This window comes from Klebsiella sp. GL120222-02 (genome assembly GCF_003097195.1).
GTDB classification, from domain to species: Bacteria; Pseudomonadota; Gammaproteobacteria; order Enterobacterales; family Enterobacteriaceae; genus Klebsiella; species Klebsiella variicola.
The window spans coordinates 398072-509453 of the sequence record NZ_QEQO01000001.1 but is presented as its reverse complement, the minus strand read 5'-3'; the positions used below and the strand labels follow the sequence as shown (position 1 = coordinate 509453).

Sequence of the window (111382 nt, the reverse complement as noted above, 5' to 3'; positions counted from 1 at the left end):
TAACCCTTCTGCGCTAAAGCCGGCGCCACCTGAGCATAGCTCTGAATATCGTAGGGCCAGCCGTGCAGCAGGATCACCGGCTGGCCGTCGCGCGGGCCGATATCCACGTAGCCTATATTCAGGTCGCCGGCGCGGATCTGGTGGATCTTGTCGAACGCCCCCGCGTCTTCCGCGGCGCAAACGGCAGCGGACCACAGGGTGGATAACCCCAGCGCCGCGGCGCTGGTATAGCGGATCAGGGATAATCTGTTCATCACTTTCTCACCTTTTATCATCATCAAGAGAGTACGTGACCAGTAAAGCGGAAATTTGTATCTGCCATGTGCCCGACCGGGGCCATTTTTATCTCTTAATGTCAGCGCTGCGCCGCGAGATACAGTGTGATACAGAGTCGAGGTTGGCAATTGTTGCGGGCATGTGAATTTATGCTTGCCCCAGGAGATAAATCCGTTACCGTGGCAGGCATTTTTCACCACTTAAGAACGCAGGTACCCGCTATGGCGATTTTTGATGGTCACAATGACCTGCTGCTGAATCTCTGGCTTCACCATCGTGAGGATCCGGTAAGCGCCTTCTTTGCCGGGATAGAAAACGGCCATCTCGACTATCCGCGTATCCGCCAGGGCGGGCTGGCCGGCGGCCTGTTCGCCCTCTTTGTGCCGCCGCAGGAGTATATCGCCCGCGTGGCGCCGCAGTACGCCAGCGAGGCGTGGGATCCGCTGGCGATCCTCTGGCAGCAGTTGGCTATCCTCAAGGCGATTTGCGCCCATGACGCCAGCCGCGCGCGGCTGTGCCTGAGCGCGGCGGATATCGAACGCTGTCGCCAGGATAACGCGCTGGCGATGGTGGCGCACATCGAAGGTGCTGGCGGGTTCGACGCGCAAGGCGAAGATCTGCAGGCCTTTTATCGCGCCGGGGTGCGCAGCATTGGTCCGTTCTGGAACATCGCCAATCGCTTCGGCTGCGGGGTCACCGGCGCCTTTCCCGGCAGCCCGGACAGCGGGCCGGGTCTCACTCGCGAGGGCATTGCGCTCATCGCTCAGGCCAACGCCCTGAAGATGCAGATCGATGTTTCGCACATGAATGAACAGGCCTTTTGGGATACCGCCCACCACTCCACCGCCCCACTGGTGGCCACCCACTCTAATGCCCACGCCCTGTGCCCACAGCCGCGCAATCTGACCGACCGGCAACTGCGGGCGATCCGCGACAGCGGAGGCGTAGTGGGCGTCAATTTCGGCAATGCTTTCCTGCGCGCCGACGGACGGCGCGACAGCGACACGCCCATAACCACCATTGTCCGGCATATCGACTATCTTATTAACATAATGGGTGAGGATCATGTGGCTCTCGGCTCGGATTTTGACGGCATCACCCTGCCCGACGAGCTGGGCGATGTGGCCGGCTTACCGCGGCTTATCAATGCCTTGCGGGACAATGGCTATGATCAATTGGTGCTGGATAAGCTGCTGTGGAACAACTGGCTGCGGGTATTAAAAAAGGTTTGGCAACAATAGGTTATATTGTAAACATAAAGTTAATTCCTTACAGATTCCGGGTTGATCTCTCTCCCGGTGAAGCGCAATATGCGGCGGCCGTCACAGATCCAGCATTATCCGTGAGGCCTGTCGTCATTTTTAAGAGGAACACAACATGTGGAAGAAACCTGCTTTTATCGATTTACGTCTCGGTCTGGAAGTGACGCTGTACATTTCTAACCGTTAATCGCCCCGCCCGCCGTTCGCGCGGGCACCTTCATTCATTACCCGGTCCGTCTTCATGTTCATTAAAGTCCTCGGCTCCGCCGCCGGCGGCGGTTTCCCGCAATGGAACTGCAACTGCGCCAACTGTCAGGGTCTGCGCAACGGCACCATTCAGGCCAGTGCCCGCACCCAGTCGTCGATCATCGTCAGCGATAACGGCAAAGAGTGGGTGCTGTGCAATGCCTCGCCGGATATCAGCCAGCAGATTGCCCATACCCCCGAGTTAAATAAACCCGGCGTACTGCGCGGGACGTCTATCGGCGGCATTATTCTCACCGACAGCCAGATAGACCACACCACCGGGTTGCTGAGCCTGCGCGAAGGCTGCCCGCACCAGGTGTGGTGCACGCCGGAGGTTCATGAGGATCTCTCCACCGGCTTCCCGGTGTTTACCATGCTGCGACACTGGAACGGCGGCCTGGTGCATCATCCCATCGCGCCGCAGCAGCCTTTTACCGTTGACGCCTGCCCTGATTTGCAGTTTACCGCCGTGCCTATCGCCAGCAACGCGCCGCCCTATTCGCCGTATCGCGACCGGCCGCTGCCGGGCCATAACGTGGCGCTGTTTATCGAAAACCACCGCAACGGGCAGACGCTGTTCTATGCCCCGGGGCTGGGTGAGCCGGATGAAGCCCTTCTGCCGTGGCTGCAAAAAGCGGACTGTCTGCTGATCGATGGCACCGTCTGGCAGGATGACGAGCTGCAGGCCGCCGGCGTCGGGCGCAATACCGGTCGCGATATGGGACACCTGGCGCTCAGCGATGAGCACGGGATGATGGCCTTGCTGGCCTCCCTGCCGGCAAAACGCAAAATTCTCATTCATATTAATAACACCAACCCGATCCTTAACGAACAGTCTCCCCAGCGCCAGGCGCTAACGCAACAGGGGATTGAAGTGAGCTGGGACGGGATGGCAATCACCCTTCAGGATACCGCATGCTGATCACCGACACGCTGTCGCCGCAGGCCTTTGAAGAGGCTCTGCGGGCTAAAGGCGCCTTCTACCATATTCACCACCCTTACCACATCGCCATGCATAACGGCGAAGCGACCCGCGAGCAAATTCAGGGTTGGGTGGCGAACCGGTTTTATTACCAGACCACCATTCCGCTGAAAGACGCGGCGATTATGGCTAACTGCCCGGATGCGCAGACCCGGCGCAAATGGGTGCAGCGGATCCTCGACCACGACGGTAGCCACGGCGAAGATGGCGGGATTGAAGCCTGGCTGCGGCTGGGGGAAGCGGTCGGTTTGAGCCGCGACGACCTGCTCAGCGAGCGTCACGTGCTGCCCGGCGTGCGCTTCGCGGTGGATGCCTATCTTAATTTCGCTCGTCGCGCCTGCTGGCAGGAGGCGGCCTGCAGCTCCCTGACCGAGCTGTTCGCCCCACAGATCCATCAGTCGCGCCTCGACAGCTGGCCGCAGCACTATCCGTGGATCAAAGAGGAAGGCTATTTTTACTTCCGCAGTCGTCTGAGCCAGGCTAACCGCGACGTTGAGCATGGTCTGGCGCTGGCGAAGACCTACTGTGACAGCGCTGAAAAACAGAACCGGATGCTGGAGATCCTGCAGTTTAAGCTCGACATCCTGTGGTCGATGCTCGATGCCATGACCATGGCCTACGCTCTGCAGCGCCCGCCCTATCACACGGTCACCGACAAGGCGGCCTGGCACACGACCCGACTGGTGTAATCATGCAAAAAACGTCCATCGTTGCCTTTCGTCGCGGCTACCGACTGCAGTGGGAAGCCGCCCAGGAGAGCCATGTGATCCTCTATCCGGAGGGAATGGCTAAACTCAATGAGACCGCCGCGGCGATCCTCGAGCTGGTCGATGGCCGGCGCGACGTCGCGGCGATTATCGCCATGCTTAACGAACGTTTCCCGGAAGCCGGCGGCGTCGATGACGACGTCGTCGAGTTCCTGCAGATCGCCTGTCAACAGAAGTGGATCACCTGCCGTGAGCCAGAATAAACCCGCCGTCAATCCGCCGCTGTGGCTGCTGGCGGAGCTGACCTACCGCTGCCCGCTGCAGTGTCCCTACTGTTCCAATCCGCTGGACTTCGCCCGGCAGGAAAAGGAGCTGACCACCGAACAATGGATCGAGGTCTTTCGCCAGGCGCGAGCGATGGGCAGCGTACAGCTGGGCTTTTCCGGCGGCGAGCCGCTGACCCGTAAAGATCTGCCGGAGCTGATCCGCGCCGCGCGCGACCTCGGGTTCTATACCAACCTGATCACCTCGGGAATTGGGCTAACCGAGAGCAAACTCGACGCCTTCAGCGAGGCCGGACTGGACCATATCCAGATTAGCTTCCAGGCCAGCGATGAGGTGCTCAACGCCGCTCTTGCCGGCAATAAAAAAGCCTTCCAGCAGAAGCTGGCGATGGCCAGAGCGGTGAAAGCGCGCGACTACCCGATGGTGCTGAACTTCGTCCTCCACCGGCATAACATCGACCAGCTCGATAAAATTATCGAGCTGTGCATTGAGCTGGAAGCCGATGACGTCGAGCTCGCCACCTGCCAGTTTTACGGCTGGGCGTTTCTTAATCGCGAGGGGTTACTGCCGACCCGGGAACAGATCGCCCGCGCCGAGCAGGTGGTCGCCGATTACCGGCAGAAAATGGCCGCCAGCGGTAACCTCACCAACCTGCTATTCGTCACCCCGGACTATTACGAGGAACGCCCGAAAGGCTGTATGGGCGGCTGGGGATCGATTTTCCTCAGCGTCACTCCGGAAGGCACTGCGTTGCCGTGCCACAGCGCGCGCCAGCTGCCGGTGGCGTTCCCGTCGGTGCTGGAGCAGAGTCTGGAATCGATCTGGTATGACTCGTTCGGCTTCAACCGTTATCGCGGGTATGACTGGATGCCGGAGCCGTGCCGCTCCTGTGATGAAAAAGAGAAAGACTTCGGCGGCTGCCGCTGTCAGGCCTTTATGCTGACCGGCAGCGCCGATAACGCCGACCCGGTGTGCAGCAAATCCCCACATCATCACAAAATCCTTGAGGCCCGGCGCGAAGCGGCCTGCAGCGACATCAAAGTCAACCAGCTGCAGTTCCGCAACCGTACCCGCTCGCAGCTGATCTACAAAACCCGGGAACTGTAATGACGCTGGCGACCCGCACCGTCACCCTGCCGGGCGGCCTGCAGGCCACCCTGGTTCATCAGCCGCAGGCCGATCGCGCGGCGGCCCTGGTGCGGGTTGCCGCCGGCAGCCACCACGAACCGTCGCGCTTCCCCGGTCTGGCGCACCTGCTGGAACACCTGCTGTTTTACGGCGGTGAGCGCTACCGCAAAGATGAACGGCTGATGAGCTGGGTGCAGCGCCAGGCAGGGGATGTGAATGCCACCACCCTGGCCCGCCACAGCGCTTTCTTTTTCGAGGTCGCCGCCGAGGGCCTGGCTGACGGCGTCGCGCGCCTGCAGGAGATGCTGCAGGCGCCGCTGCTGCTCAGGGACGATATTCAACGCGAAGTCGCGGTTATCGACGCCGAAAACGGCCTGATCCAACAGCATGAGTTGTCGCGACGGGAAGCCGCCGTGCGTCACGCCGCCATCGCGCCCGCGGCGTTTCGCCGCTTTCAGGTCGGCGACGCCGGGTCGCTGGGGGAGGATTTCCTCGCGCTACAGGCGGCCTTACGTGACTTTCACCGCAGCCACTACGTCGCCCGCCGGATGCAACTCTGGCTGCAGGGGCCGCAGTCGCTGGAGGTGCTCGGCGAACTGGCGACCCGTTTCGCCACCGGGCTTGCCCCGGGCGAGGCACCGCCGCCAGCGCCGCCGCTCACTCTGGGCGAGCCCCCTGAACTGCAGCTGGCCGTCTCCAGCCAGCCCGCGCTGTGGCGCTGCCCGCTGATCGCCTTAAGTGACAATGTCACGTTACTGCGCGAGTTTTTGCTGGATGAAGCCCCCGGTAGCCTGATGGCCGGCCTGCGCCAGCGCGGGATGGCCGAGGACGTGGCGCTGAACTGGCTGTATCAGGATCAGCACTTCGGCTGGCTGGCGCTGATTTTCGCCAGCGACCGGCCGGAACAGGTCGACCGGCAGATAACCCACTGGTTGCAGGCGCTACAGCAGACGACGCCTGAGCAGCAGCAACACTACTATCAGCTGTCCCGGCGCCGTTTTCAGGCGCTGTCGCCCCTCGATCAGCTGCGCCAGCGGGCATTCGGCTTTGCCCCCGGGGCGCCGCCCACCGGGTTCGCCGATTTTTGCGCCGCCCTGCTGGCCGCCCCCACGGTCAGCCTGGCCTGCCAGACGCAGCCCCCCGGAGCAACGGTAGCCACCCAGGGCTTTAGCCTGCCGCTCAGCCGCTGGTCGCCACGTCCGGTCTCTGACCCGGCGCTGGCATTCGCTTTTTATCCGCAGGCCGCTGGCGAGCTCGTGGCCGAAAGCCCGGCGGAAGCCGCGCCACTGCGTCACCTCCCGTCACCGGGAGAGCCGCCGACGCTCCTGCTGCGACCGCCCTTCTACTGCTCGCCCACGCCGGCCGAAGGGCTGGCGCGCGGGGAACAGCTGCGTCCATTTCTTGCCGCCCTGCGCCATGCCGGGGGATACGGCGAGTGGCATCTGTTCGACGGCAGCTGGCAGCTGATCCTGCAGTTGCCTGCGTCCGGCCAACGGCCGGAGGCGATTCTGCAGGCCATCGTGCGGCAGCTCGCGCTCCTGGTCGCCCCGCTGCCCCCACCGCCGGAGAGTATTGCGATCCGTCATCTCATGGCCCAGCTCCCCGAACGGCTGGGTACGTCAGCGCACCAGGAAGGTTGGCTGGCGGCCCTGATTGGCGGCAGCGCGGAAGATGCGCAGTGGGTAGCGCGTCAGCTGAGCCGGCTTACCGTCCCGGTTAATCCGCCGATGCCCGCTCCGGCCCCCTGCCGCGGCGGCGTCGAGCGGCTGGCTTATCCCCGGGGCGACACGGCGCTACTGGTCTTTCTTCCGCTGCCGGAAGGCGCTTCGCTGGCGGCCCTGCGGGTGCTGGCGCAGTTCTGCGAGCCGCCGTTTTTCCAGCGCCTGCGGGTGGAGCAGCAGATAGGCTATGTGGTGAGCTGCCGCTATCAGCGCGTTGCCGATCGCGATGGGCTGCTGATGGCGCTCCAGTCCCCGGAACGCCGTCCCGGAGAACTCCTCCGCTGCTGTAAAACCTTTCTGCGCCAGCTGGACCCCATGGATGAGGCGACCTTCAGGTTGTTACAGCAGCGGCTGGCCGCTCAGGCCCGCTCCCGGGTACCGCCGAAGGTGCGCGCCCTGGACGCGCTGCGCCAGGAGTATAACTTGCCGGGGGTGACGCCGCAGGCAGCTGACGCGCTGCGCGTTGAAGAGGTGGTCGCCCTGTGGCGTGAGATGACCCGCCGGCGTCGTCGCTGGCGAGTGCTGTTCACGACAGGGAGTTAATGGCCGGGGGCATCCGGGGTCAGAAAGTCGCTGACGAAGCGGGTGAGGATCGCCGCGGCCTGCGGGCTCTCCTGGACCTCGTCGTGTAACTGTTGTGGGTCGATGCCTTCCGCCTGCAGCACCGCCTCCCGGTAGCGGATCAGCGAGCGGGCAATCGGCGCGGTGAATTCCGGGTGAAACTGCGTGGAGACCGCCTGCGGCCCGTAGCGCACAATCTGGTGGGGATCGTGGGAGGATGCGGCCAGCACAGTAGCCCCCTCCGGCAAACGGGTCACGGTTTGCAAATGGCTCAAATGCGCGGGGAATGTCGCTGGCAGGCCGCTCAGCAGCGGGTCATCGACACCCCACGGCGAAAGCGCAATCGTTTTGCTGCCGCTTTCCCGCCCGGCAGGATGGTAAGCCACCTCACCGCCCAGCGCATGGGCCATCAGTTGATGACCATAGCAGACGCCGAACAGCGGCATGCCGATAGCCACCGCCTGACGGATCCAGTCGGCGGTCCGTTCGCTCCATGCCAGGCGATCGGACACCATTGCCCACGAACCGGTGAGAACCGCCACGGTCTGGCGATCCGGCGCCGGCAGCGGTTCATCTTCAAAGACCCGCACCGCGGTCAGCTGCGCCTGCCACGGCGCCAGCAGCGTACGGAACCAGTGCGGCAGATCGCCATGCTCCTCGCGGATGGCTGCCGGCGGCGTGCCGGTCTGAACCAGCAATAATCGGTTACGTGTCACCCTTCCTCCTCGCTCCGGGTCATGTTCCTGCCATCACTATGCCGCCCGGAAAGCCGCGGGACAAATAACCAATATCTATGAACGATGCGCGTCCGGAATAAGTCCAGCCGCTTACTGGGCATCGGCGCTGTCACGCTGCGGCACGTCAGCCGCCGCGGATGACGCCTGCTGCGGAACAAAGATGTGGTCCAGAATGGCGCGCGCCGTCGGTCCGGCCACCACCCCATCCCCGCCGCCGTTCTCCAGGATCAGCGCCATCGCCACCTTCGGATGCTGATAAGGGGCAAACAGGGTATAGAAGATATGGTCGCGCAGACGCACCGGGATCATTTTGGCGTTATAGGTCTGGTTTTGCTTCAGGCTGAACACCTGCGAGGTGCCGGACTTCGCCGCGATCTGGTACGGCGCGGTATGGAACAGCTTGTAGCCGGTGCCGTTGGGCAGATTCGCCATCCCATACATACCGTTGCGCACAATGCCCCAGTACGGCGATTTCGGATCGCCCACCTGCGGCAGGTTCGCCGGCTGCTGATAACGTTCCACATGGTTGCCCTGCTTCATCGAATAGAGCAGATGCGGATCCTGCACCTTGCCATTGTTCAGCAGGGTGGTGAGCGCCTTCACCATCTGAATTGGCGTGGCGATCCAATACCCCTGGCCGATGCCGACCGAGATGGTGTCCCCCTGATACCAGGGCTTTTTATGCACCCGCTGTTTCCACTCCCGGCTGGGCAGTACGCCGGCATACTCCTCATTAAGGTCGATGCCGGTGGACTGGCCGTAACCAAACTTGCTCAGCCACTCATGGATCCGGTCAATGCCCATCTCGAAAGCGACCTGATAGAAAAAGGTGTCAGCCGACTCTTCGATGGCTTTGGTCACGTTGAGCATCCCGTGGCCGGTCTTCAGCCAGTCGCGGTAGCGGCGTTGCGTGCCCGGCAGCGTCCACGTCGGCGCGCCGAAGAAGGTGGTGTTCGGGGTGATGACCCCTGCGGAGAGCGCCGACAGCGCCATATAGGGCTTCACCGTCGAGGCCGGGGGATACAGCCCCTGGGTGACGCGGTTGATCAGCGGCCGGTCCGGATTATCGAGCAGCGATTTATAGGCCTGATAGCCAATGCCTTTGACGAACGGATTAGGATCGTAGCTGGGGCTGGAGACCATCGCCAGCACGCCGCCATCCCGGGGATCGACCACCACCACCGCCGCGCGCTGCCCCTTCAGCACCGACTCAATATACTGCTGCAGGTGCAGGTCGAGGGTCAGATAGAGGTTTTTCCCGGCCACCGGCGGTACCTCTTTCAGCAGACGCACCACCCGGCCGTGGTTATCGACCTCCACTTCCTGATAGCCAGTGGTGCCGTGGAGTGCTTTTTCGTAATAGCCCTCGATCCCCTGCTTGCCGATATTGTGGTCGGCAGCATAGTTCTCCTCTTCGCCGTCTTTCGCCAGCCGCTGCAGGTCGTTGTCGTTAATTTTCGACACATAGCCCACCACGTGCGCCAGCTCGGCGCCGTACGGGTATTCGCGCTGCTGATAGCTCTCCACCGTCACGCCGGGGAAACGGAATTCGTTAATCGCGAAGCGCGCCACCTCCACGTCGCTGAGGTCGGACTTCAGCGTCACCGCTTTATAGCGGCTGTTGTGGTGCATATCGTCGCGGAAGCTGGCGATGTCATCCGGCGTCAGGTCGACGATCGGCGTCAGGCTTTGCAGCAGCGCGGCCATATCGGGAATTTTGCTCGGGATCACCTGCAGGCGATACAGGGTAATGTTCTGCACCAGCGGAATGCCATTGCGATCGAATATCAGCCCGCGGCTGGGGGCGATGGGCAGCATCTTAATGTCGTTCTGGTTCGATCGGGTCTGGTAGAAATCATGCTGCTCCACCTGCAGATGGTAGAGGTTAGCGATCAGCACGCCAAAGCAGACCACCACCAGCAGAAAAGCAATTGCGGCCCGGCGGATAAACAGCATCTCTTCCGCGGAGTGGTCGCGAATTTCATCTCTCAAAAGGGGCATTAGCGGTACATCACCTGAATCACAAGAAAAGCCAACAGTGTAACGGCCGGGAAGCATAGCCTTATCGCGGCGCCAGCCCTACTGAAAGGTTGCTAATGATCTGGCAGAAATGTTTCAGCATGTTAGAGCGTGGGAAGCCTTTCTGTGCAGGAGAAAGGCATCAGAGTGCGAGGTTAGCCAGCAACGGGGACGGCTGGCATCTGTTTACACGGTCAACCCGCTTATTTTCTGGCCTCAAAAGCGATCTTTACCGCCATCCCGGCCAGTACCGTCGCCATCAGCCAGCGTTGAAATTGTTGCCAGCCCGGCCGCCGACCAAGAAATAACGCCACCTGCCCGGCCAGCAAGATAATCATGCCGTTCACCGCCACGCTGATGATCACCTGGGTACAGCCTAATATTAACGACTGACTGAGCACGCTGCCGAGTCCGGGGGTGATAAACTGCGGCAGCAGGGACAGATACAGGATGGCAACTTTGGGGTTCGCCAGGCTGGTGAGGAATCCCATTAGAAACAGCTTACGCCCACTGTCCGCGGGTAAGTCGCGCACCGCAAATATCGGCCGCCCTCCCGGTTTGATCGCCTGCCACGCCAGATAGAGCAAATAAGCGACCCCGCATAAACGCAAGGCATCGTAGGCATATGGGACCGCGAAAACCAACGCGGTGATGCCGAAAGCGGCACACAACATGTAGAAGAAAAATCCCACGGCCACGCCGGCAAGGGAGATAAAGCCAGCGCGTTTTCCCTGGCAAATCGAACGCGAAGTGAGATACATCATGTTGGGGCCTGGGGTTAACACCAACCCCAGCGCCACCGCGGCAAAGGCCATTAATGAAGCGAATTCAGGCATAACTTATCTCCAGCTATCGGTAATGCCCAGGCGCGCGGCGACGTCGACCATGCTCCCCGACAGTATTCTGTCTTCAGCGCCAGTCACATGGTGCCTAAGTATTAGCTTATTCTGTGTCCGCCAACAACCCCCGTACCGAACATTCGTTACGCTCGCGCAACGGACAGCCCTCATCCTTTTCTCGCAGGAAAATTGTCATATCTCAAACAATTAGCATTCCGGCTCCCTGATTGACGCAGATCGTTTCCTTTGCCGTCTCGTTACGTCTATGGTTAATGGTGAGGTTTATACTAACCGCCAGGTCTGCCTGGTCATATAAGGGGATGTTTACCCTTCGTTGAACGGAATTAGCTATTAAATCTGTAGACTCATTCAAATATCGCTTATTGGTAGCAGTGTATATCGTAATGGCATTCACAAAAGCAAACGGAGCCTGATATGAGCACGTCTAACGACCCATCCAACAACGCATCCGCCGGAAAGTGCCCTTTCCACGCCGAGACGCCAAAACAGAGCGCCGGCAGCGGCACCGGCAACCGCGACTGGTGGCCTAACCAGCTGCGTGTCGATCTGTTGAACCAGCACTCCAGTCGTTCCAACCCGTTGGGTGAGGATTTTAACTACAGGGAAGAGTTTAAAAAGCTCGACTACTCCGCGCTGAAAGCTGACCTCAGAGCGTTGCTGACCGACTCGCAAGAGTGGTGGCCGGCAGACTGGGGTAGCTATATTGGCTTGTTTATTCGCATGGCCTGGCACGGCGCCGGCACCTACCGCACCGTTGACGGTCGCGGCGGCGCAGGCCGTGGGCAGCAGCGCTTTGCGCCGCTGAACTCCTGGCCAGACAACGTCAGTCTCGATAAAGCCCGTCGTCTGCTGTGGCCGGTAAAACAGAAATATGGCCAGAAAATCTCCTGGGCCGACCTTTACATGCTGGCGGGTAACGTCGCTCTGGAAAACGCCGGCTTCCGCACCTTTGGCTTTGGCGCCGGTCGTGAAGATGTCTGGGAACCGGATCTGGACGTCGACTGGGGCGATGAGAAAGAGTGGCTGGCCCACCGTCACCCGGAAAGCCTGGCCAAACAGGCCATCGGCGCCACCGAAATGGGGCTGATCTACGTCAACCCGGAAGGACCGAACGCCAGCGGTGAGCCGCTGTCCGCCGCGGCAGCCATTCGCGCCACCTTCGGCAATATGGCGATGGACGATGAAGAGATTGTCGCCCTGATCGCCGGCGGCCATACGCTGGGCAAAACCCACGGCGCCGCCGAAACCAGCCACGTCGGCGCCGAGCCGGAAGCCGCCCCACTGGAAGCGCAAGGTCTGGGCTGGCACTCCAGCTACGGCAGCGGCGCAGGTGCGGATGCCATCACCTCCGGTCTGGAAGTGGTCTGGACGCAGACGCCCACCCAGTGGAGCAACTACTTCTTCGAGAACCTGTTTAAATATGAATGGGTGCAGACCCGCAGCCCGGCTGGCGCTATCCAGTTCGAAGCCAAAGATGCGCCGGAAATTATCCCGGATCCGTTTAATCCGGGGAAAAAGCGCAAACCGACCATGCTGGTCACCGACCTGACCCTGCGCTTCGACCCGGAGTTTGAAAAGATCTCCCGCCGCTTCCTCAACGATCCGCAGGCCTTTAACGAGGCGTTTGCCCGGGCGTGGTTCAAGCTGACCCACCGTGATATGGGGCCAAAATCCCGTTACCTCGGTCCGGAAGTGCCGAAAGAAGATCTGATTTGGCAGGATCCGCTGCCGGCAGCGACTCATCAGCCGAGCGCTGAGGATATCGCCAGCCTGAAAACCGCCATCGCCGGCGCCGGCCTGTCGGTCAGTGAGCTGGTCTCGGTCGCCTGGGCTTCCGCCTCCACCTTCCGCGGCGGCGATAAGCGCGGCGGCGCCAACGGCGCACGCCTGGCCCTCGCTCCGCAGAAAGACTGGCCGGTCAATGCTATCGCCAGCCGGGTGCTGCCGACTCTGCAGGCGATCCAGCGCGCCTCCGGCAAAGCGTCGTTAGCCGATATCATCGTGCTGGCTGGCGTGGTCGGCGTTGAGCAGGCGGCCGCTGCCGCCGGCGTCAGCGTTAACGTGCCGTTTACCCCAGGCCGCGTCGACGCCCTGCCTGAGCAGACCGACGTCGAGTCGTTTGACCTGCTGCAGCCGCTGGCGGATGGCTTCCGCAACTATCGCCGTATCGAAGGCGGTGTATCGACGGAAACGCTGCTGATCGATAAAGCCCAGCAGCTCACGCTAACCGCCCCGGAAATGACCGTGCTGGTCGGTGGCTTGCGCGTACTGGGCGCGAACTACGACGGCAGCAAACACGGGGTGTTCACCGACCGCGTCGGCGTGCTCAGCAATGACTTCTTCGTCAACCTGCTGGATATGGCCACCGTCTGGAAAGCGGCCGATGACCACGCGGAGCTGTTTACCGGCAGCGACCGTAAAACCGGCGAGGCGAAGTACAGCGCCACCCGCGTGGATCTGGTGTTTGGCTCCAACTCTGTACTGCGCGCGCTGGCGGAAGTATACGCCTGCGCCGACGGGCAGCAGAAGCTGGTACATGACTTCGTCGCCGCCTGGACCAAGGTGATGAATCTCGACCGCTTCGACCTGTAATCTCCCCGCCCCGGCACCCGCCGGGGCGTTTTGCTTATACCGCCCGCGGCAACTGTTGCAGGCGACTCCGCGTACGCTGAATATCCTCCAGTTCCACCCCGGCCACCAGCGTCTCCAGATCGCAGCAGGTTACCAGCAGCAGGCGGATCTGCTTTTCATACAGCACATCGATCACGTTGATAAAGCGCTGCTGGGCCGCCGGCCCCACCGTAGCCAGCGGCGGCACCTCATCCAGTAACCAGACCGTATAGCTTTCGCTGAGCGTCAGATAGTCCATTACCGCCGTGGCGGCCTGACAGAGTTGAGCAAAGGTGAAGTGGAGCAGAGTGGATGACGCCGTGGCAGCCAGCAGGGTGCGATAACCTACCGTCAGCGAAACCGGTTCGGCAGGTAACGACGGCAGGTCATACAGCTGACGCTGTTGTGTATTCGGATTAACCCACATCCGCCCGCTGCAGAAGGCATTATCGACGCTCAGATGACGCTGGCGATAATCCTCCTCACCGTTCAGCGCGACGACCGCCAGGTGGGCGCGGATCAGCGCGATCGACGGTAAAAAACGATCGTGATACAGCGGATTGGGCAGCAGCATCTCCGGCGGATAGTTTGACGTCGCCAACAGCACAATGCCGCGCTGAAAGAGATGCTCCAGTAAGACCTTGATCAGCATCGCGTCGCCAGGGTCGTGAAGATGAAATTCGTCGAAGCACAGCAGGCGACAGCCGGAAGTCATCTGCCTCATCACCGCCTGCAGGTCGGGCGCGCCGGGGGCATTCAGCCGCTGATGTAGCTCGCGGAAGAAGTGATGAAAATGGACCCGCCGCCGGGCGGCGAGCGGCAGGCTGGCAAAAAAGTGGTCGAGGATAAAACTTTTCCCCCGCCCGGTCCGCCCCCAGACGTACAGCCCCTGCGGCGTACCCGCCGCGGACAACAGCTGCTGGCCCAAAGCATCCAGGCGAGCGATCAGCGACAACTGATCGTCATCGAGCGTCAGACGCGCCCGCGCCGCCTGCTCGGCCATCACACGGGTAAAGCGAAACTCAGTCGCCATCTCTGGCTGATCTGAATACGACGCCATACATCCCTCTTTTAACATTTTTATAACCTCCTGCGAGGAGGCCATTCTAGCCGCTTTCCTGCGGGTTGGCGAATCGCACAACGGGAAATACCGTCCGCGGTGATTTACTTCAATTCTTCGCCTGGCATGCGGTAAAAACCAGCATGAATCTCATTTTTCATGGTGTACCGCGATATCTTGCGCTAAAGATTGCAGCTAACGCGTAGGATTAAAAATTTAAAACTATTAACAATCAATTAACATTAGCAGGCAAACCATTCATCCTGAGGAATACAACACCATGTCTACCACCCAGGTTCTCGGCGGCGCGCCTTATGCCTCGCCAGGACAACCGCACGCCAGCTTAACCGGACGCATTGATGCGCTGCCCGCCTCCTTCGGTTTATGGTCGTTTATCACCCTGCTCTCCCTCGGTGGCTTCTTCGAGCTCTACGACCTGTTCCAGACCGGGTATATCAGCGCAGGGCTGCTGGCCGACGGGATTTTCCACACCGGGCAGGCGGGGATATTCGGGATTGCCGATCAGGCGGCTTTTGCCTCCGCCACCTTTATGGGGCTGTTTATTGGCGCCAGTCTGTTGGCGCCGCTGGCGGACAGGCTGGGGCGCCGTCTGACGTTTATGGTAGCGCTCGCCTGGTACGGCCTCTTTTCGCTGCTGATGGCGACGCAGAGTAGCGCGGAAGGGGTGATCTTTTTCCGCTTTCTGGTGGGGATCGGCCTCGGTATTGAGCTGGTGACTATTGATACCTATCTCAGCGAATGGATGCCAACCCATCTGCGCAATAAAGCTTTTGCCTTTGCTTTCTTCATCCAGTTCCTGTCGGTTCCGGCGGTGGCGCTGATGTCCTGGATGCTGGTGCCAACCACCCTCTTCGGCCTCAGCGGCTGGCGCTGGGTGATCATCTTTGGCGCGCTGTTCTCGCTGGCGATCTGGTTTATCCGCAAAAAGCTGCCGGAGTCAGCGCGCTGGCTGGAAAGCAAAGGGCGGCATGATGACGCGCATGCGGTGATGAGTGAGATGGAAGCCCGCTGTGGCGTGACGCCGTCGCCGAAGCATGCGCATGCGGCACAGAGCGTCGTCAAACGCGGCACCTTCCGCGAAATCTGGGCGCCGCAGTATCGGCAGCGCACCCTGATGCTAATGGTGATGAACTTCTTCCAGGCGATCGGCTTCTTCGGCTTTGGCAACTGGCTGCCGGCGCTGCTCTCCGGTCAGGGGGCCAGCATCACTCACAGTCTGCTGTACGCCTTCTTTATCACCCTCGCCTATCCGCTGGGCTGCCTGTTCTGCACCCGCTTCGTGCATCGCTTTGAGAACAAGTGGCAAATTGTCCTCTCCGCGCTGATGACTGTCATCTTCGGGACCCTGTTCGCCCTGCAAAACAGCCCGATTCTGCTGGTGATCTGCGGGTTTATGATCACCTGGTCCAACGCCTGGCTGACCATCAGCTACCACGCCTACCAGGCCGAGGTCTTCCCGACCCATATTCGCGCCCGCGCCGTCGGCTTCTGCTACTCGTTCAGCCGGCTCTCCACCGCGGTGACCAGCATCCTGATCGGCATTATTCTGCAATACGCCGGCACGCCGGGGGTGATTAGCTTTATCGTCGTCAGTATGCTGATGGTGATGCTGTCGGTAGGGATCTTCGGCCCCAGAACGCGGGGCATTCGACTGGAGAATATCTGAGGTTGTCGCAGGGACTGGCCTCAGCCAAAAATCCCCTGCGCCTCGGCGAAGCATTTTTCCGCCAGGGTTGATACCGGCTCCTGCTGGCGCATAATGAGCGCCAGCTGTGAATCGACCTGGGTTTCGGCGATCGGCAGAATTTCAAGATTATCGCTCAGCGCTTCGAGGCCGTTGTTGAGCGGCATAATCGCGCAGCAGATCCCCGCCTGCACCGCCTGGATAATCTGAAACGTCGAATCGCTTTCAAAAACATACTTCGGCGTTAGCCCTTTTGCCTTAAAGCTGATTTCAATGGATTCCCGGTAGTACATTCCCTTGGTCAGAAAACCGAGGGGCAACGTCGCCAGCGCCTCCCACCCCGGCGTCCCACCGCTGAAGTCGAAATGGCGTTTATCATGCAGGAGCCCCATCCGGGTTTGCGGCAACCGGGCGACCTTAAACAGGCGCTGGTCCAGATGCTGCAGATAGCAAATGCCCAGATCCAACTGGTTACGGCTGACGCCATCGATAATCTGCTCCGAGGTCATCGACAGCAGGCTGAACTGCAGCGCCGGGTATTTCTCCGCCAGCGGTTTAATCAACTGCATCGGGTTGAGGCTCGCCAGCGGCACCATGCCGACCCGCAGCTGACCGACCATCTGCCCGCGACAGATCGCCGCCTCTGCCGCCAGACCGTCATGGGCGGCCAGCACCGCCCGCGCCCAGGCCAGGATCCGCTCACCTTCCGGGGTAAACCCCTCAAAGCGTTGGCCGCGCTGGATCAGCGTCAGGTTCAGCTCCTCTTCCAGGTTACGAATGCGCATGGAGAGGGTCGGCTGAGTAATATGGCAGGCCGCCGCCGCCTGGCCAAAATGGCGCGTCTGATCGAGCGCGATCAAATACTTGAGTTGTTTAATATCCATTCTCTTTCCCGTTTGAACCCCGCCGTTCACCCCCGGGGCCGCGCACAGGTTACCAGAATGTTAGTTTCGCTAGCGATAAATTCAAGCGAGGACATCACGAGGGGCTGCGGGGCGCAGGACGGCGCGATGCCGCCCTGCGCCCTGCTTTTTTAGCGTACGCCGGCCAGCGGACGGATCTCTTTCGAGCGCAGCGTCAGACGAACGGGAACCGACTTATATGAAGGGGTGCCGCTCTCTTCATCCAGATAGTTCAGCGGCACCAGCACGTTGGCTTCCGGATAATAGGCCCCGACGGTACCGGGCGCGATGCCGTAGGCTACCACCGTGATATCTTCCAGCGTCAGCTCGCTGTCTGGCAGCGCGGTATGAATATCTACCCGATCGCCATGTTCCAGCCCCTGGGCAGCCATGTCCTGTTCATTCATAAACAGCACGTCGCGGCGGCCAAAAACGCCGCGGTAGCGGTCATCCATCGCGTAGATGGTGGTGTTGTACTGATCGTGACTGCGCAGCGTCACCAGGCGCATCACGTCCTCGCCCTCCACCACCACGTTCTCATGCACCCCTTTGAAGACCGAGAACATGGCTTTACCGGTGGCCGTTGGCCAGATGCGCTCGGTCGGCGGTAGCGGCATGCGGAAGCCCCCGGGATGACGAATACGCTGGTTATACTCCTCGAACCCCGGAATGGTCTGTTCGATCAGATCGCGAATGCGGTCGTAATCTTCCACCAGATACAGCCAGTCCACTTTGCTGGCCGGCAGAGTGGCCTTCGCCAGACCGGCGACAATCGCCGGCTCCGAGCGCAGCGTCGGCGAGGCGGGCTTAAGCTTGCCTGACGACGCATGCACCATCGACATCGAATCCTCGACAGTGATCGACTGCCGGCCGCTGGCCTGCAGGTCAAGCTCGGTGCGGCCCAGACACGGCAGAATAAAGGTCTCTTTCGCCGTCAGCAGGTGCGAGCGGTTGAGCTTGGTGCCGACGTGAACGCTGAGCTCAAGGCCGCGCATCGCCGGGAAGGCGCGTTCGTGGTCCGGCATCGCCACAGCGAAATTGCCCCCGAGGCAAATCAGGGCTTTGGCGTCGCCGGCGATCATGGCCTCCAGGGCCTTCACCGCATCGTGACCATGATGCCGCGGCGGCGTAATCCCCATCACCCGCTGCAGGCTGTCGAGGAAGGCCTCGGAGGGTTTTTCACTGATCCCGACGGTGCGGTTTCCCTGCACGTTTGAGTGGCCGCGCAGCGGACAGATGCCAGCGCCCGGCTTGCCGATGTTGCCGCGCATCAGCAGCAGGTCGGCAATCAGACGGACGTTGGAAGTGCCTTTATTATGCTGGGTAATACCCATGCCGTAGGTGACGATGGTGGCCCTGGATTTGGCGTAAGCCACGGCGACCTGGGTCAGGGATTCGCGCGTCAGGCCGGACTCCTGTTCGATATCCTGCCAGCGGGTGGCGTGGAGATCCTCGGCGAAGGCGGAGAATCCCTGGGTATGCTGGGTAATAAACGCGTGGTCGAGCACATTGCCCTGCTCCTCCTCCAGCTGCAGCAGCGCTTTGGCGATCCCTTTCAGCGCCGCCGCGTCGCCGCCGGCCCGTACCTGGTAGTAGGTCGAAGCGATCGGCGTCGAGCGCCGGGTCGCCATCTCCATCACGTTCTGCGGGTCGGCAAAACGCTCCAGCGCCCGCTCACGCAGCGGATTGAAAACGATAATCGGCACGCCGCGGCGGGAAAGCTCATGCAGGGTGCCCATCATCCGTGGGTGGTTGGTGCCCGGATTATGGCCGATGGAGATCACCAGCTCGGTCTGGTCAAAATCGTCGAGGGAGACGGTGCCTTTGCCAATCCCGATCGACTGCGGCAGGCCCACGCTGGTGGATTCGTGGCACATGTTGGAGCAGTCGGGGAAGTTGTTGGTGCCATACTCGCGGGCGTACAGCTGGAACAGCCACGCTGCCTCATTGGACGCCCGGCCAGAGGTATAGAACTCGACCTCATCAGGCTGCAGGCCGCGAAGGATCTCGCCGATGCGGGAGAAGGCCTGCTCCCACGCCACCGGACGCAGAGTATCGCTGGCGCGGTCGTAGACTAAAGGATGCGTTAAGCGGCCATAGCCCTCCAGTTCGAAATCGCTCTTCGCCAGCAGGGAGGTCACGGTGTTGGCCGCGAGGAACGCGGGCGTCACCCGTTTGGTGGTCGCTTCCCAGGTCACGGCTTTGGCGCCATTTTCGCAAAACTGAAAAGTGGATTTATGCTCTTTATCCGGCCAGGCGCAGCCCGGGCAGTCAAACCCATCCGGCTGGTTAGTTCGCAGCAGCGTGGCGGGCGCTTCGAAAGCATCCATCTGGGTACGCACAGCGATGGCCGTGGCCTTCAGGGCGCCCCACCCGCCTGCCGGGCCATCATAGGGGTGAACACCGGGCACCGCGCGTCTTTTATTGGTCATCTTTTAACTCCTGCTGCTCTGTTCTGGCCGCCGCAGCCTGAAAAAAGGCGTACGACGGCCCCAGGCGACGTGGCGTGGTTAGCACGGCGTCACCTGATTAGGATGCGGTTTCTCAAGGATAGTACGATGGGAAAGCGTAGGTACTGCGTTTGTTAACTGAATAATAACATACACAACAAATCTGTATAATTGATGTTATCTATCAGGTGTTAAATTTAACTTATTTGCAAATTTTCGCGGTTATCGTCGCTGTGCGCTGACGGATAAAAGACCCACGGGAAAGCGATGACCGGGCAGCGGAAACCGCCCGGTGGGTCTGATTCAGGTCAGATTGAAGTAACGGTCCGGACGCAGCGTCTCCGGCAGCGGATGCTGACCGGTCATGTCGAGCAGATTGCGCTCAATGGTATTGCACATGGCGTTCAGCGGCAGATCATTGGCGGCGGTACCGAAAGGATCTTCCAGCTCTTCCGCCAGCGAATCCCACGACAAAAAGGTGTAGGAGATAAACACCGAGACAAACGGCGTCATGTAGTGCAGATCGCCGACCAGCGCGAACGGCAGCAGCGTGCAGAACAGGTACACGGTGCGCTGCAGGATCAGGGTATAGGCGAATGGCACCGGGGTGGTCGCCAGCCTTTCACAACCGCCCAGCACGTGCGCCAGCTCATCGAGTTTGTTGTCCATCAGCCCGTAGGTGATGTCGCTGAGCTTGCCCGCCTCCCGCAGCTGGCCAATTTCGTTGCCGACCAGCAGCAGGATCCGGTTGGTGGGCATTGAGCTGGCGAGGATCTCCGCCACCTTGTCATCCGGCAGCAGCCGCCGCAGGTCAGCCGTCGGATCGGTTTTGCGCAGCTGGTGCTTCAGGCTCCAGCTAAAGGCCACCAGATAGCTGACGATGCGGCGATGGACATCGTGTTCGGCCGGCAGGATATTGCGCAACTGGCGTACCAGCGTACGTTCGGCGATAAGCACCGTCCCCCACAGATTGCGCGCTTCGACGAACCGGCTGTAGCTGGCGCTGTTGCGAAAGCCGAGAAAAATCGCAATCGCAATCCCCAGCAGGCTGAACGGCGCCACCGTTAAGTGGATCCCCAGCTGCTCGTACCATTGATAGCTGATAATGGCGATGATGGACATCAGCACATTAAGCAGCAGACGAAAGATGATTTTCGACAGCACGGAGCCGTGCCAGTCAAATAAGCGAAGAAACCAGTGTTGTTCTGGCCGAATGATCATTGTCTGACTTCCTGAATTACCGCTCTGGTCATTATCTCTGAATAAAGAATAGAGATTATCTATGAACCGATTGGTTTATTTTATCGTTAACTGCGATGGGCAGATCTTCGCCATTATTTAGCGATGGTAATGGCGTTTTTAGTATGTGCTTTTTTTATATTTCAGGCAATCGATGCGCCAGCAATTAAGGCTCAGGGAAAAAATAGCCGCTGAGCCAATAAAATTGCCGGTTCAGGACACCGGGTGCGCCAGGCCGCTTTTGTCAGCCCCGCCTAGCGCGCTGGCCGCGTCGCTGGGATCAAGATGCACCATTACGTTAAGCACCGGATGCTGCGCCAGGACCCGCTCCCGCGCCTGACGGGCAATCTGATGTCCCTCGGCTACAGACATCTCTCCCGCCACCTCGAGATGGACATCCACCAGCACCAGATCCCCCGCCTTACGGGTTTTCAAATCGTGCAGACCCGCCACGCCCGGCGTGGCCTGCAGCGTGCCGGCGATCGCCCGCTGCGTCTCTTCATCGACCGCGCGGTCCATTAAATCGTGCAGCGCCGTGGCGGCGAAACGATAGCCCATGCGGGTGATTAGCAGTCCCACCGCCAGCGCGGCAAGCGGATCGAACCAGGCGAACCCGGCCAGGTTACCGATAATCCCCAGCGCCACCACCAGAGATGACGCGGCATCGGAGCGGGCATGCCAGGCGTTGGCGATGAGCAGCGATGAATTCAGCCGCGTGGCGACCGCCAGCATATAGCGAAACAGCCCCTCCTTAACGGCCAGCGCCACCAGCGCCATCCACAGCGCCACGCTGTGCACCGCCGGAATCGTCTGCGGCTGCGCCAGGTGACCTGCCGCAGACCACAGCATGCCGACCCCGACCAGCACCAGGATCGCGCCGAGGATCAGCGAGGCGCCATTCTCGTAGCGCCAGTGTCCATAGTGGTGATCGTGGTCTGAGGGTCGACGGCTCTTTTTATTCGCCACCAGCACCACCCCATCGGCGACCAGATCGGAAAAAGAGTGCATCCCATCAGCAATCAACCCCTGGGAGCCAGAGAATATTCCCACCACAACCTGAAACACGGAAAGGAAAATATTGACCACCACGCTAATAAGGGTACTCTTTCGCGCCTGCACCGAACGCTCATGATATTTATTATCATTTTCAAAATTATGTTGTGTCATTATTTCTCTCCCTTTGTGAGCGGGAAGAATAAACTGACAAGCTGAGTTTATGCTTAACAATATAAAAGCCATTGCCTTTCCGTTTAACGATATCGGCGCTGTCGATTATTAATATATTCTGAAAGGGTGGCAGGACAGGTACAACCGCGCGCGGATGGGCTATCTTATGACTGGCCCGGCAGGTCGGGCCACTTTCTCTTCACCACCACAGGAGTCAGCGATGTCAGAGAACACCTCATCCCGGCTGCGTTTTGCCATTAACCTGGGCAACGCGGTCCTGGCCCATCTCGGGGAGACGGGGGAGCCCGCAGGTCTCACCGTCGAGCTTAGCCATCGGCTGGCGACGCGCTGGGGCGTCACCGCCGAGTTCGTCCCCTATCCTGCCGCCGGAAAAGTGGTGGCTGACGCCGGCGGTGATCACTGGGACATTGCGTTTCTGGCCATCGACCCGGCCCGGGAAGCGACCCTGCGTTTTACGCCTCCCTACATCACCATCCAGGGGACCGCGCTGGTGAGAGCCGATTCGGCCTGTCAGCGGGTGGCTGACATGGATCGCCCGGCAACCACCATTAACGTCGGGCAAAACGCCGCTTACGATCTGTGGTTAACCCGTCATCTGCAGCACGCCAGCCTGAATCGCCTTCCCTCCTCGCAGGAGGCCATCGACGCCTTCCTCGCCGGTGAAGGAGATATGGTCGCCGGTATCCGACAGCCGCTGGAGGCGACAGCCCGTCAGCACGCTGGGGTGCGGGTACTGGCGGATAATTTTACTGAGATCCAGCAGGCCATCTGCGTCGCCCGGGCGGATGTCGCTGGCTTCAACGCGGTGAATGACGCGCTCAGCGAGTGGCGGGCGGATGGCAGCCTGGAGGCACTGATTGCCCGACAGCTGGGCAAGGCGAAGTGACCTTCACTCCACTTGCATCCGGCGCATGGCGCAATGCCAGGCGCCGTTGCGTACCGAGGCACGGAGCACGCGGGCCACGCCATGCACCAGCAGGCGCGTCGTGCGCCGCTGCAGCGGCGTGAGCGACAGCCCCAGCATCTCCTGCGCCCATTCCGGCAGCAGATCGATCCCGGCGCGCATCATGACCTGACCCACCGGCTGGCTCAGCCTACCCGGCAGACGAGTAGAGAGCAGCACCTCGGCTACCTCCCGGGTACGTTCGTCACAGCGCAACTGCGGGCGCATCGCCTCGAGATAGTCCGCCACTTCCTGCGGCGTCTGAGGGATGTCCTGGGCCCCCAGCCGACGGGCGATTTCCGCCGACTCGCGGAAATAGTCCTCCTGGCGCCCGGCGCTGACCACTGTCCGCTTGTAGCGCAGGTGGGAGGCCATAAAGCGGCTGCACTCGGCGACGTGCACCCAGGTCAACAGCGCCGGATCGCTGGCCTGATAAGGCGTTCCGTCCTTATCCACCCCGCCGATCCGCTGATGGATCCCCTGCACTTTGGCGATGAGCCGCTCGGCGTCGGGGGTAGTGGCAAAGGTGGTGGCGGAAATAAACTGGCTGGTGCGGCGCAGGCGGCCAAAGATGTCCTCACGGAAACGGGAGTGATCCCAGACGCCGGCCAGCGCCAGGGGATGCAGCATCTGCAGCAGCAGCGCGCTGATGCCGCCGCAGAGCATCGAGGTAAAATCGCCGTGTACCTGCCAGATAGCCGACTGCGGACCAAACAGCCCCGGCTCCCCTTTAGGCTGTTCAAAATCGATCTCTTTTAGCGCCATGCCGGTCAGGCCGAGCACCTGCGCCTCGATCATCCCGCGAATGCCGATCATGATGATGTCCCTTACGTGCAATTAAAGGACAAAAGATACCACTATTGGGCAGCGCAGGGAGAGATATTGGGAAAGGGTGCCCGCTGCGCGCGGGCACGACAGCTTACGGATTCAGCTGGTAGTCGAGAGTGATATTGGCTTTCAGCACCTGCGATACCGGGCAACCGGCCTTCGCTTTCTGAATGATCTCATCGAACGCCGCCGGCGCAACGTCCGGCAGAACAATCTGACTTTGCAGCGCGATGTCGGTTATCGCAAAGCCGCCGTCGGTTTTATTGAGGGTGACCACCGCCGTCGTGTCGATAGACGTTGCGGTATAGCCCTCTTCGCTGAGCATCAGCGACAGGGCCATTGAGAAACAGGCGGCATGCGCGGCGCCAATCAGCTCCTCAGGGTTAGTGCCTTTCACCCCTTCAAAACGGGTGTTAAAGCCGTAGGGCTGCTGGCTCAGCGCCCCGCTCTCTGTCGACACGGTGCCTTTGCCATGTTTCAGATCGCCTTCCCAGTGCGCCAGCCCTTTCTTATGAATCGCCATGTGACTCCTCCTGTGATGATGTCGAACAAAAAGTATAGTGCGTGATGCCGAACCTGCGCCTTTTCTGCGGCCTGGGCATCACTGTGCCCTTAAGGATCTCGTGGTCAGCCTCGCTAACGACCATCGTGTGGCTGATAAGGATCGGTTTTGTCGTCCTTGCTGTCGTCCCGTTTACGCGGCACTTCGCCATGCTCGGCAGGCGCCTCGCGCGCAGGATGCTTTCCGCCCTGCTCACCTTGCGGCTGAGATGTGTTACTCATATCGGCGTTCTCCGCTTACTTAGGCGACTGCTTGAGCAGACGATCGACACGCACCACCGGCGGCGTCATTTTGCGATCGAGGCTACCGTTGATGCTGACCAGATCGTCAGGCTCTACGTGCTGTTCGTTAAACGCGGCGGCCGGAATGATGGCAGTGATGGTGCCGCTTTTATCGCGAAACTGATAACGGTCATTTTCCCCTCGGGTGAGCAAATTACCGCGCAGTGAAATAGTCGCGCCATCGTGCATGGTTTTCGCCTGCTCAACGGTCATGATCCGGCCATCCTCGACGCCGCGATAGCCGTCATCGAGTTTGTGCGGCGGCGGCGGTGCGGCATCCTGACTAAAACCGCCCTTATCGTCCGCCTGTGCAATACCCACGGCGAGTACACAGGCCATAGCGAGCGCTAATTTTTTCATCATCCCTCCGTCATTTTACCGATGATTAGAATAAAGCCTGGCTGAGGCGATTCACTTTTACAAAGTCAATTGTTCTGATATCGACTAATATAAGAATGTCCTTATCGTTACGCTGTTGCCGAAACGAAACGCGGGGAAAATAATAATGATTAAGAATCAACAGGATTGTCCCATCGTTGACGAGAATGAACGAGCACTACGCTTCGAATATCGATTCCGGCGCTATGGGATAATTTTTCTGAGTCTCATCATTCTTACCGCGCTAAGCGGTCTGTGGTCCTCCGGTTATTTCAGTGAAGCGCACCGGGAAAGTGCCGCAGGTGAATTAAGCGTCGATTATCAGCGGTATGCCAGACTGATGAGTGAAACCGAAGTGAATATTCAGATTAAACCCGATGGAGGTAGTGAAAAAATTATCAGCTTCACCGCCCCGTTTTTATCGCGCTACCAGGTCGGTGATATCCGCCCGCAGCCGGATAAAATGTACAGTGCCGAGGGGAAATTATACCTCGTGTATCAGCAAGCGGCCAACCGCTCGCCGATGTCCGTGTGGTTATCCATTACCCCAAAAACAGCCGGCAATATTTCCCTGCAGGCGGCAGTGAACGATCGCGCGCCTGTCACCTGGAACCAGTTTGTCTATCCCTAGGAGTGGCTATGGAAATGGTGCTCAGAGCCGCAGCAATCTATTTTATCCTGTTGATTATTTTTAAGATTGCTGGCAGAAGAACGCTGATGCAGTTAACCAACTTTGATCTAATATTGCTCCTGATAATTAGCGAAGCCACCCAACAGGCGATGCTCAGCACAGACTATTCCGTCACCGGTTCGATGCTCACCATCGTCACTCTGGTGGGTGTTGATATTTTATTCGGCTATATTAAGAAACGCTTCTCGCAGGCGGAAAATTTCATTGATGGCAGCCCGGTTATTGTGGTGGAAAATGGTGCTGTCATCGACGAAAAGATAAAGCTCGTCAATATCTCTGTCGATGATATCCTGCTGGCAGCCAGGCAGCACCATGGGATCTATGAGCTCAAAGCGATCAAATTCGCTATCCTCGAGCGTAACGGCCAGATATCCATTATTCCTGAAAAGGAATAGTCTCAATTTTATTTATCGCGCTCCGGTTGTTTATCACCTGATTCGGGGGCGCGGGTGGCGTCATCCTCTTCTTTTTCAACGCTAAGCATGTTTAATGTCACCATTTTTCCTCCTCGCGGGTTGACAGGGTTCTAACAGATTATAGAACGTCCTCGCCGATGCAGGCACGATCCAGCCAGCATCATCCGGATATGTCGTCTGATTCACACTGCGTATATTCCAGGATATTTCCCACCTCGTCATTGTCATTTGTGAGGAATAATTAACCGATCTGTGCAGTTAATATTGCGCTAGCCAAAAAAATGAGGTCTCTATGTCTGTGATGGTAATTACCGGGGGAACCGCGGGGGCGGGCAAAGCCACCGCGCTGCGTTTCGCTCGCGCAGGATACCACGTGGCGCTGATTGCCCGAGATGAGACGGGTCTGCAGGAAGCCCAGCAGGCCTGCGAACGGTTTGGCATTAAAACGCTGGCCATTAGCGCCGACGTCGCCGATGCCGGGGCGCTGCAGCGCGCCGCCGCCGAGGTGGAAGCCACACTTGGCGCGATAGACGTTTGGATCAACAACGCCATGACCACCGTGCTGGCCCCCTTTCGTCAGATGAGCGAGGAGGAATTTCGCCGGGTGACGGAGGTGACCTATCTCGGCTATGTCAATGGCACCCGCGCGGCGCTGGAGGTGATGGCGCCCCGGGATCGGGGAGTGATTATTCAGGCCGGCTCGGCGCTGGCCTGGCGGTCGATTCCCCTGCAATCGGCCTACTGTGGAGCCAAGGCGGCGATCCGCGGCTTTACCGATGCCGTGCGTACCGAACTGATGCACGAGAAAAGACACATCCAGTTGACCATGGTCCAGCTGCCGGGGATGAACACCGCCCAGTTTGGCTGGGCGCGGAATAAAATGGATCAGGCCATGCAGCCGGTGCCGCCGGTCTATCAGCCAGAAGTCGCCGCCGAGGCTATCTATAGCGTCATCCAGCGTCCGGTCAACGAACTGTGGGTCGGGAAAAGCACCATCCAGTCGATCCTCGGCCAGGTCTTCTTTCCTCGCCTGCTCGATCGTCTGATGGTGAAAAAGGCGTGGGAGGGACAGTTTACCGGCCAGCCGAAGCCGGCAGAGCATCAGGACGACCTGTTCACGCCGGTACGCGGCAATCACCCCGGAAACGGCCCCTTTAACGATGGCGCACGGCGTAAAGCGGTGACCATTAGCGCCGATCTCCCGGGAAAAGTGGCTGCCGGCGTCGGGGTAGCGGTGGCGACGATGGCCCTGCGGGCGTTGTTCCGTCGTTCCGGGAAACGGCGTTAATCCAGGCTCCGGCTGAACCAGCGGTACCCATACCCGGAAAGCGCCAGCCGCGCATCTTTCCCGCCGTGTAGCCCATCCTGATAGAGCTTATCTTCCAGAATTGGGCTCCAGTAGCCCTCGGCCAGTGGCGGGAGCAGGACCTCTACCGCCTGCTGGCTGCAGTTCGCCAGCATCAGCACTTCCCGCGATTCGCTGCGATAGCACAAGCCCAGCACCGCAGCAGGTTTCACCGCGAGGATGGCGAAAGGAATGGAGCCCGGCTCGGTATATTCCGCCCGCGCCAGCACCATATTGCGCACCCGGTTCAGCAGCGATCGGGGGTGGCGCAGCGCTGCTTCGACATTGATCCGCTGGTAACGCCACCGCCCGCTGGCTATCGGTTTTACCGGCAGATCGTCCCGCGCCGCCCGGGAAAAGCCGCCGTTGGGCGCCGCCGACCACTGCATCGGCGTTCTGACCGCGTAGCGCTCCGGTAAGCTCAGATCGTCTCCCATGCCAATCTCGTCGCCATAGCGCATCACCGGCACGCCGGGCAGCGCCAGCAGGATCGCATGGGCCAGCGCCATGCGCCGGGTATCGCCATCCAGCATCGGCGCCAGTCGCCGGCGTACGCCACGCTGGTAAACGGACATGGCTTTATCAGGGGCAAAGGTGCGAATAACCTGGCGTTTATTGCGTTCGCCGATCCCCTCGAGATCCAGTTCATCATGGTTACGCAGCCAGTTGACGAAGCAGCACCCGTCCGGCGGGGTCACCATCGCCTGCAGGGCTTTTACCACCGGGGCGGCGCGCTGCTGCGCCAGACTGAGGTAGAGATATTTGTTAAGCCAGAAATTGAGCACCATCTGCAGCCGATCGCTGTGACCGAAGTAATGGCGGTAATCTTCTACCGCAACGTCCACTTCACCCAGCAGTATCGCCTCGGGATTGAGGCGCTGAACGACCTGCCGGAGATGGTTCAGCAGCGGGTAGCCGCGCGCCTCGTCGCCCTTCCCGGCCTGTTTCACCAGATGTGACGCGGCATCGAGGCGAAAACCTGACACGCCCGCCTGCAGCCAGAAGGTGATGATGTTTTCGATTTCAGCGATCACCGGCGGATGAGCAAGATTCAGATCCGGCTCATGACGATAAAACATGTGGCGATAGTATTGCCCGGCCTGTTCGTCCCAGCGCCAGACGCTCTCCTCGACGCCGGGAAACATGGGGGGATCGTCCTTCTCCGGCGGCCTGTCGGCCCAAAGATAGTATGGCCGCCACGGCGACCGGGGATCGCGTCGCGCCGCCTGAAACCACGGGTGCTGGGCGGAAGTGTGCTGGATAACCAGCTCAACAATCACCCGCAGCCCCAGCTCCCGGGCGCGGGCAATCAGCTCAATCACGTCGGCGATGGTGCCAAAGCGCGGATCGGGCTGCAGATGGTCGCTGATATCATAGCCATCATCCTGCAGAGGGGTGAGATAGAAAGGCGTCAGCCAGAGCACCGTCGCCCCGAGGCTGCGAATGTAATGTAGCTTTTGGCGAATACCGGCGAGATCGCCGTAGCCGTCACCGTTAGCGTCATAAAACAGTGAACTATCAACCTGATAAATGACCGCTCTGTGAAACCACTGTTCCCGTTGCATCACTATCACCTTGCTTATTCACCCTGACGGGTGGCCCGTCACTCGCCAGCAGATTCAGCGCGGTTTACGTCCGCCCCTCGCCGTCGGCCGGGGTTTGGCGACAGGCGATACGGTAGCGTGTTCCGCTGAAGGCGCCCGATTCGCCACCGCGTCCACCAGAGCCTGCTGTCTGGCGGTTAATTTCAGAGGAACCTGTTCCTCGACAGCATGGAGCGCGATCGTGTGGCGTTTAACCATAGTTTTTCTCCGGCGGCTTATTTTCCGGCCTCAACGCCAGGCAGATCGGCACGATGCAGAAATTGCCCGACGATCGTCGGCTGATGATGAAGCAGCCAGTCAGCCATGCCTCGCTCCTCCGCCAGCATCGCCTCCAGGGCGTGAATGGCATGGTGGTCGCCCACCCGTTTCGCCGCCGTCAATAAGGCGGTATAGCAGGCGACCTCGAATTGCGCAAAAACATAGGCCGTGATAATGACCTTAATGACCTCATCGCCGGGCAGCAGCATCCCAATGGACTGGCCCAACGCGGCAACCCGGCTCATCGCATCCTGCAGCGCGGAGCGGGAAATATGATTACGGGCAATGATATCCTGCAGAGACGATAATTGCCGGCGGGTTTCATAGAGATGTTGTTCAAGACGCGTGCGCAGTGGCGGATAGTTTTCACTCCTTCTGGTTGCCGTGATTAATATTACTTCGGCCTGTTTCTCCATCGCATGAGCATCGCGCAGCCAGTTATGATAATTTTCAATATCCGTCATAAATACCTCTGATAACCAATCCTTTATTTGGATGTGGGATCTTCATTCTCTTCCGCCGCCTGATCCGCTCGCGCTGCGCTATATCCGGATAAATGCCCAACGATATTCGCATAGATGCTAATGAGAATGACCCACAGGACGCTGTTTTTCCACCAGATTAACGAGGGTATTGCCAGAATGACCCACATCACGGCGGCCACAAGATGGCAACGTTTAATCAATGCCGGTGTCAGTTTCATTTTTATTACCTGCTATCTTATAAATACTTAACCGTTAACCAGCATGTTGCCGATTCATTTACTCTTCGCGTATTGCCGATAAATAAATACGAGTATTCGACCAGATTTATTATTATCAGCCCATATAAACAGAAACCTGCGGACCGGCAGGCCCACAGGTTTTTTTTTTCGGCGCCCTTTTTAAAGCGCCTCAGGCTTCAGTCATTAACTGTCACCGGCTTTACGACCACCGCCATGACTGTTCTTACCACCCTTTTTACCGGCTTCGGATGCACGCTCAGGATCATTTTTAAAGTTCCCGCCGCTGTGCTGTCCGCCTTTACGCCCGGCTTCGGATGCTTTTTCACGATCTTCTGCAAAGTTACCTGAACCGCCTCTATGCTCTGCCATAATTTCACCTTTTAGGTTTACTCGATCTCGGTTGGTAAATGGAAAATGACCCTGTTACAAATCATCGCCCTCAATATCTAACACTAGAGGAATGCTCGCAGGAGTCAAATTAACGCCAGGCTTTTATCCACGCCAAATGGCAAATAAAAAATAAATAACGAAGCGGCAGTAAAAATAAATACATTGTAACTCACTTATTCGCCTTAGGTTATCACCATTTTCTATCGTGAAACTTTTCCCCTCGACGCTTTTGTAAAAAATGAAAATGATAGATGTTATTTATTTTTTTCTTCAGCCAGACATCACCGTCATAAAAATACTCACAATGAAGTAGTTCATCAACCATCCATAGGTGCAAAAAACTATTTTTTTCACAATGCACCCCCCTTCGTCTTTAAAAAAGCATACCGTCATTCAGCCCGCCCGGTAAAATAGCCCCGCACCGCAAATTAAGGATGGAATAATCCTAATTTAACACCACCAATAATAACGCAGCGACATACAACGAAATTCGCCAAGGATCAGCCGGTTAAAGTCAAATAAAGCCCCTATTTTGCCTGTTAAACAAGATAGATGATCCTCTCGCGCTGCCTGGCCTGGGTGAAGCTGACCTATCCTTAGGTCTGGCCCGTTCTGTCTGAAGGAGATGACTATGCAAGATGAAAAACCGCCAATGAAAAAATTACCCACCTCCATGTTGCCAGAAGAGACGGCTCCCCGTCCGGAGTTCCCGGAGCAAGAACAAACCCCGCCGGGTCTGGATGCGGAGATGGAGCCGTCACCGGACCACGGGGAAACCAGCTACACCGGCACCGGGCGGCTGGCGGGTAAGAAAGCGTTAATTACCGGCGGCGACTCCGGCATTGGCCGCGCGGTGGCGATCGCCTTTGCCCGCGAAGGGGCCGATGTCGCCATAAGCTATCTGCCGGAGGAGCAAGAGGATGCCGATGAAGTCATCGCGCTGATCAAAGCCGAAGGTCGCACCGCGGTGGCCCTGCCGGGGGATATTCGCTCCGAGTCCTTCTGTCAGTCGCTGGTGGCCGACGCGGTGGAACAATTGGGAGGCCTGAGCATCCTGGTCAATAACGCCGGACGTCAGCAATACTGCGAGACGCTCGAGGAGCTCACCACCGAAGACTTTGACGCCACCTTTAAAACCAATGTCTACGCGCCGTTCTGGATCACTCGCGCGGCGCTGCCCCATCTCCAGGCCGGGAGCGCAATCATCAATACCACCTCGGTGCAGGCCTATAAACCCAGCCCAATCCTGCTCGATTATGCCCAGACCAAAGCCTGCCTGGCGATCTTCACCAAATCGCTGGCCAAGCAGGTGGCGAAACGAGGCATTCGCGTCAACGCCGTGGCGCCAGGCCCTTACTGGACGGTGCTGCAATCCAGCGGCGGCCAGCCGGACGAGAAAGTGAAACAGTTCGGCAAAGACACACCGATGGGCCGCCCGGGGCAGCCGGTCGAGATCGCCCCGCTGTACGTCACCCTGGCATCAGACGCCTGCTCCTATACCTCCGGTCAGGTGTGGTGTTCTGACGGCGGGGACGGCGTGGTCTAAATCCGTCGCCTCCGGGCCGATAAGCGGGCCGGCGTTATGCCGGTCCCTCCCCAACACGATCGCCGCGCAGCCCCTGTGTGGCGATTTTTCCTCTCCCGCAGCGTGTTTAGCCGGCTGCATGCTATGATATCCGCCCGCCGCTGTGCGCTGACCCTGAGGACAACTGATGAGTAATGAGATCCCCCTGAAATTTTATGACATCGTGGACGAGTACGAGACCGAAGCGGCCTCCCCGGTTAAAGAGACGGAACGCGATGCGCTGGCGCGCTATTTTCAACTGCTGATTGAGCGGCTGATGAATAACGAAGAGATCGATGAAGAGGCGCAGCAGGAGATGGCCCGCGAAGCGGCCATTGATGAACGCCGAATTGACGATATCGCCAACTTCCTTAATCAATGGGGCAACGAGTAAGTCTCATCGTCAGCTCACCGGCAGGGCCACCGCCCGCCGGTGTTGCCGCTGAATGCAACGCCATGTTCATGCCCTGGCGGCAATCTCCCCCAGACGTCGCTGCAGCGCATCCAGAAACAGCGGTAGCCCATCGGGCTGATAGTCGCGGGAAAGATAGATGCCATAGACGCTCAGCGCCTTCGGCGTCCAGTCAGGGAGCACCACCTCCAGCGCCCCGCTGGCCAACGCGCTCCGCGCCTCCAGTTCGGGGAGCATCGCAATGCCGCACCCGGCGACCGCCGCCTCCAGCAGCAGAGAAGAGATCCCCGCGCTCAGATTGCCGCTCACCGCCACCGACGCCTCCTGCCCCTGCGCATCGCTGAACTGCCAACGCTGGCCGGCAAAGTGGCTGTATAACAGACAGTTATGCTGTTGCAGATCGTCAAGCGTCGCCAGCGGGCCATGCTGCTGGAGCCAGCGCGGTGCGGCACAGAGGAGCGAACGACACAGCCCGAGGCGGCGAGCGATCGCCCCGGGCTCGGGGTTGTCGGTAATGCGAATGGCCACGTCGATGCGCTCGCCGATCAGGCTGACCGGATGGTTATTGATATCCAGCTCCAGGCGCAACTGCGGATAGCGAGCGAGGAAGTCCGGCAGCAGCGGAGAGATCAGCTGCATTGCCGTGAAGTGCGCGCAGGCGACGCGCAGTGTGCCGCTGGGGTCGGCCCGCTGGCGCTCGCCGGCGATTTCATCGGCGATCCGCGTCAACCCGCGGGTCTTAAGCAACACTTTTTCCCCCGCCGGCGTCAGGGTCAGCCGGCGGGTGGAACGATGGATCAGCCGGGCGCCAGCCCAGTTCTCCATCTGCTCCAGATAGCGACTGACCATCGGACGCGACATCCCCAGCGCCCGCGCCGCGGCGCTGAGACTTCCCAGCTCGCAGATGCGCAGGTATACCTGAGCAGCAATCACCCTGTCCATCATGCCCCCTTCATCTGCACGATTTATGAAACTCAGCATCTCTTATTTCAGGAATTCTATCAAATAGCGAAATCCGTACAATGGAACGCATTCACCTGTTACTGAGAACACATCATGAAATTATCTGCTCTTGCTGTTGCCACCGCCCTGTTCAGCGGTTCGATCTTCGCGGCGCCTCTGACGCTGCAAACCTACAATCCGCAGGAAAAGGGCATCTTTGCCGTTAACTCCACTCTCGTTTCCGGCCCGCACGAAGCAGTGCTGTTTGACGCGCAGTTCAGCGTCAAAGACGGCGAAAAGCTGGTAGACATGATCAAGAAAAACGGCAAGCCGCTCACGCGGATTGTGATCACCTCTGGCGATCCGGATTTCTATTTTGGTCTTGAACCGCTGATGAAAGCCTTCCCGCAGGCGGAAGTGGTCGCCACGCCGGAGGTCGTCAAACATATTGAAGCCACCAAAGCGGCCAAACTGGCGTACTGGGGCCCGCAAATGAAAGATGGCGCGCCGACACAGGTGTACGTTCCGCAGGCGCTGAAGGCCAACAGCTTTACCATCGACGGCGAGAAAGTAACCATTATGCAGCCGCATGACTACGCGGCGTTCGTCTGGATCCGGGCGAACAAAACGATCCTCGGCGGCACAGGCGTGGCGTGGGGCATGCATCTATGGACCGCCGACACCCAGACGCCGGCCAGTCGCCAGCAATGGCGCCACACGCTGGACCAGATGATCGCCCTGCACCCGCAGCGGGTGATCCCTGGTCATTACCTCGGCACCCCACCGGAGGGAGACAGCGCGGTGCGCTTCACAAAAACGTATCTCCAGCAGTTTGAGCAAGCGCTGAAGACGCATCAGGATTCGGCCGGGGTGATCAAGGCCATGGAGACGCAGTGGCCGGGCCTGGCGGAGACCAGCTCGCTGGAGTTAAGCGCCAAAGTTAATACCGGCGAGATGAAGTGGTGATCCCGGCGGCGCGTGAGGGAGACTGTTCTTAATCTGGCGCGCGAAGGTTGCTATTGCCCTGAAAATGGACCACCCTAGCTGAGGTCGCACAAAAAACGTGCGGCCGACTTTGGGTTACATTTCATCCGGTCACCACCGGGTTTGCCCTTGAAACCAGAACAGGATAAAGGAGTCAGAATGAAATCGAACCATCAGGCACGTCATCTTCTCGGTCTGAACTATAAGCTTTCCCAGCAGAAAAAAGTGGTGCTGGAAGGCGATGAAGAAACCACCCTCAACCACATCCATGCTACCGGCCGCAAACGCCGCGGTGGTTAATTTTCAGTCTGAGTGATGATAAACAACACCGTCCTGTTGCCAGGATGGTGTTTTTTTATGGCAATTGATTGCTTGTTTACCCGCTTGACGACCATCTGCTCTATACTCTGCCCGCTGCTTTCCACCCGCCCTCGCTTATCGCCGCGCCGGGACTGTGGTCATGATCAAGGAGTTAGTGCGATGCAATTTACTCATAAGAAAAACCGTTCCCTGTACATCCCTTACGCGGGTCCCGTTCTGCTTGAATTCCCCCTCCTCAACAAGGGCAGCGCCTTCAGTCTGGAAGAGCGCAGCAATTTCAACCTTCTTGGCCTGCTGCCGGAAGTGGTTGAAACCATCGAAGAGCAAGCGGAACGCGCCTGGATCCAGTATCAGGGATTCAAAACTGAAATCGACAAACACATCTACCTGCGTAACATCCAGGACACCAACGAAACCCTGTTTTATCGCCTGATCGGCAACCATCTCGAAGAGATGATGCCGGTTATCTATACCCCGACGGTGGGCGCCGCCTGCGAACGTTTCTCCGAGATTTACCGTCGCGCCCGCGGCGTCTTCATCTCTTACCAGAATCGCCATAACCTTGACGACATCCTGCAGAACGTCCCGAACCATAACGTGAAAGTGATTGTGGTCACCGATGGCGAGCGTATTCTCGGCCTCGGCGACCAGGGGATCGGCGGGATGGGGATCCCGATCGGCAAGCTGTCGCTGTACACCACCTGCGGCGGCATCAGCCCGGCTTATACCCTGCCCATCGTGCTGGACGTCGGAACAAACAACCAGCAGCTGCTGGACGATCCGCTGTATATGGGCTGGCGCCATCCGCGCATTACCGACGACGAGTATTATCAGTTCGTTGACGACGTGATCCAGGCGATTAAGGCCCGCTGGCCGGACGTCCTGCTGCAGTTTGAAGACTTTGCGCAGAAGAACGCCATGCCGCTGCTCAACCGCTATCGCAATGAAATCTGTTCATTTAATGACGATATTCAGGGCACCGCGGCGGTCACCGTCGGGACGCTGATCGCCGCCAGCCGCGGCGCCGGTAGCCAGCTCAGCGAGCAGAAAATCGTCTTCCTCGGCGCGGGTTCCGCCGGCTGCGGTATCGCCGAGCAGATTATCGCCCAGATCGTCCGTGAAGGCGTTAGCGAAGAAGAGGCCCGCCAGCGCGTGTTCATGGTTGACCGCTTCGGCCTGTTAACCGACGGCATGCCTAATCTACTGCCGTTCCAGAACAAGCTGGTGCAGAAGCGTGAGCATCTGCAGGGCTGGGATACCACTAACGATGTGCTGTCCCTGCTGGACGTGGTGCGTAACGTGAAGCCGAACATTCTGATCGGCGTCTCGGGTCAGCCGGGGCTGTTCACGGAAGAGATTATCCGCGAGATGCACAAGCACTGCCCGCGGCCAATCGTGATGCCGCTCTCAAACCCGACCTCACGGGTGGAAGCGACGCCGCAGAATATCCTGAGCTGGACCGATGGCGAGGCGCTGGTCGCCACTGGCAGCCCGTTTGCCCCGGTCACCCTGAAAGGCAAGCAGTACGCTATCGCGCAGTGCAATAACTCCTATATCTTCCCGGGGATTGGTCTGGGCGTGATTGCTTCCGGCGCGTCGCGGGTCACCGACGAGATGCTGATGGCCGCCAGTGAAACCCTGGCGAAACACTCGCCGCTGGTGAACAACGGCGAAGGTCCGGTGCTGCCGGAGCTGAAGGATATCCAGACCGTCTCACGGGCAATTGCCTTCGCGGTCGGCAAGGTGGCGCAGGAGCAAGGCGTGGCGGTGAAAACTTCCGCTGAAGCGCTGCTGCAGGCCATTAGCGATAATTTCTGGCTGCCGGAATATCGCAATTATCGCCGCACCTCGATTTAATCACGCTCACCGGGCCGATATATCGGCCCGGTTTTTAATAAGGCCAGAATAATATCTCCCGCCACAGAAACGCCTTTTTCGCCCCTATTCATTCATCGTAAAAATATAAAACGGATAGCATTTGCCGTATGTCCTCTACTGTGCAAAATAGTCTCCTCTCAACTCTTCACAACGGAATGTGAAATGCAAAAATTAACCCCTGGCGCGAATAAAGCGAATGCGATTCTGATCCGTATTGTCTTGTTTCTTATCGGCGGTATCGCCATCATCACCGGAATGTGCCTCTTCAGCGGCGATATGTGGATGCTCACCCCGCGGGCTGAACAGTATCAGCCCGCCACCGGCGATCTGGTGGATGTCGTCATCTATGAACCGAGTAAATTTTTCTTCGCCCTGCTCTACGTGTTTATTATTACCCTGGTCTGGCTGCTGGCGGTACGTAAAATCCCCTGGCGGCCGATACAGCATCCTATATTACCGCTGATGGTACTGATTGCCGCCGGGATAGTTATTTTCCTCCATCCGGAGGTTACCCCCGGACGAGATGCCAGTATTCAGTACGGTAAACACAACGTTTATTACACTGCCATTTTCTGGAGCAAAACGAATTCAGATCGACATGTCACTCAACCCTCTAAATATGAAATTTTTGTTGAAGCGAAAGATCCCCGCTGGCTTATCGACAGAAACAATCTTGGCCGCGCCTGGCGCTGTGAAGTCAAGCGGCATACCCAGTTTTACACCCTGTCATTCAATGAGGGCTGGTTTCCGGACGGCCATCCGCAGGTCATGGCCCGCCAGTGTACTCAGGTAAGCGATCTGAACGCGCTCAGTGATACGGCAATCATGATTGCCCGCCCGATCGCCACCGTTCCTGTGGAGGCATCGTAAATGAGCCAGCAAAAAATGGTTCTGCAACCATGTTCTGGCAAACACATAAGCCCTCTGCGCCAACCCGGCATCGTAGACAAAGACGGCGCAGGTGAAAGCTGGCGGGGCCCCCTGCCAGTTTTGTCACTGGCGTCGCTTGCTTTTCCCCACTACACTGCCACCACCCATCCACTGACTGAATAAAAAAGGAGGCCCCCCATGCTGTATTGTGAAATGTTTATTGTTTCACATGCATTAGGCAATTGCGCCAGCTCAAGCGTTATCGGTATCGTGCTGCGATAACTATGGCTTGAGCGAAGACACTTCACGCAATCCCTTCTCTCCGGCTTACCGGGTTATCGTCAGCGAGTTTTGACGAGGCATTTGCATGCCTGTAACTCTTGAGTAAGTTGACTATGAGTACATTACTAACTGCCCATGCGCTCCACGTGGAGACTGCCTTTGGGCCGCTGTTTAACACCCTCTCCTTCACCCTGAAGAAAGGCGACCGTATCGGTCTCATCGGCCATAACGGTTGCGGCAAAAGCACCCTGTTGCAGGTGCTGGACGGCTCCCTCACGCCCACTTCGGGCAGCGTCTCACTCGCCGGTCAGTGTCTGATGGCCCGCGTTGAACAGCATCTGCCGGAGGCGCTGCGTTCGCAGTCGCTGTTGCAGGCAGTACTGGCCCCGTTACCCGCTGATGTACGGGAAGCGCAGCGCTGGCTGGCCGAACGCCTGCTGGCGCAGATGGGCTTTACCCCGGCGGTGATGGAGCAGCAAACCACTACCCTGAGCGGCGGCCAGCACACGCGCCTGCTGCTGGCCCGGGCGCTGATCCGCCAGCCTGACCTGCTGCTGTTGGATGAGCCCGGCAACCACCTCGATCTGCCGACCCTGCTGTGGCTGGAAAGCTTCCTGCAAACCTGGCAGGGGAGCTTCGTGCTGGTGTCACACGACAACACCTTACTGGATGCTGTAACTAATGCCAGCTGGATCCTCCGCGACCAGACGCTGCACAGCTTCGCCTTGCCCTGCAGCGCTGCCCGTCAGGCACTGCAGGAGCAGGATGAAAGCGCCGCGCTGCGCCATAAGGCCGAGCAAAAGGAGATCGACCGGGTCAGCGCCAGCGCCCGGCGGTTGGCCACCTGGGGTCGCGTCTATGACAACGAAGACCTCGCCCGCAAAGCCAAACAGATGGAGAAGCAGGTCGCCCGCCTGAAAGACGAGCAAACCGAGCTCAGCGTCGGCCCGCAGTGGCGTCTGTCATTGCAGGGGGACGCCCTGCCGGCTGACCGCCTGCTGGAGATGGACACCCTGCCCGTCGCGCCCGCGCCGGGCCTGCCATCCCTCTTCACCACCGGCGTGGCGCGCCTGCGCAGCGGCGATCGCGTGGCCATCATGGGGCGCAACGGCGGCGGTAAATCGTCCCTGCTGCGCCTGCTGTGGCAGCAGATGAACGACGCATCGCCACTCCCGGGGCTGCGCCTGCATCCCCGGCTGCACCCCGGCTACTATGACCAGACGCTGGAGCAGTTACCGGACGATGCCAGCCTGCTCGACGCGCTGACGCCGTTCGCCCCGTCGGCCGACACCCGTAAACGGGCGCTGATCGCCGCCGGGTTTGGCTGGGCGAGACATAGCCAGAAGGTCAGCACCCTCAGCGGCGGCGAGCGGTCGCGGCTACTGTTTGTTGGCCTCTCGCTGGCGCGCTACAGTCTGCTGCTGCTGGATGAACCCACCAACCATCTTGATATGGAGGGTAAAGCGGCGCTGGCGCAGACGCTGCGCGATTACCCCGGCGGCGTGCTGCTGGTCAGTCATGACCGCCAGCTGATTAGCGAAAGCTGTAACCGCTTCTGGCTGATCGACAACGCCGGGTTAACGGAATGGCACAGCCTGGAGGAGGTCTATGCCCGTCTGCAGGCCGTGGCGCCCGCCCCGGACAGTCGACTCGCTTTGCAGAGTACGCCCGCCGGGGCTGACGATGATGAGGAGGCGCTGCTGGCGCGGCTGATTGACCTGGAGCAATGGCTGGCTGACGATATGGCCCGCAAGCCAAAACATCAAAAGCCATCACTTCAGGCGCAGTGGCGAGAGGAGATTAACCGCCTGCTTAACCAGTTGGCGTAATCTCCAGGTTCCCCCACCGGCTAAGGCGTCACGCCCTTAGCCGGTGTTTCCGGACCGGGTAAATTGCTGCTCGGTCATTACCTTTCCCCACTGCTCTCCCTGCCATTCGCGGGTTAACGTGAAGCCAAAGGATTCATACAGTTTGCGGGCCGCGTCCAGCCCTTTAAAGGTCCACAGCTGCACCGCGCTAAACTGGCGACTATCGCAGAAAGCCATCGCCTCGCTGATGAGCCGCCTGCCAATGCCGGTTCCCCGGCAGGTGTCATCGAGAATAAACCAGCGCAAATGCGCCTCCTGCTGGCCGAGGTCCTCGCCATCGATAGCCAGCGAGCCGACGATTTTGCCTTCGCGGATCGCCAGCCAGATCTGGTTGGCCGGGGAGGAAAGCCGGGTGGCAAATTCCGCTACGCCGCTGGCGACCTTGCCTTCAAAAAAAGCGCCAAAATCATGATGACGGGCGTAATACTCCCCGTGCATCTGGGCTATCCGGCCGATCATCCCCGGCTGGTAGCCGGTCATCAGCGAAATTTGCGGAACCGTATCCGCGAGCGCGCTATCCCGACACTGCGCCAGCGCCCGGGCATAGGCCGCCAGTCCAGTGGCGACAGTGTGCTGCTGCGTCTCATCCAGATGGTCTAACGCCTCCACCACCTGACGGGTACCCCAGGCGTTAATTTTCGCCACCGTATCGTGCCCCTTTGCCGTCAGGGCGAGTGATTTCGCGCGCGCATCCTCCGCGCAAGGACGCTCCTCCAGCTCACCGGCCGCCAGCAGACGAGAGACCATCCGGCTGACGCTTGATTTTTCCAGTCCCAGCAACGTGACCAGCTGCGCGGCCGTCATCTCCCCCCTCATCGATACCTCAAGCAGGGTGTGCACCGCCGAAGGTGAATAATGGGTGGCGGCCAGCGTGGTGCTCATAAAGCCCAGCTCGCGCACCATTAACCGCGAGGCGGTACGAATCTGTTGGATTAAGGGGGTGTCAGGCATGGCAGCGGGTCCAGAAAATGAAATGGTTGTACAATACAACCATCAACTTCATCCTGCGTCAAGATGCAATAGGGTGAGATAAGCGTTGCCGTGTGACCTGTGATTTCGCCGGCATAGGGATCATGAAAGCGAATGCCGCGGGCGCCGGACAGCGCCCGCGATGAATATTATTGCGGGTTCTTCGCTTTCCAGGCTTCCCAGGCCGATTTGATCTCCTGCTTCGCAGCGGCGGCATCGTTAAAACCGGCCAGCTCAACCTTTTTACGCCCCTCCGGCAGTTCTTTATAGACCCGGAAGAAGGCCTCCAGCCGCTGCTGCTCGATTTTCGGCAGATCGGTGATGGTCTTGATGTCGTCATAGGTTGGGTCAATTTTACTGGCCGGCACGGCGATGATTTTGTCGTCTTTCTCACCGCCGTCTATCATCTTAAGGACACCGATCGGCCGCAGCTTAATCAGTGTACCCGGCGCCATCGGCGCGCGAGTGTAAAACACCACGTCCAGCGGGTCGCCATCTCCGGCCAGCGACTGGGTCAGCGAGCCGTAGTTCGCCGGGTAAGCCACCGGCATCGACTGAAAGCGGTCGGCGATGATAAACCCCGTTTTGGCGTCGGTTTCATACTTAATGATGCCCCCTGCCGGGATCTCGGTGACGGCGTAAAATTCTTCCGGGTTGTTTTCCGGCTGGGGGAATTCCAGTACGTTCTGCGCCTGCGCGGCGGCGGACAGAAACAGACCGGCAGTGAGGATGGTTTTTACCAGATGCATTGTTGTATCACTCTGTTGTTATAAGAAATTGATGCGCAAAACGATAGAGTTGGGTGATGAAGAAAACATGACCATTCAGTGACGCTATTATTACCTACCAAAATTAGAGGTATTGCCTGAATTTTGTGCTACCGCTGTAGCAAAAAACCACATCCTGTACTAAAGCGCCTTGTATTTTTCTCCATCGCGTCTAATCCTTATTGGGTACTATTGCATTAATAAAATTAAACAATCCCCTCACAAGGAGACAGGCATGAAGGCTGCTGTTGTTACCCACGACCATCAGGTTAACGTCACGGAAAAAACGCTGCGCCCGCTGGAATACGGTGAAGCGTTGTTGAAAATGGAATGCTGCGGCGTGTGTCATACGGACCTGCACGTGAAAAACGGCGATTTTGGCGATAAAACCGGCGTCATTCTCGGCCATGAAGGGATCGGGGTGGTGCAAAAAGTCGGACCGGGCGTCACCTCCCTGAAGCCAGGCGATCGCGCCAGCGTAGCGTGGTTCTTCGAAGGCTGCGGCCACTGCGATTACTGTAACAGCGGCAATGAGACGCTGTGCCGCTCGGTGAAAAACGCCGGCTATACCGTCGACGGCGGCATGGCGGAAGAGTGCATCGTCACCGCCAACTACGCGGTAAAAGTCCCGGACGGCCTCGACTCCGCCGCCGCCAGCAGTATCACCTGCGCGGGCGTCACTACCTACAAAGCGGTCAAGGTCTCTCACATCAAACCGGGTCAGTGGATCGCTATCTACGGTCTCGGCGGACTGGGCAACCTGGCGCTGCAGTATGCGAAGAATGTCTTTAACGCCAAAGTGATCGCTATTGACGTCAACGACGGGCAGTTGGAGCTGGCGGCCTCGATGGGCGCCGATCTGACCATCAACTCCCGTAATGAAGATGCGGCGAAAGTGATTCAGGAAAAAACCGGCGGCGCGCATGCTGCCGTAGTGACCGCGGTGGCCAAAGCGGCCTTTAACTCGGCGGTAGATGCCGTTCGTGCCGGTGGCCGCGTGGTCGCGGTGGGCCTGCCACCGGAGGCGATGAGCCTCGATATTCCACGTCTGGTGCTCGACGGCATCGAGGTGGTCGGTTCGCTGGTCGGTACCCGTCAGGATCTGGTGGAAGCCTTCCAGTTTGCCGCCGAAGGCAAAGTGGTGCCGAAAGTCACCCTGCGCCCGCTGGAAGATATCAACGCCATCTTTAAAGAGATGGAGCAGGGTCAGATCCGCGGCCGTATGGTTATCGATCTGCGCAGCTAATCACCAACGCCTCTCCCGCCCGGGAGAGGCGCTTGCCCCACGCTTCCCACTCGCGAAGTAAATCCAATTTCCGCAAATGCTTAGCGCAATTCCTTGGTTCCTTTGTTTTTAGCCGCGCCCGATGATGGCAACACAATAGATAACAAAGGAATTCACCATGCATCGTCATTTTCGCCTGCCCGCGCTGGCCGCCCTGTTTCTCTCCGGCGCCTTTTCCGTCTGGGCCGCCGACACGCCGGTTAAAGGCGGCACCTTAATTTATCTGGAGCAGCAACCGCACACCAATCTCTATCCGCCCGCCGGCGGCTTTTATCCGAATGGCGGTATTCTCAATCAGATAACCGACAAGCTCACCTGGCAGAACCCGAAAACGCTGGAGATTGAGCCGTGGATTGCCGAGAGCTGGACCAGCAATGCCGATAAAACCGAGTACACTTTCCACCTGCGCAAAGGGGTCACCTTCTCGGACGGCACGCCGCTTGACGCCGCCGCCGTGGCTAAAAACTTCGACACCTATGGTCTGGGAGATAAAGCCCATCGCCTGCCCGTCTCGGAGGTCATCAATAACTACCAGCGCAGCGAAGTGATCGACCCGCTGACGGTGAAATTTTACTTCAACAAACCGTCGCCGGGCTTCCTGCAGGGAACCGCCACCATCGGCTCCGGTCTGGTATCACTCAGCACCCTGCAGCGCAATTTTGAAGAGCTGGGCGATGCCCGGCATATTATCGGCTCCGGGCCCTTTGTGGTGCAGGATGAAAAGCCAGGCCGCGAGCTGACGCTGGTGGCGCGCAAGGACTATCAATGGGGGCCGAAAAACAGTGCCCAGCAGGGGCCCGCTAACCTCGATGGCATCACCTATATTGTGACCCCGGAAGACAGTGTGCGCATCGGCGCGCTGCTGGCGGGTCAGGCGGGCTTTATTCGCCAGGTGCAGGCCTACGATGAAAAGCAGGCGACCGATCAGGGATTTAAGGTCTACGCCGCCCCTACCCGCGGGGTCAACGACAGCCTGAGCTTCCGCCCGGATAACTCGCTGGTCGCCGATCTGCGGGTGCGCCAGGCCCTGCTTCATGCCACCAACGCCAAACAGGTGGTGGAGACGCTGTTCTCCGCTAACTACCCGCAAGCGACCTCCGTACTGGCCAGCTCCGCCGCCGGCTATGTCAATCTGAGCGATAAACTGACCTTCGACCAGGCCAAAGCCCGACAGTTGCTGGACGACGCCGGCTGGAAGCCCGACGCCGACGGTATTCGCAGTAAAGACGGCCAACGGCTGGCGCTGACGGTCTATGAGTCGCTCCCGCAGCCGCAGAATAAGGAAGTGCTGCAGCTGATCGCCCAGCAGTGGCGCCAGGTAGGTGTGGCGTTGACCGTCAAAGCCGGGGATGCCGGTAGCCGTACGCTGGACAATCTTGACCCGCAGAAAACCCCGCTCACCGTCTCAGAAGTGGGCCGCGCCGACCCGGATGTGGTGAAAAGTATGTTCTTCCCCAACAACCGCGATGCGCTGCTGCAGAAAGGCGGCTCCAGCGATAAAGTGCAGCACTTCCGCGATGATAAGCTGAATGACCTGCTGACCGGCATCTCCGCGGCGGTAGAGCCGCAGCAGCGCTTGCAGTTAACCGGTGACGCCCAGCGCTATCTGATCGATAACGCCTATGTGATCCCCATTTTCGAAGAGCCGCAGGTGTTCGCCGGCGCGCCGTGGGTCAAAGGCGTCAGCTTCGAGGCCGTCGGTCGTCCGTCGTTCTACGGCGCGTGGCTGGACAAGCACTAAGAGGCCGGGTATGAGCGCTTATCTTCTGCGACGGTTCGGCCAGGGGCTGCTGGTCCTGTGGGCGGCATTTACCCTCACTTTTTTCCTGCTGCAGGTGCTGCCGGGAGATGCGGTGCTGATCAAGTTTCAGAATCCGGATCTTGGCCTGAGCCCGGCGCAAATCGCCGACATGCGACTGGCCTACGGCGCCGATAGCCCGCTGTGGCGCCAGTACCTGCACACACTGCTGGCGATGCTGCACGGCGACTTCGGCTATTCTCTGCAGGCGGGGCTGGCGGTCAGTAGTCTGATTGCCAGCAACCTGCCGGATACCTTAAGCCTCGCGCTGCCGGCCTTTCTGCTGGCCGTGGCGCTGGCGTTCGCCCTCGCCTTCGCCTCGCGTCTGCCGGGGCTGCGCTGGCTGAGTAACCTTCTGCAGTCGCTGCCGGTGCTGTTTATCTCTCTGCCGACTTTTTGGCTGGGTATCGCCCTGATCCAGCTCTTCTCGTTTCAGCTGCGCTGGATCCCGGTGATCAACCCTGGGCCACTGGAAGGGCTGATTTTACCGGTTATCGCCGTCGCGCTGCCCATTTCGGCCCCGCTGGCGCAGATCCTGATGCGCAGCATGGATCAGGTGGCGGTTCAGCCCTTCGTCGCGGTCGCCCGCGCCAAGGGAATGAGCGAGACCGGCGTCCTCTGGCACCATGTGATGGGTAATGCCCTGCTGCCGGCGCTGAATATTGCCGGGCTGCTGCTGAGTGAGCTGATTGCCGGGGCGCTGATCACCGAGACCGTCTTCGGCCGCAGCGGCCTCGGCCAGCTGACCCAGCAGGCGGTCAATAACCAGGATATCGCCGTGCTGCAGGCAGTGGTGATGATCTCCGCCCTCGGTTTCGTCCTGATAAACCTGCTTGTCGACCTGGTCATGCCGCGACTGGATCCCCGACTCCATTTACAGACCGGAGGTGCGAAATGAGCCTGGTCGATTATGCCATCGCGGTTCGCCGCCGCCCGGAATGGCGCAGGGTGCGTCTGCAGCCTGGCTTGTGGCTGGCGTGGGCGGTGATGATCACTGCGCTGTTAATGGCCCTCGCCCCGCAGTGGTTTACCTCCGCTAACCCGCTGGAAGGGATCCCCGGCGCTCAGCGCCTGGCGCCGCAAGCGCACTACTGGCTGGGTACCGACCAGCTGGGGCGCGACCTGTGGACGCGGGTGGTTTACGGCGCGGTACATTCCCTGTCGGCGGCGCTGATCGCCGTCGCCATCGGCCTGGTGGTAGGTACCGCCCTTGGTACGCTCGCCGGGGCGCTGACCGGACGTGTTGAATCCACGATCATGCGCCTGGTCGATGTCCTGCTGGCCATCCCCTCCCTGCTGCTGCAGCTCACGGTAATTATTCTGCTCGGTTTCGGCACGGTGAATGCGGCGGTGGCGGTTGGCGTGGCGGCTATCGCCAGCTTCGCGCGCCTGGCGCGGGCGGAGGTCGTGCGCGTGCGCCACAGCGATTACGTCGAGGCGGCCCGGGGCAGCGGCGGCACCTTTTTCGCCGTCTTCTGGCACCATATTCTGCCCAACTCGCTCACTGCGGTGCTTGCTTTCGCGACGCTGCAGTTCGGACAGGCGATGTTGGCCCTGGCCACCCTCAGCTTCCTCGGCTACGGCACCCCGCCGCCGGTCCCGGAGTGGGGATTATTGATCGCCGAAGGTCGCAACTACCTGTCGACCGCCTGGTGGCTGACCACCTTCCCCGGCCTCGCCGTGGTCGCCGTGGTCCTTGCCGCCAATCGTCTTAGCCGCCAGTGGAGTGGAGTACGCCCATGAACGTTCTGTCCGTTGAAGATCTGCGCATCAGCTACCGCTCGCGGGGCGAATGGCGCGAGGTGGTGCACAATGTGAGTTTTTCCATCCAGCGTGGCGAAATGCTGGCCTTCGTCGGAGAATCCGGCTCGGGGAAAACCACCACCGCGCAGGCCATTATCGGCCTGCTGGCGGATAATGCCCGCCGGGATGCCGGGCGGATTGTCCTCAATGGCGAAGTGATTAGCGACTGGTCGGCAAAACGCCTTAACCGCCTGCGCGGAGTGAGCATCAGCCTGGTCCCGCAGGATCCCGGTAATTCGCTCAATCCGGTAAAAACCATTGGCCAGCAGGTGGAAGAGATCCTGCGGCTGCATCAGTCCCTCTCCGCCGCTGAGCGCCGACAGCAGGTCCTTAACCTGCTCACTAAAGTCGGTCTCAGCCACCCGGAACAGCGTTTTGACCAGTATCCGCATCAGCTGTCTGGTGGGATGAAACAGCGGGTGCTGATCGCCATCGCCATTGCCCTGCAGCCGGATCTGATTATTGCCGACGAGCCCACCAGCGCTCTCGACGTCACGGTGCAGAAGCGCATTCTCGACCTGCTCGATATCCTGCGTCGCGAGTCGGGTACCGCCGTGCTGTTTGTCACCCACGATCTGGCGCTGGCCGCCGAACGCGCCGACCGGATCATGGTGTTTCGTCAGGGAGAGATTCAGGAACAGGGCGCCACCGAGACGATTGTCCAGCGTCCGCAACACCCTTACACCCGCCAGCTGCTCCACGACCTGCAGGATGCGCCGTTGGGGCTGACGGCGGCTCGTCACCGACTGCTGGCCACGCCGGCCATTCGCGTGGAGGGGATCAGCAAACGTTTCTCGCTGGGCAAACAGGCGCTGCAGGCGCTCGACAGCGTCAGTTTTGAGGTCAGACGCGGCACCACCCATGCGCTGGTGGGCGAATCCGGCTCCGGGAAAACTACCCTGGCGCGGATCCTGCTGGGCTTTGAGCGCGCCGATGCCGGACAGGTGACCATCGACGGTATCGACGCCGGGCATCTCAGCCGCGAGGCGCAGCGTCAGCTGCGGCGGAAAATCCAGTTTGTCTACCAGAACCCCTTCGCCTCGCTCGACCCGCGCCAGACGCTGTTTGCGATTATCGAAGAGCCGTTAAAGAACTTTGAGCGCCTCAGCGCGTCGGCGCGTCGCCTGCGCGTGGAGACCGTCGCCGCGCGGGTGGCGCTGGCCCCGGAGCTGCTGTCGCGTACGCCGCGGGAGCTCTCCGGCGGCCAGCGGCAGCGGGTGGCGATTGCCCGGGCGCTGATCCTCGAGCCGGCGATACTGGTCCTTGACGAAGCGACCTCGGCGCTCGACGTCACCGTTCAGGCGCAGATCCTCGCCCTGCTGCAGCAGTTACAGCAGCAGCTGGGTCTGAGCTACCTGTTCATTACCCACGATCTGGCGACGGTCAGGCGGATTGCCGACAGCGTCACGGTACTGCGCGCCGGCCAGGTGGTGGAGCATGGCGACGTTGACCGCCTGTTCGCCACTCCGCAGCAGGCCTACACTCGCGAACTGATCGCCGCCATTCCCCAGGTTTCACCCCGCTTAGCACAGGCCCACACGGAGAACGCATAATGCCTAAACGCCTCGGCTTTTTTACCCGTCTGCTCGATCAGGGCTCCGCGCAAACGCGCTACCGGCTGGCGGCCGAACAGATCCGCCACGCGGAGCGTTTGGGCTTCGACAGCGCATGGATTGCCCAGCACCATTTTCATGAACAGGAAGGCGGCCTGCCATCGCCGCTGGTGTTTCTCGCCCACGTGGCGGCACAGACCGACCGGATCCGTCTCGGCACGGCGATTATCACTCTGCCGATGGAAAATCCGCTGCGCGTCGCCGAAGACGCGGCGGTACTGGATTTACTCACCGACGGACGTCTGGAGGTGGGGTTTGGTTCCGGCGGCACGCCAACGTCATTTCTGCCCTTCGGCCTGACCAGCGAGCAGCGCGGGTCGGTGTTTGCCGACCATCTGCACCTGATCCATAGCGCCTGGCGCGGCGACACGCTGAGCCACCCGGACAACCGTCTCTATCCGCCCGCACCGCAGTTGGCGGAGCGTATCTGGATCGCCACCTTCTCGGCGGAGGGCGCCATCCGCGCCGGTCAGGCGGGACACGGGCTGATGCTGTCGCGCACCCAGCCAAGGCCCCCCGGCGAGCCACGTCTGCCGCTGGACGCCATTCAGAACCCGATCATCGACGCCTACCTGGCGGCGCTGCCGGACGGCGTTGCACCGCGGATCCTCGCCTCGCGCACCGCCTTCGTCGCCGACAGTCACGCCCACGCCCTGCAGGTCGCCGAGCCCGGTCTGCGCAAGCAGGCGACACAGCACCGGGCGGCGGGTCATACGATAGAAGGTGACAGTGTCACCGACTATCTGCAACAACTGGATGCCCACGTTGGCGATCCTGAGCATGTTATTGCCTCCCTGGCGCAGGACAGCGTGCTGGCCCGCGCCACCGATATTTCGTTTCAGGTGCACTCGGTGGAGCCTTCGCACCGGGATACGCTGCGTTCCATTGAGCTGATCGCTCAGCATATTGCCCCCCACATCAGATAAGGAGTCACCATGACGCTGAGTCAGGATATTCTGGCCGAACTGGCGGAGATTGCCCCCGGTTCCCCGCTCGACCAGGCGCGCGCCGTACGCGATGCCGCCACCCGTCACGCCCAGGGAAGTTATGAAGTGCTGTTCAGCCAGCAGGACGCTGACTTTCCTCTTGATGAACGCTTCGCGGTGGCCGCGAAGGTGGCGAAACTGCACCAGGCGGACGCGCTGGCGGCGCACTATGCCGGTTTCGGGCTCGCCGATCCAACCACCGATCGTCTGGTCCCGGCGCTGGCCTTTGCCCGCCTGCTCACCTTCACCCCCGTCGAAGCTACCCCCGGCGCGCTGCACACCTTAACCGGCGCGGGCTGGAGCCTGCGGGGCATCGTCACTCTGGCGCAACTGGTGGCCTTTGTCAGCTTCCAGAGCCGACTGCTGCTGGGCCTGCGGGCGCTGAACCATAAGCCCATTGTCAGCGCCGATACGCCGCTGGTCGCCGGATACTGGCATACCACACCGCACACCCAGAGCGGCAAAGCGGCCCCGGTTCGCTTCACCCGCGACGAGCTGCACTGGGAACCCTGGCTGGCCGATAAACCGCTGGCGGAATTCAGCGCTGAAGAACAGGCGATTCTGGCCAAATATGGCCATAGCGACTCCCCCTACTTTCGCCTGCTGGCGCGCAATCAGCCGGTGCTGGAGCAGCGGACCCTGACCGATAAAGGCATTTTCTATACCCCCGGGGGATTGCCGCGCGCCGAACGCGAGCTGGCCGCCACGGTGACCAGCAAAATCAACGGCTGTATCTACTGCGCCTCGGTGCATGCCCGTAAAGCGGCGCAACTGGCGAAGGACGAGACCGCTGTCGACACGCTGCTGGCGGTGACGCCGGGGGAGAATTTGAGTGACGGCCAGTCGCCGCGCTGGCAGGCGGAAATCGACGCCGCCGCTGCGCTGTCGGTGACGCCGCCCGGGCTGAATGCCCGCCATCTGGCGGCGCTTGATGAGCAGGGTTTAGATACCCTGGCCCAGCTGGATCTGCTGCAGTCGGCGGCCTTTTTCGCCTGGGCCAACCGGCTGATGCTGACCCTTGGCGAACCCTGGCGTGAGTAAGCGTCGCTAGCAAGCTTGTCGGCGCTGATGACAGCCATAGATGAGCAAGGCGCTCATCGCCAGAAACGACAGCGTGGCGGCAGGAAGCGCCACGCTGTTCCAGCCAAAGCCCTGGGCAATCATCATCCCGCCGCAGAAGGCGCCGATGGCGCTGCCGAGGTTGAAGGCAATCTGCCCTCCTGCCGCTCCCAGCATCTCGCCGCCTTTGGCGTTCTGCAGCAGCAGGATCTGCAGCGGCGCCGACAGGGCGAATAGTCCCGCGCAGCAGATAAACGCCAGGGTCAGCGAAGCGACTTTATGTTCACCGAAGGCAAAGATCAGCAGTAGCGTCACGGCAATGACCCCGTCTGTTATGGCCGCAATACGCAGCGGGCTGAAGCGTCCGGAAATTTTGCCGCTGAACAGATTACCGACCACCATTCCCAGCCCCGCCAGCATCATAATCAGCATCATCCTGCTTTCGGCAAAGCCGGAGACGTTGATCATAAAGGGCTTGATATAGCTGAACCAGGCAAACACGCCGGCATTGCCAAACATGGTGGCGGCAAAAATCAGCCACGGCGCCGGGGAGGCCAGAAAACGGAACTGCTCGCGCAGTCGGGTGCTGGTGCGATCATAGAGGGTGGGCACCCAGCAGAAAATAGTCATCAACACGGCGACGTTAAACACGGCGATAAGGGCAAAGGTATAGCGCCAGTTGAAGTGATGCCCAAGCCAGGTGCCGCCGGGGACCCCCACCAGGTTAGCCACCGTCATCCCGCCGATCATCCCCGCCACCGCGGCGGTCACCTTCCCCGGCGGCGCGATTTTCGACAGGATAATCGCGCCGACGCCAAAGAACGCCCCGTGAGGAAAACCGGAAACCAGGCGGCCAAGCGCCAGCATGGCGTAGCTACTGGAGAGGGTAAACAGGGTATTGCCGAGAATACACAGGGCAGCGAGAAACAGCATCACCGATTTCAACGAAAACCGGCTGGAGAGCAGCGCCATGATCGGCGCGCCGATCACCACACCGAAGGCATACCAGGCAATCATATTGCCGGCGGCGGGGATCGACATCCCGACATCGTGCGCCATATCCGGCAGCACGCCCATAATGCCAAATTCCGCCATGCCGAGTCCGAAGGTGCCCAGCGCCAGTGAAAAAATCGTTTTTTTCATACATCTTATAGGGGTATTGAGAGACGGCCGGCATTATTGACCATCCCGCCCCGACACACCAGCTAAAAACGCCCGACGGCAGTTTCCTCCATACAACGGCCTGATTCGTTCATGCTCGCCGCCGCGCGGCCGGCCATCATCGAGCCGGCGACGGCGTGGCTTAGCAATGACCCTCCCCTATTAAAATCAGTGGGCTCAAAGCGATAAACGCCCAATTGATCTCAACTTAACTTGAGGTTGTAAAGTCTTCCCATCATTCACCTCTGGAGAATCATCGATGCACACTGTTGATGTCGGTTTTACCCATGTCGCCTTTACCGTCCGTTGTCTGGCCAGCAGCATTGATTTTTATACCCGCTATACCGCGATGACCGTCATTCACCAGCGCGAGCCCGGCTTGCCCTCGGCGCGTAAGGTGGCGTGGCTCAGCGATCGCACCCGGCCCTTCGCTCTGGTGCTGGTACAGAGTGACGATCCGGCCGACACACCGCTAGGCCCGTTCGGCCATCTCGGTGTCGCCTGCGCCACCCAGGCGGAGATCGACGAGAAGGTCGCTCAGGCGCGGCGGGAAGGCGTTTTGCGGCGGGAACCGGAACAGCTGGGCGATCCGGTGGGATACTTCGCCTTCTTTGCCGACCCGGACGGTAACACCCTGGAGCTGTCATGGGGGCAGCGGGTAGGGCTGGAAGTCATTGCGGCGGGGAACGCCAGCTAGCCCGTCCCCTGCACGAATATTTTCCACCGCCTCGCCGGCGAAGGATTACACTTCAAAGGGATACCTCGGCAACACGGAGCATGGCGATGGGTAATAAGAAAAACGGTAATCCGGTCGACGCGGCGGTGAAGACCGCCCCGCTCGACAATAAAGCGTATGAGAAGGCGTTGCGCAAACTCCATGTTGAGCTGGTGAAACTGCAGCGCTGGGTGGTGCATAAAGGGCTGAAGGTGTGCATCGTCTTTGAAGGCCGGGACGGCGCCGGCAAAGGCGGCACCATTAAGGCGATCACCGAGCGCGTCAGCCCGCGTATCTTCCGGGTCGTCGCCTTGCCCTCACCCACCGAGCGTGAGAAAAGCCAGCTCTATTTTCAGCGCTATATCAAGCACCTTCCGGCGGCTGGCGAGATTGTGATTTTCGATCGCAGCTGGTACAACCGCGCCGGCGTCGAACGGGTGATGGGCTTTTGCACCCCGGAGGAGGTGCAAAAGTTTCTCGACGGCGCGCCGATGGTGGAGCGCGGCATGGTCGAATCGGGCATAATTCTGCTCAAGTACTGGCTGGAGGTCTCACCGCAGGAGCAGGAGCGCCGCCTGCGGGATCGCATCGACGATGGTCGTAAAATCTGGAAGCTCTCGCCGATGGACATTAAGTCTTTCAACCGCTGGGATGAATATACCGCCGCCCGCGACGCCATGTTCGCCGCCACCGATACCGCCTGGGCGCCGTGGTTCGTCGCCCGCTCGGAGGATAAAAAGCGCGTACGCCTGAATATCATCACCCATCTGCTGTCGCAGATCCCCTATGAAGCTTTACCGGTAGAGCATGTGACGCTGCCGAAGCGCAAAATTGGCAAAATGAAACAAACCAATTTCCCCTTCCGCTTTATTCCGGAGAAGTTCTGATTATTCCCCGCCGCGCTGGTTAATACCAGCGCCGGGTTTATTACCACAATCATGAATATTTCAGGCTATTACTTTCCTCTGGAAGCGGCCTCGCAAAATAAATATTAAAATTGCTGCTGGGATTTATTTTTTTGTGAGTAAAGTGAATAATCACAGAACCAACCGCAAGGAGCCGATGATGAAAAGTAATACGCTACGTAAAAGACCCACTGACGTACCCGTCCAGAAGGCGTCAGCACAGCCAGGTAAGGATTTACGAGAAGCAGATAAACAGCGACAGCACAAGGAATTCATTGCCGCAATGAATGAATTTATTGCAAAAGGAGGCACTCTTACTGATGATGAATTTTTCAGGGTACTATGATGCTTGAACAATTCAATGTTTATCGAAATTGTTCTGCTCAGACAAATAAAACCCTGCCGTATTATATGATCGTGCAGAATGATTATTATGCAGACCTGGCCACGAGAGTCATTATTCCTTTAATGCGAACACAACAGTTACCACGCTGGCATCAGCATGTCGTACCAAGGATAAATATAGAATTTGACAGCTTTTTACTTTGTACGCCAATGATCAGTAACTTAAATAATAAACGGATCCAGCCACAGGATTTCGTCTGCAATCTGAGTCATGCGCGCCAGGGCGTTATCGATTCAATCGATACACTTATCACGAACTGCTGACTGTCGGGAACCCGCTCCGACATCTCCGGAGCGGGTTTTGCGCCGTGAAGGCTTACTTCATCCCTTCGCGACTCTCTTTCATCGCCTCCAGGCGTTCGACATCGCGATACCAGCGCGGGTGATGTTTCTTCGCCCAACGGCGGCTGACCTTACCTTCAATCATGCCTTTAATCGACCCTTTAACCCAGAATGCCATATACATATGGATGAGGATCGCGTGGATCAGGATAATTGCCGAAGTGGCGTGTATCAGCAGGCTGTAACGGATAACTGGAATCGGGAAATATTCTGCAAAGTACGGGCGCCAGATAATCATCCCGGTCACCAGCAGCACGAAAATCATGCTCATGATGGTCCAGAACATCATCTTCTGCCCGGCGTTATATTTACCGACGCGCGCGACCTTATGTTCGTTGCCTTTCAGCACCTCCACGATACCTTTCAGCCAGGGGATATCCTGTTTATCTGGAATATTGTGGTGGACAAAACGCACAAACATAAACATCAGCGCGACAAAAATCAGCACCCCAAAGAACGGGTGCAGGATACGCCCCATCTGCGGGGTGCCGAAGGTTTCCGTTAGCCACTGCAGCGTCGGGAAGAAAAACGATATTCCCGACAGTGCCACGAGGAAGAAACAGATAACCACCGTCCAGTGACAGGCGCGATCGATAAACGTCGTGCGCACAATCATCTTCGATTTACTCATCATGCTCCTCCTCGTCGTCATCAACTTCCTTGTTCGGCCCGATACCGATGTAGTGGTAGATAAGCCCGGCGAAGGTGGCGATAAAGCCCGCCGCCGCCAGCGGTTTCAGCGCCCCTTTCCACAGACTGATACTGGTATCGATCTGCGGTTCCTTCGGCAGCTTGTGATACAGCTCCGGCTGGTCGGCATGATGCAGGACGTACATCACGTGGGTGCCGCCTACGCCCTGCGGGTTGTAGATCCCGGCGTTGGCATAACCGCGTTTTTTAAGCTTAGCCACCCGCTCCTGCGCCACTTCCAGCATCTCTTTTTTCGTGCCGAAGTGGATCGCGCCGGTAGGACAGGTTTTCACGCAGGCCGGTTCCTGACCGACGCTGACCCTATCCACACACAGCGTGCATTTATAAACCCGGTTATCCTCTTTATTGAGGCGCGGAATATTAAACGGACACCCGGCAATGCAGTAGCCGCAACCAATGCAGTTTTCCTGCTGGAAATCGACGATGCCGTTGGCGTACTGAATAATCGCCCCGGCGGAGGGGCAGGCTTTCAGGCAGCCCGGCTCTTCACAGTGCATACAGCCATCCTTGCGGATAAGCCATTCCAGCTTGCCGTTCTGTTCGGTCTCGCTAAAGCGCATTACCGTCCAGGATTTAGCGCTAAGATCCGCCGGGTTGTCATACACGCCGACGCAGTGCCCCACTTCATCGCGAATGTCATTCCACTCGGAACAGGCCACCTGGCAGGCTTTACAGCCTACGCAGGAGGAGACATCGATAAGCTTGGCGACTTCGGCCTTATAGTCCCGCGCGCGTGGCGCGGGAGTTATCGGGTTGGTCGCGGAGCGTTTAATAATGTCTTGTGTTTCCATCGCCATTGAATCGCTCCTTACGCTTTCTCGATGTTGACCAGAAACGCCTTATACTCCGGCGTTTGCGAGTTGGAATCGCCGACGTTAGGCGTCAGGGTGTTGGCGATATAGCCTTTACGGGCCACGCCTTCAAAGCCCCAGTGCAGCGGGATCCCAACGGTTTCGACCTGCTGGCCGTTGACGTTCAACGTGCGCAGTCGGCGGGTCACCACGGCAACCGCGCGAATAAACCCGCGTTTGCTGCTGACTTTCACCCAGTCGCCGTTGGCGATACCTTTGCTTTTCGCCAGCCCTTCGCTGATTTCGACAAACTGTTCCGGCTGCGCGATGGAATTGAGCAGCGCATGCTTGGTCCAGGTGTGGAAATGCTCGGTCAGACGATAGGTGGTGCCGACATACGGGAACTTATCCTTCTTACCCAGGCGGATGGCGTCCTCTTCATACAGACGCACCACCGGGCTGGAGACCACATTCGGGTGCAGCGGGTTGGTGCCAAGCGGGGTTTCCATCGGCTCGTAGTGCTCCGGGAACGGCCCTTCCGCCAGTTTATCGAGCGCAAACAGGCGGCCAAGTCCCTCCTGCTGCATGATAAACGGCCCGGTGTTGCTCCCCGGCGGCGCAGTATTGAAGTCCGGAATATCATTTCCGACCCACTTGCTGCCGTTCCACTGGATCAGCATCCGCTTCGCATCCCACGGCTTGCCGTTAATATCAGCCGAAGCGCGGTTATACAGCACCCGACGATTGAGCGGCCACGCCCAGGCCCATCCCAGCGTATTGCCCAGGCCCGAAGGATCGGCGTTATCACGATTCGCCATCTGGTTACCCTGCTCGGTCCAGCTGCCGGTATAGATCCAGCACGACGACGCGGTGCTGCCGTCATCGCGCAGCAGCGCGAAGCTATTGAGTAGTTGGCCTTTTTTCGCCAGCAGAGCGCCATTTTGATCGTAGAGATCCGCCAGCGCGTAGCCGTTGTTCTCTTTAGCCACTTCTGCCGATTCCGGGTGATCTGGCTGCTTATAGCTCCAGCTCATTTTCAGCAGCGGTTCCGCGCCCTTCCCGCCTTCGCGACGGTACAGCTCGCGCAGACGATGATAGATCCCAGCCAGGATTTCGCCATCGTTGCGCGCTTCCCCCGGTGCGTCCTGGCCTTTCCAGTGCCACTGCAGCCAGCGACCGGAGTTGGCGATCGAGCCATCTTCTTCAGCAAAGCAGGTCGACGGCAGACGGAAGACTTCGGTCTGAATCGCCGACGGGTCGACATCATTAGACTCGCCGTGGTTCTGCCAGAAGGTCGAGGTTTCGGTCACCAGCGGATCGATAACCACCAGATACTTCAGCTTGCTGAGACTGCGGACCACTTTGTTTTTGTCCGGGAAGGACGCTACCGGGTTGAAGCCCTGACAGATATAGCCAGTGACGTTGCCGCTATCCATCATATTGAAGTACTTGATAACGTCGTAGGCCTGATCCCATTTCGGCAACCAGTTGAAGCCCCAGTCATTCTCTTTCTGCGCCGCCTCGCCATAGAACGATTTCATCAGGCTGACGAAGAATTTCGGGTAGTTGCTCCAGTAGTTCACCTGGTCGGGCAACGTCGCTTTCGGCGTGTTGGCGCTAAGATAACTTTGCAGATCGCTCTGTTTATCGGATGGCAGCGTCAAATAACCCGGCAGACTGGTCGACAACAGGCCCAAATCGGTCAGCCCCTGAATATTGGAGTGGCCGCGCAGCGCGTTGACGCCGCCGCCGGCCATGCCCATATTGCCGAGCAGCAACTGGATCATCGCCATGGTGCGGATGTTCTGCGCGCCGACGGTGTGCTGCGTCCAGCCCAGGGCATACAGGAAGGTGGTGGTGCGGTCCGCGGCGCTGGTTGACGCCAGCACCTCACACACTTTAAGGAAGTCCGCTTTCGGCGTACCGCAGATATTCTCCACCACTTCCGGCGTGTAGCGGGAAACGTGCTGCCTGAGCAGATTCCACACGCAGCGCGGATGGCTGAGCGTTTTATCGCGTTTGGCGTAGCCGTTTTCATCGAACTGGTAGTTCCAGGACGATTTATCGTACTGACGTTTTTCGACATCGTAGCCGCTGAACAGGCCCTCTTCGAAGGCAAAATCATCCCGCACCAGCAGACTGGCATTGGTGTAATGCTTCACGTACTCGGCATTGATCTTATTATTTTCGATCAGGTACAGCAGCACGCCCGACAGGAAGGTAATGTCGGTACCGGAACGAATCGGCGCATAGATATCGGCCACCGACGCGGTACGCGTAAAGCGCGGGTCGACGACGATAAGCGTGGCATCGTTATTGTTTTTCGCTTCCATCGCCCAGCGGAATCCCACCGGATGCGCTTCGGCGGCGTTGCCGCCCATCACCACCACGACGTTAGCGTTTTTGATATCAACCCAGTGGTTGGTCATCGCACCGCGACCAAATGTTGGAGCAAGACTTGCTACCGTTGGTCCGTGTCAGACGCGCGCCTGGTTGTCTACCGCCAGCATGCCGAGCGAACGCACAAATTTTTGCGTCAGCATGCCAGTCTCATTGCTTGCCGCCGAGGCGCACAGCATGCCGGTGGAAAGCCAGCGGTTAACCGTCACGCCCTGCTCGTTCTTTTCAATAAAGTTGGCGTCGCGGTCGGCTTTCATCAGTCTGGCGATGCGGTTAAAAGCTTCATCCCAGGAGATGCGCTGCCATTTATCCGAGCCCGGGGCGCGGTATTGCGGATAACGCAGGCGGTTTTCACTGTGGACATAGTCCAGCAGGCCTGCGCCTTTCGGGCACAGCGCGCCGCGGCTCACCGGATGGTCCGGGTCCCCTTCAATATGGTAAATCGCTTCTTTGGCGTTTTTCGCGCCGTCGCCGAGGCTATACATTAATAGCCCACAGCCCACGGAGCAGTAAGTGCAGGTGTTGCGGATCTCTTTCGCACGCAGCAATTTGAAATTGCGTGCCTGAGCCAGCGCCATTTTAGGGGCAAAGCCCAGGGCGGCGGCTGTGGTTCCGGCCATACCGCCTGCGCAGATCTTAAAGAACTTTCTGCGGCTGACGTCCATTGCATTCCTCCATGCAGGATGTTGATTCATCGCGCGGAGGAAACTAACAGCAATACCTTTGTTTTATTTGCGTCAAATCAAGGTCGAAAACGCTCGCCCCCTTAATAGTCAGCGGCGACGGGTTTGACTAATACCAAAGAGTTAACGCCGGCGGGAAATATCGACCATCGACCGGCAAAAGATGTTATAAATTCCGGCTGCGTTTGCGTCACTATCAGGTTAAATATGCAAAAAAAGAGAGCGACATCAATCGGCTTCGCCGCCATTATCTTATGGAGCACGATGGTCGGATTGATTCGCGGCGTCAGCGAAGGGTTAGGCCCGGTTGGCGGCGCGGCGATGATTTATAGCCTCAGCGGCCTGCTGCTCATTTTTACCGTTGGCTTTCCCAACCTGCGCCAGATCCCGCGCCGCTATCTGCTGGCCGGCAGCGTGCTGTTTGTCAGCTATGAAATCTGCCTCGCCCTGTCGCTGGGGTTCGCCGCCACTCGCCAGCAGGCCATTGAAGTGGGGATGGTCAATTACCTGTGGCCCAGCCTGACGATTTTGTTCGCCATTCTCTTTAATGGCCAGAAAAGCAGCTGGCTGGTGATCCCCGGCTTATTGCTGGCGCTGTTCGGCGTGAGCTGGGTACTTGGCGGCGAGCACGGGCTCAACCCCGAGGAAATCATCAATAACGTGGTGTCCAGCCCGCTGAGCTACATTCTGGCATTTGTCGGGGCGTTTATCTGGGCGGCGTACTGCACGGTGACCGCGAAGTACGCCAAAGGTAAAAATGGCATTACCCTCTTTGTCCTGTTAACCGCCCTGACGCTATGGCTGAAATTTCTCGCCAGCGACCAGCCGCCGATGCTGTTTAGCTGGCCGGTAGTCATTAAGCTGATCACGGTCTCCGTGGCGCTGGGGCTGGCTTACGCGGCGTGGAACGTCGGCATCCTGCACGGCAACGTCAGCCTGCTGGCGGCCGCGTCGTACTTCACGCCAGTGCTCTCTTCCGCGCTGGCGGCAGTCCTGCTCAGCGCCACGCTATCGTGGTCCTTCTGGCAGGGCGCCGGGATGGTGTGTCTCGGCTCCCTGCTCTGCTGGTACGCCACCCGCCGCTAACCGAGATCGCCCCCCGCCACCGGTAGCGTCACGCCGGTGATATAGCTGGCTTCATCGCTGGCGAGAAACAGGATCGCGTTCGCCTGTTCCGCCAGCGTGCCGTACCGGCGCATCAGACTGCTCGCCACCGTCTGATCGACCACCTGCTGATACCACGCCTTTTCCTGCTCGCTCGGCTGCTCATCGTTGCGCGGCGTCAGGCGCGGCGGCGCCTCCGTCCCGCCTGGCGCGACGGCGTTAATCCGAATGCCGCTGCCGCTGTACTCCATGGCAATCGACCGGGTCAGCGCATTCACGCCGCCTTTCGCCGCCGAGTAAGGCACCCGGTTCACTCCTGCCGTCGCCACCGACGAGATATTGACGATGCTGCCTTTCCCCTGCTTCAACATCCAGGGGAGCGCCGCACGGCAGCCCCACAGCGTGGGGAACAGCGAGCGGCGGATCTCTTTCTCAATTTGTTCTGGCTGATACTCGGCAAAGGGTCGCGCCCAGATGGTGCCGCCGACGTTATTGATTAACACATCGATGCGACCAAAATGCGCTACCCCGGCGGCAAACGCCTGTTCGGTACTCTGCCACTGCTCAAGGTCAGCCTCCAGCGCCAGTACCTGACTTCCGGACTGGGCTAGTACGGCAGCCAGTTCGTGTACGTAAGGCGAGCGGTCAATCAGCAACAGGGCAGCGCCTTCGGCTGCCGCCTGCTCCGCGGTCTGGCGGCCAATCCCCTGCGCCGCGCCGGTGATAGCGACGACTTTATCGGTAAAACGCATACTGCCTCCTTATGCCGCCGCGCTCTGGCTGGCGATAAATTTCTCATACCAGAACCCTGCCGGGGAAATTCCTCTGTCGCGCAGCGCCGTGGCAACCGCGTTCACCATCGGCGGCGGCCCACAAAGATAGATATCGACGTCGCCGTTATTCAGCATGGCGTCATCGAGATGGTCGGTGACAAAACCGCGCTGCGGGCAGGTACTGTTTTCATCCGCCACCACCGGCAGCCAGCGATATCCCGTGAGTTGTTGGTTAAACGCATTCAGCGCGTCGGTTTTCACCAGATCACAATCGCGGGTCACCCCGTACAAAAGCGTTACCGGACGCTGGCTACCCTGTGTCTGCAGGGTGTGTAACATGGACAGCAGCGGCGCCAGCCCGGTGCCGCCCGCCAGCATGAGCAGCGGGCGTTCGCCGCTGCGCAAATAGAAGCTGCCCATGGGTCCGCTGAGGGTCAGGCGATCGCCGGGCCGCGCCTGCTGGGTTAACCACTGGCTCATCATGCCGCCAGGCACGTTACGGATCAGAAAACGCCCTTCGAGAGAACCCGGCAGCGAGCTAAATGAGTAGGCGCGCACATGAGGCGTGCCCGGTACCTGAATGTTAATGTACTGTCCCGGCAGAAAAGCCAGCGGCTCATCCAGGGCGACCACCAGTTCGATGGCGGTATCGGACAGACAATTCACCTGTCGTACCTGCGCCCCGGTGTTGGTCAGCGCGGTTTTGCACTGGGCGGCGGCCACCGGCACGTCGATCACACAGTCGCTGGTCGGGACCATCTGGCAGGTCAGCACCTGGCGATTCTGCGCTTCGTCGTCGCTTAACGCCTCGTCGAGATAATCCTCCCCCAGATCGTATTCACCGCTGGCGCAGTGACATTTGCAGGTACCGCAAACGCCGTCCGAACAGTCCATCGGCAGATTCACCTTCTGGCGATAGGCGGCATCCAGCACCTTCTCCCCGGCATGGCATTGAATAAAGCGGGTAATGCCGTCCTCAAAATTAAGAGCAATATTGAAGGTCATAAGCGCCTCTTAAATGTGGTAAACGTCAATCACCTGACGGATATAATCGTTATTCAGGCGCACGGTTTTGCGCACGATCTGCGGTCTGCCGTCCTGCTCAATTAGCGTGCAACAGGTAGAGCCGAAATAGGCATCCGTGTGTTGATAGCGGTGGCTCCAGGTGACCCAGTTGTAGCGCACCTCCAGCCCCTCGTCGCTTTCGCCCATCAGTTCAACATTGCTGATGATGTGCGTGGTGCGCGGCTCCGGCGTACTGGCGCCGGAACGTTCGGTTTTAATGCGATAGACGCGATCTTCCAGGCCTTCACGGTTGGGATAATAGATAAGGGAAATCTCTTTTTGCGGGTCGCGCGTCAGCTGGTCATCGTCGCCCCACGCCGGCATCCAGTAGACCACCTGCGGGCTGTAACAACTCAGCCATTCGTCCCACTGACGATCATCCAACAGGCGGGCTTCGTAATAGAGAAACTGGCGAACGTGTTCGAGATTCAACATCAGGCCACCTCCACGCGCTGGGTAATCGACTGGTCGTAACGCTGCTGTTCCTGTTCCAGCGCCGCCAGCATGACCGTTTGCCAGTGATGGTGATGGGCGATGTACAGCGCTTCATCTTCTGATTTCACCCCGCTGAGTCGTGGCGTGAAACCGGCATGTTTGGCGTGCTCATCCGGGCCGTCGACCCAGCGCAGCGCACCGCGGCTCAGATCGCTCCATGGCAGATTTTCGCCGAGATAGCCGCGCTGACAGGCGCTGAACTCTTCCAGATCGTCCGGCGTCCCCATCCCGCTAACGTTAAAGAAATCTTCATACTGGCGGATGCGTAGCGCCCGCGCCTGGTCTGATTCACCTTTTGGCGCAAAACACCAAATGGTGACTTCGGTTTTATCGACCGCAATCGGGCGGATCACGCGGATCTGGGTAGAAAACTGATCCATCAGGTAGACGTTGGGGTACAGGCACAGATTGCGGGTTTCATTGACCATCTGGTCGGCGCGTCGTTCGCCAAATTCCGCCTGCAGACGCTCGCGGTGGGCATACACCGGGCGCACTTCCGGGTTCAGCGCCCGGGTCCACAGCAGCATGTGGCCATTGTCAAAACCGTAGCCGCCGCCGACGCTCTTTGACCAGCCGTTGGCGTCAACCGCATGCGTCCCCTCCGCTTCATAGTTGCGGCGTGACATGGTTGAGGCATAGTTCCAGTGCACCACGCTGACGTGATAGCCATCGGCGCCGTTCTCCGCGCCCAGCTTCCAGTTGCCTTCGTATACATAGCTCGACGAGCCCTTCAGCACTTCCAGGCCGTCCGGCGCCTGATCGACGATCAGATCGATGATTTTGCGGGTTTCGCCGAGATAGGCCTCCAGCGACTGCACGTCGGCGTTGAGGCTACCGAATAAGAAACCGCGGTAAGACTGAAAACGCGGCAGTTTTTGCAGATCGTGAGACCCTTCCTGTTTGAAGGTGTCAGGATAGGCGCCGGTGCTCTCATCTTTGGCTTTTAATAATTTGCCGTTATTGCTGAAGGTCCAGCCATGGAACGGACAGGTAAATGAGTTTTTATTTCCGGTTTTGCGTCGGCATAACATGGCCCCGCGGTGGGCACAGCTATTAATTAATGCATGCAATTCATTCTTTTTATCACGAGTGATAATAACCGGCTGCCGTCCCAGCGTCAGAGTATAATAATCTCCCGGCTCGGCAATCTGGCTTTCATGGGCGAGAAAAACCCAATTACCTTCGAAGATATGTTTCATTTCAAAATCAAATAACTGCTGGTCGGTAAATATAGAGCGGTGGCAACGGTAAATATGATTTTCACGGTCGACAATTAACGCGTTGGTGATTTTGTCTTTAAGCGCTGATAGCGTTTTTTGCATGAGTCAGTCCCTCCTGCAGGATTCAGGATGAAAGAAACAGGGTGAATTTGTCGTTTTCGGGTGCAATGTCTGGCCCGGGCAGCTACGTGCCCGTGGCCAGTAAAACCGATTACTCTTTGGCGCGCAGGCGGGTGCCGCGGTGCCCTTCGTCGGCGTTCAGGGCTTTACACAGGGTGAAATCAAAACAGACCTCGGTGTGCTCTCCCTCAAGATCGCGCTGCGCGATGGTCTCGCGGTCGGTCACTTTTACCGGGTCGGCAATCAGACCGTCGCGGGTAGCAAAGGCAAAATCATCCCACAGATATTTATCGCCGCTGAGGTTAATCTGGCTGGTCAGATGCTTATGGCCCGGGGCGGAGACGAAGAAGTGAATGTGCGCCGGACGGTTGCCGTGGCGGCCTAACTGATCCAGCAACTTCTGCGTCGGACCATCCGGCGGGCAGCCGTAGCCGGACGGCATGATGCTGCGCACGCTGTAGCGGCCATCGGTGCCAGTGCGGATCCGGCGACGGAGGTTGTAGTCGCTCTGACTTTGATCGAAAAACGAGTAATTACCGAGGGTATTGGCGTGCCAGATATCAACAATGGCGTTAGCGATCGGCTGGCCCTGATTATCTTTAACCTGACCATGCAGCCACATTACTTCCCCGGCATCAGTGCCATCATCCATCCGGGCGTGGCTGTCGGCCAGCGGCGCATTGGCCACATACAGCGGCCCTTCGATGGTGCGCGGGGTACCGGTTTCCCGCCGCGCCGCCGCATCAATGGCGTCCTGACGCAGGTCGAGGAAATGCTCCAGTCCCAGCCCGGCCGCCAGCAGCGCCGCTTCCTGACGCCCACCCAGCTCGTGCAGATAGTTCACCGCGTGCCAGAACTCTTCTTCTGTGACGTTATAGTCATCGATCAGCGTACAGATATTCTCCAGCAAACGGTGGACGATGGCTTTAAAACGTTCATTACCGCCAGGGACATTTAACCCCGCGCCTTCACGTAATAATTTCTGCACGGCTTCTTGTTGTACGAAAGCATTACTCATAATTATTCTCTCTTATCGTTGTAGGATATTTGCCGGGTATTCCCGGCATGAGGTCAGATGTTATTATTATTAGCTATCGTCTTCACGAACAGACGAGGGATGACGGCACAGCGCCTCGACGCGAATATCCATAAAGGGATACAGCGGCAATCCCATTAAAATTTGATGTAACTCTTCGGCATCTCGAACATCGAAAATGCTGACATTGGCGTAAAGACCGGCGACGCGCCAGATATGTCGCCATTTGCCTTCACGCTGTAATTGTTGCGAATAGGTTTTTTCGCGTTGTTTAATTTCATCCGCTTCGGCGGCAGGAAACCCGATCGGAATATTAACGGTCATATCCACTTTAAATAGCATGATTTTCTCCTGTTATGCTTTACGGGAATAGAAGCGCAGCTTGTCTTCATCCAGCTCCACGCCGAGCCCTGGCGTCTGCGGGAGCGCTACCTGACCATCGGCAAAGGTGAGTGGCACGCTGACAATATCGTCTTTGAGGAGCAGCGGGCCGAACATCTCAGTGCCCCACTGCAGCGGCAGCGTCGACCAGGCGTGCAGCGACGCGACGGTACCGACGGTCCCTTCCAGCATGGTGCCGCCATACAGGCCAACCCCCGCCGCCTGGGCGACGCGGGCCAGCGCCAGCACGCTGTTCGGTCCCCCGGCTTTGGCGATTTTCAGGGCATAAGCGCCGGTAAATCCCTGTTGCGCCAGTTGGTAACCCTCGTAGGCGGTCGCGACCGCTTCATCCGCGAGGATCGCGGTTTCAATATGCTGGCTCAGGCGCACCAGTGCAGCATTGTCGTGGGCGCTGACCGGCTGTTCGATAAGATCGACGCCCATCGCCGCCAGTTCGCGGCAGCCTTTCGCGCCGGTGGCGGCGTCCCAGGCCTGGTTAACGTCAACGCGGATGCTGGCGCGATCGCCTAATGCTTCCACAATGGCCCGGGTATGACGCAGGTCGGTGGCTAATTCCCGCGCGCCAATTTTCAGCTTGAACGCCTGATGGCGGCGCCCGGCTAACAGTGTTTCCCCTTCGGCGATATCTTTCGCGGTATCGCCGCTGGCTAAGGTCCACAGCACCGGCAACGCCGTTTGCAGCGCCCCGCCGAGCAGCGCCGACACCGGCAGCCCTAAGGCTTTGCCCTGGGCATCCAGCAGCGCGGTTTCAATGGCGGACTTTGCAAAGGTGTTGCCTTTAATGGCGCTGTTCATACGCGCCGTCAGCGCATTCAGGTTATCGGCCGGCAGCCCTTTCAACAGCGGCGTCAGATAATGGGTTATCGCCGACGAGATGGCCTCCGGGCTCTCGACGCCATAGCTCAAACCACCGATGGTGGTGGCTTCGCCGATGCCGCAGATGCCGTCGGAGCGGGTAAGCCGCACGATCACCAGCGTCTGGCAGCCCATGGTGGTCATCGATAACTTGTGTGGCCGGATGGTCGGGACATCCACTATCCAGCTCTCAATACGTTCTACGGTGGCGGTCATTTTCGGTTCCTGATGAGATGTATAACTTTTTGTACCCACATCCATAACGGGGAGGTGTGTGCCATTGACAATAGGGTTCAGCCTGGCGGCTGGTCAACGGCGATAATCGAAATGTTGTGCGATTATCGGCACGTTTGTTAAAAGGCAGTTAATAATGTGATCGCGGTGGTAAAACCGGCACAATTCAGGACGGTGCAGTTTGCGCACGGTATAGTGATGCCCCGTGAGCTTTGCATTGCAACGGAGAGGGAATCAATGCGTGACCATACCCCCACCACCTTGAGCGCCAGGCAGGCCGAGCACGATCCCAACTTTATGCTGTCTCTGGCCCGCGGGCTGGAGGTCCTTAACGCTTTTACTCCCCAGCGCCAGCGGCTGACCATTTCTCAGTTGAGCCAGAAAACCCAAATCTCCCGCGCGGCGGTACGCCGTTGCCTGTATACCCTCGCCGCGCTGGGCATGGTGCACAGTCCGGATGGCCGCAGCTATGAACTGCTGCCCCGGGTGCTGGCCGTCGGCCACGCCTATCTGGCCGGTACGCCGCTGGCCAAGGTGGCGCAGACGGCGCTGGATAGCCTCGGCAAAGCGCTCGGCGAATCCTGCTCAGCGGCGACGCTGGATGGCGATAACGTGCTCTATATCGCCCGCGCGGCAGTCAATAATTTACTGAGCGTCGACCTGGGGCGCGGCAGTCGCCTGCCGGCGTGGGCGACCTCTATGGGACGGGTGTTGTTGAGCGCGCTGCCGGAGGAACAGCTTGAGGTGACACTGTCACGAGCAGCGTTAATCCGCTACACCCCGCACACTCTGTGCGATATGGCCGGGCTACGCGCGGAGATTGCCCGGGTGCGCATGCAGGGCTATGCCCTCGCCGACCGGCAGATTGAGGTGGGGTTGTGTTCGCTGGCGGTGCCCGTGCTGTCACGCCATGGCCAGGTGGTGGCCGCCCTGAATGTCGGGGTCCCCGCCGCGACGACCAGCGCCGCGGCGTTAAAAGAGAAGGCCCTCGCCCCGCTTCGACGCGCGGCGATGGACCTGTCGCTACAGCTATAGCGTTGACTGCGGTTTCGCCACGCTCGCCAGGCTGCGCCAGATCCCGGCGGCCAGCAGCAGGAGCAGTACGCCCGCCGTCGCCAGCACCAGGCTGTGAGCCTGGGTAAAGGCCGCCTTCGCCGCCGCCATCAGCGCCTCAGCCATCCCGGCGGGCAGCGCCTCGGTCAGACTGACCGCCTCGCCGATTGACGACGACGCCTGCTGCGCCATGGACTCACTCAGCCCGGACGGTAGCACAATGGTGGCGCTGTAGCTGCGGGTCAGGATCAGGCCAAACAGCGCAATACCGAGACCGGCGCCCAGCTCATAGGCCATGGTTTCGATGGCCCCGGCCGCCGCCGCTTTCTCCTTCGGCGCCGCCGCCATAATCGCGGAGCTGGAGGCCAGCAGCGCGCTGGCGACGCTGAAGCCCAGCAGCGTCATCAGCCCCCATGCCTGCCACGGTTGTGTGCTGAAATCGGTCAGCGCGAGGCCCAGAAAACTGAAGGCGCTGAGCAACATTCCGCCCGTCGCCACCTGCCGCAGCCCCAGTTTCGACACCAGCATTCCGGCAATCGGGCCGCTGAAGCCGCTGGCAACCATCACCGGCAGCATAAACATCCCCGCCTCGAACGGCGTTTTCTGATGCACAAACTGCAGCTCCTGCGCCATCAGCAGTTCAAAACCGACCAGAGTAATCAGGGCCGTCATCGCCATCATCACCCCGCTTAAAATAATACGATGGGTGAAGAGCCGCATATCCACCATCGGGCGGGTCGCCGACAGCTGCTTGCGGATAAACCAGGTGAGCATCGCCGCCCCGCCGATCGCCACCAGTGCGGTGAGCCACAGCGCCAGCTGGCCCTTCAGCGCCGATTTCGCGCTAAACACCAGCATCAGGATCGACGCAATCAAAATAAGCGCCTGCAGCAGATTGAGCGGTTGTTCGCGGCGCGCAGGCTGGCGCGGCACCACCTTCGCATTAATGGCGATAACCACCAGCACGATCGGTACGTTGATCAGGAATACCGACCCCCAGTAGAAATGCTCCAGCAGCATGCCGCCCACCAGCGGGCCAAAAGCCGCGCCGCCGGAGCCCACCGCCGCCCACAGACCCAGCGCCATATTGCGCTGGCTGGCCTCGGCAAAGGTGCTGCGGATCCCAGCCAGCGTCGCCGGGACGATCATCGCCGCCCCCACCGCCAGCAAAGCGCGTGAGGCAATCAGCGTCAGGGCCGTCGGCGACAGCGCGGCGCACAGCGAGGCGACGCCAAAAATGGCGCTGCCGAGCAGCAGCAGGCGCTTGAAGCCGATTTTATCGCCGAGGGCGCCCATCGGCAGCACCATACCGGCCATGACTAAGGAGTAGATATCAATAATCCACAGCAGCTCATTGCCGCTGCTACCCAGCGCGACGCTGAGCGTCGGCGCGGCCACATGCAATACCGTGGCGTCAATCGCCACCGGAATATAAACCAGCAAAATCGCCATCAGCGTCATCCATTGCCGTGACATAGCTTGTACCTCAATGTTGGAAATTGGACACACGTCCAGGATGGCGATCCTGCCGGATTGTTGAACGCATGTCCAACTTTTTGTTACACTCGGCCAAAGCCAGATGACAGCGGGGTTCTATGCACTATTTACAGCGGGATGCACGACGGGAAGGGATTATGCAGGCCGCCATGCGGCTGGCGCTGCGCGGCGGCTTTGCCGCCATGACCGTGCGGCAGATCGCCCGCGAAGCCGAGGTGGCCGCCGGGCAGTTGCACCACCACTTCTCCTCCATCGGCGAGCTGAAATCACAGGTTTTCATCCGTCTGATCCGCGAGATGCTCGATATGCCGCTGGTGGCCGAAGACGCCAGCTGGCGCGAGCGGTTATTCTCGATGATCGGCAGCGAAGATGGCCGGCTGGAGCCCTATATCCGCCTGTGGCGCGAAGGCCAGGTGCTGGCCGACAGCGACCCGGACATCAAAGCGGCCTACCTGCTGACCATGAACATGTGGCATGAAGAGACCGTCGCCATCATCGAGCAGGGCCTCGCCTGCGGCGAATTTCATTCGTCTGAACCACCGGCAGATATCGCCTGGCGTTTTATCGCCCTGGTGTGCGGCCTCGACGGGATTTACGCCCTTGGCACCCAGGCCCTGGACGATGCAGCGTTTAGCCGTTATTTGAATAAGATGATTACCATGGAATTGTTTTAGCGGACGCTGCCAGAGCGTGGCAGGGATCCATCGCGGGCACTGACTGTTGGCGGAGGCCATTGACCCCGTTGCGCCGTTAGTTTGCCGGATAGCGGCTACGCCTTATCCGGCCTACAAAACGCTTCTATCTTCATTCGATAGCTTTCCCTCAGGCCCGGTCAGCGCAGCGCCACCGGGTATCAGGAAATTTACTTCCCGGCTTCCGGATGGGTATCGAACGCCGCCATTACCGCCGCCAGCGCCGCTTCGCTAAAGCCATGTTTAGGATCGTCCACGCCCAGCCCGAAGCGGGTCTGCAGCGCTTCATACAGCGCGGAGACATCGGCAAAATCGATCTTCTCCACCACGTGGTTATTCTCCCAGTGGGTAAAGTGGAAATTGGTGAGGGTCATTTTGCCGCCGTCCGGCAGATGACGGCACATCAGCAGATGGTGACGGAAGTGGGACTGCGGCCAGTGCGCCGACCAGAAGTTACCCATCACATAATCAGACGCATACTGCCGGCCTAAATCGAAATGGTACATCGACTGCCAGTGTTCGTGATGGTTGAACTGCAGCGTCCACTCATCGCCCTCATGCACCAGACGATAGCTACCGTGCGGCGTTTGCTGGGGGATATCGGCCAGCAGTTTGATCGGCGCGGTCAGCGTCTGGCCGCCGAAGCCGACGTCGGCGATCCAGCGCTCGCCCGCCACTTCCACCAGCAATAAACGGTGAGTACGCGGCGGCATCTGCGGCGGATTGGCCAGCACCACGCGGCCCAGCAGGCTGCGGACATTAAAGCCTATCTCGCGCAGCGCGCGCTCCAGCAGGCCATTCTGTTCAAAACAATACCCCCCGCGGCGGGCAGCGATCAGCTTCTCTTCCAGCGCCCGATCGTCAAGGTGGATCTCACGCGGCAGCAGGACGTCGAGGTTTTCAAAGGGGATGGCGCTGTTATGCTGCAGATGCAATTCCCGCAGGGTATCAATGGATACATCAGGCTCACCCGTCCAGCCCAGACGGGAAAAATAGGCGCGTAAAAAGGGACTCATCAAGGCCTCCAGCTGTAGGTGTCCGACATTTATAGCCTATTTTTCCGCGCCGACCGTCTTTTTTGTGCGCTTGTCGTTAACCGCGCGTGCTGCGCTGCATCAGCGCCAGCGCCGTCAGCATCAGGACCAGACCGGTCAACAGCGTCAGGCTGGCCATCGCCATGCCCTGACCGACGGAGCCCTGTTCGAACTGGCGCCAGATAAACACCGCCACGGTTTGCGTACCGGCCGGAGAGAGCAGCAGCGAGGTCACCAGCTCCCGGGAGGCCACCGCGAACACCATCAGCATCGCCGCCAGCAGCGCCGGAAAGACCAGCGGCAGAACAATCAACCGCAGCGCCTGCAGTGGCGACGCCCCGTGCACCCGGGCGGCGGGCTCAAGATTGGGGCCCAGCTGGCGCAGCGCGCTGCCGACATAGCGCACCGGCCAGGGCAACAGCAGGCAGCAATAGGAGAGCAGCAACATCCACAGCGTGTTATAGGGCGAGCGCGGCCAGAAGGGCTGATTCCACAGCAGGATCAAACCGACGCCTACCACCACGCCCGGCAGCGCCGCCGGCATCAGCGACAGCGCGTCCACCATCCCGCGCCCTTTAATCTTCTGCACCATCACCAGCCAGGCGGCCAGCAGGCCCAGCGCGCCGACAATCAGCGCCGAGCCCAGGGCCAGCGACAGGCTGGTGCCGAGGGCCGACAGGGCATCCCCCTGCTGGTCAAACAGCGCCGCGAAGTGACGTAGCGTGACATTCTCAACACTCACGCCCCCTGAGAGCGTGCCCATCACGCTGGTGAGTATCATCGAGGCGGCGGGGACGCCGACCGCCAGGCCGCCGACGGCCGCCATTATCAGCACGGCGGGCAGCGTCATCCAGCCCAGCGATGCCCCGCGGTTTTCTCCCGGCTTGCCGGTGACGCTGGTGACCTCTTTCTCCCCCACCAGCCGCTTTTGCAGCCACCAGGCGAACAACGCCACCGCCATCAACAGCAGCGACAGCAGCGCGGCGCCGGTAAGGTCCACCGGCCAGTCGGCCAGCTTTTTCTCAATACCGACCGTCAGCATCACCACTCCCGCCCGGCTGCCCAGCGCCGCCGGTACACCAAACTCCTCGATAGCGAGGGTAAACGCCAACAGCGTGCCCGCCGCCAGCGCCGGGGAGAGCATCGGCAGTGTCACGTGCCAGAAGGCGCGCCAGGCGCTGGCGCCATGGACGCGGGCGACCACCGCCAGCCGGGTCCCGCTCGCCAGCAGGCTGCGGGAGACGGCAAAGTACACCACCGGGAAAATATTAAAGGTCATCACCAGCACGATACCGCTGCGGCTGAACAGCAGATCGTTCAATTGCCAGCCGGTCAGCTGCTGCAGATAGCCCTGGCTTTGCAGGGCCAGCATCCAGGAGAGCGCCGAGATATAGGGCGGCGTCAGAAAGGGGATCAAAAACAGGAGATCCCACAGTCGGGGCAGCGGCAGCGAAAACATACCGCGCAGGATGCCGAGCGGCAGGCCAATCATTACGCTGACCAGCGCCACGCCGGCGGCGATCCACAGCGTACCGCCGAGCATCGCCGGTAACTGGGGATCGGCCAGCAGCACTGAGACGCCGCCAAAGGCGTCCCCGAGCGAACCGGCGCTAAAATGGGGAAAAATCGCCTGCAGCAGAATAAATACTAACGGCAACGCGACCAGCATCACCAGGGCGGCGAGGGTCGCGCCGGAAAGGAATGTTTGTTTCACAACCGGTTCCTGAAGCTGAGGGGTCCCCCGGCGGCCAGCGCCGGAGGAACAGGAGCAATTACTGCGCGTACAGCTGACTGAAGCGGGCGAGCACGGCGCCCCGTTCGCTGCTGCCTTCGCTGGTGGTGGGCAGCACCTTCAGCGCGTCCAGTAACGGACGTTTGGCCGCCACGTCGCGGCGGGCGGGCATCAGCCAGGCATCGGCAACCCTCGCCTGACCTTCCGGCGACAGAACATAATCGATAAAGGCTTTGGCATCGTCGGCATGCTGGCTGGTTTTGAGGATCATCATCGGGCGCGGGGCAATCACTGTTCCGCTGGCCGGGAAGATCACCTTCAGCGACTCGCCCTGCTGAATATTGCCGTAGGAGACATAATCCACCGCGCCAAACACCGCCGCTTTCGCCCCCTGCATCACCGGCGTCACCGCCTGGGCGTTGGGTCCGCTGACCACCATGCCGTTCTTTTTCAGATCGTCAAACAGTTGCCAGGCCTGGTCGCCCATGCTGTTTTGCAGCCCGATCAGCAAATCCAGCGACGCACCGGAGAGCGCCGGGTCGGGGGTTGTCACCTTGTCTTTAAACGCCGGCTGGGTGAGATCCCGCCACTCTTTCGGTTCCGGGGTACCGCTTTTACTGTTCCAGACAATGCCCAGGGCGGAGACGCCCTGGGCGATATAGTCCGCCGATTTCAGGTTCGCCGGTACCTGGTCGGCATTGGCGCTCGCAAAAGGCAGCAACCAGCCCCGCTGGTGCAGATCTTCGGCGGTATCCCACGAGGCGGAGATCAGCACATCCGCCTGCGGGTTGGCCTGCTCGGCCTCCAGTCGGGCCATTACTTTGCCGGTGGTGGCCTGGAAAACCGTCACCTTCACCCCGGTCTGTTGTTCAAAACCGCTGGCCAGGCTTTTCGCCAGCGAGCCGGGTCCGGCGGTGTAAACGGTCAGCGCATGGGCGCTGGAGAGCATCATGGCGGAAAGAGCCATCGCGAGTACCACTCCTTTCTTAACGGTCATAACGGTGTTCATGCAACTTCCCCTGAGGTTGGCGTAACGGCGCGGACAGCGGCCACGCGGCCCGCGGATAAATAGACAATCTGGTCAGCTAACAGCTCGGCTTCACGTCGATCATGGGTGACATACACGGCGGTGATGCCGAGCTGTCGCAACAGGCGGCTCATTTCGCCGCACAGCGATTCGCGCAGTTCGCTATCCAGGTTGGAGAGCGGTTCATCAAACAGCAGCACCCGCGGCGCGGCGACGATCGCCCGCGCCAGCGCCACCCGCTGCTGCTGACCGCCAGAAAGACCAGAGGGTTTACGTTCGGCGAAACCGTTGAGGCCTACCCGCGCCAGCGCCTCGCTCACCCGGCGCTCGCGTTCGCTACGGGAGACGCCGCGCATGCGCAGCGGAAAGGCGACGTTCTGCGCCACGCTCATATGCGGCCAGAGGGCGTAATCCTGAAAAACCATGCCGATATCGCGCTGCTCCGGGGGCAATCCCCATCCTGCGCGGGCGACCAGCCTGTCGCCAAAGCGGATTTCGCCGCTGGCCGGCACGCTCAGCCCGGCCAGCAGACGCAGCAAAGTGCTTTTGCCGCAGCCGGACGGACCCAGTAGCGCCACGATGCGGCCGGGTTCGATATGCAACGAGAAACGGTCAAGAACGGGAGTCTCTGCGAAGGCAAAAGAGACCTCCTGCAGGGTGATAGGGGTCAGCGTGCGCATCATCGCCCTCCCTTTCGGGACAGCGAGACCTGCCCGGCGGCCGACATCCGACGGGGCACGCTCACCTGGGATAACATCAGGGGAGCCAACATATTGTGATCCTCTTTGGGACTTAGTGCTGGCGACTATAGTCAGACGAGATGACGTATTGATTACATTTTCATTGCGGCTTAACGTGTTACCTGCCAACCGACCCATTATTCAAGGAACGCCTATGAGCCGCTTTCGCCACGTTGAACTGCAGTACGCCAGCCGCCTGCTCAACCACGGCCCGACCATTTTGATCACCAGCTACGATGCCCCGTCTGACCGGCGCAACGTCATGGCCGCCGCCTGGTCAATGCCGGTGGAATTCGCCCCGCCGCGGGTGGCTATCGTGGTGGATAAAAGCACCTGGACGCGGGAGATCATCGAGCGCAACGGCACCTTCGGCATTGTGGTTCCCGGCGTCGCCGCCGCCAGCTGGACCTACGCCGTCGGCAGCGTCAGCGGCCGCGATGAGGACAAATTCAATGCCTGGGGGATCCCGGTAGTGACCGGTCCGGAGCTGGGGTTGCCGCTGATCGAGGAGAAGTGTCTGGCATGGATGGAGTGCCGCCTGCTGCCGGCGACGGCGGCCCAGACCCAGTACGACACCCTGTTCGGGGAGGTGGTGTCTGCCGCCGCCGATGAACGCGCGTTCGTCACCGGACGCTGGCAGTTCGACGACGATAAGCTCAATACCCTGCATCATCTTGGCACCGGCAATTTTGTCGCCAGCGGTCGTCATGTGCGGGCAAACTCCCTCGACGAATAAGCGTGACCTGCCGCGGGTGGCAGATTTTTCCCCTGCCCGGCCTGCGGCCCTCCCTTTTCAACCCGGAGGGCGGCGGCGATCGGCGCTGGGGGTCAGGCCAAACACTTTTTTATACAGAGTGGTAAAGTGGTTGCTGTTGGCGAAGCCGCACAGATAAGCCACTTCGGTAATGGACATCTCCGTTTCACGTAATTTGACCCGCGCGGAGACCAGTCGCAGACGTTTCAGATAATTATCCGGCGTTAAGCCCGTGGCCTCTTTAATATGGCGAAACGCCGTGCGGGTGGTGAGATGAAATTGCTCCGCCAGTTGCTGCCAGTTATGTTCTTCGAAACAGTGCTCCTGCAGCCAGGTGAGTAATTTATGCAGTTTATAGCGGGTGCTGCTATATTCGGCTTCCGACTCGGCTGTGAGAATGGTGGTCACCAGCTGGAAAAAGAGAGACTCCCGTTGCGGGGTATTATCCGCCGCCCTCAGCGCCGGGGAAAATATCTTTTCCACCAGTTCCCGACAATAGCTGCGGGTCTCCGGCGCCAGCCAGCCATAGCAGGCGGCGCGCTGCGCCGATAATTGCTGCAGCAATCCTTCCATCTGCTGTAAATAGCGAAAGGCCACCGCCGGATTAATTAAGACATTAATCAGCTTCAGCGTCCCCAGTTCATCATAATAGTGGACATCGCCAGGCTGGACGTAAAATACATCGCCCTGCTGGATGTACAGCGGGCGGCCATTAATAACGTGTAATCCATGCCCCTCCTCGACGATCACCAGCTCAGCAAACTCGTGGCCATGCTCCTGGCTATTATCTTCCGGGTCGCTGGCGTACATGCCGAGCTTATCCTGGGGATGGGTGAAATAATACTCAACGGTCAGTGTCATCATTACAGCAAATCCTGAACAGCCTGGTGCGCAGGGGCACGATAATCTATTCCGACCTTCGCCACGCGCCCGATGTGCGGATTTGTGATCGCCAGCGCCCCCACCTCATTATTCCTGCCATTTTCACTGACGGTTTGGCATTGCCAGAGTGGTGGCGCCGCCAGACGACGGCCTATGCTGCGCCTAACCTAATGGAGAGGACGCAGTATGTCACAGGCAATTCAATACAATTCCAGTGTGGCGATGACCCGCCATCCGCATTTATTACAGCGTGCGGCCGCCCTGACGCCCGCGCTACATCGTCAGCGCCAGGCGCCGCAGGCCATCGTCGAGGCCGTCGCCGATCCGGCGGCGCTGAACGGCTGGCGGGGACACACCGTCTGCACGCCTGAGCAGTTTTATCAGCAGCCGCTTCGCGTCGGCGACAGCATCATCATTGATTTTGGCAGCCATTTTGTTGGCTACCTGCAGTTCAGCTGCCGCAGCGTCGGCAGCCCGCCGGATGCCCCGGCCCATCTGCACTTCACCTTCGGCGAAACGCTGAGCGAAGTCTGCGAGCCGTTCAGCGAGTACCAGGGGTGGCTGAGCAGTAGCTGGTTGCAGCAACAGGATCTGTGGCTCGACGTCCTGCCCGCCCGGGTTGACCTGCCGCGTCGCTACTGCCTGCGCTACCTGAAGGTGGAGGTCAAAGCGCTGTCGCGCAAATTTCGTCTGCAGTTCGATGAGATAGCCCTGGAAACCGTTACCTCAGCCGGCAGCCCGCAACCGGCGGTCATCGCCGATCCGCAGTTGAAAGCCATTGATAGCGTCGCGGTTCGCACCCTGCAAAACTGCATGCAGGAGGTATTTGAGGATGGGCCGAAACGCGACCGTCGGCTGTGGCTCGGCGACCTGCGCCTGCAGGCGTTGGTCAATGACGTGACCTTCGGCCACCACGATCTGGTCCGCCGCTGCCTGTACTTGTTTGCCGGCCATACCCGGGAAGACGGCATGGTCTCCGCCAATGTCTTTGTCCAGCCTGATGTGCGCGCCGATGACACCTTTCTCTTTGATTATTCATTATTTTTTATCGACGTACTTTATAACTACCTGCGAAGCACCGGCGACACGGAAACCGTCGGTGAGCTGTGGCCCACGGCGCGGCGGCAAATCGAGCTGGCGCTGACCCGCTGCGATCCCCACGGTCTGGTGCGCGACAGCGATGACTGGTGGGTATTTATCGACTGGCAGGCAGAGCTGAATAAACAGGCGTCGGCGCAGGGGGTGCTTATCTACTGCCTGCAGCGTGCCCTCTGGCTGGCGCAGCGTTTTGAACCGCAGCGGGTAGCCGACTACACCGCTACGCTCGCGCAGCTGAAAGAGGCCGCCCTCCGCCACCTGTGGGATAGCGAGCGGCAGGTGTTTATCAGCGGCGCCGCGCGCCAGGTCTCATGGGCGTCGCAGATCTGGCTGGTACTGGCGGAGGTTGGCACCGCCGGGCAGCGGCAAGCGCTGATGCGCCGCCTGCAGCAACAGCCGCCCGCCATTGCCATGAATACCCCGTACTTGCGCCATCATCACATTGTCGCCCTGCTGCAGTGCGGCCTGCGCGAGGAGGCGGTGGCGGAGATCAAAGCCTACTGGGGAGCGATGGTTGACTACGGCGCCGACACCTTCTGGGAAATTTTCGACCCACAGCATCCTGACTTTTCCCCGTATGGCAGTAAGCTCATTAACAGTTACTGCCATGCGTGGAGCTGTACCCCGGCCTGGTTTATTCGCCAGTACGGACTTTAACAACAACGATAAGCGAGTGATTTATGGCAGAAACAACGTTTACCCTGTGGCGGCAGCGCCTTGGCTATGGCATTGCCGATCTCTCCTGCAACCTTGTGTGGCAGATGATCTCTCTGTATCTGATGTTCTTTTACACCGACGTGATGGGCCTCCCGGCCTATTACGTTGGGCTGATGTTCCTGGTTACCCGGCTGGTGGATGGCGTGGCCGACGTGTTGATGGGGCTGGTGATCGACAATACCGCCACCCGCTGGGGGCGCTGCCGTCCCTGGCTGCTGATTGGTGCCCTGCCTTTTGGTCTGCTGTGTATTCTGGCCTTCTATGTGCCGGATTTCGGCACCACCGGCAAACTGCTGTACGCCTTTATCACCTATCTGTGTCTGTCGTTCCTCTACACCCTGGTGAACATTCCGTTCTGCGCCATGCTGCCGTTTTTAACCAGTGATTCCGCAGAGCGCACCACGCTGTCGGCGGTACGTATTCTGCTGGGATCCCTCGGGGCCACCATCGTCGCCGTGGCCACCCTGCCGCTGGTCGGCATGCTGGGCAAAGGCGACCAGCAGCAGGGGTTCCTCTATACCGCGGTGATTTTTGGCGTACTGGCGGCCTTTTTCCTGCTGGTGAGCTTTCGCAACGTCGAAGAAAAGATCATCCTCAGCGGGGAGCGCATGACCCTGAATCGCGCCTGGATTAGCCTGCGCGCCAATCGTCCGTGGTGGATCTTCGCCAGCAATATCTTTCTGATGTGGGGGGCATTCTTCTTTCAGACCGGAGCGCTGGTGTACTTCTTCCACTATTACGTCGGGAATACCGAGCTGACGGCGGTTATCGCCGGGATCTCCACCTTCGTTCCCCTGCTCGGCACCCTCACCGTCCCGCTGCTGGCCCGACGCATGAAAAAACGTCATGTCTATCTGGTGGCCAGCGCGGTCAATCTGCTCGGGATGGGGATGATGATGCTGTCTGGCACCTACGCGCTGGGGCTGATCGTCGGGGCGGTGATCCTCTCCCTTGGCGCCGGTCAGCGCACGGCTATCTATTTCTCGATGCAGGCCGACCCGGTGGATTACGGCGTGTGGAAAACCGGCATTAATACCGCGGGTATCCTGACCTCGATAAACGGCTTTCTCGGCAAGGTGGCGATGGCCGGCGCCGGGGCGATCACCGGGGCACTGCTCTCCTCCGGCGGCTATATCGCCAACCAGGCGCAAAGCGACAGCGCCCTGTTGGCCATCAAGGCCTGCTATCTGTACATTCCGGCGCTGTTGATCCTCGCCTCGATGCTGTGGATGGGCCGCTTCTACCGCCTCGACGATCACTATGAGCAGATCCGTGCCGACCTCGATGCCGGACGCGGCGCCTCGCCAGCCCCGGCCACCGGAGAATCCCCCGCCATGTAAGGCGCCCCGCTGCTTTAACCTCTGGATAAATTAAGGACTTTTATGCGTATCTCTGTGATTAGCGCAGCGGTTTGCTGCGCCCTTTTTCCACTCACCAGCGCCGCCGGGTTGAGCGTCGAACAACGGCTGGCGCAACTTGAAGCGCGCCTCAATCTCGCCGAACAGCAGGCCAGCGAAGCCAGCCGCCGCGCGCAGCGGGCAGAACAGCAAACCGCCGCCGCCGAACAGCGCGCGGCGGCGGCGGAGCAGCAGGTGCAGGCGCTCAGCCAACAGACCACGGCTCGCGAACAAAAACAGCAGGCTACCAATCAGCAACTGAGCGAACAGCTGGCGAAGCGCGCCCCGGACGATGGCTTTACCTTTAACGCCTACGCCCGTTCCGGAATGTTAGTCAACAGCCACGGCAAAGGCGCCCGCGGCGGGCCAGGCATCTCCCCGGCCAGTTCGCTCAACGGCGATGCCCACGTCGGTCGTCTCGGCAACGAAAAAGATAATTACGCTGAGCTGAGCTTTGGCAAAAAGCTCACCTTCAACGATGGCTCATGGGCGCGCTTTAAGACCATGCTCGCCGACGGGGCCACCAACCCGGATCCGTGGGTTCAGGACAACGACAGCCACCATCTGAACATTCGTCAGCTGTACGTCGAGATGGGCGACTTCGCCGAGTTCACCGGACCGTTAAAACGCGCCTCGATTTGGGCCGGCAAGCGCTTCGATCGGGATAACTTCGATATCCACTTTACCGATAGCGACATTATGTTCCTCGGCGGTACCGGCGGCGGGATCAACGATGTCGACTTGGGAAGCGGCCTGCGCGGCGATTATTCGGTGTATGCGCGTAACTTCGGCGACCTTGGCAGCGATAATTACGCGGATAATGACATCCAGAATCTGCTGTTCACCGCCAACCATTTTTACGGCAACTGGCAGCTGATGACCACGGTGATGACCGCCCAGGGCAACGATGACCTGAAAGATAATACCTCGACCACCGGGAGCTATGCCCTGCGCAGCGATAACACCGCCAAAAACGGCTACTACGCGATGCTGGCCCTCCACGACAAACAGCAGTTCTACGGCCTGGCGCCGGGGGTGTCGGAAAGCGCCCTGCAGTACGGCGTCGGGCTGGGCGCCGAAGCGCGTCAGCCGGGGAGCGATGGCGACCTGACCGAGAACGCGGCCTCCCTGCGCTTTGCGTCGTACGGGATCCTGCCGCTGGGGAAAAACTGGCAGCTGGCGCCGTCGGTGATAGCCCAGCACAGCGAAGACCGCTATCGCGACGGCGACCGCTACGACTGGGCGACATTTAACCTGCGGGTATCGCAAGGGATCTCCGCTCACTTCGCCCTGCTGTATGAGGCCTCGTGGCAGTATATGGATCTCAATCCGAACGGGCGCAGCTATCGCTATAATGACAACGTTTATCAGTATCAGGCGGTCCGCGGTGATTTCTACAAGCTGACCTTCGCCCCCACCTTTAAAGTGGGCGATGTGTTTGATATCAAAGCGCGGCCGGAGATACGTTTCTTTGTCACGTGGATGAACTGGGATAAAGACCTGGATCGTTATGCGATCAACGATGATTTCGGCAGCAAAGGCTTTACCGCTGGCGGGACATGGAACTTCGGCGTGCAGACGGAGATTTGGTTCTGACCGAGCGTCACTGGCGGGCATCATGCCCGCCAGTGGCAATTACATGCTATAACCCGGCTTCTTTATCAGCTGCGCCATCTGCGGGGCGATCTCACTGTCCCACACCGCCTGCCACGCGTCCGGCTCAACCTGAGTCAGCGCGACGCTGACGGCGCTCTCTTTGCTGTTCAGATGGCGGATCAGCACCTCTGTGATGTCGGCGGCCAGCGCGGTTTTTTGTTCGTCAGTCAGTTCACGGGGAAAACATTTAATATCTACATGCGGCATAGCAAAGACTCCTTGTGGTCAGAGCCATAACGCTACCACAGAATGGCCGTTCTGGTTGCCATCGCGTGCGTTAAATCAGCTTGTTACGGCGTAGCGCCGCGGCCAGTTCCGGTCGCTGACAGACCGCCCGGGCGATGGCGGCGAATTTTGGCGCGTGGTCGTCAAACCACGCCTGTCGCGGCCCCCAGCTGTACATCGCCGCGATATAGCAATCCAGCAACGTTACCGACGAGCCCAGCGCCCACGGCCCGGCAGCCAGCTGCTGTTCGAACCAGAGATAGAGATTTTTCCGGTACTGGCGACAATTCTCCACCAGCTGCTCCGCGGCGGCGGGCGCCCAGCGTTCCGGATAATCGGCATAGGTAAAGGTAGGATAGACGTTGGCCACCAGCCAGACCAGCAGACGCTGGAACTGTTGACGCTGCGGCGTCCCCGGCGCGGGGGCCAGATCGGGACGCTGATCGAGGATCATCAGCGCGATGGCGGCGGTTTCGGTCATGATGCTCCCGTCGGCCAGCCTCAGGGTGGGCACCTGGCACAGCGGATTAATCTGCCGCAGACGCTCGCGCGCCGGACCGGGCTGGTCAAAGCCCTCCACGTCAACCACCTCGTAGGGAATATCGGCCAGGGAGAGCATCAGCTCGCTAATCGTCGAGCCCCATCCCGGCACGCCATAAACGGTAATCATGGTCTGCCTCCAGGGTAAAGCCTAAGTGTAGGCAGAAATTCGCCGCTCACCCACCCGGCACACCATGCACTGAAAAGGCAGGCCTACGCCGATTCTCGTGCCACCAGCTGAAAGCCGATATCTATAATCACCCCGCTGTCTTCTCCCCCTTCGATGCGGTCAGCCAGCAGCGTAGCGGCCCGTTCACCGATGGCATGACGGTCGACGCTGACGGTAGTGATAGCCGGACGATTGCTGGCGGCGAAATCCAGATCGCCAAAACCGATCACCGCCAGATCCTGCGGTACGCGTAGCCCCCGGCTTTCGGCTTCCATAATCGCCCCCTGGGCGAGGGTGTCTGAGCTGCAGATGATCACATCAAACTCGCCGGCGGCGAGCAGCTCCGCCAGACCGCGCCGCCCCAGCGCCAGCGACGCCGGGAGCGGCACTTCAACCTGAGGCGCATCGTCCAGCCCTTTTTTAGCCAGTCGGGCACAGAGCCCCTGCTTACGCAACATCGCGCGCGCATCGCCCGCCCACAGCAGGCCTGGTCGCTGGTAGCCTTTCTCCAGCACATACTCGCCAATGGTTTCGCCCACTTTTTCATGGGAAAAACCGACCAGCATATCCAGCGGCGTCGGGGTGAGATCCCAGATTTCCACCACCGGCGTGGCGGCGTTAAGAATCGTTTTCTTTAACAGCGGCGCATGCTGGATGCCGGTTAACACCACGCCATCAGGGCGCCGCGAAAGCAAGGTAGAGACCAGCTCGGCCTCGGTCTGCCGGTCATAGCCCGCCACGCACAGCAGCATATGGTAGCCGCGCGCCGCCAGGGTATCGCTCAGCGCCTGGATGGTATCGACAAACATATTGTTATTGATTTGCGGTACCACGACCGCCACCAGCTTGCTGCGCCTGGAGGCGAGGCCGCCGGCCAGCGCATTGGGGATATAGCCCGTCGCCTGCACAGCCTGCATCACTTTCTCTACCGTTTTTGGCCTGACCAGCTGGGGCGTATTCAGCGCCCGACTGACCGTCATCGGCGACAACCCGGCGCTGCGAGCCACATCCTCCAGCGTCGGCGCCCGCGTCGGTTTTTTGCTTTTCACGGCTAAGCCCCTGTGTTAAGTCGTTTTCTGTGGGCATTATTGATGATGCCCCACGCAATTGCCAGCGCCCGCCGCGTCTCCCCTAACAGAATCAACGACCTGCAATATAAAATGTTATCGCTATCATTATGACTTGTCACTTTTCACAAACTGTTTTGGATTGTGACCTGCACAGCAAATTTTTCGCCTTTATAACGGCCAATTGTGATCGTTTGTACAAATTAAAACCACTACCGTAGCGTCAAAATCATTTCACCATTACAAATGATAGCGCAATCATTTTATTATCAAAAAGGACACCAGTATGACCTCAAGCGCCAATTCCGAATCCGTAACCTACGCCAAAGCTTTCGGCGTCAAAACCGCCGCTGAAACCGGTGACCGCATTGACCACGTTAAACTGTCGCTGGCTTTTCTGCCGCTGGCCACCCCCGTCAGCGATGCCAAAGTGCTGACCGGTCGCCAAAAACCGCTGACCGAAGTGGCGATTATCATCGCGGAAATTCACTCCCGGGATGGATTCACCGGCGTCGGCTTTAGCTACTCGAAACGTGCGGGCGGCCAGGGTATTTACGCTCACGCCAAAGAGATAGCCGATAATCTGCTTGGCGAAGATCCGAACGACATCGACAAGATCTACACCAAACTGCTGTGGGCCGGGGCTTCCGTCGGCCGTAGCGGCATGGCGGTACAAGCTATCTCCCCTATCGATATTGCCCTGTGGGATATGAAAGCCAAACGCGCCGGTCTACCGCTGGCCAAACTGCTGGGTTCACATCGTGATTCCGTGCAGTGCTACAACACTTCCGGCGGCTTCCTGCATACCCCCCTGGATCAGGTGTTGAAAAACGTGGCTATCTCCCGTGAAAACGGCATCGGCGGGATTAAACTAAAAGTCGGTCAGCCTAATACTGCCGAGGATATCCGTCGTTTGACGGCGGTGCGCGAAGTGCTGGGTGATGACTTCCCGCTGATGGTCGATGCCAACCAGCAGTGGGATCGCGAAACCGCCATTCGCATGGGGCGCAAAATGGAGCCGTTCAATCTGATCTGGATTGAGGAGCCGCTGGATGCCTATGACGTCGAAGGCCACGCGCAGCTGGCCGCCGCGCTGGATACGCCGATTGCCACCGGCGAGATGCTGACCAGCTTCCGCGAACATGAGCAGTTGATCCTCGGCAACGCCAGCGACTTCGTGCAACCGGATGCCCCGCGCGTCGGTGGGATCTCCCCGTTCCTGAAAATAATGGATCTGGCCGCGAAGCACGGTCGCAAGCTGGCTCCGCACTTTGCCATGGAGGTGCACCTGCATCTCGCCGCCGCCTACCCGCTGGAGCCATGGCTGGAGCACTTCGAGTGGCTGAACCCGCTGTTTAACGAGCAGCTAGAACTGCGCGATGGGCGGATGTGGGTTTCCGAACGCCATGGTCTGGGCTTCACCCTCAGCGAGCAGGCCCGCCGCTGGACCCAGCAAAGCTGCGAGTTTGGAACTCGCCCGTAATGACTTTTCCCGGATGACGGCGTCCACGCCTTATCCGGGCTACCGGTCCGCAGACCACTGAGACCCCGTAGCCCCGGTAAGCGCAGCGCCACCGGGGATAAACCTCTGACCCGCTGTACTCGCAATACACGAAATCCGTCAGCAAGCATCAAAGCGGCATGAAAGATGACGTGTCTTCACAACCCTGCAAAGGAGTTGAATAACATGCAACAGCAAATAAAACGCAGCAACGTGCGTTACGGTATATTGGTTTTTTTATTTCTTGCGACCGTATTTAATTATGCTGACCGGGCCACCCTGTCCGTTGTCGCGCCGATGATGAGTAAAGAGTTAGGTTTTGACCCTGAAGCAATGGGCCTGGCCTTTTCGGTGTTTGGTATTTCCTACGTCATTATGCAAATCCCCGGCGGCTGGCTGCTGGATAAATATGGTTCGCGGTTGGTCTACGGCTGCGCGCTGATTGGCTGGTCGGTCGTCACTATGTTTCAGGGCACTGTTTATCTGTTTGCCAGTCCGCTGGTGGTGCTGGTGCTCCTGCGTCTGATGATGGGGGCCATTGAAGCACCCGCTTTTCCGGCCAACAGTCGCCTGAGCGTCCAGTGGTTCCCCAATAAAGAGCGTGGATTTGTCACCTCGGTCTATCAGGCCGCGCAGTATATTTCGCTGGGCATTATTACGCCGCTGATGACCATCATTCTGCATAATTTAAGCTGGCACTATGTTTTTTATTATATTGGCGCTATCGGGGTGGTGCTGGGAATATTCTGGCTGGTAAAAGTGAAGGATCCTTCACATCATCCTAAAATTAACCCGCAGGAGCTCGATTATATTCGTGAAGGCGGCGGCGTACCGGAATTAGGTAGCCAAAAAACGCCGCAAAAATTAACTCTCGCGCAGATTAAAAGCGTCTGCGTCAATCGCATGATGATCGGGGTTTATATCGGCCAGTTCTGCGTCACATCGATTACCTGGTTCTTCCTCACCTGGTTTCCGACTTACCTCTACCAGGCCAAAGGCATGTCAATCCTCAAGGTCGGGTTTGTCGCCAGTATCCCGGCCATAGCTGGATTTATCGGCGGCCTGCTGGGCGGCGTATTTTCGGACTGGCTGCTGAAACGCGGTTACAGTCTGACCACCGCCCGTAAGCTCCCGGTGATCTGCGGCATGCTGCTCTCCTGCGTCATTGTCGTCGCCAACTACACCTCTTCGGAAGTGGTGGTGATCGCCGCCATGAGTCTGGCGTTCTTTGCCAAAGGTTTCGGGAACCTCGGTTGGTGCGTGCTGAGCGACACCTCGCCGAAAGAGATGCTCGGTATTGCCGGTGGCGTGTTCAATATGTGCGGCAACCTGGCGAGCATCATTACCCCGCTGGTCATCGGGGTGATCCTCGCCAACACCCACTCGTTTGATTACGCCATCCTCTACGTCGGTTCCATGGGCGTGCTTGGCCTGTTCTCCTATCTGTTTATCGTTGGGCCGCTGGATCGCTTGACGCTCACTCCGCGCACCGTTTGATTGAAGACCCTGGCGAGCATTCGCCTCCGCTGTTTCGCGTCGTACTCCGGCGAAACAGCGGTTTTTTAGTAGGTTATCCCCGGCGGGTTGACCACCGACTGCGCCACCGCCTCGCCCTGCTCTCCCCAGCGCGCCAGCACCTGCTGATATTCACCGCGGGCAATCGCCCCGTCGAGGGCTGCCTGCAGGGCAAAGACCAGGCCGTTGCCTTTTTTAGTGGTCGTCGCCACCCACGCTTTTTTCGGCCCCAGGCCCACCACCCGGGTCTGGCCGTTAAGGGCGGCCTTATAGGCTGCCACCGACTGCGGGCCGAAAAAGATATCCGCTCGCCCGGACTGGATATAGAGGTTGCCGGAGGCATCATCGGTCAGGTAGACCGGCTGGGCCTGCGGCCGTCCGGCGGCACGGTTGTCCTCATTCCAGCCCAGCAGGATCCGCTCCTGATTGGTGCCGGACCCGACGATCACTTTGCGCCCGGCGAGGTCGGCGGGTCCGTTTACCGCGGCGATGTCGCTGGTGGATTTCACCGAGAAGGCCAGGGAGTCCACCCGGTAAGTCGCAAAATCGAACTTCTCTTTGCGCTTCTCGGTTACCGCGATATTGATCAGCGCCACATCGTAGCGGCCGGAGGCGATGCCCAGCGGCCAGTCCTCCCACGCGGTGGGCACCAGCCTGAGTTTCAGGCCAAGGCTTCCGGCCAGCAGGCGGGCCATATCCGGGTCGCTGCCGATCCGCGTGCGGTTGTCGCTGGCCAGCAGCGCCAGCGGCGGCGAATTGAGCGCCGAGATCGCCACCGTCAGCGTCCCCGGCTCGACGAAGCGATAGCCCGGCGGAATTTTCGCTATCGCCTGCGGGTCGCGGGTGACCGGCAATGGCTGCTCATTGGCACGCAGATCCAGCGCCGCGTGAGCGCTCATGGCAAAAGCGCTGAGAACAAGGGTCATTAGCGCTCTGTTCATGACGGCAGTACCCTGGATAAAAACTGTCGGGTACGCGGATGCTGCGGATGGTTGAGCACCTCGTCGCTGCTGCCCTGCTCGACGATCCTGCCGTCGACCATAAACACCACCTGGTCGGCCACCTCGCGGGCAAAGCCTACCTCGTGGGTCACCACCACCAGGGTGGTACCGGAGCGCGCCAGCTTCTTGATGACATCCAGTACCTCGCCCACCAGCTCGGGATCCAGCGCCGAGGTGGGCTCATCAAACAGGATCACCCGCGGGTCCAGCGCCAGCGCCCGGGCAATGGCGATACGCTGCTGCTGCCCGCCTGAGAGATGCCGCGACCAGGCGTCGGCTTTATTGCGCAGTCCGACGACGTCCAGCAGTTCATAGGCGCGGGCAATGGCCTCTTTGCGCGTGACCTGCTTGTGGGCGATCGGCGCCTCAATCAGGTTCTCCAGCACCGTCAGGTGCGGAAACAGGTTAAAGTTCTGGAACACGTAGCCGACGTTGATCCGCTGGCGAAGAATTTCCTTTTCTTTCATCTCATACAGCTTGTCGCCTTTGCGGCGATAACCAATATAGTCGCCGTCAATCTGAATAAATCCCTCATCGACACGTTCGAGGTGATTGATGGTGCGCAGCAGCGTCGACTTGCCCGAGCCGGAAGGGCCGAGGATCACCGTTACCGTGCCCGGGGGGATCTCCAGCGACACATCGTCCAGCGCCTTGTGGCGGCCATAGTATTTGCTGACCCCGGTGATAGAGATATGGCCATTATGAGAGCTGGGCATGAACGGCCTCCTGCGGCTGTGGTTGACGTGCGGGTTGATTCAGACGGCTGCTGCGGGCGCTGTTTACCGCCGAGCGGCGCTCGCTGCGCGCCAAGGCGCGTTCCACCAGATACTGAATGGCGGAGAGAACGCTGGTGATCGCCAGATACCAGGCGGCGCCGACCATCAACAGCGGGATCACCTCCTGGGTACGGTTGTAGATCATCTGGATGGTGTAGAACAGTTCCGGCATCGCCAGGACGTACACCATCGCCGTTCCCTTGGCCAGACTGATGATCTCATTGAAGCCGGAGGGCAGGATGGTGCGCAGCGCCTGCGGCAGAATAATGCGCAGCGTACGTCGCCAGGCGGGAAGCCCCAGTGCAGCGGCGGCTTCATACTGCCCATGGTCGACCCCTAAAAAGCCGCCGCGAATAATCTCCGCGGTATAGGCGCTCTGCACCAGCGTCAGGCCCACCACCGCCGTGGAGAATTGCCCCAGCACGTTAATGGTCTGATAGCTGGCCCAGGTGACGCCGGTAAACGGGATCCCCAGCGACAGGGTGTCGTAGAGATAGGAAAAGTTGTACAGAATAATCAGCACCACAATCAGCGGCAGCGAGCGAAACAGCCAGATATAACCCCAGGCGAGGCTGCTGAGCAGCCACGATGAGGATAAGCGGGCCAGCGCCAGCAGGCCGCCGAAGATCACGCTCAGCACCGTGCCGAGCAGGGTCAGGAGCAGGGTTTGTCCCAGCCCCTCGAGGATCACCGGGTCGAAGAACCAGCGGGCGAAGACGCCCCACTCCCAGCGCGGGTTAAAGGCCACCGACTGGATCACCACCGCCAGCACCAGCAGGGCGACCAGGGCCCCGACCACCCGCAGCGGATAGCGCGCCGGCACCACTTTTATTGTTTCAGATGAATGCATCATGCCTCCTCAAGCGCTGTGACTGAAGGCGCTCACCGCCAGCGCTTTAGTGAACCGCAGCCGGCCATCGTACGGCGGCTGACTGTACTCTTCCGGGTCTCGCGTGAGGTCAAACTGCGCCTCATACCCCTGGCTGAGATAGAGCTTTACCGCCTCCGGCTGACGGAAGCCGGTGGTCAGGTAGATATGGCTGTACCCGGCCAGCACCGCCCGCCGTTCCAGCTCCTGGACCACCTTCGCCGCCAGCCCCTGCTGGCGCAGACGGCGGTGCGTCCAGATACGTTTGATCTCCGCGGTGTGGCGATCTTTCGGTTTATAAGCGCCGGTGGCGATAATTTCTCCCTCACGCTCAAGGACGATAAACAGCCCCTGCGGCGGCAAATACCACTCAGTCAACTCCACTTCCGCATCGCGGGAAAAATAGTCGCCGTAGCGGGCGGCATATTCGGCAAACAGCCCGCTAATAATCGGCTGCAGCTCCGGTGCGTCCGGAGAAATATCGCGGAATGCTTCGCTCATCGCGCCTCCTGTCAGTCGCCCAGTCCGGGTGGGTTGATTTCTGATTGCGGAATACTCTCCACCCCTTCGCCCCAGCGGTTAAGCACTTTGGCGTAATCGCCGCTGGCGATAGCGCCGTTCAGCGCCGCCTGGACGGCATTCACCAGCCCGCTGTCTTTTTTCAGCGTCACCGCGATATGCGCCGCTTTCGGCCAGCCGCCATCGACGCTGCCCACCAGTTTGGTTTTGCCGGTCAGCGCCGCCTTCCATGCGCCAATCACGTTGGGGCCGAAAAAGGCGTCGGCGCGCCCGGTCTGCAGGGCCAGCGTCTGGGCGGCGTCATCCTTGGTGTAGACCGGGGTAAACGGCTTCAGCCCCTTCTTGACGTTCTCCGCGTTCCACGCCAGCAGGATCGCCTCCTGGTTAGTACCGGAGCCGACGATAATCTTCAGCCCGGCGATGTCCTCCGCCTTGTCAATTTTGTTCAGCGGACTGGTGCTTTTGACGTAGAAGCCCAGCGAGTCTTTACGGTAGGTGGCGAAATCGAACTTCTCTTTGCGCTCTTTGGTGACGGTAATATTGCTGATCGCGGCATCATATTTGCCGGAGGTAACCCCCAGCGGCCAGTCTTCCCATGAAGTAGGAACCACGTTCACTTCCAGTCCAAGGCTCTCCGCCACCAGCCGGGCGATATCCGTCTCGCTGCCGAGCAGGGTTTTGTTGTCATCGGCGAAGACCGTCAGCGGCGGTGAGTTCAGGGCTGCCACCGCGACGGTGAATTTCCCCGGCACCGCCAGATGCAGATCTTTCGGCAACAGCGCAATGGCCTGTGGATTTTTCGCTGTGTGAATCGGCGTTTTGTTGGCCTCCAGGCTCACCCCGGTGCCATTGATCTTGACGTCCTGGGCCCACGACGAGGCGCTAAATGCCAACGCGACGGCCAGCAAGAGTGTTGTTTTCTGCATAGCGTGATTCTCTTTTATTATTTTTGGAATTGATTAGCAGGTAGCGCCAGACCCAGACTTTCCCGCAGGGTGGTGCCCGGATAGTCGCGACGGAACAGGCCGCGCGCCTGTAACAGCGGAACCACCTCATCCACAAAGCGCGGGAAGGTTTCCGGCGTGCCGCCCTGAATAATGAAACCGTCCGCCGCGTGCTGTTCGAACCACAATTGCAGGCCATCGGCGACATCGCTGGCGGTGCCGGTAAAGCGCGGACGCGGACTCGCTGCCTCCAGGGCCACCTGGCGCAGGGTTAATCCCCGCTCGCGGGCGTGACGTTTAATCTCGTCGGTGGTGCTGCGGAAGCTGTTTTGTCCGAGGTCGCCAATATCCGGGAACGGTTCATCAAGCGGATACTGCGAAAAATCATGATGTTCGAAATACCGCCCCAGATAATTCAGCGCATCCTCGATGGAAACCAGCGCCGCGGTAGTCTGGTACTGACGTTCCGCATCCTCGGCGTCATCCCCGACGATGACGCTGACGCCCTGGAAGATATGCAGTTGGTCCGGGGTGCGCTGATATGCGCTGAGTTGGCTTTTGACATCCTGATAAAATGCCTGCGCCTCGGCCAGCGATTCCTGATGGGTAAAAATGGCATCGGCGTGGCGTGCGGCTAATTTCTTGCCGTCGTCCGACGCGCCGGCCTGGAAAATAATCGGTCGTCCCTGTGGCGTGCGGGCAATATTTAGCGGCCCGGCCACTTTAAAGAAATCGCCATGGTGATCGAGCGTATGCAGTTTATTTTTATCAAAGAACTGGCCAGTCTCCTTATTGCGCACAAAGGCGTCCTCTTCCCATGAATCCCATAAGCCTTTCACCACCTGCAGATACTCATCGGCAATGCGATAGCGCAGCGCATGATCCGGATGCTGGGCCCGGGAGAAGTTTTTCGCCGACCCTTCCAGCGGCGAAGTGACCACGTTCCACCCCGCCCGTCCCTGGCTTAAATGGTCGAGGCTGGCGAACTGACGGGCGGTAGTAAACGGCTCGCTGTACGACGTCGATAAGGTCCCCACCAGTCCCAGACGCCGGGTGACCGCGGCCAGCGCGGAAAGTACCGTTAAAGGTTCGAAGCGATTTAAAAAATGGGGAATCGATTTTTCATTGATATATAACCCGTCGGCGACAAAAATAAAATCCAGCTTCCCCTCTTCCGCTTTTAACGCCGTCTCTGTGACAAAGTTAAAATTAATACTGGCGTCCGCCTGCGCCGCCGGATGACGCCAGGCGGACATATTTCCCGATGCGCCATGTAATATCGTTCCCAGACGCAATTGTCGATTTTCAGACATAGTTACCCCTTCCCCTGTCATCCATTAAATATGTTGTAATGCCTGTTCCGCCAGCTGGGCGAAATAGTGCGCTGCGGGCGCAATAAGCCGTTCGTCCGGATTAAATGCCGGATGGTGCAGACCATATTCGCTGGCGCTGCCGATGCTGACGAACGCCCCGGGAATATGCTGAAGATAGACCGCAAAATCTTCGCCACCGAGATGCAGATCGGCGTGATGGGTGCGGTACCCGGCCTGGGCCGCCACGTCGCTGGCGAAGTCGGCCCAGCGGGCGTCATTGACCAGCGCCGTCGGGCCGGCATACCAGAAGACGTCAATCTGTGCGCCAAAGGCGCTGGCGAAACCGGCCGCGATCTCGCTGACCCGGGCCTTGACCCGCTGCTGCACTTCACTGCTGTGAGTGCGCAGTGTTCCTTCCAGCTCGACGCTCTCCGGCAGCACGTTCCAGGTATTGCCTCCCTGGATCCGCGTCACGCTGAGCACCACCGAGTCGAGGGTGTTCACTTCCCGGCTGGCCACGCTCTGCAGCACCGTCACCAGTTGGCTGGCCAGCAGGATCGCATCCTTTCCTTCATGTGGGCGGGCGGCATGCGCCCCCTTCCCGGTCACTTTGAAGACGAAGCGGTCGACGTTGGCGTAGAACGCGCCGCCGCGGGTGGCAAATTCGCCCACCGGCAGGCCGGGCTCATTGTGCATACCAAAGATCGCCGACACGTCCTCCAGCGCCCCGGCGCGGATCAGGGTTTTCGCGCCGCCAAAATTTTCCTCCGCCGGCTGAAACAGGATCCGCACCCGCCCCGGGAGTTCCGCTTCCCGCTCCTTCAGCAGCAGCGCCGCCCCCAGCATCACGCTGGTGTGAATATCATGGCCGCAGGCATGCATCACCCCTTCATTTTGCGAGCGGTAAGGCAGACCGGTCGCCTCCTCGATGGGCAACGCGTCGATGTCCGCCCGCAGGGCAACCACCTTGTCGCCGCTGCCGACTTCGGCGACCAGCCCGGTTTTCAGATCGAAGGGCAGCAGAGTCAGCCCGCCGCTCTGCAGCCAGTCGCGGATCCGCGCGGTGGTGGCTACCTCCTGCAGGGAGAGCTCCGGGTTCTGGTGCAGCTCGCGCCGCCAGCTAATCAGTTGTTGTTCAAAGGACATTCAGCACCTCCTTGCCGTAGTGAGCCTGCGCCAGCAGGCGCAGGGAGTGCAGGCGCGCTGGCCCGTCGCTAATAGGGGTATCAATGATGAGTTCATCCAGCTGATCTTCCGCCTGCAGCGCGTCAAGCCGGGCTTTAACCTGTTCGGGAGTACCGGAGATCAGTGAGGATTCGCGGCGGTGGATGCGTGTCGGCCGGCTGCCAGCCTGGCGGGCAAAGGCGACGGCCTGAGCCTCACTGCCGACAGTCACCCGCTGGCCGTTCTCCAGCTCGACGCCCCACACCTCGACCTGCTGCGCCAGCGCGGCGGCGGTGGCCGGATCGTCAGCCACCACCACCTGCACGGCGACGATCGCCTCACGCGGGCTGAGCTCGCGCCAGCGGTTGATCACCGTGCGGCGCAGCGCGCTGTCGCCATTGAGATGGGCCGCAAACACGAAGTTCCAGTCAAGACGGGCGGCCAGTTCCGCACTCTCCAGGCTGGCGCCGAGCAGAAATCCGTCGGCCCGGCGCGGCGGGATCGGCGTGGCGCGCAGGCTCTCCTCTCCCCCTGGCTCAGTCAGTGACAGCCAGTTATCCAGCTGCGCCAGCTGATCGGCAAAGGTCCCTTTCTCCTCCTGATGCAGGCCCTGCTGCAGGGCGCGGGTGGAGAGCGGCAGGCCGCCAGGCGCCTTGCCCACCCCGAGATCGATGCGACCCGGCGCGAGGGCAGCCAGCAGGTTAAAGTTTTCCGCGACTTTATAGGGGCTGTAGTGCTGGAGCATGACGCCGCCGGACCCAAGACGAATGCGCCGGGTGTGGCCCAGCAGCCAGGCGATAACCAGCTCCGGCGAGGGGCTCGCCAGCTGATCGGTATTGTGGTGTTCGGCGACCCAGAAGCGGTGATAGCCCCAGGCTTCGGCGTGTTGCGCCAGCGTTAATGTACGCGCCAGCGCCTGCGCGGCGGTTTCCCCGGCGGCAAGCGGACTTTTATCCAGGATACTGATTCGATAAGACATTTCGCAGGCTCATATGAAAGTACGTGCCTGCATTATTAAAATCTCAGCTAACTATTGAGAAACAATTAATTCACATGTGTACTGCTGAAAATTAGATATGCCCGCCTGGCCGCTGCGCTTCCAGCTCGCGGAGCAGCGCCTCAGCCTGCCGCGGACTGCGCACCCGGACGAAGCGAATATGACGATATTGCGGATCCTGCATGTCGGCCAGATAGCGTCGGCGATTCTGCCGCCAGGTTTTCAGCGTCCAGAGGATAATGGATTCCCGGCTGCAGAACGAACGGCGAAAGCTCTCGCGGTTGCCCGTGCCCGGCCACAGCTCCTGATGCCGCCACGCCCGGCTCGTCGCCCGCCACACCGCCTGGCGCAGCGTGCGCCAGAGGCTATAGTCGACCCAGATCACCAGATCCACCTCGCGCCATTTGACGCTGCGGCTGCGATTGTAATTGCCATCCAGCACCCAGCCCGGCGAGGCCGTAGCGGCGGCAATAGCGGCGAAAAACGCCTCATCCGGCGTGCCCTGCCAGTTCGGCCGCCAGTACAGGCGATCGAGCTCGATCCAGGGTAGTCCCAGCCTGTGCGCCAGGCGCCGGGCCAGAGTGGATTTGCCTGAGCCGCTGGTGCCGACCACGTTGATGTTCATCTCTGTTTCTCCCTGGTAGCCAAACGAATACTTATTTCAATGTTAAATGGCGTATATAGTAGTGATGTTTATCAATGATAAAAGGTGTTTTCAGGATGAACCCCTATGAAGCCCGCTACAGACAACTGTTAGCCAACGGAGCCAGCGCCTGGGCGGGTGATGGTTTTGCCAGGGCAAAGATACAACAGAAAAAAACATTTCATTGGCTGGATGCCCATGGCTATTTACCCGCTCCCGGCGCGCCGGTACTTGAACTGGGATGTGGCAATGGTGCCATGGCAGCCCAGTATCTGGCGGAAAGAGGCTATGCCGTATCGGGTGTTGATGTGTCCGAAACGGCGATCCGCTGGGCAGAAGACCGTTTTCAGCAAGCGGGTCTGGACGCCACATTTTTCGTCGGCAACGTCTGTCATCTTTCTCAATGTGAGGATGCCCAGTTTGCCTTAATCATTGATGGCAGCTGTTTACATTGTCTGCTGGAAGATGAGCGTCGCCGTTTTTTCGCCGAGGCGAGAAGATTGCTGAAACCCGCAGGCCGGCTGGTGATCGGCTCGATGTGCGGGCTTCCTCGTTATGCTGAAGACCTCGCCACTTACGATCCTGTCAAGCATCATCTCCTGAAAGAGGGGCAACCCTGGCGTACGCTTAAACCCCTCCCGGCTTTACTGAATGAGATACAGCAGGCGCAGTTTAGCGTCCTTGCCACCGATGTTAAGCACAATGCCTGGTGGGATCATGCCACCATCGTTTGTTCGGCAAACGGGCCGTCGGCTGATCCTCAGGAGAGTTAATTTCAGGCTGACCGCGCCATCTGTTATGCAGCGCCAGTGAAGATGGCGCTGCCGCCAACAAAGCAGTCTTTATCCAGCGTCAGGCTGGCGATTTTATGCACCGGGCCACGCATACGGACCTGAAAATCCGCGTCGAAGGTGATGTGCAGCTGACCACCAGGCATGTTGACATCCACCCGATCGTCCACCTTCCCTAACCGGCGCATCGCGCTGGCAGCCGCGCAACTGCTGCTCCCGGAGGCCATCGTGAACCCCGCGCCCCGCTCCCAGATACCAATCTTTAGCGTATGGCGATCGATAACTTCCACGAACTGGACATTGGTGCGTTTGGGGAACAAGGAATGGTTTTCGATTTGCGGCCCTAAACGATGAACCTGCGCCAGGTCGAGCTTATCGACGAGGACAACGCAGTGGGGATTGCCCATGGAGACCAGCACGACGGACAGGGTTTCATCCGCCAGCGGCAAAGGATAATTCACCGCCTCAGGCAAATTCACTAAGGCGGGCAGCGCCGCCGGATTGAAATTCGCCCGCCCCATGTCGACGCTAATCTGATGAACATCGCCATGCACAGTGCAATAAACGTCACCGCCCGCCGTGTGTACCAGAAAGGGCTCATGGCCAACACGACCGATATCAAAAAGATAACGCGCATAGATCCGTAGCCCGTTACCGCTTTTCTCCGCCTCAGAGCCGTCCGGATTGATAATACGCAGTGTGGGATTGATCTGATCGCCGCTGTCGATCAGCAGACCATCCGATCCCACGCCATAGTGGCGATGGCACAGAATTTGAATATGCTCGTTGCTCAACTGTTCGGCAACGTCGCGATGGCATACCAGGTAATCATTACCCAGCCCGTGATATTTATGAAAGTGTAAGGGTGTCATTGTGTGGGTTCGCCTGGCGCTGCAGTTTTTTGGACATCTTACATCACATTCACCGTCTTGATGAATTAAACCCTGCGTTGTTAACCGTGGTGGTCATTCTGCTCCACTGCGTCCGGCTATCAGACTGGCGCCTCCCCTCCGTCGGGCTTACACTCTGCGTACCTGTGAGCGGTATTCATCAATCCGGAAAGATTATGCTAAAAGAGAACGTAAACGATCTGCTCTCCTTTATGGTGGTGGCGCGTGAGCGCAGCTTTACCCGCGCAGCGGCCCAGCTCGGCGTGTCGCAGTCGGCGCTCAGCCATGCCATGCGCCATCTCGAAGCGCGTCTCGATGTGCGGCTGCTGACCCGCACCACCCGCAGCGTGGTACCAACCGAGGCGGGTGAGCGACTCATTCAGCGCCTCGGTCCGCATCTGGAGGAGATGGAGCGGGCGCTGACCGCGCTGCGCGATACGCGCGAACGCCCGGCGGGCAACCTGCGCATCACCGCCGGGGAGCATGCCACCAGCACCGTACTCTGGCCGGCGCTAAAGCCATTTATGCTGCAATATCCGGATATTAACATCGAAATCACTGTTGATAATGGCCTCACGGATATCGTGGATGGCCGGTTTGACGCCGGGGTGCGACTCGGCGAACAGGTGGCGAAAGAGATGATTGCCGTGCGCATTGCCCCGGATATGCGGATGGCGGTAGTGGGTTCGCCAGCCTATCTGCAGCAGGCCGGTACGCCGCAGACGCCCTGGGATCTTGCGCAGCATCGCTGCATCAATCTGCGCCTGCCGACACGAGGTGGACTTTACGCCTGGGAGTTTGCCCGCGACGGCCGGGATATCCAGGTCCGGGTGGAGGGGCAAGTGATCCTCAACAGCCTGCCGCAGCGCATCGATGCGGCGGAGGCGGGCCTCGGTCTGGCCTACGTTCCGGATGACTGCGTGGCGGAGGCCTTAGCCAGTGGCCGGCTGGTGCAAGTGCTGGCGGACTGGACCCCCACCTTCCCCGGCTACCATCTCTACTACCCCAGTCGACGCCAGCATACCAGCGCTTTCACTCTGTTGCTGGAAACTCTGCGACGCTGATCTCATTGATAAATCTGTCAAATGCTATCGGTAAATGTTTTAGGTGCGTAACTATTACGTTACGTGTAGGATTCAGCGCCATGTCTGAGCTTATCTCCTACGTCAGAATGATGAGAAAGCCAGCATAATGTGCCAGCCGTCATCCACTCCGGCTGCAAACATGGGCATTGACAGGAAACTGATACATCAATGAATACGAAACACGACACTGCAGCGGAGCACCATGCTGCGAAACGCCACTGGCTCAACTCACATGAAGCGGGTTATCACAAAGCGATGGGCAACCGTCAGGTACAGATGATCGCCATCGGCGGCGCTATCGGTACCGGTTTGTTCCTCGGCGCCGGGGCACGTTTACAAATGGCAGGGCCAGCGCTCGCCCTGGTCTATCTGGTCTGCGGCATCTTCTCCTTCTTTATTCTTCGCGCCCTCGGCGAACTGGTTCTCCACCGCCCCTCGAGCGGCAGCTTCGTCTCCTATGCCAGGGAATTCCTCGGTGAAAAGGCCGCTTACGTGGCAGGCTGGATGTACTTCGTTAACTGGGCCATGACCGGGATCGTCGATATCACCGCCGTGGCGCTGTATATGCACTACTGGGGCGCGTTTGGCGATGTGCCACAGTGGGTCTTCGCCCTCGGCGCGCTGGCGATCGTCGGTACCATGAACATGATCGGCGTAAAATGGTTCGCCGAGATGGAGTTCTGGTTCGCGCTGGTCAAAGTGCTGGCGATCGTTGCGTTCCTCGTGGTCGGCACCATTTTCCTCGGCTCTGGTAAGCCGCTGGACGGCAATGCCACCGGCTTCCATCTGATCACCGATAACGGCGGCTTCTTCCCTCACGGCCTTCTGCCGGCGCTGGTGCTGGTGCAGGGCGTGGTCTTTGCCTTCGCCTCCATTGAACTGGTGGGCACCGCGGCCGGCGAGTGTAAAGATCCGGAGTCGATGGTACCGAAGGCCATCAACAGCGTGATCTGGCGTATCGGCCTGTTCTACGTCGGTTCGGTGGTGCTGCTGGTGCTGCTCCTGCCGTGGACCGCCTACCAGGCAGGACAGAGCCCGTTCGTCACCTTCTTCTCCAAACTGGGCGTACCGTATATCGGCAGCGTAATGAACATCGTGGTTTTAACCGCCGCCCTCTCCAGCCTCAACTCCGGCCTCTACAGCACCGGACGTATCCTGCGCTCCATGTCGATGGGGGGCTCCGCGCCGAAGTTTATGTCGAAAATGAGCCGTCACCACGTCCCTTACGCCGGGATCCTGGCGACGCTGGCGGTGTATGTGGTGGGGGTGTTCCTCAACTATCTGGTGCCGTCGCAGGTGTTTGAGATCGTGCTGAACGTCGCGTCGCTGGGGATCATTGCTTCCTGGGGCTTTATCGTGGTGTGTCAGATGCGTCTGCGCAAAGCGATCAAGGAAGGAAAAGCGGCGAAGGTGAGCTTCAGAATGCCGGGGGCGCCATTCACCTCCTGGCTGACGCTGCTGTTCCTGTTCAGTGTGCTGGTGCTGATGGCCTTCGATTATCCGAACGGCACTTACACCATTGGCTCAATTCCACTGCTGGCGGTGCTGCTGGTAGCTGGCTGGTTTGGCGTGCGTAAACGCGTGCATGCGATCCACAGTACGGCGCCGACGCTCAGGAAGTAACTGGCAGGACTCCCGGTTTGCCCGCGACGGACAAACCGGGAGGTCAGGATTTAGTTATCCTCAACCAGCTGCGACACGTCGCTACTGTTAATTTCCCGCTTATTACCAGACTCATCGATATAGCTGGTCATCCCCGTTTCTTTATCCAGCTGCGGCTTGCCGTGGGTGACGATCGTCTGACCGCTTTTGGTGGTCATAACGTAGTTGGACGAACAGCCTGCCAGCAGCGCCAGCATCGCACCGGCGCAAATCACCATAAATGGCTTTTTCATTTTATCTCCACTGATTACCACTGCCCGCGCAAGGCGGGAAAGCGTTAAGTGTATAACCATCTGGTTTATCAGGCCAATACGCGTTTGTAACAGAGGGTGAGGTGCCGGGCGGCATGCGGGGCGCGACCTTGACCGATCGTCGTCGCCCCGGGCATCTTACAGCGCGATGCGGATCACGTCGTCCGGCGCGGTGGCCTCTTTCTCACGGCTGGAAGCCTGTTTCACGCTGACATACAGCGTTTTGCCGTCATCAGAGAGCGCCAGGCTGTTGGGGTGAGTCGGCGTTTTAAAGGTCTTCACGATCTTGTAGCGCTTACCGTCGATAACGCTGACTTCCCCGGCCTTACGGTGCGTCACATAGGCTTCATTACGCGTCGGGTTAAACAGCACCGCCAGCGATTCCGGCGCGGCGATTTTCTCCAGCACCTTACCATCGCGGGTATCGACCACCAGCACTTCCGGCTGCTTGCTGTCGGTAATAAAGGCGCGGTGACCGGCGGTATCAAGGCTCAGGTTTAAGTAGAAGTGCGCTTTGCCATCGTCCTGCAATTTCTTGCGCGACACAATGGTATTGCTCTCGCTGTCGATGGTCAGCAGTTCGCCGTCGGCATTGGTGGTATAGAGGCGTTTCGCCTGCGGATCGATCGCCAGACCCGTCGCCATTGCCCCGGTGCCGGTAATAGTGGTTTTCAGCTTCAGGGTCGCGCCATCTACCACCCAAATCACGCTCTCTTTGCCCAGACCGGTAATGTAGACCGTGTTGGTCTGCTCATTGACCGCCAGCTCGCGCGGTTGCAGTGGGCGTACGGTTTCACTGCGCTGACGCTCGTCCAGCACCAGACGCCCTTTCACGGCGCCGGTTTTGGCGTCAATGGCGGTGACGGTGCTGTCGACGGTATTGCCAAACCACAGCGTGCCGGTGGCATGGTTGATAGCAGCGCCGAACGGCTTCAGATCGTTGTGAATAATCTGCGTCACGTCCAGGGTGGTGGGGTCAAGACGATAAACAATACCGCCCTTGTCCAGTGAGCGACTCTGCGACGTGGCGACCCATAACGCGTTCTCCTGCTGGCTGTAGGCCATTTCGTAGGCCCCTTTCCCGACGGCCTTACGCAGCATCTCATCCGCAGCGTGGGCGCTAAAGCTACCTGCCAGCAGCAGAGAGGTGAATAACAGTGAATGGCGCAGACGCGGCGCGGCAAAATGACGTAGTGACATGACGACTCCCTTTGATAAACCAGTATGTGCTGACCCGACATCGCTTCCGGCGGTAAAGTCCTGGCTTTACCCTTATTTTTGAATGCGAATAGTAATCATTATTTATCTCAAAGTGGAGCGCTAATTGTTGTTGTTCGGTAAATTCATCAGCAAGAAGCACTATCCGTTAACCAACGGCGGTTAATAATTTTCAAATGTTTTACAAACGGGGTAACATATCTACATATGTTCCATTTGGTTCGTCTCCCGAGTACTATCGATGAAAATCCTGTCCGTGCGTCACGCCGCCCTGCCGGCGCTGCTGCTACCGCTGATTGCCGCGGCCCAGACCGCTGATGAACAAACCATGGTGGTGACCGCCGCGCCAACCACTGTTTCTGAACTGGATACCCCCGCCGCCGTCAGCGTGGTCAATGGGGATGAAATGCGCCAGGCCGCACCGCGCGTCAATCTCTCTGAATCACTGGGCGCCGTACCGGGCCTGCAGGTGCAGAACCGGCAAAACTATGCCCAGGATCTGCAACTGTCGATTCGTGGCTTTGGCTCTCGCTCCACCTATGGCGTGCGCGGGCTACGCATCTATGTCGATGGTATTCCGGCGACCATGCCAGACGGCCAGGGGCAGACCTCGAATATCGATATTGGCAGCGTCGACACCATTGAGGTGCTGCGCGGCCCCTTCTCTGCCCTGTACGGTAACTCGTCCGGCGGGGTGATCAACGTCACCAGCCAGACCGGCACCCAGCCGCCCACCGTGGAAGCCAGCAGCTACTATGGCAGCTTCGGTACCTGGCACTACGGGATGAAGGCCACTGGCGCCGTTGGCGACGGCAGCCATGCAGGCGATGTGGATTACACGGTCTCGACCAACCGCTTCACCACTCATGGCTATCGCGATCACAGCGGCGCACGCAAAAATCTGGCGAACGCCCGACTGGGGGTGCGCATCAACGATGTCAGTAAGCTGACGCTGCTGCTGAACAGCGTGGATATCAAAGCCAATGACGCCGGCGGCTTAACCGCCGACGAATGGCGCGATAACCCGCGCCAGTCGCCGCGCGGCGACCAGTATAATACCCGCAAGAATACCCGGCAGACCCAGGCCGGCCTGCGCTACGAGCGCCAGCTGAGCGCCCAGGACGATCTCAGCGTCATGATGTACGCCGGTGAACGTGAAACCACGCAGTTCCAGTCGATCCCGCGCGCGCCGCAGCTGAAACCGAGCCATGCCGGCGGGGTGATCGACCTCACCCGTCACTACCAGGGAATCGATACCCGCCTGACCCATCGCGGAGAGCTGCTGGTGCCCGTCACCCTGACCGCCGGTCTCGATTACGAGAACATGAGCGAGCGCCGTAAAGGGTATGAAAACTTTGTGATGGTCAACGGCGCGCCGCAGTATGGCGAACAGGGTGCGCTGCGCCGTAACGAACGCAACCTGATGTGGAACGTCGACCCCTACCTGCAGACCCAGTGGCAGTTAACGGACAAACTCTCGCTCGATGCCGGGGTTCGCTACAGCTCAGTATGGTTCGACTCGAATGACTACTACATCACCCCAGGCAATGGCGATGACAGCGGTGATGCCAGCTATCACAAGTGGCTGCCCGCAGGCTCGCTGAAGTATGCTCTGACCGACGCGTGGAACGTCTACCTCTCCGCTGGCCGCGGCTTCGAGACGCCGACCATTAACGAACTGTCATACCGCTCCGATAACCAGAGCGGCCTTAATTTCGGCCTGAAGCCCTCCACCAACGACACAGTGGAGATCGGCAGTAAGACGCGGCTCGGCAATGGGCTGCTCACCGCCGCCCTGTTCCAGACCAATACCGATAATGAGATCGTGGTCGACAGCAGCAGCGGCGGGCGCACCAGCTATAAAAACGCCGGCAAGACCCGTCGTCAGGGGATGGAGCTGGGGCTGGATCAGCAGTTTGGCGAGAGCTGGCGTCTGAAGGCGGCCTGGACCTGGCTGGACGCGACCTATCGCACTAACGTCTGCGATGACGCCAGCTGCAACGGCAACCGCATTCCGGGGATCGCGCGCAATATGGGCTACGCCTCCTTTGGCTATCAGCCGGAGCAGGGCTGGTACGCCGGCAGCGATATTCGCTACATGAGCGACATCATGGCCAATGACGAAAACACGGCTAAAGCGCCTTCCTGGACGGTGGTTGGCCTGACGACTGGCTATAAATGGAGCTACGGCAGGATGGACATGGATCTGTTCGGCCGCGTCGACAACCTGTTCGACCGGGAGTACGTCGGGTCCGTTATCGTTAATGAGTCCAACGGGCGCTACTACGAGCCTGCTCCCGGACGCAACTACGGCATCGGCCTGAACCTCGCCTGGCGCTTCGAATAACACGCCCCTTCCCCGCCGGCGGTGATTGGCGGGGAAGGCTTAACGATGTGGCGTTTTCCCCACGGACGCGGGTTAAAGCAGATTTCGCAGGGATAACTCGAAAATGATCTTTTCCGCCTGGCAGGAGAAAGCGATGGCGAGATCGAGTTTAACCTCGTCGCCAGCGGCGGCGATGGTGTAATCGACCTGCGGCGGTTCACTGGCCGGCGCCGCGGCGGCAGCACGTTCGCGCACAGCGGCTACGGTGGATTCCGCTTCTTCGCGGCTCGGGAACATTTTCTCAGCCCGGTAGACGCAGTCCTCGTTATCAATGATCGTCCCGACATCAATGGCGCAGCCTTTGGTGCTGCATTTATCTACTACATCTTTCATCGTAATAACCTCTCGAGTTTTCTTAAGGATAAGAATCCGCTCACCGAAAAGCAAACCATTAATATCCGTAAGGATTAGCAATTTTTCTATTATATCGCGCCGCGGCGGGCGCCAGCTTGCGCCATCGCAAGGTGAGGCAATATGACTGCCGACGATCGCCTGACGATACGCGATGCCATCGCAGCAATCGTGGCCTCCATCACACTATTCTGCACACCATCTCGTCTGCCTCGCCTCGCAGCGTTAGTCTGGTCACAGAACAACGCCAACAAGGAGCTGCTATGGCACTGCCGATGATGATTGATTGCGATCCGGGACATGATGACGCGATCGCCCTGGTCCTCGCCCTCGCCTCGCCGGAGCTGGAGGTGAAAGCCGTCACCGCTTCCGCGGGCAACCAGACCCCGGAGAAGACCCTGCGCAACGTGCTGCGTATGCTGACGCTGCTGAACCGGCCGGATATCCCGGTGGCCGGCGGCGCGTGGAAGCCGTTGATGCGCGATCTGATCATCGCCGATAACGTGCACGGCGAGAGCGGACTGGATGGCCCGAGCCTGCCGGAACCAACCTTTGCCCCGCAGAACTGCACCGCCGTCGAGCTGATGGCCAGGGTGCTGCGGGAAAGCCAGGAGCCGGTGACTCTGGTGGCCACCGGGCCGCAGACTAACGTGGCGTTGCTGCTCGCCAGCCACCCGGAGCTGCACGCGAAAATCGCCCGCATCGTGATCATGGGGGGCGCAATGGGGCTGGGCAACTGGCAGCCGGCGGCGGAGTTTAATATTTTCGTCGATCCGCAGGCGGCGGAAATGGTCTTTCAGTCCGGGATCCCGGTGGTGATGGCGGGGCTGGATGTTACGCATCGGGCGCAAATCCTTCCCGCCGATATCGAGCGATTCCGCCAGATTGGCAATCCGGTGTCGACCATTGTCGCCGAGCTGCTCGACTTCTTTATGGCCTACCACAAGGATGAAAAGTGGGGCTTCGACGGCGCGCCGCTGCACGATCCCTGCACCATCGCCTGGCTCCTCAAGCCGGAGATCTTCACCACTATCGAACGCTGGGTCGGCGTGGAAACGGAAGGAAAATATACCCAGGGGATGACGGTGGTCGATTACTACCATCTGACCGGCAATCGGCCCAATACTACCCTGATGCTGGATGTCGACCGTGAAGCCTTTGTCGATCTGCTCGCCCAGCGGTTAACCTTTTACGCCTGACACGCCTCCCATGCCCCTTTTCCCTCACGGGAAAAGGGGCAGAGTAAGTTGGATCCGCCGGACTAGTCGTCGGCCGCGACGCGGATCACCACTTTACCGAAGTTCTCACCTTTCAACAGGCCGATCAGCGCCTGCGGCGCCTGATCCAGACCGTCGATCAGCTGTTCGCGATATTTAATTTTCCCCTCTTGCACCCAGCGCCCCATCTGCTGCTGGAATTCCGCGATCCGATGCCCGTAATCCTGGCCGATAATAAAGCCCTGCATCCGGATGCGCTTCTTGAGGATGGTCGCCATCAGCAGCGGCAGACGATCCGGTCCGTCTGGCAAACCGGTGGCGTTATAGCCGCTTACAAGCCCGCAGACCGGTACCCGCGCTGCGGTATTCAGCAGCGGCAGCACCGCGTCAAAAACCTTGCCGCCGACGTTTTCGTAGTAAACGTCAATGCCCTGCGGGCAGGCCTGGGCCAGCTGTTCGGCAAAATCATCCGCACGATGGTCAAGGCAGACATCAAAGCCTAACGTCTCAACCGCATACCGACACTTCTCCGCGCCTCCAGCGATGCCGACGGTGCGGCAGCCCTTAATTTTGCCGATCTGTCCGACCGTGGCGCCAACCGGCCCGGTCGCCGCAGCGACCACCAGCGTTTCGCCCGCCTTCGGCTGGCCGATGTCCAGCAATCCCATGTAGGCGGTGAAGCCCGGCATCCCCAGAACTCCCAGCGACCATGACGGGTGTTGCGGGTCGTCACCCAGCTTCACCAGTCCGTTGCCGTCGGAGAGTTCATAATCCTGCCAGCCGCTGTAGCCCAGCACCCAGTCGCCGGGTTGATAATCGGCATGATTTGAGCTGACCACGCGACTCACGGTCCCTCCCACCATCACCGCGCCAATGGCCACCGGTGGCGAATAAGAAGGCGCGTCGCTCATGCGCCCGCGCATATAGGGATCGAGCGATAAAAAAACGGTACGCAGCAGAACCTGCCCCGGCCCCGGCGTCGGCACCTCGCTCTCTTCCAAGCGGAAATTCTCTGCCGTCGGTTCACCATGGGGGCGGGAAGCCAGTACCCAGCGGCGATGGCGTTGCGGTTGATCTGTCATAGCAAACTCCTCTTGTTAGCAGACAGTACTGAGGCTAGCTGCTTTATGCGCAACGTGCTTTACCATTAAGAGCCGGATGGCGATTGATTAAGGCGAACCACCAGATAGACGCAGGTCTCCGCGGATTCATTGATAAAGCGACAATCGTTGGGCGGGCCAAGCTCCAGACAATCCCCCTTCTGCATCTCATGACGGGTAGTCCCTTCGACAAACACCAGCTCGCCCTGCTGCAGCCAGATCAGCTGGCGGGCGAGCGCATAGGAAGAGGCCGGCATGGGCACATCGCTGCCGGGCGGCAGCTCAATCTGCACCAGATCGATCGGCAGATCGCTGCGCGGCGAGACGTGGCGGCGGAGATAGTGGCTTTGCGGGTCGTGCCACACCGGCTGGCTGGCAAAGCGCAGCAGCTTACCCTCCTGCATTTCCGCCCGGGCGATCAGCGTCGACATACTGATGCCGAAGGCGCCGGAAAGACGCCCCAGCATCGAGGCCGTCGGGCTGCTTTCGCCGCGCTCGATTTTATGGATCATCGCCCGCGAGGCGCCAGCCCGTTCGGCGAGGTCGTTCAGCGACCAACCGCGGGACTCACGCTCGATGCGGATGCGCGCACTGATGCGCTGATTGAGGTTGTCTTCTATAGTATTCATAACGTAATACTATAGTGTGCACCCACCCATTACACAACTGCCCGTCGGGCCGCGTGCTTGCCGGGTCATCCGTAAAAATTATGCGTAAAACGGATGACAGCGCGATGTTCATTATTGTAATAATATCGTACTACTATAGTGTACAAAAAACTGAGGTTTGCTATGTCCATCCGCCCTGCCATTAAAGACGACTGTGCAGCGATCGCCGAAATCTATAACCACGCCGTCGTGCATACCGCCGCCATCTGGAATGATAAAACCGTGGATACCGACAACCGTATCGCGTGGTTTGAAGCCCGCCAGCTGGCCGGCTTTCCGGTGCTGGTGAACGAGGAAAACGGCGTCATCACCGGCTATTCCTCGTTTGGCGACTGGCGCGCGTTTGACGGTTTCCGCCACACCGTGGAGCATTCGGTGTACGTTCACCCCGATCATCAGGGGAAAGGGCTGGGTCGCAAACTGCTGGTTGCGCTGATCGCCGAAGCGCGTCGGCTGAATAAACATGTGATGGTCGCCGGTATTGAATCGCAGAACCACGCTTCGCTGCATCTGCATGAAACGCTGGGCTTTATCACCACCGGGCAGATGCCGCAGGTAGGAACCAAATTTGGTCGCTGGCTGGATCTCACCTTTATGCAGCTGCAGCTGGATGAGCGTCAGGACCCGGACGGCAAGGCATGAATGCATCGCTCACCCTCGCCTGTCTGGTCGCCGCCGGCGTTGGTCTCGTGGTGCAGAATACCCTGATGGTGCGCATCACCCAGTCGGCGTCGACGATCCTTATCGCCATGCTGCTCAATTCGCTGGTGGGGATCGTTATTTTCGTGACGATGTTACTGCTGCGCCAGGGCGTCGCCGGCTTTCAGGAGCTGGCCCTGAGCGTGAAGTGGTGGACGCTGATCCCCGGCCTGCTGGGGTCCTTTTTCGTCTTCGCCAGCATCAGCGGCTATCAGACCGTGGGCGCGGCCACCACCATTGCGGTACTGGTCGCCAGCCAGCTGGTTGGGGGGTTGATCATGGATTTAGTTCGCGCCCACGGCGTGCCGGTGCGGGCGCTGATCGGGCCGGTATGCGGCGCGGTGATGCTGGTGGTGGGCGCCTGGCTGGTGGCCAGGCGCCAGTTCTGAGCGCATCTTCAGAGGATCGCGCCGCCTTTCGTCAGCTGCTCGCGGCGTGCGTCCTGCTCTTCCTGATGCTGTCGCCCATGGTGGGCGATGGCAGTGCGCAGGCGCTGCTGCTGGGTATAGCGTTCCTCACGACTGAGTTGTGGATCATCGCTCAGGGCGATCAGCAGCTCATTCATATGAGTGATAACGCCCTCGGCAAGGGTGTCATCGACTTTGACGATAACCTCATCCAGATGTGCCATCCGGTTCTCCTTTCGCTTAATTCAGCTTCGCTTTGGAAAAATCGCTCCCCATCATGCTCACGCGGTAGCCGCTGACGTTGCTACGGGTGGCATAGAAGGTCTTGCCGGTCGCCAGGGTGATCCACGGCGCCTGCTGGTAGAAGATCTCTTGCGCCTGTTCATAGAGTTTGGCACGCGCCTGCGGATCGCTCACCAGCAGCGCTTTCTTCACCAGCGCGTCATAGGACTTATCGCACCAGCGAGCGGCGTTGGAGCCGGTCTGGATATTATCACAGCTGAGCAGCGTGCCGGCAAAGTTGTCCGGGTCGCCGTTGTCCGACATCCAGCCATACAGGGCGCTGTCGTGCTCCCCTTTGCGCATACCGGCAAGGTATTCGCCCCATTCGTAGCTGACAATCTTCGCTTTGACGCCCACTTTAGCCCAGTCGTTTTGGATCATTTCGGCGATCCGCTTCGAGTTCGGGTTGTACGGACGCTGGACCGGCATCGACCACAGGGTTACTTCCGCTCCTTGCTCCAGACCCGCCTGCTTGAGCAGCGCTTTGGCTTTCTGCGGATCGTAATCATAGTCCGGGAGATCTTTCTTATACCCGAGCATCGTCGACGGGATCGGTGATTTCGCCACGCTGCCGGAATCGAGGAATACCGCCTTGACGATCGCCTGCTTGTCGGTGGCATAGTTTAATGCCTGGCGCACCAGCACATTATCAAACGGTTTTTTCTCCGTGTTGAACGCCAGATAGCCGACATTCAGCGCCTCAACCGCATGCAGCGCCAGATCTTTATTGCCCTTAATCACCGGGAACTGAACCGGCGAAGGCGCAGGAATAATCTGGCACTCGTTGGTCTGCAGTTTCGCCAGACGGGTCTCGACGTTCGGCGTAATGGAGAAGATCAGGTGCTTAGTCGGCACCTCGCCTTCCCAGTAGTGGGGATTGGCGATATAGCGGATTTGGGAATCCACTTTATACTGCTGCAGGGCATACGGCCCGGTACCGACAGGCCAGTTATCAACATTCTCCGGCGTCCCTTTCTTCAGCATCGCCTCGCCATACTCCGCCGACAGAATAGAGGCGAAGTCCATGCCCCAGTCGGCAAGAAACGCCGCGTTCGGCTCGTTAAGCACGAACTGGACGTGATAGTCATCGACCTTTTTCACCGACTTAATCAACTTATCGAGGCCCACGTCGTGGAAGTACTCATAGTTCCCCTGCGACACCTTGTGATAGGGATGCTGAGGATCCATCTGGCGCAGCACGGAAAACAGGACGTCGTCGGCGTTAAAATCGCGGGTTGGTTTGAAGAATTTGTTGCTGTTGAACTTCACCCCCTGACGCAGAGTAAAGGTCCAGGTTTTGCCATCCTCAGAGACGTGCCACTCGGTGGCCAGCGACGGGATCGGCGTGTTCTTCACCGGGTCAAAGGTGACCAGGCGGTTATACAGCACCTGCGAGCTGGCGACGAACGACGGGCCGGAGCTGGCGATTTGCGGATTAAAGGACTCCGGAGAGGCTTCTGAGCAGTAGACCAGTGTGTCATTGCCTGCGGCCCAGGCGGCGCCGGCCGGCAGCAGTGCGCTCAGCAGCAGCGCCAGCGTGGTTTTCCCTGTAGACATGGTTATAAGTCCTGATTATTGATTATAAGAACCGTAATATCAGCACAGGCGCCCGCCCCCGGCAAATAATCAATGGCTATCACCTTATGCAAATCACGCTGAAATCGCTGGTTTAATCGGCGTAGCGCTCTTTTTTACGCCAGCAAGTGTCGGGATGTTGTGAGCCACACATAATTCCTGCAAAAAAATGTGCGATAACCGCCCTGCTCACGCTCACTGTCAGTAGTGCCCGGTACACTGGGGGAACCGCAGAACAAGAGGTTTCCACCATGACAATCACCTGCAATCTGTACATTGACGGCCAGTGGCACGATGCCGAAGGCCGCCGCACCTTTACCCGACGCCACCCGGCCCACGACGACGTCGCCTCGGTGGCCGCGGCCGCCAGTCTCGCCGACGGCAAACGCTGCGTCGAAGCCGCGGCCAAAGCCTTCCCGCTGTGGCGTGATACCTCTCCGGCGGAACGACGCCGTTTACTGCTCGACGCGGCGGAACATATGCTGTTGCGGGAGGCTAAATTTATCGCCGCCATGGCGGCGGAGACCGGCGCGACTGCGCACTGGGCCGGCTTTAACGTTCATCTGGCGGCCGATATCCTGCGTGAAGCGGCGGCGCTGACCACCCAAATTGAAGGGCAAATTATTCCCTCCAACGTGCCGGGCAACCTGGCGATGGGCGTCCGCCAGGGGGCGGGGGTGGTACTGGGCATGGCGCCGTGGAACGCACCGCTGATTCTGGCTACCCGGGCGCTGGCAACGCCGCTGGCCTGCGGCAACGCAGTGATCCTCAAGGGCGCGGAGCTGTCGCCGGCCACTCAGGGACTGATTATCGACGCCCTTGACGCGGCGGGCTTCCCACCGGGGGTGGTGAACTATCTTACCTGTGCGCCTGAAGATGCGCCGGCGCTGGTGGAGTCGCTTATCGCCCACCCGGCGGTGCGGCGCGTTAACTTTACCGGATCCACGCCGGTGGGGCGGATTATCGCCCGCACCTGCGGGCAATATCTTAAACCGGCGGTGCTGGAGCTCGGCGGTAAAGCGCCGCTGCTGGTGCTGGACGATGCTGATATCGAGCAAGCGGCGGCGGGCGCGGTTTTTGGCGCCTTCGCCAACGCCGGCCAGATCTGCATGTCCACCGAGCGCATTATTGTCGACAACGCCGTAGCAGAGGTGTTTATCCCGCTGCTGGCCAGGCGCGCCGCCGCCCTGCCCGCCAGCCTGACGGGGCCGGTGGTTGATATGAACACCATCATCCGCTGCAACGCCTTAATCGACGATGCGTTAGCCAAAGGCGCTCGCCTGCTAACCGGTGGTAAAGCCAGCGATACCCACATGGCGCCGACCTTGCTGGACGGCGTGACCCGCGAGATGCGGCTGTGGAACGAAGAGTCCTTCGGCCCGGTAAAAGCGATTATTCGGGTTAAGAATGAAGAAGAGGCGCTGACGGTGGCCAACGACAGTGAATACGGTCTTTCCGCTGCGGTCTACAGCCGCGACAGCGCCAGAGCGTGGAACGTGGCGCAACGTCTGCAAACGGGCATTTGCCATATCAATGGCCCAACGGTGCATGATGAAGCGCAAATGCCGTTTGGCGGCTGCAAAGCCTCGGGCTATGGCCGCTTTGGGGGTCGGGCCGGCATCGCGGAATTCACCGAGCTGCGCTGGATAACACTCCAGACCCAGCCCCGCGAACTCCCTTTCTGAGCCGGTATTCTTTTAACCCTGGCTGGCGATGATCTGCGCCAGCCCTTGCGGATTCTCCCACGCCATCGAGTGCCCCCCGCGGGGCACAATCCCGACCGGGATCCCTTGCGCCTCAGCCAGGTCAATATCGGCATAAGGCAGGGAGAGCTCACCGACGATGAGCCTTTTTTGACAGTGCAGCTGGCAGAGCTGACTAAACCAGGGGGTATCGCTGCCACGCATCAGGCTGCTGGCGGCCCGCCAGACGGCCCAGGGCGCGCTGTTTTGCAAACAGCCAGCCCATGGCGAGCGCTCCTCAGCCAGCATTCTGGCATAGCCTTCGGCAATAAAGGCCGCCTCTGTCTGCGCCGCAATGCGCCTGCTGTACTCACCGCCGCCGGCAAACAGATTGGGTTCAGAGACCAGCAGCGTGGTCACGCGCTCGCCCAACAGCCTCGCCGCTTCGATGGCGATGCTTCCTCCCATGCTATGACCGAACAGCGCGAAGCGCTGCAGGCGCAGATGGTTAAGTAGCTGCTCCACGACTTGCGCCTGAATATGTATGTTGTAACTAAAGTCGTGCGGTTTATCGCTGTAGCCGAAGCCTGGCAGATCGATGAGTATTTTACGCCGTCCGTTCAGCGCAGGATCGCTGGCGACGCGGGGATAATCGTAGGATGACGCGCAGCCGAGACCGTGGATAAACACCACCGGGAGGCCATCTCCCGGAAGATCGAGCCAACGCAGCGTGGCGCCTGCGACGGAAGAAAAGAAACCGTTCACCTGTATGCCTCCATGATAAAATTACTGGTTTTTTATACAGTAACCTTACCCTTTCCGCCACCCTTTTCTGCCGTCCGGCATCTGGGGTTAAAACAGCGAGACGAGCAGCGCCATCGGGAAGCTGAACGGCCAGGTGGCGCCGATCAACAGGGCCGCCAGCAGGCGGATCACCCGGCTCTCTTTGGTCAAAAACCAGCTAATCACGGCGCATATCACGCCCATAATGGCGTAAAACACCAGCATTTTTTGATATAACGTCATTCTTACTCTTCCTTCCCTGAGGGGCGTTCCATGGTGGGATGATTATCTGCCATGACGTCGTGATTCAGAGATACCTGTATAACAAATTCTGAAACGGGCTGAATATTGAGAATAAAGCCTGATTCGTCTTAATCCGATAGCGCAACCGCAGGCGCCGTACTATACCTTTATGGACTTACTCATTAAGGTGGCGTTATGGATGTCTCCAGCAAAACCGTCATTCTGATTAATGTCTGCGCCGCGTGCGTACTTATCAGCCTGCTGTCCGTGAGATTTGGCTGGTTTTAATGATTTTACTCAGCAACGAAACCTAAAAAAGCAGCCCCCAGGGGCTGCTTTTTTACGCGCGAACACGGGCGATATTATAAAGGTTATAAGCGACAGGTGCTGCCTGGCCTGCCGCAATAACCTTATTAAGCTCCGGGTTATAGTGCGGCAGAAAATTCATCTGTTCGCTATCCCATTCGGCGGCAGCGCAGACGGCCTGCCCCACTCCCGCGTTCTCACAGCCCTGAATGCGTTTTGCCGGGGCGTTACCATAGCTCAGCGTCACAGCGCCGATAGCCAGCAGAATAAAAGCCAAAATTTTCACAACGACATCAACGTTAAAACCTAATATGCGCTAAATGATCGCATGAGCAGCGACGGAAAGTCAAACCCGGGAGCACCCGCAACCCGCCTGCAGCCCGCATTTTGGCCGGACTCACGGAATATTTAATATTCAGAACAAATATCATGCAATAACAGCAAATATTAAATCCTTATTTATAGTCGTGAAATAATTTCGGTTCAGGGCAATTCCATTGGTCTGATAAAGATAATATGTCCCCGTTCTCAGGGGGAAAAGATTGTCGCCGCATTCACCAAAAATGCGATATTCCGCGCAGGGCCTCCATCTTAATACGATAAAAGGCCGCTACAAGCCGTTGTTACATAACCCCTTCATTGTGGATCTCGCGGTTAATCGCCAAAAATAGCGCTAAATGACAACAAATATCATTTGCCTTCCATTCAGATAATACTTACATTCATAACTATTAGTAATGTTTTGGCGCCAGGGCGCTTTTTATATTTCGAGGTGGATATGTCCGGAATCATCACGCTGGTCATCGCGCTGATCCTGCTGGTCGCGGCGGTGTATAATCTTATTTCCTATATTCGTGACCGTCGTAGCGCCAGTTTACCGAGCAAAAAAACCAAGCGCTGAATGGCGGCCAGACGATGCGTTTCCTGATGGTCATTCGGTCTTCATCCCGCGATGCGGCGGGCATAAAAAAGCCCCTGCCAACAGGCAGAGGCCAGTATACGGTCGCGAACCGCGACGCTGTCGCCTCACCCGCCGGGCGCGACGCGCCCAGGGTGACTGGCGGACCCCATCCGGCGCTTATCTCCGGC

General features: G+C 59.4%; 110 protein-coding genes, 4 pseudogenes and 1 riboswitch (1 of these 115 only partly in view). Of the genes and pseudogenes, 51 read left to right on the top strand and 63 right to left on the bottom strand.

The annotated features are described in order from the left end of the window. Positions 1–254, bottom strand: the 5' portion of a protein-coding gene (locus N438_RS02535) for an alpha/beta hydrolase (RefSeq protein WP_023322671.1). 739 nt of this gene lie to the left of the window's left edge; 254 of the gene's 993 nt are visible here — the first part of the coding sequence; it begins with the start codon at positions 252–254; its stop codon lies off the left edge, out of view. A 243-nt stretch (positions 255–497) separates the two neighbouring features. On the opposite strand from N438_RS02535, the gene N438_RS02530 reads away from it, so the two are divergent. From N438_RS02530 to pqqF, 7 genes are all read left to right on the top strand, one after another. Beyond that, positions 498–1517, top strand: coding sequence for a dipeptidase (locus N438_RS02530; protein ID WP_022066235.1), 1020 nt, complete (start codon positions 498–500; stop codon positions 1515–1517). A gap of 136 nt (positions 1518–1653) precedes the next feature. Beyond that, complete coding sequence (gene pqqA / locus N438_RS02525) at positions 1654–1725, top strand: pyrroloquinoline quinone precursor peptide PqqA (protein WP_002905689.1); 72 nt, start codon at positions 1654–1656, stop codon at positions 1723–1725. 54 nt (positions 1726–1779) lie between these two features. Beyond that, the gene (pqqB, locus tag N438_RS02520) at positions 1780–2706 is read left to right on the top strand and encodes a pyrroloquinoline quinone biosynthesis protein PqqB (RefSeq protein ID WP_096834351.1); all 927 of its coding nucleotides are present in this window, start codon (positions 1780–1782) and stop codon (positions 2704–2706) included. Next, a complete protein-coding gene (gene pqqC / locus N438_RS02515; RefSeq protein ID WP_008804780.1) occupies positions 2700–3455 on the top strand; it encodes a pyrroloquinoline-quinone synthase PqqC in 756 nt (251 codons plus the stop codon). Before pqqB ends, pqqC begins: the two co-directional genes overlap by 7 nt. Before the next feature lie 2 nt (positions 3456–3457). Beyond that, positions 3458–3736 (top strand): pyrroloquinoline quinone biosynthesis peptide chaperone PqqD, encoded by a 279-nt coding sequence (pqqD, locus tag N438_RS02510; RefSeq protein WP_008804779.1) that lies wholly within the window; start codon positions 3458–3460, stop codon positions 3734–3736. Then, complete coding sequence (pqqE, locus tag N438_RS02505; RefSeq protein ID WP_012968140.1) at positions 3723–4865, top strand: pyrroloquinoline quinone biosynthesis protein PqqE; 1143 nt, start codon at positions 3723–3725, stop codon at positions 4863–4865. The genes pqqD and pqqE overlap by 14 nt, the downstream gene beginning before the upstream one ends. Continuing rightward, positions 4865–7150, top strand: coding sequence for a pyrroloquinoline quinone biosynthesis protein PqqF (gene pqqF / locus N438_RS28495; RefSeq protein ID WP_116696055.1), 2286 nt, complete (start codon positions 4865–4867; stop codon positions 7148–7150). Before pqqE ends, pqqF begins: the two co-directional genes overlap by 1 nt. On the opposite strand, the gene N438_RS02495 is transcribed toward pqqF, so the two are convergent. The 3 genes from N438_RS02495 to N438_RS02485 form a co-directional block, all read right to left on the bottom strand. Beyond that, complete coding sequence (locus tag N438_RS02495; protein WP_008804776.1) at positions 7147–7884, bottom strand: glutamine amidotransferase; 738 nt, start codon at positions 7882–7884, stop codon at positions 7147–7149. The genes pqqF and N438_RS02495 overlap by 4 nt on opposite strands. 111 nt (positions 7885–7995) lie before the next feature. Beyond that, positions 7996–9906 carry a penicillin-binding protein 2 gene (mrdA, locus tag N438_RS02490; RefSeq protein ID WP_165818781.1) on the bottom strand — a complete coding sequence of 637 codons (1911 nt, stop codon included), beginning with the start codon at positions 9904–9906 and terminating at the stop codon, positions 7996–7998. Positions 9907–10127: 221 nt separating this feature from the next. Next, complete coding sequence (locus tag N438_RS02485) at positions 10128–10760, bottom strand: LysE family translocator (protein WP_004898401.1); 633 nt, start codon at positions 10758–10760, stop codon at positions 10128–10130. 17 nt (positions 10761–10777) lie between these two features. Then, positions 10778–10857, bottom strand: a riboswitch (ZMP/ZTP riboswitch). Between the two features lie 341 nt (positions 10858–11198). Between N438_RS02485 and katG the strand changes: the two genes are divergently transcribed. Next, positions 11199–13376: a catalase/peroxidase HPI gene (katG, locus tag N438_RS02480; protein ID WP_012541632.1), complete on the top strand. Its 2178-nt coding sequence runs from the start codon at positions 11199–11201 to the stop codon at positions 13374–13376. A gap of 34 nt (positions 13377–13410) precedes the next feature. Here katG and zapE read toward each other — a convergent pair whose 3' ends face one another. Continuing rightward, a complete protein-coding gene (zapE, locus tag N438_RS02475; protein WP_008804773.1) occupies positions 13411–14427 on the bottom strand; it encodes a cell division protein ZapE in 1017 nt (338 codons plus the stop codon). A gap of 307 nt (positions 14428–14734) precedes the next feature. Between zapE and N438_RS02470 the strand changes: the two genes are divergently transcribed. Beyond that, entirely contained in the window at positions 14735–16141 is a 1407-nt protein-coding gene (locus N438_RS02470) for an MFS transporter (protein WP_008804772.1), read from the top strand. Between the two features lie 20 nt (positions 16142–16161). On the opposite strand, the gene N438_RS02465 is transcribed toward N438_RS02470, so the two are convergent. The 4 genes from N438_RS02465 to N438_RS02450 form a co-directional block, all read right to left on the bottom strand. After that, entirely contained in the window at positions 16162–17043 is an 882-nt protein-coding gene (locus N438_RS02465) for a LysR family transcriptional regulator (RefSeq protein WP_008804771.1), read from the bottom strand. Positions 17044–17192: 149 nt separating this feature from the next. After that, entirely contained in the window at positions 17193–19493 is a 2301-nt protein-coding gene (locus N438_RS02460; RefSeq protein ID WP_049163579.1) for an FdhF/YdeP family oxidoreductase, read from the bottom strand. Positions 19494–19814: 321 nt separating this feature from the next. Continuing rightward, positions 19815–20732, bottom strand: a complete 918-nt coding sequence (locus tag N438_RS02455) for a bestrophin family ion channel (protein WP_012968132.1) — start codon at positions 20730–20732, stop codon at positions 19815–19817. Positions 20733–20963: 231 nt separating this feature from the next. Beyond that, positions 20964–21917 carry a cation diffusion facilitator family transporter gene (locus N438_RS02450; protein ID WP_042947889.1) on the bottom strand — a complete coding sequence of 318 codons (954 nt, stop codon included), beginning with the start codon at positions 21915–21917 and terminating at the stop codon, positions 20964–20966. A 220-nt stretch (positions 21918–22137) separates the two neighbouring features. Between N438_RS02450 and N438_RS02440 the strand changes: the two genes are divergently transcribed. Continuing rightward, positions 22138–22824: an ABC transporter substrate-binding protein gene (locus tag N438_RS02440; RefSeq protein ID WP_039103605.1), complete on the top strand. Its 687-nt coding sequence runs from the start codon at positions 22138–22140 to the stop codon at positions 22822–22824. 3 nt (positions 22825–22827) lie between these two features. Here N438_RS02440 and N438_RS02435 read toward each other — a convergent pair whose 3' ends face one another. From N438_RS02435 to N438_RS02425, 4 genes are all read right to left on the bottom strand, one after another. Continuing rightward, a complete protein-coding gene (locus N438_RS02435; protein ID WP_039103607.1) occupies positions 22828–23697 on the bottom strand; it encodes an oxygenase MpaB family protein in 870 nt (289 codons plus the stop codon). 103 nt (positions 23698–23800) lie between these two features. Continuing rightward, the gene (locus N438_RS02430; protein ID WP_008804765.1) at positions 23801–24232 is read right to left on the bottom strand and encodes an OsmC family protein; all 432 of its coding nucleotides are present in this window, start codon (positions 24230–24232) and stop codon (positions 23801–23803) included. 113 nt (positions 24233–24345) lie between these two features. After that, positions 24346–24492 carry a hypothetical protein gene (locus tag N438_RS27725; protein WP_012541624.1) on the bottom strand — a complete coding sequence of 49 codons (147 nt, stop codon included), beginning with the start codon at positions 24490–24492 and terminating at the stop codon, positions 24346–24348. 15 nt (positions 24493–24507) lie between these two features. After that, complete coding sequence (locus N438_RS02425) at positions 24508–24912, bottom strand: YdeI family stress tolerance OB fold protein (protein WP_064323531.1); 405 nt, start codon at positions 24910–24912, stop codon at positions 24508–24510. 145 nt (positions 24913–25057) lie between these two features. Between N438_RS02425 and N438_RS02420 the strand changes: the two genes are divergently transcribed. The 3 genes from N438_RS02420 (at position 25058) to N438_RS02410 (ending at position 27325) form a co-directional block, all read left to right on the top strand. Next, the gene (locus tag N438_RS02420) at positions 25058–25561 is read left to right on the top strand and encodes a hypothetical protein (RefSeq protein ID WP_116696053.1); all 504 of its coding nucleotides are present in this window, start codon (positions 25058–25060) and stop codon (positions 25559–25561) included. An 8-nt stretch (positions 25562–25569) separates the two neighbouring features. After that, complete coding sequence (locus N438_RS02415; RefSeq protein ID WP_008804762.1) at positions 25570–26016, top strand: YetF domain-containing protein; 447 nt, start codon at positions 25570–25572, stop codon at positions 26014–26016. Between the two features lie 313 nt (positions 26017–26329). Beyond that, on the top strand, positions 26330–27325 hold the full coding sequence (locus N438_RS02410; RefSeq protein ID WP_116696052.1) for an SDR family oxidoreductase: 996 nt from the start codon (positions 26330–26332) through the stop codon (positions 27323–27325). On the opposite strand, the gene N438_RS02405 is transcribed toward N438_RS02410, so the two are convergent. From N438_RS02405 to N438_RS02385, 5 genes are all read right to left on the bottom strand, one after another. Continuing rightward, positions 27322–28947 carry an alpha-amylase family protein gene (locus tag N438_RS02405; protein WP_111459922.1) on the bottom strand — a complete coding sequence of 542 codons (1626 nt, stop codon included), beginning with the start codon at positions 28945–28947 and terminating at the stop codon, positions 27322–27324. The two genes, N438_RS02410 and N438_RS02405, sit on opposite strands and share 4 nt — an antisense overlap. Positions 28948–29001: 54 nt before the next feature. Further along, positions 29002–29184, bottom strand: coding sequence for a hypothetical protein (locus N438_RS02400; protein ID WP_012968126.1), 183 nt, complete (start codon positions 29182–29184; stop codon positions 29002–29004). 17 nt (positions 29185–29201) lie between these two features. Beyond that, positions 29202–29708 carry a DUF892 family protein gene (locus N438_RS02395; protein WP_071582886.1) on the bottom strand — a complete coding sequence of 169 codons (507 nt, stop codon included), beginning with the start codon at positions 29706–29708 and terminating at the stop codon, positions 29202–29204. A 23-nt stretch (positions 29709–29731) separates the two neighbouring features. After that, entirely contained in the window at positions 29732–29947 is a 216-nt protein-coding gene (locus N438_RS02390) for a hypothetical protein (RefSeq protein WP_008804758.1), read from the bottom strand. A 204-nt stretch (positions 29948–30151) separates the two neighbouring features. Beyond that, entirely contained in the window at positions 30152–30337 is a 186-nt protein-coding gene (locus N438_RS02385; protein ID WP_008804757.1) for a general stress protein, read from the bottom strand. Positions 30338–30989: 652 nt separating this feature from the next. Here N438_RS02385 and N438_RS02380 point away from each other — a divergent pair. Together N438_RS02380 and N438_RS02375 are read left to right on the top strand one after the other, a co-directional pair. After that, on the top strand, positions 30990–31904 hold the full coding sequence (locus N438_RS02380) for an SDR family oxidoreductase (RefSeq protein ID WP_008804756.1): 915 nt from the start codon (positions 30990–30992) through the stop codon (positions 31902–31904). 166 nt (positions 31905–32070) lie between these two features. After that, positions 32071–32316 carry a DUF2543 family protein gene (locus N438_RS02375; RefSeq protein WP_008804755.1) on the top strand — a complete coding sequence of 82 codons (246 nt, stop codon included), beginning with the start codon at positions 32071–32073 and terminating at the stop codon, positions 32314–32316. Positions 32317–32382: 66 nt separating this feature from the next. On the opposite strand, the gene N438_RS02370 is transcribed toward N438_RS02375, so the two are convergent. After that, entirely contained in the window at positions 32383–33276 is an 894-nt protein-coding gene (locus N438_RS02370) for a LysR family transcriptional regulator (protein ID WP_116696051.1), read from the bottom strand. Positions 33277–33390: 114 nt separating this feature from the next. On the opposite strand from N438_RS02370, the gene N438_RS02365 reads away from it, so the two are divergent. Both N438_RS02365 and sra read left to right on the top strand, forming a co-directional pair. Continuing rightward, positions 33391–34242 carry a Vmh family MBL fold metallo-hydrolase gene (locus N438_RS02365; RefSeq protein WP_012968122.1) on the top strand — a complete coding sequence of 284 codons (852 nt, stop codon included), beginning with the start codon at positions 33391–33393 and terminating at the stop codon, positions 34240–34242. Positions 34243–34419: 177 nt separating this feature from the next. Beyond that, positions 34420–34560 carry a stationary-phase-induced ribosome-associated protein gene (gene sra, locus N438_RS02360; protein WP_012541615.1) on the top strand — a complete coding sequence of 47 codons (141 nt, stop codon included), beginning with the start codon at positions 34420–34422 and terminating at the stop codon, positions 34558–34560. On the opposite strand, the gene N438_RS27720 is transcribed toward sra, so the two are convergent. After that, positions 34557–34685 carry a hypothetical protein gene (locus tag N438_RS27720; RefSeq protein WP_046619973.1) on the bottom strand — a complete coding sequence of 43 codons (129 nt, stop codon included), beginning with the start codon at positions 34683–34685 and terminating at the stop codon, positions 34557–34559. The two genes, sra and N438_RS27720, sit on opposite strands and share 4 nt — an antisense overlap. Before the next feature lie 55 nt (positions 34686–34740). Here N438_RS27720 and N438_RS02355 point away from each other — a divergent pair, with 55 nt between their 5' ends. The 3 genes from N438_RS02355 (at position 34741) to N438_RS02345 (ending at position 39440) form a co-directional block, all read left to right on the top strand. Further along, positions 34741–36438, top strand: a complete 1698-nt coding sequence (locus tag N438_RS02355) for an NAD-dependent malic enzyme (RefSeq protein WP_008804752.1) — start codon at positions 34741–34743, stop codon at positions 36436–36438. 183 nt (positions 36439–36621) lie between these two features. After that, positions 36622–37329 carry a hypothetical protein gene (locus N438_RS02350; RefSeq protein ID WP_064144369.1) on the top strand — a complete coding sequence of 236 codons (708 nt, stop codon included), beginning with the start codon at positions 36622–36624 and terminating at the stop codon, positions 37327–37329. A 395-nt stretch (positions 37330–37724) separates the two neighbouring features. After that, positions 37725–39440: an ABC-F family ATP-binding cassette domain-containing protein gene (locus N438_RS02345; RefSeq protein ID WP_116696050.1), complete on the top strand. Its 1716-nt coding sequence runs from the start codon at positions 37725–37727 to the stop codon at positions 39438–39440. A gap of 36 nt (positions 39441–39476) precedes the next feature. Here the strand turns inward: N438_RS02345 and N438_RS28680 are convergent. After that, a pseudogene (locus N438_RS28680) lies at positions 39477–39803 on the bottom strand (GNAT family N-acetyltransferase); the annotation flags it as partial. Here N438_RS28680 and N438_RS28675 point away from each other — a divergent pair. Continuing rightward, positions 39735–39878 (top strand): annotated as a pseudogene (locus N438_RS28675) (hypothetical protein); the annotation flags it as partial. The pseudogenes N438_RS28680 and N438_RS28675 overlap by 69 nt on opposite strands. A gap of 267 nt (positions 39879–40145) precedes the next feature. On the opposite strand, the pseudogene N438_RS28950 reads toward N438_RS28675, so the two are convergent. Then, positions 40146–40361: pseudogene (locus tag N438_RS28950) on the bottom strand (helix-turn-helix domain-containing protein); the annotation flags it as partial. Between the two features lie 236 nt (positions 40362–40597). Next, positions 40598–41197, bottom strand: a complete 600-nt coding sequence (locus N438_RS02335; protein ID WP_012968118.1) for an inorganic diphosphatase — start codon at positions 41195–41197, stop codon at positions 40598–40600. Positions 41198–41450: 253 nt separating this feature from the next. On the opposite strand from N438_RS02335, the gene adhP reads away from it, so the two are divergent. The 7 genes from adhP to N438_RS02300 all read left to right on the top strand — a co-directional run bounded on the left by adhP (position 41451) and on the right by N438_RS02300 (position 49741). Beyond that, positions 41451–42461: an alcohol dehydrogenase AdhP gene (gene adhP, locus N438_RS02330; RefSeq protein WP_002906221.1), complete on the top strand. Its 1011-nt coding sequence runs from the start codon at positions 41451–41453 to the stop codon at positions 42459–42461. A gap of 157 nt (positions 42462–42618) precedes the next feature. Continuing rightward, positions 42619–44241, top strand: a complete 1623-nt coding sequence (locus N438_RS02325) for a TIGR04028 family ABC transporter substrate-binding protein (RefSeq protein WP_008804746.1) — start codon at positions 42619–42621, stop codon at positions 44239–44241. Positions 44242–44251: 10 nt separating this feature from the next. Further along, on the top strand, positions 44252–45196 hold the full coding sequence (locus tag N438_RS02320) for an ABC transporter permease (protein WP_116696049.1): 945 nt from the start codon (positions 44252–44254) through the stop codon (positions 45194–45196). Next, positions 45193–46041 carry an ABC transporter permease gene (locus N438_RS02315; protein ID WP_116696048.1) on the top strand — a complete coding sequence of 283 codons (849 nt, stop codon included), beginning with the start codon at positions 45193–45195 and terminating at the stop codon, positions 46039–46041. The genes N438_RS02320 and N438_RS02315 overlap by 4 nt, the downstream gene beginning before the upstream one ends. After that, positions 46038–47654 (top strand): ABC transporter ATP-binding protein, encoded by a 1617-nt coding sequence (locus tag N438_RS02310; protein ID WP_032730463.1) that lies wholly within the window; start codon positions 46038–46040, stop codon positions 47652–47654. The genes N438_RS02315 and N438_RS02310 overlap by 4 nt, the downstream gene beginning before the upstream one ends. Next, positions 47654–48640, top strand: a complete 987-nt coding sequence (locus N438_RS02305; protein WP_023297688.1) for a putative FMN-dependent luciferase-like monooxygenase — start codon at positions 47654–47656, stop codon at positions 48638–48640. The genes N438_RS02310 and N438_RS02305 overlap by 1 nt, the downstream gene beginning before the upstream one ends. 9 nt (positions 48641–48649) lie before the next feature. Then, positions 48650–49741: an alkylhydroperoxidase domain protein gene (locus tag N438_RS02300; RefSeq protein WP_023297689.1), complete on the top strand. Its 1092-nt coding sequence runs from the start codon at positions 48650–48652 to the stop codon at positions 49739–49741. Between the two features lie 6 nt (positions 49742–49747). Here the strand turns inward: N438_RS02300 and araJ are convergent, their stop codons facing one another. After that, positions 49748–50902, bottom strand: coding sequence for an MFS transporter AraJ (gene araJ, locus N438_RS02295; RefSeq protein WP_008804741.1), 1155 nt, complete (start codon positions 50900–50902; stop codon positions 49748–49750). Positions 50903–51179: 277 nt separating this feature from the next. Between araJ and N438_RS02290 the strand changes: the two genes are divergently transcribed. The 4 genes from N438_RS02290 (at position 51180) to N438_RS02275 (ending at position 53209) form a co-directional block, all read left to right on the top strand. Next, complete coding sequence (locus N438_RS02290) at positions 51180–51617, top strand: VOC family protein (RefSeq protein WP_008804740.1); 438 nt, start codon at positions 51180–51182, stop codon at positions 51615–51617. An 86-nt stretch (positions 51618–51703) separates the two neighbouring features. Then, positions 51704–52522 carry a polyphosphate kinase 2 gene (gene ppk2 / locus N438_RS02285; RefSeq protein WP_012541603.1) on the top strand — a complete coding sequence of 273 codons (819 nt, stop codon included), beginning with the start codon at positions 51704–51706 and terminating at the stop codon, positions 52520–52522. A 178-nt stretch (positions 52523–52700) separates the two neighbouring features. Continuing rightward, on the top strand, positions 52701–52886 hold the full coding sequence (locus tag N438_RS02280; RefSeq protein WP_025711567.1) for a hypothetical protein: 186 nt from the start codon (positions 52701–52703) through the stop codon (positions 52884–52886). Continuing rightward, positions 52883–53209, top strand: a complete 327-nt coding sequence (locus N438_RS02275; protein WP_023322693.1) for a CcdB family protein — start codon at positions 52883–52885, stop codon at positions 53207–53209. Before N438_RS02280 ends, N438_RS02275 begins: the two co-directional genes overlap by 4 nt. A 52-nt stretch (positions 53210–53261) precedes the next feature. On the opposite strand, the gene fdnI is transcribed toward N438_RS02275, so the two are convergent. The 3 genes from fdnI to fdnG are packed head-to-tail and all read right to left on the bottom strand — an operon-like array spanning position 53262 to position 57854. Next, positions 53262–53918 carry a formate dehydrogenase-N subunit gamma gene (gene fdnI, locus N438_RS02270; protein ID WP_023322694.1) on the bottom strand — a complete coding sequence of 219 codons (657 nt, stop codon included), beginning with the start codon at positions 53916–53918 and terminating at the stop codon, positions 53262–53264. Then, complete coding sequence (gene fdxH / locus N438_RS02265; RefSeq protein ID WP_049139267.1) at positions 53911–54795, bottom strand: formate dehydrogenase subunit beta; 885 nt, start codon at positions 54793–54795, stop codon at positions 53911–53913. The genes fdnI and fdxH overlap by 8 nt, the downstream gene beginning before the upstream one ends. 11 nt (positions 54796–54806) lie before the next feature. Then, complete coding sequence (fdnG, locus tag N438_RS02260; RefSeq protein ID WP_165818780.1) at positions 54807–57854, bottom strand: formate dehydrogenase-N subunit alpha; 3048 nt, start codon at positions 57852–57854, stop codon at positions 54807–54809. Between the two features lie 225 nt (positions 57855–58079). Here fdnG and yddG point away from each other — a divergent pair, with 225 nt between their 5' ends. Next, positions 58080–58958, top strand: a complete 879-nt coding sequence (yddG, locus tag N438_RS02250) for an aromatic amino acid DMT transporter YddG (protein ID WP_023297693.1) — start codon at positions 58080–58082, stop codon at positions 58956–58958. Here the strand turns inward: yddG and N438_RS02245 are convergent. The 7 genes from N438_RS02245 to N438_RS02215 all read right to left on the bottom strand — a co-directional run bounded on the left by N438_RS02245 (position 58955) and on the right by N438_RS02215 (position 65203). Beyond that, positions 58955–59728: a 1,6-dihydroxycyclohexa-2,4-diene-1-carboxylate dehydrogenase gene (locus N438_RS02245; protein ID WP_023340220.1), complete on the bottom strand. Its 774-nt coding sequence runs from the start codon at positions 59726–59728 to the stop codon at positions 58955–58957. The genes yddG and N438_RS02245 overlap by 4 nt on opposite strands. A gap of 9 nt (positions 59729–59737) precedes the next feature. After that, positions 59738–60754: a benzoate 1,2-dioxygenase electron transfer component BenC gene (gene benC / locus N438_RS02240; RefSeq protein ID WP_082227987.1), complete on the bottom strand. Its 1017-nt coding sequence runs from the start codon at positions 60752–60754 to the stop codon at positions 59738–59740. Positions 60755–60763: 9 nt separating this feature from the next. Beyond that, positions 60764–61249, bottom strand: a complete 486-nt coding sequence (benB, locus tag N438_RS02235; RefSeq protein WP_008804731.1) for a benzoate 1,2-dioxygenase small subunit — start codon at positions 61247–61249, stop codon at positions 60764–60766. Next, a complete protein-coding gene (locus tag N438_RS02230) occupies positions 61249–62631 on the bottom strand; it encodes a Rieske 2Fe-2S domain-containing protein (protein WP_050887109.1) in 1383 nt (460 codons plus the stop codon). Before N438_RS02230 ends, benB begins: the two co-directional genes overlap by 1 nt. 109 nt (positions 62632–62740) lie before the next feature. Beyond that, on the bottom strand, positions 62741–63667 hold the full coding sequence (gene catA / locus N438_RS02225) for a catechol 1,2-dioxygenase (protein WP_116696046.1): 927 nt from the start codon (positions 63665–63667) through the stop codon (positions 62741–62743). Between the two features lie 69 nt (positions 63668–63736). Beyond that, positions 63737–64027, bottom strand: coding sequence for a muconolactone Delta-isomerase (gene catC, locus N438_RS02220; RefSeq protein WP_072125932.1), 291 nt, complete (start codon positions 64025–64027; stop codon positions 63737–63739). A 12-nt stretch (positions 64028–64039) separates the two neighbouring features. Continuing rightward, positions 64040–65203: a muconate cycloisomerase family protein gene (locus N438_RS02215; RefSeq protein WP_162994854.1), complete on the bottom strand. Its 1164-nt coding sequence runs from the start codon at positions 65201–65203 to the stop codon at positions 64040–64042. A 171-nt stretch (positions 65204–65374) separates the two neighbouring features. Between N438_RS02215 and N438_RS02210 the strand changes: the two genes are divergently transcribed. Further along, a complete protein-coding gene (locus N438_RS02210) occupies positions 65375–66211 on the top strand; it encodes an IclR family transcriptional regulator C-terminal domain-containing protein (RefSeq protein WP_162493252.1) in 837 nt (278 codons plus the stop codon). On the opposite strand, the gene kmrA is transcribed toward N438_RS02210, so the two are convergent. After that, positions 66206–67705 (bottom strand): efflux MFS transporter KmrA, encoded by a 1500-nt coding sequence (kmrA, locus tag N438_RS02205; RefSeq protein ID WP_060875749.1) that lies wholly within the window; start codon positions 67703–67705, stop codon positions 66206–66208. The two genes, N438_RS02210 and kmrA, sit on opposite strands and share 6 nt — an antisense overlap. A gap of 119 nt (positions 67706–67824) precedes the next feature. Between kmrA and N438_RS02200 the strand changes: the two genes are divergently transcribed. Next, positions 67825–68400, top strand: coding sequence for a TetR family transcriptional regulator (locus tag N438_RS02200; RefSeq protein ID WP_032738859.1), 576 nt, complete (start codon positions 67825–67827; stop codon positions 68398–68400). A 188-nt stretch (positions 68401–68588) separates the two neighbouring features. Here N438_RS02200 and nhoA read toward each other — a convergent pair whose 3' ends face one another. The 4 genes from nhoA to N438_RS02180 all read right to left on the bottom strand — a co-directional run bounded on the left by nhoA (position 68589) and on the right by N438_RS02180 (position 72894). Next, positions 68589–69434: an N-hydroxyarylamine O-acetyltransferase gene (gene nhoA / locus N438_RS02195; RefSeq protein WP_008804723.1), complete on the bottom strand. Its 846-nt coding sequence runs from the start codon at positions 69432–69434 to the stop codon at positions 68589–68591. Between the two features lie 76 nt (positions 69435–69510). Then, positions 69511–71166, bottom strand: a complete 1656-nt coding sequence (locus N438_RS02190) for an iron ABC transporter permease (RefSeq protein WP_116696045.1) — start codon at positions 71164–71166, stop codon at positions 69511–69513. A 58-nt stretch (positions 71167–71224) separates the two neighbouring features. Continuing rightward, positions 71225–72193, bottom strand: coding sequence for an ABC transporter substrate-binding protein (locus tag N438_RS02185; protein ID WP_008804721.1), 969 nt, complete (start codon positions 72191–72193; stop codon positions 71225–71227). Continuing rightward, positions 72190–72894 carry an ABC transporter ATP-binding protein gene (locus N438_RS02180; RefSeq protein ID WP_012541582.1) on the bottom strand — a complete coding sequence of 235 codons (705 nt, stop codon included), beginning with the start codon at positions 72892–72894 and terminating at the stop codon, positions 72190–72192. The genes N438_RS02185 and N438_RS02180 overlap by 4 nt, the downstream gene beginning before the upstream one ends. Positions 72895–73105: 211 nt before the next feature. Here N438_RS02180 and N438_RS02175 point away from each other — a divergent pair, with 211 nt between their 5' ends. After that, entirely contained in the window at positions 73106–73687 is a 582-nt protein-coding gene (locus tag N438_RS02175; protein WP_004151228.1) for a flavin reductase family protein, read from the top strand. 57 nt (positions 73688–73744) lie between these two features. Here N438_RS02175 and N438_RS02170 read toward each other — a convergent pair whose 3' ends face one another. After that, positions 73745–74569: a helix-turn-helix domain-containing protein gene (locus N438_RS02170; protein ID WP_008804719.1), complete on the bottom strand. Its 825-nt coding sequence runs from the start codon at positions 74567–74569 to the stop codon at positions 73745–73747. 204 nt (positions 74570–74773) lie between these two features. Between N438_RS02170 and N438_RS02165 the strand changes: the two genes are divergently transcribed. From N438_RS02165 to N438_RS02155, 3 genes are read left to right on the top strand one after another with little or no spacing between them, the layout of a single operon-like run. Further along, the gene (locus N438_RS02165; RefSeq protein WP_110197799.1) at positions 74774–76342 is read left to right on the top strand and encodes a family 78 glycoside hydrolase catalytic domain; all 1569 of its coding nucleotides are present in this window, start codon (positions 74774–74776) and stop codon (positions 76340–76342) included. Positions 76343–76365: 23 nt separating this feature from the next. Beyond that, on the top strand, positions 76366–77742 hold the full coding sequence (locus N438_RS02160) for an MFS transporter (protein WP_116696044.1): 1377 nt from the start codon (positions 76366–76368) through the stop codon (positions 77740–77742). A gap of 42 nt (positions 77743–77784) precedes the next feature. Beyond that, complete coding sequence (locus N438_RS02155) at positions 77785–79395, top strand: carbohydrate porin (RefSeq protein ID WP_116696043.1); 1611 nt, start codon at positions 77785–77787, stop codon at positions 79393–79395. Between the two features lie 39 nt (positions 79396–79434). Here the strand turns inward: N438_RS02155 and pptA are convergent, their stop codons facing one another. The 3 genes from pptA to N438_RS02140 all read right to left on the bottom strand — a co-directional run bounded on the left by pptA (position 79435) and on the right by N438_RS02140 (position 81438). Next, complete coding sequence (gene pptA / locus N438_RS02150) at positions 79435–79662, bottom strand: tautomerase PptA (protein ID WP_002906690.1); 228 nt, start codon at positions 79660–79662, stop codon at positions 79435–79437. A gap of 70 nt (positions 79663–79732) precedes the next feature. After that, the gene (locus N438_RS02145) at positions 79733–80350 is read right to left on the bottom strand and encodes a glutathione S-transferase family protein (protein ID WP_008804715.1); all 618 of its coding nucleotides are present in this window, start codon (positions 80348–80350) and stop codon (positions 79733–79735) included. 83 nt (positions 80351–80433) lie between these two features. Next, positions 80434–81438 carry a LacI family DNA-binding transcriptional regulator gene (locus tag N438_RS02140; protein WP_101825379.1) on the bottom strand — a complete coding sequence of 335 codons (1005 nt, stop codon included), beginning with the start codon at positions 81436–81438 and terminating at the stop codon, positions 80434–80436. Between the two features lie 304 nt (positions 81439–81742). Between N438_RS02140 and N438_RS02135 the strand changes: the two genes are divergently transcribed. Beyond that, the gene (locus N438_RS02135) at positions 81743–82939 is read left to right on the top strand and encodes an L-talarate/galactarate dehydratase (protein ID WP_012541576.1); all 1197 of its coding nucleotides are present in this window, start codon (positions 81743–81745) and stop codon (positions 82937–82939) included. A gap of 204 nt (positions 82940–83143) precedes the next feature. Beyond that, the gene (locus tag N438_RS02130; RefSeq protein WP_012968087.1) at positions 83144–84454 is read left to right on the top strand and encodes an MFS transporter; all 1311 of its coding nucleotides are present in this window, start codon (positions 83144–83146) and stop codon (positions 84452–84454) included. A gap of 65 nt (positions 84455–84519) precedes the next feature. Here the strand turns inward: N438_RS02130 and N438_RS02125 are convergent, their stop codons facing one another. The 8 genes and pseudogenes from N438_RS02125 to N438_RS02085 all read right to left on the bottom strand — a co-directional run bounded on the left by N438_RS02125 (position 84520) and on the right by N438_RS02085 (position 92679). Continuing rightward, the gene (locus tag N438_RS02125; RefSeq protein WP_162494483.1) at positions 84520–85371 is read right to left on the bottom strand and encodes a transporter substrate-binding domain-containing protein; all 852 of its coding nucleotides are present in this window, start codon (positions 85369–85371) and stop codon (positions 84520–84522) included. 38 nt (positions 85372–85409) lie between these two features. After that, complete coding sequence (locus tag N438_RS02120; protein ID WP_008804710.1) at positions 85410–86189, bottom strand: amino acid ABC transporter ATP-binding protein; 780 nt, start codon at positions 86187–86189, stop codon at positions 85410–85412. Beyond that, on the bottom strand, positions 86173–87099 hold the full coding sequence (locus tag N438_RS02115; protein ID WP_008804709.1) for an amino acid ABC transporter permease: 927 nt from the start codon (positions 87097–87099) through the stop codon (positions 86173–86175). The genes N438_RS02120 and N438_RS02115 overlap by 17 nt, the downstream gene beginning before the upstream one ends. 9 nt (positions 87100–87108) lie before the next feature. Continuing rightward, positions 87109–87618: a GNAT family N-acetyltransferase gene (locus N438_RS02110; protein WP_008804708.1), complete on the bottom strand. Its 510-nt coding sequence runs from the start codon at positions 87616–87618 to the stop codon at positions 87109–87111. 11 nt (positions 87619–87629) lie between these two features. Continuing rightward, a pseudogene (locus N438_RS28665) lies at positions 87630–89893 on the bottom strand (NtaA/DmoA family FMN-dependent monooxygenase). Between the two features lie 24 nt (positions 89894–89917). Continuing rightward, a complete protein-coding gene (locus N438_RS02095) occupies positions 89918–91039 on the bottom strand; it encodes a M20 peptidase aminoacylase family protein (protein WP_072125925.1) in 1122 nt (373 codons plus the stop codon). After that, the gene (locus N438_RS02090) at positions 91029–92036 is read right to left on the bottom strand and encodes an MsnO8 family LLM class oxidoreductase (RefSeq protein ID WP_012541571.1); all 1008 of its coding nucleotides are present in this window, start codon (positions 92034–92036) and stop codon (positions 91029–91031) included. Before N438_RS02090 ends, N438_RS02095 begins: the two co-directional genes overlap by 11 nt. A gap of 91 nt (positions 92037–92127) precedes the next feature. Beyond that, entirely contained in the window at positions 92128–92679 is a 552-nt protein-coding gene (locus tag N438_RS02085) for a shikimate kinase (protein WP_022065415.1), read from the bottom strand. A gap of 95 nt (positions 92680–92774) precedes the next feature. Here N438_RS02085 and N438_RS02080 point away from each other — a divergent pair, with 95 nt between their 5' ends. Then, the gene (locus N438_RS02080; protein ID WP_114500187.1) at positions 92775–93470 is read left to right on the top strand and encodes a class I SAM-dependent methyltransferase; all 696 of its coding nucleotides are present in this window, start codon (positions 92775–92777) and stop codon (positions 93468–93470) included. Positions 93471–93493: 23 nt separating this feature from the next. Here the strand turns inward: N438_RS02080 and dapF are convergent, their stop codons facing one another. Continuing rightward, entirely contained in the window at positions 93494–94360 is an 867-nt protein-coding gene (gene dapF, locus N438_RS02075; RefSeq protein ID WP_023297717.1) for a diaminopimelate epimerase, read from the bottom strand. Between the two features lie 194 nt (positions 94361–94554). Here dapF and N438_RS02070 point away from each other — a divergent pair, with 194 nt between their 5' ends. Then, positions 94555–95442 (top strand): LysR family transcriptional regulator, encoded by an 888-nt coding sequence (locus tag N438_RS02070; protein WP_008804700.1) that lies wholly within the window; start codon positions 94555–94557, stop codon positions 95440–95442. A 189-nt stretch (positions 95443–95631) separates the two neighbouring features. Continuing rightward, on the top strand, positions 95632–97086 hold the full coding sequence (gene ansP, locus N438_RS02065) for an L-asparagine permease (protein ID WP_008804699.1): 1455 nt from the start codon (positions 95632–95634) through the stop codon (positions 97084–97086). 50 nt (positions 97087–97136) lie between these two features. On the opposite strand, the gene N438_RS02060 is transcribed toward ansP, so the two are convergent. Beyond that, positions 97137–97358: a YgdI/YgdR family lipoprotein gene (locus N438_RS02060; protein WP_002906779.1), complete on the bottom strand. Its 222-nt coding sequence runs from the start codon at positions 97356–97358 to the stop codon at positions 97137–97139. 156 nt (positions 97359–97514) lie between these two features. Beyond that, complete coding sequence (locus N438_RS02055; RefSeq protein ID WP_008804698.1) at positions 97515–98576, bottom strand: YncE family protein; 1062 nt, start codon at positions 98574–98576, stop codon at positions 97515–97517. Between the two features lie 259 nt (positions 98577–98835). Between N438_RS02055 and pqqU the strand changes: the two genes are divergently transcribed. Then, entirely contained in the window at positions 98836–100941 is a 2106-nt protein-coding gene (gene pqqU / locus N438_RS02050) for a TonB-dependent receptor PqqU (protein WP_008804697.1), read from the top strand. Positions 100942–101013: 72 nt separating this feature from the next. Here the strand turns inward: pqqU and N438_RS02045 are convergent, their stop codons facing one another. Continuing rightward, positions 101014–101313, bottom strand: coding sequence for a DUF406 domain-containing protein (locus tag N438_RS02045; RefSeq protein WP_008804696.1), 300 nt, complete (start codon positions 101311–101313; stop codon positions 101014–101016). A gap of 89 nt (positions 101314–101402) precedes the next feature. Next, a complete protein-coding gene (locus tag N438_RS02040) occupies positions 101403–101633 on the bottom strand; it encodes a hypothetical protein (protein WP_046881534.1) in 231 nt (76 codons plus the stop codon). Between N438_RS02040 and rihA the strand changes: the two genes are divergently transcribed. Further along, positions 101595–102530, top strand: coding sequence for a pyrimidine-specific ribonucleoside hydrolase RihA (gene rihA, locus N438_RS02035; protein ID WP_016161173.1), 936 nt, complete (start codon positions 101595–101597; stop codon positions 102528–102530). The two genes, N438_RS02040 and rihA, sit on opposite strands and share 39 nt — an antisense overlap. A 62-nt stretch (positions 102531–102592) precedes the next feature. Here the strand turns inward: rihA and N438_RS02030 are convergent, their stop codons facing one another. Together N438_RS02030 and N438_RS02025 are read right to left on the bottom strand one after the other, a co-directional pair. After that, entirely contained in the window at positions 102593–103630 is a 1038-nt protein-coding gene (locus N438_RS02030) for an NADP-dependent oxidoreductase (RefSeq protein WP_023340241.1), read from the bottom strand. A gap of 65 nt (positions 103631–103695) precedes the next feature. Further along, positions 103696–104277 (bottom strand): XRE family transcriptional regulator, encoded by a 582-nt coding sequence (locus N438_RS02025; protein WP_008804693.1) that lies wholly within the window; start codon positions 104275–104277, stop codon positions 103696–103698. Positions 104278–104439: 162 nt separating this feature from the next. Between N438_RS02025 and N438_RS02020 the strand changes: the two genes are divergently transcribed. Continuing rightward, positions 104440–104958, top strand: a complete 519-nt coding sequence (locus tag N438_RS02020; RefSeq protein ID WP_012541564.1) for a GNAT family N-acetyltransferase — start codon at positions 104440–104442, stop codon at positions 104956–104958. Next, on the top strand, positions 104955–105404 hold the full coding sequence (locus N438_RS02015; protein WP_008804691.1) for a DMT family transporter: 450 nt from the start codon (positions 104955–104957) through the stop codon (positions 105402–105404). Before N438_RS02020 ends, N438_RS02015 begins: the two co-directional genes overlap by 4 nt. An 8-nt stretch (positions 105405–105412) precedes the next feature. Here the strand turns inward: N438_RS02015 and N438_RS02010 are convergent, their stop codons facing one another. Both N438_RS02010 and N438_RS02005 read right to left on the bottom strand, forming a co-directional pair. Further along, entirely contained in the window at positions 105413–105646 is a 234-nt protein-coding gene (locus tag N438_RS02010) for a YdcY family protein (protein ID WP_008804690.1), read from the bottom strand. A 16-nt stretch (positions 105647–105662) separates the two neighbouring features. Beyond that, positions 105663–107261, bottom strand: a complete 1599-nt coding sequence (locus tag N438_RS02005) for an ABC transporter substrate-binding protein (protein WP_022064846.1) — start codon at positions 107259–107261, stop codon at positions 105663–105665. A gap of 269 nt (positions 107262–107530) precedes the next feature. Between N438_RS02005 and N438_RS02000 the strand changes: the two genes are divergently transcribed. Continuing rightward, positions 107531–108964, top strand: coding sequence for an aldehyde dehydrogenase (locus N438_RS02000; RefSeq protein ID WP_039103649.1), 1434 nt, complete (start codon positions 107531–107533; stop codon positions 108962–108964). Between the two features lie 12 nt (positions 108965–108976). Here N438_RS02000 and N438_RS01995 read toward each other — a convergent pair whose 3' ends face one another. Continuing rightward, the gene (locus N438_RS01995) at positions 108977–109726 is read right to left on the bottom strand and encodes an alpha/beta hydrolase (RefSeq protein WP_012968074.1); all 750 of its coding nucleotides are present in this window, start codon (positions 109724–109726) and stop codon (positions 108977–108979) included. Between the two features lie 87 nt (positions 109727–109813). Then, positions 109814–109987, bottom strand: coding sequence for a GhoT/OrtT family toxin (locus N438_RS01990; protein WP_008804686.1), 174 nt, complete (start codon positions 109985–109987; stop codon positions 109814–109816). 195 nt (positions 109988–110182) lie between these two features. Between N438_RS01990 and yncL the strand changes: the two genes are divergently transcribed. Then, positions 110183–110275 (top strand): stress response membrane protein YncL, encoded by a 93-nt coding sequence (gene yncL, locus N438_RS01985; protein WP_012968073.1) that lies wholly within the window; start codon positions 110183–110185, stop codon positions 110273–110275. A gap of 52 nt (positions 110276–110327) precedes the next feature. On the opposite strand, the gene N438_RS01980 is transcribed toward yncL, so the two are convergent. Continuing rightward, complete coding sequence (locus tag N438_RS01980; RefSeq protein ID WP_008804685.1) at positions 110328–110579, bottom strand: hypothetical protein; 252 nt, start codon at positions 110577–110579, stop codon at positions 110328–110330. Positions 110580–111071: 492 nt separating this feature from the next. On the opposite strand from N438_RS01980, the gene N438_RS27710 reads away from it, so the two are divergent. Then, positions 111072–111194, top strand: coding sequence for a small membrane protein (locus N438_RS27710; RefSeq protein WP_004175940.1), 123 nt, complete (start codon positions 111072–111074; stop codon positions 111192–111194). Positions 111195–111382 lie beyond the last annotated feature (188 nt).

What these genes read in the sequence shown, in the direction of transcription:
- N438_RS02135 (WP_012541576.1), top strand. Translation starts at nt 81,743, where the DNA reads ATGACCTCAAGCGCCAATTCCGAATCCGTAACCTACGCCAAAGCTTTC.
- N438_RS02110 (WP_008804708.1), bottom strand. Translation starts at nt 87,618, where the DNA reads ATGAGCGAAGCATTCCGCGATATTTCTCCGGACGCACCGGAGCTGCAG.
- N438_RS02395 (WP_071582886.1), bottom strand. Translation starts at nt 29,708, where the DNA reads ATGACGGATATTGAAAATTATCATAACTGGCTGCGCGATGCTCATGCG.
- N438_RS02405 (WP_111459922.1), bottom strand. Translation starts at nt 28,947, where the DNA reads ATGCAACGGGAACAGTGGTTTCACAGAGCGGTCATTTATCAGGTTGAT.
- sra (WP_012541615.1), top strand. Translation starts at nt 34,420, where the DNA reads ATGAAATCGAACCATCAGGCACGTCATCTTCTCGGTCTGAACTATAAG.
- N438_RS02375 (WP_008804755.1), top strand. Translation starts at nt 32,071, where the DNA reads ATGAGTAATGAGATCCCCCTGAAATTTTATGACATCGTGGACGAGTAC.
- N438_RS02215 (WP_162994854.1), bottom strand. Translation starts at nt 65,203, where the DNA reads ATGGATGTGGGTACAAAAAGTTATACATCTCATCAGGAACCGAAAATG.
- N438_RS02385 (WP_008804757.1), bottom strand. Translation starts at nt 30,337, where the DNA reads ATGGCAGAGCATAGAGGCGGTTCAGGTAACTTTGCAGAAGATCGTGAA.
- N438_RS02350 (WP_064144369.1), top strand. Translation starts at nt 36,622, where the DNA reads ATGCAAAAATTAACCCCTGGCGCGAATAAAGCGAATGCGATTCTGATC.
- N438_RS02380 (WP_008804756.1), top strand. Translation starts at nt 30,990, where the DNA reads ATGCAAGATGAAAAACCGCCAATGAAAAAATTACCCACCTCCATGTTG.
- N438_RS02185 (WP_008804721.1), bottom strand. Translation starts at nt 72,193, where the DNA reads ATGAACACCGTTATGACCGTTAAGAAAGGAGTGGTACTCGCGATGGCT.
- N438_RS02400 (WP_012968126.1), bottom strand. Translation starts at nt 29,184, where the DNA reads ATGGTTAAACGCCACACGATCGCGCTCCATGCTGTCGAGGAACAGGTT.
- N438_RS02460 (WP_049163579.1), bottom strand. Translation starts at nt 19,493, where the DNA reads ATGACCAATAAAAGACGCGCGGTGCCCGGTGTTCACCCCTATGATGGC.
- N438_RS02180 (WP_012541582.1), bottom strand. Translation starts at nt 72,894, where the DNA reads ATGATGCGCACGCTGACCCCTATCACCCTGCAGGAGGTCTCTTTTGCC.
- pqqF (WP_116696055.1), top strand. Translation starts at nt 4,865, where the DNA reads ATGACGCTGGCGACCCGCACCGTCACCCTGCCGGGCGGCCTGCAGGCC.
- N438_RS27725 (WP_012541624.1), bottom strand. Translation starts at nt 24,492, where the DNA reads ATGAGTAACACATCTCAGCCGCAAGGTGAGCAGGGCGGAAAGCATCCT.
- N438_RS02390 (WP_008804758.1), bottom strand. Translation starts at nt 29,947, where the DNA reads ATGAAACTGACACCGGCATTGATTAAACGTTGCCATCTTGTGGCCGCC.
- N438_RS02470 (WP_008804772.1), top strand. Translation starts at nt 14,735, where the DNA reads ATGTCTACCACCCAGGTTCTCGGCGGCGCGCCTTATGCCTCGCCAGGA.
- N438_RS02420 (WP_116696053.1), top strand. Translation starts at nt 25,058, where the DNA reads ATGATTAAGAATCAACAGGATTGTCCCATCGTTGACGAGAATGAACGA.
- N438_RS02455 (WP_012968132.1), bottom strand. Translation starts at nt 20,732, where the DNA reads ATGATCATTCGGCCAGAACAACACTGGTTTCTTCGCTTATTTGACTGG.
- N438_RS02020 (WP_012541564.1), top strand. Translation starts at nt 104,440, where the DNA reads ATGTCCATCCGCCCTGCCATTAAAGACGACTGTGCAGCGATCGCCGAA.
- araJ (WP_008804741.1), bottom strand. Translation starts at nt 50,902, where the DNA reads ATGAAAAAAACGATTTTTTCACTGGCGCTGGGCACCTTCGGACTCGGC.
- N438_RS02045 (WP_008804696.1), bottom strand. Translation starts at nt 101,313, where the DNA reads ATGAAAGATGTAGTAGATAAATGCAGCACCAAAGGCTGCGCCATTGAT.
- N438_RS02440 (WP_039103605.1), top strand. Translation starts at nt 22,138, where the DNA reads ATGTCAGAGAACACCTCATCCCGGCTGCGTTTTGCCATTAACCTGGGC.
- N438_RS02160 (WP_116696044.1), top strand. Translation starts at nt 76,366, where the DNA reads ATGGCAGAAACAACGTTTACCCTGTGGCGGCAGCGCCTTGGCTATGGC.
- N438_RS02070 (WP_008804700.1), top strand. Translation starts at nt 94,555, where the DNA reads ATGCTAAAAGAGAACGTAAACGATCTGCTCTCCTTTATGGTGGTGGCG.
- N438_RS02095 (WP_072125925.1), bottom strand. Translation starts at nt 91,039, where the DNA reads ATGTCCTTTGAACAACAACTGATTAGCTGGCGGCGCGAGCTGCACCAG.
- dapF (WP_023297717.1), bottom strand. Translation starts at nt 94,360, where the DNA reads ATGACACCCTTACACTTTCATAAATATCACGGGCTGGGTAATGATTAC.
- N438_RS02130 (WP_012968087.1), top strand. Translation starts at nt 83,144, where the DNA reads ATGCAACAGCAAATAAAACGCAGCAACGTGCGTTACGGTATATTGGTT.
- N438_RS02005 (WP_022064846.1), bottom strand. Translation starts at nt 107,261, where the DNA reads ATGTCTACAGGGAAAACCACGCTGGCGCTGCTGCTGAGCGCACTGCTG.
- rihA (WP_016161173.1), top strand. Translation starts at nt 101,595, where the DNA reads ATGGCACTGCCGATGATGATTGATTGCGATCCGGGACATGATGACGCG.
- fdnI (WP_023322694.1), bottom strand. Translation starts at nt 53,918, where the DNA reads ATGAGTAAATCGAAGATGATTGTGCGCACGACGTTTATCGATCGCGCC.
- catA (WP_116696046.1), bottom strand. Translation starts at nt 63,667, where the DNA reads ATGAGTAATGCTTTCGTACAACAAGAAGCCGTGCAGAAATTATTACGT.
- zapE (WP_008804773.1), bottom strand. Translation starts at nt 14,427, where the DNA reads ATGGCGACTGAGTTTCGCTTTACCCGTGTGATGGCCGAGCAGGCGGCG.
- fdxH (WP_049139267.1), bottom strand. Translation starts at nt 54,795, where the DNA reads ATGGCGATGGAAACACAAGACATTATTAAACGCTCCGCGACCAACCCG.
- N438_RS02305 (WP_023297688.1), top strand. Translation starts at nt 47,654, where the DNA reads ATGCCTAAACGCCTCGGCTTTTTTACCCGTCTGCTCGATCAGGGCTCC.
- N438_RS02155 (WP_116696043.1), top strand. Translation starts at nt 77,785, where the DNA reads ATGCGTATCTCTGTGATTAGCGCAGCGGTTTGCTGCGCCCTTTTTCCA.
- N438_RS02040 (WP_046881534.1), bottom strand. Translation starts at nt 101,633, where the DNA reads ATGTCCCGGATCGCAATCAATCATCATCGGCAGTGCCATAGCAGCTCC.
- adhP (WP_002906221.1), top strand. Translation starts at nt 41,451, where the DNA reads ATGAAGGCTGCTGTTGTTACCCACGACCATCAGGTTAACGTCACGGAA.
- kmrA (WP_060875749.1), bottom strand. Translation starts at nt 67,705, where the DNA reads ATGTCACGGCAATGGATGACGCTGATGGCGATTTTGCTGGTTTATATT.
- N438_RS02210 (WP_162493252.1), top strand. Translation starts at nt 65,375, where the DNA reads ATGCCCCGTGAGCTTTGCATTGCAACGGAGAGGGAATCAATGCGTGAC.
- nhoA (WP_008804723.1), bottom strand. Translation starts at nt 69,434, where the DNA reads ATGAGTCCCTTTTTACGCGCCTATTTTTCCCGTCTGGGCTGGACGGGT.
- N438_RS02425 (WP_064323531.1), bottom strand. Translation starts at nt 24,912, where the DNA reads ATGAAAAAATTAGCGCTCGCTATGGCCTGTGTACTCGCCGTGGGTATT.
- N438_RS02230 (WP_050887109.1), bottom strand. Translation starts at nt 62,631, where the DNA reads ATGCAAAAAACGCTATCAGCGCTTAAAGACAAAATCACCAACGCGTTA.
- N438_RS02435 (WP_039103607.1), bottom strand. Translation starts at nt 23,697, where the DNA reads ATGATCGGCATTCGCGGGATGATCGAGGCGCAGGTGCTCGGCCTGACC.
- N438_RS02325 (WP_008804746.1), top strand. Translation starts at nt 42,619, where the DNA reads ATGCATCGTCATTTTCGCCTGCCCGCGCTGGCCGCCCTGTTTCTCTCC.
- N438_RS02060 (WP_002906779.1), bottom strand. Translation starts at nt 97,358, where the DNA reads ATGAAAAAGCCATTTATGGTGATTTGCGCCGGTGCGATGCTGGCGCTG.
- N438_RS02415 (WP_008804762.1), top strand. Translation starts at nt 25,570, where the DNA reads ATGGAAATGGTGCTCAGAGCCGCAGCAATCTATTTTATCCTGTTGATT.
- ansP (WP_008804699.1), top strand. Translation starts at nt 95,632, where the DNA reads ATGAATACGAAACACGACACTGCAGCGGAGCACCATGCTGCGAAACGC.
- N438_RS02245 (WP_023340220.1), bottom strand. Translation starts at nt 59,728, where the DNA reads ATGCGTTTTACCGATAAAGTCGTCGCTATCACCGGCGCGGCGCAGGGG.
- N438_RS02000 (WP_039103649.1), top strand. Translation starts at nt 107,531, where the DNA reads ATGACAATCACCTGCAATCTGTACATTGACGGCCAGTGGCACGATGCC.
- pqqU (WP_008804697.1), top strand. Translation starts at nt 98,836, where the DNA reads ATGAAAATCCTGTCCGTGCGTCACGCCGCCCTGCCGGCGCTGCTGCTA.
- N438_RS02290 (WP_008804740.1), top strand. Translation starts at nt 51,180, where the DNA reads ATGCACACTGTTGATGTCGGTTTTACCCATGTCGCCTTTACCGTCCGT.
- N438_RS02465 (WP_008804771.1), bottom strand. Translation starts at nt 17,043, where the DNA reads ATGGATATTAAACAACTCAAGTATTTGATCGCGCTCGATCAGACGCGC.
- N438_RS02275 (WP_023322693.1), top strand. Translation starts at nt 52,883, where the DNA reads ATGATGCTTGAACAATTCAATGTTTATCGAAATTGTTCTGCTCAGACA.
- N438_RS02530 (WP_022066235.1), top strand. Translation starts at nt 498, where the DNA reads ATGGCGATTTTTGATGGTCACAATGACCTGCTGCTGAATCTCTGGCTT.
- N438_RS02450 (WP_042947889.1), bottom strand. Translation starts at nt 21,917, where the DNA reads ATGACACAACATAATTTTGAAAATGATAATAAATATCATGAGCGTTCG.
- N438_RS02025 (WP_008804693.1), bottom strand. Translation starts at nt 104,277, where the DNA reads ATGAATACTATAGAAGACAACCTCAATCAGCGCATCAGTGCGCGCATC.
- benB (WP_008804731.1), bottom strand. Translation starts at nt 61,249, where the DNA reads ATGTTGAATCTCGAACACGTTCGCCAGTTTCTCTATTACGAAGCCCGC.
- N438_RS02055 (WP_008804698.1), bottom strand. Translation starts at nt 98,576, where the DNA reads ATGTCACTACGTCATTTTGCCGCGCCGCGTCTGCGCCATTCACTGTTA.
- N438_RS02355 (WP_008804752.1), top strand. Translation starts at nt 34,741, where the DNA reads ATGCAATTTACTCATAAGAAAAACCGTTCCCTGTACATCCCTTACGCG.
- N438_RS02315 (WP_116696048.1), top strand. Translation starts at nt 45,193, where the DNA reads ATGAGCCTGGTCGATTATGCCATCGCGGTTCGCCGCCGCCCGGAATGG.
- pqqC (WP_008804780.1), top strand. Translation starts at nt 2,700, where the DNA reads ATGCTGATCACCGACACGCTGTCGCCGCAGGCCTTTGAAGAGGCTCTG.
- N438_RS01990 (WP_008804686.1), bottom strand. Translation starts at nt 109,987, where the DNA reads ATGACGTTATATCAAAAAATGCTGGTGTTTTACGCCATTATGGGCGTG.
- pqqD (WP_008804779.1), top strand. Translation starts at nt 3,458, where the DNA reads ATGCAAAAAACGTCCATCGTTGCCTTTCGTCGCGGCTACCGACTGCAG.
- N438_RS02165 (WP_110197799.1), top strand. Translation starts at nt 74,774, where the DNA reads ATGTCACAGGCAATTCAATACAATTCCAGTGTGGCGATGACCCGCCAT.
- N438_RS02320 (WP_116696049.1), top strand. Translation starts at nt 44,252, where the DNA reads ATGAGCGCTTATCTTCTGCGACGGTTCGGCCAGGGGCTGCTGGTCCTG.
- N438_RS02115 (WP_008804709.1), bottom strand. Translation starts at nt 87,099, where the DNA reads ATGCATTCATCTGAAACAATAAAAGTGGTGCCGGCGCGCTATCCGCTG.
- N438_RS02300 (WP_023297689.1), top strand. Translation starts at nt 48,650, where the DNA reads ATGACGCTGAGTCAGGATATTCTGGCCGAACTGGCGGAGATTGCCCCC.
- N438_RS02410 (WP_116696052.1), top strand. Translation starts at nt 26,330, where the DNA reads ATGTCTGTGATGGTAATTACCGGGGGAACCGCGGGGGCGGGCAAAGCC.
- N438_RS02120 (WP_008804710.1), bottom strand. Translation starts at nt 86,189, where the DNA reads ATGCCCAGCTCTCATAATGGCCATATCTCTATCACCGGGGTCAGCAAA.
- N438_RS02170 (WP_008804719.1), bottom strand. Translation starts at nt 74,569, where the DNA reads ATGATGACACTGACCGTTGAGTATTATTTCACCCATCCCCAGGATAAG.
- catC (WP_072125932.1), bottom strand. Translation starts at nt 64,027, where the DNA reads ATGCTATTTAAAGTGGATATGACCGTTAATATTCCGATCGGGTTTCCT.
- N438_RS02485 (WP_004898401.1), bottom strand. Translation starts at nt 10,760, where the DNA reads ATGCCTGAATTCGCTTCATTAATGGCCTTTGCCGCGGTGGCGCTGGGG.
- N438_RS02090 (WP_012541571.1), bottom strand. Translation starts at nt 92,036, where the DNA reads ATGTCTTATCGAATCAGTATCCTGGATAAAAGTCCGCTTGCCGCCGGG.
- N438_RS02145 (WP_008804715.1), bottom strand. Translation starts at nt 80,350, where the DNA reads ATGATTACCGTTTATGGCGTGCCGGGATGGGGCTCGACGATTAGCGAG.
- katG (WP_012541632.1), top strand. Translation starts at nt 11,199, where the DNA reads ATGAGCACGTCTAACGACCCATCCAACAACGCATCCGCCGGAAAGTGC.
- N438_RS02310 (WP_032730463.1), top strand. Translation starts at nt 46,038, where the DNA reads ATGAACGTTCTGTCCGTTGAAGATCTGCGCATCAGCTACCGCTCGCGG.
- N438_RS02030 (WP_023340241.1), bottom strand. Translation starts at nt 103,630, where the DNA reads ATGACAGATCAACCGCAACGCCATCGCCGCTGGGTACTGGCTTCCCGC.
- N438_RS02345 (WP_116696050.1), top strand. Translation starts at nt 37,725, where the DNA reads ATGAGTACATTACTAACTGCCCATGCGCTCCACGTGGAGACTGCCTTT.
- pptA (WP_002906690.1), bottom strand. Translation starts at nt 79,662, where the DNA reads ATGCCGCATGTAGATATTAAATGTTTTCCCCGTGAACTGACTGACGAA.
- N438_RS02280 (WP_025711567.1), top strand. Translation starts at nt 52,701, where the DNA reads ATGAAAAGTAATACGCTACGTAAAAGACCCACTGACGTACCCGTCCAG.
- ppk2 (WP_012541603.1), top strand. Translation starts at nt 51,704, where the DNA reads ATGGGTAATAAGAAAAACGGTAATCCGGTCGACGCGGCGGTGAAGACC.
- N438_RS27710 (WP_004175940.1), top strand. Translation starts at nt 111,072, where the DNA reads ATGTCCGGAATCATCACGCTGGTCATCGCGCTGATCCTGCTGGTCGCG.
- N438_RS02430 (WP_008804765.1), bottom strand. Translation starts at nt 24,232, where the DNA reads ATGGCGATTCATAAGAAAGGGCTGGCGCACTGGGAAGGCGATCTGAAA.
- N438_RS02175 (WP_004151228.1), top strand. Translation starts at nt 73,106, where the DNA reads ATGAGCCGCTTTCGCCACGTTGAACTGCAGTACGCCAGCCGCCTGCTC.
- N438_RS02125 (WP_162494483.1), bottom strand. Translation starts at nt 85,371, where the DNA reads ATGAGCGCTCACGCGGCGCTGGATCTGCGTGCCAATGAGCAGCCATTG.
- N438_RS02370 (WP_116696051.1), bottom strand. Translation starts at nt 33,276, where the DNA reads ATGGACAGGGTGATTGCTGCTCAGGTATACCTGCGCATCTGCGAGCTG.
- N438_RS02200 (WP_032738859.1), top strand. Translation starts at nt 67,825, where the DNA reads ATGCACTATTTACAGCGGGATGCACGACGGGAAGGGATTATGCAGGCC.
- pqqB (WP_096834351.1), top strand. Translation starts at nt 1,780, where the DNA reads ATGTTCATTAAAGTCCTCGGCTCCGCCGCCGGCGGCGGTTTCCCGCAA.
- yncL (WP_012968073.1), top strand. Translation starts at nt 110,183, where the DNA reads ATGGATGTCTCCAGCAAAACCGTCATTCTGATTAATGTCTGCGCCGCG.
- N438_RS02010 (WP_008804690.1), bottom strand. Translation starts at nt 105,646, where the DNA reads ATGGCACATCTGGATGAGGTTATCGTCAAAGTCGATGACACCCTTGCC.
- N438_RS02080 (WP_114500187.1), top strand. Translation starts at nt 92,775, where the DNA reads ATGAACCCCTATGAAGCCCGCTACAGACAACTGTTAGCCAACGGAGCC.
- N438_RS02015 (WP_008804691.1), top strand. Translation starts at nt 104,955, where the DNA reads ATGAATGCATCGCTCACCCTCGCCTGTCTGGTCGCCGCCGGCGTTGGT.
- benC (WP_082227987.1), bottom strand. Translation starts at nt 60,754, where the DNA reads ATGACCTTCAATATTGCTCTTAATTTTGAGGACGGCATTACCCGCTTT.
- mrdA (WP_165818781.1), bottom strand. Translation starts at nt 9,906, where the DNA reads ATGCCCCTTTTGAGAGATGAAATTCGCGACCACTCCGCGGAAGAGATG.
- N438_RS02335 (WP_012968118.1), bottom strand. Translation starts at nt 41,197, where the DNA reads ATGCATCTGGTAAAAACCATCCTCACTGCCGGTCTGTTTCTGTCCGCC.
- N438_RS02085 (WP_022065415.1), bottom strand. Translation starts at nt 92,679, where the DNA reads ATGAACATCAACGTGGTCGGCACCAGCGGCTCAGGCAAATCCACTCTG.
- yddG (WP_023297693.1), top strand. Translation starts at nt 58,080, where the DNA reads ATGCAAAAAAAGAGAGCGACATCAATCGGCTTCGCCGCCATTATCTTA.
- N438_RS02365 (WP_012968122.1), top strand. Translation starts at nt 33,391, where the DNA reads ATGAAATTATCTGCTCTTGCTGTTGCCACCGCCCTGTTCAGCGGTTCG.